This window comes from Methylobacterium sp. A54F (assembly GCF_053346035.1).
On record NZ_JBKFBF010000007.1, the window covers coordinates 1 to 108,128 of the forward strand.

The following is a 108,128-nucleotide window of genomic DNA, read 5'->3' on the forward strand; positions in this document are numbered from 1 at the left end:
CCGCGCCGGACTCGCCCGAGACGGTGGTGGCGCCCTCGTCGCGACCACGGCCCTCCGCGCCGCCGCCGGGCTCGGCCTCCTCGCCCTCGGCGGCTTCGCCGGGCTCGTCGCCGGACTGATCCTCGCCGCCGGCCTCGCGCGCCTCGGCCTCGTCATGGTCGTGCCCGTCGGCGCGGCCGCCCCGGCGCCGCCGGCGGCGGCGACGCCGGCCGCGGCCCTCGCCGTCACCCTCCTCGCGGGCCTCGGTGCGGGGCTCCTCCTCGCCGCCCTCGGACTCCTCCGAGGCGTCCTGGGCGAGATCCTCCTCCTCGATCTCGTCGTCGATCTCCATGGCCGGCGAGACGGCGACCGCGCGCACGCCCGTGACCGGACCCTCGGCCCGCTGGGCGGGCTCGCCGCGGTCGAGCTGGAAGGCCGCCGTGGCGGCGAGCCGCTCGTCGGCCGCGATGGTGAGCGTCACGCCGAAGCGCAGCTCCAGCTCGCGCAGGTGCGCGCGCTTCTGGTTGAGGATGTAGAGGGCCACCTCGGTGCGGGTGCGCAGGATGAGGTTGTGGCTCGACGACTTGAGCAGCGCCTCCTCGATGGAGCGCAGCACGTGCAGCGCCACCGAGGCGGTGGCCCGCACGAAGCCCGAGCCGCCGCAATGGGCGCAGGGGATCGAGGAGGATTCGAGCACGCCCGTGCGGATGCGCTGGCGGCTCATCTCCAAGAGGCCGAAGGGCGAGATCCGGCCGACCTGGATGCGGGCGCGGTCGTTCTTCAGGCACTCGTTGAGCTTCTTCTCGACGGCGCGGTTGTTGCGCTTCTCCTCCATGTCGATGAAGTCGATCACGATGAGGCCGGCGAGGTCGCGCAGGCGGAGCTGGCGGGCGACCTCCTCGGCCGCCTCCAGGTTCGTCTTGAGGGCGGTGTCCTCGATGTCGTGCTCGCGGGTGGCGCGGCCCGAGTTCACGTCGATCGAGACCAGCGCCTCGGTCGGGTTGATCACGAGGTAGCCGCCGGAGCGCAGCGAGACGTGGGTCGAGAACATCGCGTCGAGCTGCTGCTCGACGCCGTAGCGGGCGAAGACCGGCGTCGGGTCGCGATAGGGCTTCACGACCTTGGACTGCGTCGGCATCAGCATCCGCATGAAGTCCTTGGCCTCGCGGTAGGCGTCCTCGCCCGAGACCAGCACCTCCTCGAGGTCCTTGTTGTAGAGGTCGCGGATGGCGCGCTTGATCAGCGAGCCCTCCTCGTAGACGAGGGCCGGGGCCGTGGAGGAGAGGGTCAGCTCCCGCACGCTCTCCCACAGGCGCATCAGGTACTCGAAGTCGCGCTTGATCTCCGGCTTGGTGCGCGAGGCGCCCGCGGTGCGCAGGATGACGCCCATCCCGTCCGGCACCTCCAGGTCCTGCGCCACTTCCTTGAGGCGCTTGCGGTCGGCGGCGCTCGTGATCTTGCGGGAGATGCCGCCGCCCCGGCCGGTGTTCGGCATCAGCACGGAGTAGCGGCCGGCGAGCGACAGGTAGGTGGTGAGCGCCGCGCCCTTGGTGCCGCGCTCCTCCTTGACCACCTGCACGAGGATGATCTGGCGGCGCTTGATCACCTCCTGGATCTTGTAGTGGCGCCGGGGCGTGCGGGGGCGCTCGGGGATCTCGGCCAGCGCGTCGCCGTTGCCGCCGACCTGGGCGATCTTCGGCTCGGCATCCGGATCGTCGCCCTCGTGGGACTCGTCCTCGGACTCCTCGTCGTCCTCCGAATCGTCGTCGTCGGAGTCTTCGTCGTCGGAGTCGTCCTCGTCGTCCTCCTCGTCGGAATCGTCTTCGGCCTCATCCTCCGGCGCCGCGCCCTCCTCGGGATGGCCCTCGGCGACGGGCTCCGGCGCGGCGGCCTCGGGCACGCGGGCCTCGCTGTCCGCGGCCGTGTCCACCGGCGCGTCCGCGACCGGCGCCTCGCCGTCCAGCACGGCGTCCGGAAGGTCCGCGGAGGCGTCGCTGCCCGGCGCGGGAGCCTCGTCATGACCCTCGGCGTCGAGGTCCGGGGCGGCGTGGGCCTCCTCCTCGCCGCTCACGCTCTCGGCGGTGCCGGCGGACTTCGCCTCGGCCCGGCGGCCGCGGGAGCGGCGGGAGGTGCGGCGGCGCTCCTCGCGCTCGCGGTGCTCCTCGGCGTCGCGGGCCTCGTCCTCGAGGAGCGCCTGCCGGTCGGCCAGCGGGATCTGGTAGTAGTCGGGATGGATCTCGTTGAAGGCCAGGAAGCCGTGGCGGTTGCCGCCGTACTCCACGAAGGCCGCCTGGAGCGAGGGCTCCACGCGGGTCACCTTGGCGAGGTAGATGTTACCGCGAAGCTGGCGCCGGTTGGCGGCTTCGAAATCGAATTCCTCGACCCTAGAGCCGTGGACCGTGACGACCCGGGTCTCTTCCGGATGCGTCGCATCGATGAGCATCTTGTTGTTGGCCATGACGAACTTTCGACATGGCGGCCGACGGCGCTCTCCTCGTGCCGAGCCGTCCCGGCGGAGCCGCACCCGGCCCGCGGGCCGTGGGGGTGTGGGCTCGCGCCGGCCTCGTCACCGAGGCGGCTGTTGGGAAGGGATTGTCGTCAACCGCCGTTCGGCGCCGGTGATCGGCGCGCTTGGGGTTGAACTTGGCCGGGAGGGAAGGCGAACCGGCGCGACGCGGGGAGCGCGCGCTTGCGGCACGAGCAGCGGCAACCGTTGCTGTGCGTCCGCCCATCCCTTCTCCGACCTCACGAAGACATCTCGGCCGAGCCGTCGGGGCCCGCCGCGAATTCCAAAACGGAGCGGGCCGCACGAAGGCGCCCCGCCTGCCGACACCCGCCCGGCCCGATGCGCCATCCGTCGATCGCCGTGCGAACACCGACTGCGAGGATGAGCTGGAGCCCGATGGCTCGGGCGAACCCGCGGGTCGCGAAGCGACCGGCGGACCGGAAGGGGTCCCTATCATTACAGATCGTCGCAGGGATTTGGCAAGGGTCGGTGGGCGGGTCGCCGGAAGCGTCGCCGGGCCGGGCGAGGGGGGCCGGCCGGGGCGACGGCGCATGCCCGCTCGTCAAAACGTGACGGGCGCAGGTCCGCGCGGGCCCTTTTCGCGGCCGCCGCCCCGTGGGAGACGCTTCCCGCAGCACGGGTTTCCTGCCGCGGGGAGTGCAGCCGATGACCGTCCGGGAGCCGATCCTCAAGCCGGTGCCGATCGCCGAGCTGCGCCCGACTCAGATGACCGTGGGCTACCGCGAGGTCGCCGAGAAGCGCCGGCGCTGGCGGGACTACGACGCCGGGAAGAAGGCCGCCTTCCTGGGGGCCCACATGATCCCGACGCTGCTGGGCCCCAAGAAGCGCCACTACGTGATCGATCACCACCACCTCTCCCGGGCCCTGCAGGAAGAGGGCGTCGAGAGCGTGCTCGTCACCGTGGTGGCGGACCTCCGCCACCTCGACAAGGATGCCTTCTGGACGGTGTGCGATCACAAGTCCTGGGTGCACCCCTACGACGCCGCGGGGGTGCGCGTCGGCTTCGCAGACATCCCGAAGCAGATCGGCGACCTCGCCGACGACCCCTACCGGAGCCTCGCCGGGGAGTTGCGCCGGGCCGGCGGCTTCGCCAAGGACACCACGCCCTTCAGCGAGTTCCTGTGGGCCGACTTCCTGCGCCGCACCGTGAAGGCGAAGCGCATCGCGAACGACTTCTCGGCGGCGCTCGAGGAGGCGATGGCCCACGCCAAGTCCCCCGAAGCCGGCTACCTGCCCGGCTGGTGCGGCCCGGTCACTTAGGGCCGAGGCCGATCCGGGGAGGGCCCCGGCCGGGATGTCTTTCGCCGGCTCAGATGCCCCAGTAGGGGGCGGCGTTGTAGTAGCGGTGGACGTGCTCCTCCCAGTCGCGGTCGTTGGCCGGGTCGGTGCCCTCGGGGGAGCGCGGGGGAGCCTCGCGCAGCTGCTCCTCGGTGATGTCGAGGACGTAGGCGTCGAGCTCGGGCTCGAAGCGCAGGACGCCCCAGGGCAGGGTGTGGAAGCCCTCGCCGATTCCCAGGAAGCCGCCGAAGCTCATCACCGCGTAGGCGACGCGGCCGGAGGCCTTGTCGAGCATCAGGCGCTCGATGGTGCCGACGCGCTCGCCGCTCGGCCGGCGCACGTCGGTGCCGATCACCCGGTCGCTGGCGATCAGGCTGCGGGGCGCTTCGTCGCGGGCCGGTTCCATGGCGTGACTCCTACAGGTTGCATCCGGCCAAAAAACGCGGTCGCGGCCGCCGCCGTTCCGGCGCGGCCCTCGCCCTCGCGGGCGCGAGCGGCTAGCCTGCCGGCCATGCTGAAAACGCCCCTGCCCACGACGCCACGCTTCGCCCTCGCGCTCCTCTGGCTCCTCGCCTCGACCGCCCTGGCCGCCGCCCAGGACCGCGGCACCCTGAACCCGAAGCCGCTGCCGCCGCTCGCCAACCCCGACGACCCGGCGACCCCCGCCAAGGCCCTGTTCGGCCGCGCCACGACGCCGGCCGCCGGGCCGGCGCACCCCTACGGCTCCTACGCCAAGGGCTGCTTCGCGGGCGGCGAGGCCCTGCCCGTCGACGGGGCGACCTGGCAGGTGATGCGCCTCTCGCGCAACCGGATGTGGGGGACGCCCCACCTCGTCGACTTCGTCGAGCGGCTCGCCGCCAAGGCCCCCCGGGTCGGCTGGCCCGGCCTGCTCGTCGGCGACATGTCCCAGCCCCGCGGCGGCCCGATGCTGACGGGCCACGCCTCGCACCAGCTCGGCCTCGACGCGGATGTCTGGCTGACCCCGATGCCGGACCGCCGCCTGTCGCGGGCGGAGCGCGAGGAGATGTCGGCCACCGACATGGTGCGCGAGGACCGCCTCGACATCGACCCGCGAGTCTGGACGCCGGAGCACACCCGGCTGATCCGCCTCACCGCCGAGCAGCCCGAGGTGGCGCGCATCTTCGTCAACGCGGCGATCAAGAAGGCGTTGTGCCGGGAGGCGGGGGGCAGCCGCGGCTGGCTCACCAAGGTGCGCCCGATGTACGGGCACAATTACCACTACCATATCCGCCTGGCCTGCCCGGCGGGGGCGGAAGCCTGCGACGACCAGGCGCCCCCGCCCTCCGGCGACGGCTGCGGCGACGAGCTCGCCTACTGGTTCAGCGACGCGGTGCTCCACCCGAAGCCCCCGAAGGTCAAGCCGAGGCCCAAGCCCCCGATGACCCTCGCGGCGCTCCCCGCCGCCTGCCGCGGCGTGCTCAAGGCCCGATAGCGGAACCCTACTTGTCGTGATGGCCCGCCGCGACGCGGTCGGTCAGGGCCATCAGGATGCCGGAGACCACGAAGACCATGTGGATGCCCACCAGCCAGCCGAGCTCCCGGTCCGAGTAGGCCTTCACGTCCATGAAGGACTTCAGGAGCTGGATCGCCGAGATCGCGACGATCGAGGACATCAGCTTCAGCTTGAGGCCCGTGAAATCGATCGTCCCCATCCATTCGGGCCAGTCCTTATGGTCCGAGTGGTCGAACTTCGAGACGAAGTTCTCGTAGCCCGAGAACATCACGATGATGAGCAGCGAGGCCGTGAAGGAAAGGTCCACGAGCGTCAGCACGCCGAGGATCGTCTGCGCCTCGTTCGATTCGAGGGCGTGCAGGATGAAGTGCACGAGCTCCTGCAGGAGCTTCACGAGGAGTACGACCAGCCCGATGCCCAGCGCCGCGTAGAAGGGGGCCAGCAGCCATCGGCAGGCGAACAGGGTCCTCTCGAAGGTGCGCTCCAGCATCTGTCCCCGGTCTCCCGCTGTCATCGGTGGTGCCGGGATGTGGCACGCACCGGCGACAGCGGCAAGACGATGGCGGGACGATGCGCGGCCGGCGCGCGGGGCCTGTCCGTCAGGCCGCGACGCCGGTCCCGACCGGGCAGGTCACGCCGGTGCCGCCGAGGCCGCAATAGCCCGCCGGGTTCTTGGCGAGGTACTGCTGGTGATAGCCCTCCGCGAAGTAGAAGGCGTCGAGCGGCCGGATCTCGGTCGTCACGTCCCCGTAGCCCCGCGCCCGGAGGGCCTCGGCGTAGCGGGCGCGCACCGCCTCGGCGGTCGCGGCCTGGGCCGGGTCGCCGGTGTAGATGCCCGAGCGGTACTGCGTGCCGACGTCGTTGCCCTGGCGCATGCCCTGCGTCGGGTCGTGGCTCTCGAAGAAGGTCTTGAGGACGGCCTCGAGGGGCAGCACCTTGGGATCGTAGGCGACGAGCACGACCTCGTTGTGCCCGGTCTGCCCGGTGCAGACCTCCTCGTAGGTCGGGTTCGGCGTGTGGCCGCCCGCGTAGCCGACCGCCGTCACGAACACGCCCGCCGGCAGCTGCCAGAACTTCCGCTCCGCGCCCCAGAAGCAGCCGAGCCCGAGGACGATGGTTTCGGTCCCCTCCGGATAGGGGCCCTTGAGCGGGTTGCCGTTGACGAAGTGGCGCTCGGCTGTCGGCAGCGGCGTGGGGCGCCCCGGCAGGGCCTCGGACGGGCTCGGCATCTCGGGGCGCTTGCGGAACAGGAACATCGTCTCGTCTCCCGAGCGTGAGGGATTGGGTGTGGGGCCGGCAGGACCAGATCTCCGGCAGATATGGGGTGCCGGCCTCGACCCCGAAAGGCGCCCGTGCCGCGGCGTCCGGACCCCGGCCCCCTCATGGCCTATCCCGTCATGGCCTATCCCCTCATGGCCCATCCGTCCTCAGAACGCAGCGGGGCCGGGTGCAATCAGGGAACGTCTACTCATAGTTGTGATTGGTATTATTCCTGGTGAATGACTTGAATTTGTCGATATTATTCAGTTAAAGTCCCGGCACAACATGGGTCTGCTGCTGCGGCAGGTTTGAGGCCGAGCAACGAGGGGACGATGGAGGCAGTCGTCGGCGCGAGCGAGAGCTCGCGGGCAGCCGCAGGGCGGCGGGGCGATCCGTTCGCGGCGGCGATCCGGGCCAGCCAAATGGCCATGATCGTCACCGATCCGCACCGGCTCGACAACCCGATCGTGTACGCGAACGACGCGTTCCTGCGGCTCACCGGTTACGCGCGACTCGACGTGGTGGGGCGCAACTGCCGCCTGCTCCAGGGCGCCCAGACCGACGCAAGGGCGATCGGCCGGATCCGGGAGGCCATCGGGGACAGGGCCGACATCACCATCGACATCCTCAACTACCGCCGCGACGGGTCGAGCTTCCACAACGCCCTGACGGTCGGGCCGGTCCGGGACGAGGCGGGGGACGTCCGCTACTTCTTCGCGTCCCAGGTCGACGTGAGCGACCGCTACCAGGTGCTGCGCGAGCGCGACCAGGCGAACGCGCGCCTCGCCGACGCGCTGATGGCGCAGACCCTCCTGGTGCGGGAGATCGACCACCGGGTGAAGAACAACCTGCAGATGGTCACGTCGATGATCGTCCTGCAGTGTCGCGCCATGCCCGACCCGGAGATCCGCCGCTCGCTGATGGCGACGCTGGAGCGCGTCGACGCGCTGAGCATGATCCACCACCGCCTGAGCCAGGCGAGCGACGTGACGCGGTTCGAGGTGGGCGAGTGCCTGCGCGACCTCGTCGGCAACCTGCTCGGCGCGGCCGGCCGGGCGGACGTGCGCGTCCGCTTCGACCTCGTGCCCGTCGTCATCCCGGCCGATCGCTCGGCGGCCCTCGCCCTGCTCCTCAACGAGATCATCACCAACGCGCTCAAGCACGGCCTGCCGGACGGGCGGCCCGGCACCCTCTCGGTGAGCCTCGGCCTCGACCCGGAGGGCATCCGGATCTGCATCGCCGACGACGGCGTGGGGATGAGCCCGGAGGCCATGCGTGCGGACGCGGCGAGCCGGGAGGCGGTGCCGTCCGGCGCCGGAGCGCCGGACGGCACCTTCGGGCGCACGATGATCCGGACCCTCGGGCTTCAGCTCGGCGCGCGCCTGCACTGGCGGGCCGGGCCGGTCGCGGGCACCAGCGTCGAGATCCGGCTGCCGATGAGCCTCGCGGTGCTGTAGGGCGCCTCGGGCGGGTGAATCACGGGCGCGTCAGGAAGCCGATCGGCTCGCGGCCCGGCTGGCCGAGCCAGAGCAGCGCCGCCCCGAGCCCGAGGCCGAGGAGGGAGGCCGGCGCGAGGGTGAGGGGCAGGACCAGGAGCTGCCAGAGCCAGGGCGCCACGCCCTCGACCGAGCTCTGGAGCGCGCTCGCCTTGTCCTTGAACAGGGTGAGGATCAGGTCCGAGAGCGGCGTCACCCGCAGGCCGTTGTTCGCGATCGAGCGGGCACCGTCGTAGACCAGCGCGACGAAGCCGCCGGCGAGCAGCAGGAGACCCAGGAAGCGGAACAGGAGGCGGACCATGCTTCGTCTCTCGGCGGGGTTCGGAGCGCAATCCCGCACAGGCTCTTAGCCCCCCGGCCGGCCCCGAACAACGCCCCGTCGCGCGCCGCGGGCACCGTGCTCGGGCGGTCGATGTTGCAGCGCACGCGCAGCCCGTGTCAAAGGGCGGGCCTCCGCCGCGGGCGGCGGACAGCGAACGGGGACGGGGCGGTGAGCAGGTTGGACGGGGGGACCGGCAGGCCCGAGCTCGTGATCTTCGACTGCGACGGCGTGCTCATCGACAGCGAGCCGATCAGCCTCGCGCGCCTCGCCGCCGGGCTCAACCGCATCGGCCTGCCGATCGACGTCGACACCGTGCGGATCCGCTTCGCGGGCACCTCCATGACCTCGATCATGGAGCGGATCGCCGCCGAGGACGGCGTGACGGCGCCCGAGGGCTTCGTGGAGGCCGTGAAGGCCGACACGCTGCGAGCCTTCGACGCCGAGCTCCGGGCCATGGCGGGCATCGCCGAGGCGGTCGCCGCCCTCGGCCTGCCGACCTGCGTCGCCTCGAGCAGCGATCCCGTGCGGCTGCGCCACTCGCTGGGCCTCACCGGCCTGCTGCCGCTCTTCGAGGGCCGGGTCTTCTCCTCCGCCGAGGTCGCCCGCGGCAAGCCGTTCCCGGACCTGTTCCTGCACGCCGCCGCCCGGATGGGCGCGCCGCCGGAGGCCTGCCTCGTCATCGAGGACAGCGTCCCGGGCGTCACCGCGGCGCGGGCGGCGGGCATGCGGGTCATCGGCTTCACGGGCGGCGGCCACTGGCGGCACGACCCGGCGGGCGCCGATCTCACGGCCGCCGGCGCCGCCCGCGTCATCGACGCCCACGACGCGCTCCCGGGGGTGCTCGCGGCCCTTTGAAGGTCAAAACTCCGCCGAGCGTGGCCGTGGCGCCGGCATCGTTCCCCGCGCGGGGCCGTATTCGGAAGATCGGTTCATTGACGAAACCGGTCGCCCATCCCATCCTGATGGGGTCGCCACGAAGCTTTCGGGCTTCGGGCGTCCGCGGTGATTTGAAGAGCGTAGCTTGCGCCGCGTCACCAAACGCTAAAGCACCGCGATGCATTGCCAGCTTCGCGGTCCTTCATCGTCAGGAGGACTTGCCATGACCTGCGTCCACCCGCGAACGAACCCCCGGGATGCCCGCGCCTGGCCGCGCGGCGCTTGCGACGGCTGTCGGGGCTGAGCCCCCGCCCGAGAGCCGCCACCGATCGCAAGCCGCGCCGGCCCCGCCGGCCACTGGAGTTCCGTTCCGCCATGCCGAACCGTCACGCAGACCTGTCCGGGCCGCCGCCGGGCGAGCCCGTCCTCGCGCGCATCATCGAGATCGGCGAGACCGCCGCCGGCATCGCCGTGCCGGAGCACGGCGGCGTCCGCTTCTTCTCGTCGGACCGCGCCTTCGACGCCATCGACGGCGCCGTGTTCCGCAGCGTCGAGCAGGCGGCCCGCGCCGCCCAGGCCCGCGCCCGGCCGGGCGCCGGCCGCCGGCCCGCCGCGGCCTGAGCCGCGCGACCGGCTCAGGCTACCTGGCGCATTCCTCGCGGGTGCGCTTCATCGCCTCCGCGAACCCCGCGAGGGCGTACTCGTCGCTCGTCGCGTTGCCGCGGCCCGAGGTCGCCTTCACGAGGAGCTTCGGGTTGCGGGCGCTCATCTCGGCGACGACGCGCGCTTCCTCGGCGGGGTTCTGCAGCCAGGCGTTCCCGTCCTTGACGACGAGGCCGAAGCGGCTGCTGCCCAGGCTGATGTAGGGGTCGGTCGACGCGGCCGCCGCCCCGGGCTTGGCCTGCGCGGCCGCGGGCTTGGCCGGGAAGCCCAGCATCACCGCCACCTCGTTCTGCACGTTCTCGGCCTTGCGGACCGTCACGAACAGGTAGGCGGAATCGCGCTTCAGGGTGTTCGGCGTGCGCGTCTGCGGCTGCGCGATGGCGTAGCACAGGCGGGTGCGCCCCTGGCCGTTGGTGAACACGTTCCAGTCGCCGAAGATCGCCACCGGCGTCGCCTGCTGCATGCCGGGCGGCGTCGCGGCCTCCTTCCTGGGCCGTTCCCGGCCGCGCCGGCTGCGGCCCCGGGCCGGGGCCTCCTCGGCGGCCTCCTGCGCGGCGGCGAGCCCCGGGCCGAGCCCGGCGGGAGCGCCCGGCCCGGCGAGACAGAGCAGGCCGAGGGCGATGGGGAGGAGGCGGGGCGTCACGGTTCGCGGCATCGGCACATCCTGGGGGCGTCGCCCGACGACGGCGCCGCGGCCCGTCAGCCGCCCGCGATCGCGGCGTCCGGGCGCCGCCGCACGCGACGCGTGCAACGACCCCGGCCAGCCGGAGTCATGAAGCTTGGGCGCAGGTTCGGCAAGATGGGGGGCGGCCCGCGCCGCTCAGGCGGTGCGGATCTCGCCCAGCGAGGCGGCCGCGGCCAGCGCGATCACCTCCGGGGGCATCGCCTCGGAGGGCACCGCGGCGGGGGCGGCCTCCGCCTGCACGACCTCGACGGGCAGGATCTCGGTGGCCAGAATCTCGACCTGAACCGCGTCGACCTCCACCGCCTCGACCGGGGCCGGCCGGCTGCGCGGCGGCGGGTCGTTGTAGGGGGTGTTGTAGCCCTTGCGCACGGCGGCCCAGAAGGCGTCGCGCCCGATCCCGTCCGGTCCGGCCCCCAGATTCGCGTCGATCATGGCGGCGGCGGCGGCGGCGAGCGCCGCCGTCTCCTCGGGCGCGATCCAGCTTTCAACGGTCATGGGCGAACTCCGATCGGGTCGGCGGACACGTAGCAAAGCTTAGTTGTCTGATCCCTGAACGCGCCTGCACACCCGTGGTTGCACGGATCGGGCCAGCGATCCGTCCCCGCATTTCACCGGTTGCCGCCGGACAGCGCGGCGAGCCAGCGCTCGGCCTGCGCGCGGACGTTCTCCGGCGCGGTGCCGCCGTAGCTCGTGCGGCTCGACACCGAGTTGTCGACGCCGAGCACCGCGTAGACGGCCTCCGTGATGCGCGGCTCCGCGGCCTGCATCTCGGAGAGCGACAGCGCCTCGAGCCCGACGCCCCGCGCCGAGGCCGCGCCGACGAGGCGCCCGGTGACGTGGTGCGCCTCCCGGAAGGGCAGGCCGAGCTCGCGCACCAGCCAGTCGGCGAGGTCGGTGGCGGTGGCGTAGCCGGAGCCGGCCGCGCGGGCGAGCACCTCCGGCACCGGCTCGAGGTCCCGCACCATCCCGGTCATCGCGGCGAGGCACAGGGACAGGGACTGCAGGGCGTCGAAGGTGCCTTCCTTGTCCTCCTGCATGTCCTTCGAATAGGCGAGCGGCAGGCCCTTCATCACGATAAGGAGGCCGGTCAGCGCGCCGACGATGCGCCCGCCCTTGGCCCGCACCAGCTCCGCCGCGTCGGGGTTGCGCTTCTGCGGCATGATCGACGAGCCGGTGGTGAAGCCGTCCGAGAGCTTCACGAAGCCGAACTGCGCCGAGGTCCACACCACCAGCTCCTCGGCGAAGCGGGAGAGGTGCACGGCGCAGATCGAGGCGGCGGCGAGCGCTTCGAGCGCGAAGTCGCGGTCGGCCACCGAGTCGAGGGAGTTCGCGGTCGGCCGGTCGAAGCCGAGCGCCGCGGCGGTGGCGTGCCGGTCGATCGGGAAGGAGGTGCCGGCGAGCGCGGCCGCCCCGAGGGGGCACTCGTTGAGCCGCGCGCGGGCGTCGCGGAAGCGGCCGCGGTCGCGGGCCAGCATCTCGACGTAGGCGAGGCAGTGGTGGCCGAATGTGACGGGCTGGGCCGATTGCAGGTGGGTGAAGCCCGGCATCACGGTGCCGGCATGGGCGAGCGCCTTCTCGGCGAGCGCCCGCTGCAGCGCTTCCGCCTGCGCGTCGAGGGCGTCGAGGGTGTCGCGCACCCACAGCTTCATGTCGGTGGCGACCTGGTCGTTGCGCGAGCGCGCGGTGTGCAGGCGCCCCGCCGCCGGCCCGACGATCTCGGTCAGCCGGCTCTCGACGGACATGTGGATGTCCTCGAGCTCGCGCCGGAACACGAAGGACCCCTGCTCGATCTCGTCGCGGACCTGCTTGAGCCCGGCCTCGATCGCTGCCACATCCTCCGCCGGCAGGACGCCGGCCTGCCCCAGCATCGCCACGTGCGCCAGCGAGCCGCGGATGTCCTGGGGCGCGAGGCGCTTGTCGAACCCGATGGAGGCGTTGATCTCCTCCATGATCTCGGCGGGGCCGCTCGCGAAGCGCCCGCCCCACATCCGGTTGCTCATGTCACAGACCCTTCCGCCGCGCCGCCCGGGACCGCAGAGCTGATGCCGGGCCGCCTCGCATCCTTCGCCCTCGGCGCCGCGCTCGTCACCGCCCTCGGGCTCGGCCTCGCCCTATACGGGCGGGAGGCCGGCGGCAACGGGGACGGCCCCTGCGCGGAGGCGGCCGCGGCCGCCGCCCGGGCGGCGCCCCTCGCGCGCGGGGAGGTCGCCGGGATGCAGATGCTCGAGGCCGCCCGGCCCGCCCCGGAGATCCGCTTCCAGGGCCCGGACGGCGCGGAGACGACGCTCGCCGACCTGCGCGGCCGGGCGCTGCTCGTGAACCTCTGGGCCACCTGGTGCGCGCCCTGCAAGGCCGAGATGCCGGCCCTCGACCGGCTCCAGGCGGAGCTCGGCGGCGACGCCTTCGCGGTGGTCGCCATCAACGTCGACACGCGCAACCTCGACAAGCCCGCCGCCTGGCTCGCCGAGAACGGCATCCGCAGCCTGACCCGCTACGCCGACCCGGGCGGCCGGGTGCTGCCGGCCATCCAGCGCGACACCGGCTCCACCGGCCTGCCGACGACGCTGCTGATCGACCCGAAGGGCTGCACCCTCGGCGTGATGAAGGGGCCCGCCGAGTGGTCGAGCCCGGACGGCCTGCGGCTGATCCGGGCGGTGCTGGGGCGCGGCGCGTAGGTCCCGCCCTTGCGCCCGGCGCCCGATCCGGGCAACCGGCGCGCATGACCCGGCCCCGCCCCCTCTCCGCCATCCGAACCGCCCTCACCAGCGAGGCCGGCGGCGGCCTCGTGCTGATGGGGGCGGCGGCGCTGGCGCTGGTGGTGGCGAACTCGCCCCTGCGGGGCGATTACGACCGGATGCTCCACGTGCATCTCGGCCCGTTCAGCCTGCTGCACTGGATCAACGACGGGCTGATGGCGCTGTTCTTCCTGCTCGTCGGGCTGGAGATCAAGCGCGAGGCCCTCGACGGCCGCCTGCGCACCTGGCCGGACCGGGTGCTGCCCGGCCTCGCGGCGGCGGGCGGCATGGCGGTGCCGGCCCTCGTCTACGTCGCGCTGAACGCGGGCGCCGGCACGCTGCGGGGCTGGGCGATTCCCGCCGCCACCGACATCGCCTTCGCCCTCGGCGTGCTCGCCCTGCTCGGGCGCCGGGCGCCGGTCTCGCTCAAGGTGTTCCTGAGCGCGGTGGCGATCGTCGACGACCTCGGCGCCGTCGTGATCATCGCCCTGTTCTACGCCGGCGGGCTCGACCCGCTGATGCTCGGCGGCGCCGCGCTCACCCTCGCGGCGCTGGTGGGGCTCAACCGCGCCGGCGTCTCGGCGCTATCGCCCTACCTGCTCCTCGGGCTCCTCCTCTGGGTGCTGGTGCTGCGCTCCGGCATCCACGCCACGGTGGCGGGCGTGCTGCTCGCACTGACGATCCCGATCCGCCCGAGCCCGGGCCGGCCCGAGGACGCGAGCTCGCCGCTGCACATCCTGGAGCACGGGCTCACCCCCTGGGTGACCTATCTCATCGTGCCGGTCTTCGGCTTCGCCAACGCGGGCGTGACCCTGATCGGCCTGCCGGCCCACGCCCTCCTCGATCCCGTCACCCTCGGGGTGGCGCTCGGCCTGTTCCTCGGCAAGCAGGTCGGCGTCTTCCTCTGCGTGCGCCTCGCCGCCGCGGCGGGCCTCGCGCACCGGCCGGCGGGGGCGAGCTGGGGGCAGGTCTACGGGGTCTCGGTGCTGTGCGGCATCGGCTTCACCATGAGCCTGTTCATCGGCGGCCTCGCCTTCACGGGAGCCGAGCACGAGGCCGAGACCAAGCTCGGCGTCCTCGGCGGCTCGGTCCTCTCCGGGCTCCTCGGCGCGCTCATCCTCGGCCTCGCCTCCGGCCGGCGCCCGCCCGGGGCCGCGCCGGTTGCGGCCGCGGGCCCCCCGCGCTAGCCCCTTCGCGATGCGCTACTACCTCGGCCTCGCCACGACCTTCCACGACCCGGCCCTCGCCCTCGTCGGGCCGGACGGCGACGTCCTGTTCGCGGAGGGGGCCGAGCGCTTCCTGCAGTACAAGCGGGCCCCGAACTGCGAGCCGGACCCGGCGGGGCGGATGATCGGGCTGCTCGCCCGCCACGTGCCCCGCGGCTCCGAGCTCGTCATCGCCTCGACCTGGAGTGAGCCCTTCACGGAGTTCCTGGCCGGTCAGGCGCGCAGCGGTGCCTTCGCGCTCGACGCGCTGAAGGGCCACGCGCCGGTGCTCAACCGCTCCTTCGTGCCCGAGCGCGCCGAGCGCATCTTCATCGCGGAGCTCCACGCCATGCAGGCGCGGGCCGGCTACGGCACCCTGCTCGCCCTCGACCAGGAGACCCGGGGCAGCGGCGGCGCCCCCCGCGCCACGGTCGCGGCGCAGAGGCGCTACCCGCACCACCTCACCCACGCCGCCTACGCGCTCTGGGGCAGCCCGTTCGCGGAGGCCACGGCGCTGGTGGTCGACGGCATGGGCGAGACCGGCGCGGCGGCGCTCTACCGCCTGAGCGCGGGGCGGATCGCGGAGGTGCGCCGCCACCGCGGCCGCGGCTCGGTGGGCTTCCTCTACGGGCTCGTCACGGACCTCGCGGGCTTCGACCAGGTGAAGGGCGAGGAATGGAAGATCATGGGCCTCGCGCCCTACGGCCGCTCCGATCCGGAACTGATGGGGCTGCTGCGCCGGCTCTACGGGGTGCGGGACGGGCGCCTGACCTTCGCGGACGACGCGACCGTGCGGGCCGTCGCCTCCGAGATCCTGGCCCGCCGCCCGGCCGATCTCGGCGAGGCCGGCTGGGCCGACCTCGCCCGCTGCGGGCAGGACGTGTTCGCCGAAGTGATGGACGTCCTCGTCGCCGAGGCCTGGCGGCTCAGCCCCCACGAGAACCTCGTCATCGCCGGGGGCTGCGGCCTCAACTCCTCCTACAACGGACGCGTGCTCGGCCGCTCGGGCTTTTCCCACCTGCACGTGCCCTCGGCGCCGGGCGACGACGGCAACGCGGTCGGCGCCGCCTGGCTCGCCTACGCGGAGGACAATCCGGGCTGGACCGGGCCGGCGCCGGAGGCGCGCCCGCTCACGCCCTATCTCGGCTCCACCGTCCCGACCGAGCCGATGGCCCGCATGGCCGAGTGGGACCCGCGGGTGCGCCGCCTCGGCCACGACGGCGTCACGCGGGAGGCCGCGCGGATCCTGGCCGAGGGCGGCCTCGTTGGCTGGGTGCAGGGGCGGGCCGAGTTCGGGCCCCGGGCGCTCGGCAACCGCTCGATCCTGGCGGATCCGCGCCCCGTCCATGCCAAGGACGCGCTCAACGCCAAGGTGAAGTACCGCGAGGCGTTCCGGCCCTTCGCGCCCTCGATCCTCGCCGAGGCCGGGCCGGACTGGTTCGAGGACTACGCCGACAGCCCCTACATGGAGCGCACGCTGGTCTGGCGGGAGGCGGTGCGGGACCGGGTGTCGGCGGTGGTCCACGCGGACGGCACCGGGCGCCTGCAGAGCGTCACGCCCGCGCGCAACCCGGCCTACGCGGCGCTGATTGCGGCTTTCCGCGACCTCACGGGCGTGCCGATCCTGCTCAACACGAGCTTCAACGTGATGGGCAAGCCGATCCTCCACACCGCGGAGGATGCGATCCTGATGTTCCACACGACCGGCCTCGACGCGCTCGTCGTCGAGGACTGGATCGCGGTGAAGTGAGGGGCGCCTCCCCGTAGGCGGAGGCGCGGTCCTGCGCTACTCGCAGACCTCGACGCGCTTGTAGGTGAAGTCCTCGTCGTTCAGCCACACCTTGCGGCGCTCGTAGTGGCAGACCGGGCCGCGGCGCTGGCGGACCACCACGGTCTCCACGGGCTCCTCCTCCACCACGACGCGGCGCTCGCGGTATTCCGGCGGGGGCGGCGGGGGCTGGTTGGCGCCGTTGATGAGGGCGCCGGCGGCCACGCCGCCGATGACGCCCGCGGCGACGCCGCCGAGGAGCGCGGCGTTGCGGCCGTCGCGGGCGGCGGCCGGGGCGGCCGCCGAGAGCAGGAGGGCGCCCAGCACGGCGGCCTGCGCGCCGTGACGGATCAGCCCGAAGGAATGGTTGGCGCGCACGCTCAAAGTCTCCCGTTCGTGTTGAGCAAATCCACCACGGGAGGCTTAAGAATCCCCGAATGCGTCGCGCGCGATCCGCTCGGGCGCGACGTCGGGGAGGCGGGGATCATGCGGCTGCGGACGGCCTGGCTCGCGGGCCTCGTCACGCTCTGGGTCGGCGGGGCGGAGGCCGCGGAGGGGCCCCCCTTCCTGCTCGTCGGCCTCGACGGCAAGACCTTCTTCGAGGCCGACGGGCCTCGCAACGGTCCGAACGGCCGGGACGCGCTGGCGATCGTCGACATCGCCGACCCGGCCCGGCCGCGCCTCGCCCACACGATCCCCCTCGACACCTCCGTCTACGGCCCGCCGACCAACCTGCAGATCACCCCGGACGGGCGGCTCGGCCTCGTCACGAGCCCGGTCCTGATGCGGCAGGCGGGGCCCGGGGAGCCCTGGTACGCGCAAGCCGACGACCGGCTCCACGTCGTGGACCTCGCCGCCGACCCGCCGCGGCTCCTCGAGACGATCCGGGTCGGGCGCCAGCCCTCGGGCCTCGCCATCGACCGCTCCGGCCGCTTCGCGCTGGTGGCCAACCGCGAGGACCGCAGCGTCACCCTGCTGGCGATCGAGGGCCGGACGGTCCGGCCCGTCGCCAGCGTCGGGGTGGGCGACGAGGCCGCGGCGGTGGCCATCGCGCCGGACGGCGCCCGCGCCTTCGTGGCCAAGAACAAGGCCGGCACGGTCGGCGTGCTGACGATCGCGGGCGACAGCCTCGCCTACGATCCCGCGGGCGACGTGCCGGTGGGCCCGGGCCCCTACGGCCTCGCGGTGACGCCGGACGGGGCCTTCGTGCTCTCCGGCAACGTCGGCGCGAGCCCGAGCGACGGGCAGCCCGACGCCGTGGCGCTGATCCGGGCGGCGGGCCCCGGGCCCGCCCTGCTCGATCAGGTCGGCGTCGGCGACACGGCCGAGGCGCTGGCGGTCTCCCCGGACGGCCGCCTCGCCGCGGTCTCGGTGGTGAAGGGGGCCGCGGCCCCGCACGGGAGCCCGGCCTACACGCCGGGCGGCGCGGCAGTGCTCCTCGCGATCCTGCCGGAGGGGCGCCTGCGCCGCCTCGGGGAGGCGCCGGCCGGCGCCGTAACGCAGGGCATCGCCTTCGATCCGTCCGGCGCCTACGTCTATGTCGGGAACTACGTCGACCGCACCCTCGGGGTCTACCGGGTGGAGAACGGCACCCTCCGGGAGACAGGCTTCCGCCTCGCCCTGCCGGGTCAGCCGGCCTCCCTGCGCGGACGCCCCTGATCAGGCCAGCGCGTCGAGGGAGGCGATCACGGCGGCGGGCGGGAAGTCCGCGTACTCGTCGGGCAGGCCCCGGCGGTTGACCCAGGCGCAGCGGAAGCCGAAGGCCGTGGCCCCGGCGACGTCCCAGCGGTTCGAGGAGCAGAACAATACGTCCCCGGCCCCGACCCCGAGGGCGTCGAGGGCGATCCGGTAGGCGGCGGGCGCGGTCTTGAAGGTCTGCGCCGCATCGACCGAGAGCACGGCGTCGAGGTGGTCCCCGAGGCCCGCCGCGGCGACCGCCCGGTCGAGCATCGCCTGGTTGCCGTTGGAGAGGATCGCGGTGCGGATGCCCCGCGCCCGGAGCCCCCGCAGCACGCCGGGCACCTCCGGATAGGCGTCGAGGTCCCGGTAGGCGTCGAGGAGCGCCTCCCGCACCCCCCGGTCGACGCCCGGGTGCTTGGCGAGGGCGACGTCGAGGGCGGCCTCCGTCAGCGACCAGAAGCTGCGGTAGCGCCCCATCAGCCCGTAGATCCAGCTGTATTCGAGCTGCTTCGTGCGCCAGGTCTCGGAGAGGGCGCCCGCCTCGGGCCCGATCGCGCCGGCGTGCCGCTGCACCGCGGCGTGCACGTCGAACAGCGTGCCGTAGGCGTCGAACACCGCCGCCGTCGTGCCCTCCAGAAGATCCGCCATCCGCACGCTCCCTGCCGGCCCCGGAGATGGGGCGGCCGGACGCGCGCGCCAGCCCTCAGGCCCGGCGCAGGCGCAGGCCGGCGAGGTGCAGCACCCCGACGAGGAGGCCGCCGTAGACGAGGGCGCCCGCGAGCCCGAGGAGGGCCAGCACCGCGATCTCGCGGAAGCGCGGCAGGGGCGGCACCAGGGCCTCGGCGAGCGGCAGCCCGTAGACGGCGACGCCGGCGAGCCCCGCGCAGGCCAGCGCCACGCCGAGCACCGTGATGCCGAGGCTGCGGCCCGGCGCGGTCCAGCCCCGGCGGTGGGCGAGCAACACCAGGAGGGCGAGGTTCACCCACTGGCTCACCGCGGTGGCGAGCGCGAGGCCGGTGACGCCGTAGGGGCCGGTGAGCCAGAGCTTCAGGGCGACGTTGACCGCGATGGCGGTGAGCGAGGCGTAGAGCGGGGTCTCGGTGTCCTGCCGGCTGTAGAAGCTCGCCACCGCGCTGCGCACCAGCACCACGGCCGGCAGCGCGAGGCCGTAGGCGGCGAGCACCGCGGCCGCCCGCGCGGCATCCTCCGCTCCGAAGGCGCCGCGCTGGAACAGGGCCGTCATGATCAACCCGGGCAGGGTCAGGAAGGCGACCGTGAACGGGGCCGACAGCGCCAGCGAGAAGCCGGCCGCCCGGTTCTGCGCGGCATGGGCCCCGGCGACGTCGCCCGCCGCGATGCGCCGGCTCATCTCGGGCAGCAGCACCGTGCCGGCCGCGATGGCGATGACGCCGAAGGGGAGCTGGTAGAGCCGGTCGGCGTAGTAGAGGGCCGAGACGGCCCCGGTCGGCAGCAGGCTCGCGATGATGGTGTCGGCGAAGGCCGCGATCTGGAAGCCCGCCGAGCCGATCACCGCCGGGCCGAGGACCCGGAAGAAGCGGGTCATGGCGGGGTCGCGCAGGCCGGGTGCGGCGAGCCCGGGGGCGACGCCCGCCCGCCGGCAGCCCCACCAGAGCAGCCCGAACTGCAGGACGCCCGAGACCGCGACGCCCCAGGCGGCCGCGTAGGCGGCGTTCGGAAACAGGCCGGCCAGCGCGAGGGCCGCCAGCATCGCGAGGTTGAGGAGCACCGGCGCCCCGGCCGCCACCGCGAAGCGCCGGTGCGCGTTCAGGACGCCGGAGAGCAGCGTCACCAGCGTCATGAACAGGAGGTAGGGGAAGGTGATGCGGGTGAGCGCCACGGCGAGGCCGAAGCGCTCCGGGTCCTCGGCGAAGCCCGGCGCCAGCGCCCGCACGACGAACGGCATGGCCGGCAGGGCGAGGGCCAGGAGCACCACCTGCACGGCCAGCATCAGCGTGAAGATGCGGTCCGCGAAGCGCTGCGCGGCACCCGCCTCGCCGGCCTCCGCGAGGCCCGCATAGGCCGGCACGAAGGCGGTGTTGAAGGCGCCCTCGCCGAAGATCGCCCGGAAGTGGTTCGGGAGCCGGAAGGCCACCACGAAGGCGTCGGCGACAGGGCCCGCGCCCATCACGGCCGCCATCACGACGTCGCGCGCGAAGCCCGTGGCGCGGGACACCAGGGTCCAGCCGCCGACCGAGAGGATGGAGCGGATCATCGGGCCGCCGGCCCCCGCCGATCGCGGGGGCAGGGGCGGGCGCGTGGTTCGGAAATGGCTCGTTCCCCGGAATGCGGCGATCGGATGCGGCGATCGGGGGGCGAGCGTAGAGCCGGTTTCGGCCCCGCCCACAAGGGGCGCCGCGGGCCCGGTCAGCCCGCGGCCGGGTCCTGCCTCAGGCGTTCGCCTCGCCGTACATCTTCTCCACGTGCTCCCAGTTCACGAGGTTCTCGATGAAGGCCTTGAGGTAGTCGGGGCGCCGGTTGCGGTAGTCGATGTAGTAGGAGTGCTCCCAGACATCGACGCCGAGGATCGGCTTGGCGCCGTGCACCAGCGGATTCTCGCCGTTCGGGGTCTTCATGATGGCGAGCTTGCCGTCCTTGACGGCGAGCCACGCCCAGCCCGAGCCGAACTGGCCGACGCCGGCCTGGATGAAGTCGGCCTTGAACTTCTCGGCCCCGCCGAGGTCCTCGTCGATCTTCTTGGCGAGGCTCCCGGGGATCGCGCCGCCGCCGTTGGGCTTCATCCACTGCCAGAAGTGGATGTGGTTGTAGTGCTGGCCGGCGTTGTTGAAGAGCGCCTGGTTGGTGTTGTAGCTCGCCTTGACGATCTCCTCGACGCTCTTGCCCTGGAGGTCGGTGCCTTCGAGCAGCTTGTTGCCCGTGTCGACGTAGGCCTTGTGGTGCTTGTCGTGGTGGAACTCGAGGGTCTCCTTCGACATGTAGGGGCCGAGCGCGTCGTAGGCGTAGGGCAGTTCCGGCAGGGTGAAGGTCATCGGCATCTCTCCGGGTCGTGGGGTCCCACGCGGCGCGCGGCCTTGAATCGCCCGTCAGGCAAGCGACGGGCCGCGCCTCGGCGCGCGGTGGCGACGGGCGGTAGGTAAGTCGGGGGCCCCGCCACGGCAACGCCGCCCGCGCGCACGGCCGTGGAAAGGCGCGGCGCCCCGCGCGCCGTCCGGCCGGGGCGCGGGGGCCGTTCGCCGGCTGTCCCAGGGCAAGAGCCCCCGGACAGGTGTTCTTGGGGATGGCCGGCCCGCGACCGCCGCGCGTGTGGCTTTCCGATTTTGCAATCGGGGACCGGGGCTTTACTGTCACAGGGGCCAAACGTCCGGCCGGTGTCCCGAGAGTATCATGATCCTCGCGCTGTTCGCGCTCGCCGCCGCCATGATGATTGGCGGCATCGCCGCCGTGATCCAGGGATTTCCCTTCGTCCGCCTCGAGAGCGGCCTGGCCATGGTGATCGCGGGCGCGACGACGGCCTCGGCCGGCGCGGTGCTGCTCGGCCTCGGGGTCGTGGCGACCGGGCTGAAGCGGATGGAGCGCGCCCTCGCGGCGGTCCGGTCCGCCCCGGCGGAGCCGGCAGGCATCCTGCCCGCCGCGCCGCCCTTCGATCTCGCGGCCTCGCGCCCGCGCCCGACCCTGGGGGGTGCCCCCGCGGCCGCCGGCACCGCCGCCCTCGCGGGTGCCGCCGCGCTGCCCGGCACCGCGGCGCTCGCCGCGGATGGCGCACTCGACGATCTCCGGCCGGGCCGGCCGCTCTCTGAACCGGCCTTGCAGCCGGACCCGGCCGCCGAGCCCGAGCTGCCCCTGCCCGAGCCCGCGGGCCAGCCCGGTGACGGCGCGGTGCCCGAGGACGACCTGTTCGCCGAGCCCGAACCCGAGCCCGCCCCGGTCGCCGCACCCGCGCCGACGCCTGCCCCGCCGCCCTTCGAGGTCCAGCTCGAGCCCGAGCCGGCTCCGGAGCCCGCTCCCGAACCTGTCCGGACTGCCGCGCCCGAGGCGCCGAAGCTCGAGGTGGTGGGCACCTACGCCTCCGGCGGGAACACCTACGTGATGTTCTCGAACGGCTCGATCGAGGCGGAGACCCCGCGGGGACGCTTCACCTTCAACTCCCTCGACGAGCTGAAGGCCTTCGTGGAGGCGGGCGGGGAATCCGGCACCCGCGGGGCGGCGTAGCGCCTCCCCCGGAACACCCCGCGCGGTGCTCCCGTAATCCGCCCCATCGGCAAGGCTCGGCCGGCATGCGATGGTGGCGCCCCTTGCCACCGGAACGCCCGCCTTGCCCCGCCTCGCCCTCGCCGGTCTCCTCCTGTGCCTCGCCGCCCTGCCGGCCCGGGCCGCGTTCCCGTGCGACGAGCTCTGGGGCGAGCGCAACGCCATCTACAAGGATGCGGGCTACTGCTTCCGCACGCCCCGCGCGATCCGGGCCTTCGGCAACGCGGATTGCCGGTACGACGACATCGCCGACGTTCCCCTCTCGGCCCGCAACCGGGCCGACATCGCCGAGATCCGGCGGCAGGAGCGCGCGAACGGCTGTGGCGAGTAGGCGCTCCCGCCCGGGCCATCAGGCCAGCGGGTTGAGGGCGTCGTTGCGCGCGGGCAGGGGCGCCAGCATCGTCAGGCTGAAGCCGTCCGGGGCGTAATCGGTCTCCACCTGCGCCTGGACCTGGGTGGTCAGCACGCGCTGGAGCAGGCGTGATCCGAAGCCCTGGCGGCGCGGGGGCTGCACCGGCGGGCCGCCGCTCTCCCGCCAGGCGAAGCGCAGCGTCCCGGCGGGGCCGCCGGGCACCACCTCCCAGCGCACCGCGACCCGTCCGGTGCGGTTCGACAGGGCGCCGTACTTTGCGGCGTTCGTGGTCAGCTCGTGGATCGCCATGCCGATCGGCACCGCGATCTCCGAGGCCAGATCGACCATCGGCCCCTGCAGGGTGACGCGGTCGTCGGTCAGCCCGTCCATCGCCCCTTCGGCGTAGGGCTTCAGCTCGTTGACGAGGAGGCTGCGCAGGCTCGCCGTCTGCCAGGTGTCCTCGGTGAGCACCGAATGGGTGTGGGCGAGCGACATGATGCGGCCCACGAAGGCCTCGTAGAAGCTCTCGATGCTCGACGCGGTGCGGGCCGTCGAGCCCACGATCGCCTGCACGGTGGCGAGGGTGTTCTTCACCCGGTGGTGCAACTCGCGGATCAGCAGCGATTGCCGCTCCGCGGCGAGGCGCCGGTCGGTGACGTCGGCCACGACGCCGATCAGGCGGCGCGGCAGCCGGTTTGGGGCGTCGCGCTCGAAACGGCCCGCCATGTCGATGGTGCGCCAGGCCCCGTCGCTCTTGCGGCGGATGCGCCCCGTGGTGTGGAGGATGACGTCCTCGCGCAGCGCCAGCGAGATCGCCCGGCGCACCGCGTCGCGGTCGTCCGGGTGCAGGATCTCGCTGAGGAATTCGGTCTTGCCCACGGTGCCGTCCTCGGGCGTGCGCCCGAAGATCTCGAACATCCGCTCGTTCTCCCAGATGGCCTGGTCGTCGAGCATGTGCCACTCGAAGATGCCGAGCCGCGCCAGTGAGGTGGCGACCCGCAGGCGCTGGTCGCGGGCCACCAGCGCGTCGCGGGCCTCGACCCGCGTGGTCACGTCCTGCACGACCCCGACCATGCCGGCGACGCGTCCGTCCGCGGCGCGCAGGGGCTGGCCGCGGGCGACGATGACGATGCGGCTGCCGTCGCCGCCGCGGGTCAGCGGGCACTCGAAGCTGTAGGGCTGGCCGCTGTCCAGCGCCTCCCGCACCGTCCGCGCGATGCGCGCGGCCTCCGCCGGGGCGATGCCCGCCTTCATCTCGGCCCAGGTCAGCGAGGGGCCGGGCGGATGGCCGAGGATCTGCGCGGCGCGGCGCGACAGGCTGATGCGGCCGCTCGCCGAGTCCCAGCGCCACTCCCCGAGGCCCGCGGCCACCAGCGCGTCGCGGTTCTCGGCGGCCCGCACCGCCTCGTCGGCATCGACCGGCTCGACCACGAGCGTCGCCACCCGCCCCGCGCCGCGGCGCACCCGCACCTCGACCTCGCGGCCATCCGCCCGACGCCAGATCTCGATGCCGTCCGGAAGGCCCTCGCCCGCCGAGGCCACGAGGTCGGCGAGGGGCCGCCCCGCGAGGCCGCCCGCCGGGTGGCCGAGGAACGCGCACAGGCTGCGATTGGCTTCGGCGATGTGCCCGCCGCCCGGTGCCAGGAGTGCGAGGCCGACCGCCGCCTCGTCGAAGGCCGCCCGCCACGGATCGAACGCTTCCGCGGCCGCGAGCCCCTGATCAGACTGATCGTCCAATACCGATCCCTCGCCCCACCGGCGCAAGCGTGCCGGACCGCGCGGCATCACGCACCCCGCCGGCTCCGATGAGGCCGGCGCCGACAAGATGGACGCGCCGTTGCCCAGCGGCAAGGCGGTACGGCCGAGCTTTCCAGCCCCCGATCCCCATACTACCAACGATTGTGATGACGCTGAGCAACCCGGGCAGGTTCGACGCAGGGGCCTCGCGGGGCCTCAAGGCCCGGCGACGCGCTCGAAGGTGAGGTAGGTGGGCCGGCGGCCGGCCGCGATCGCCTTGGCCTCGTAGCGGGTGCCGGGCCACCCCGAAAAGGGCTCGCGCCAGTCCGCGGCGCTGCGGGCGGTCCAGCGGAGCGCCGGGCAGCGGGCGGCCCGCACCAGGGTCCAGCCCGCGTAGTCGTCGATGTCGCTGGCGAAGCGGAAGTGGCCGCCCGGGCGCAGCACGCGCGCGATCTCGGCGAGCGAGGCGTCCGAGACGAACCGCCGCTTGCGCTGGCGCCGCTTCGGCCAGGGATCGGGATAGAGCAGGTAGACGCGCGCGAGGCTCGCGTCCGGCAGGGCCGCAAGCAGCGCCGTGACGTCCTCGTCGCGGATGCGGACGTTGCGCAGGCCCTGTTCGTCGACCGTGCGCAGCAGCTTGACGACGCCGTTCACGAACGGCTCGGCGCCGATGATGCCGACCCGCGGATGGGCCGCGGCCTGGGCGGCGAGGTGCTCGCCGCCGCCGAAGCCGATCTCGAGCCAGATCTCGTCGCGGGGCTCGGCGAACAGGGCGGCGGGGTCGAGCCCCGCGCCGGCCGGCGGCACGGCGACCCGCAGCCGCGGCAGCAGCTCCGCGAGGCGCTGCTCCTGGGCGCCGCGCAGGCGCTTGCCCTTCCGGCGCCCGAAGAAGGCGCGCTCCGGCTCGCCGCCCTCGCCCGGCCGGGGAGGGATCTCGTCCCGCCCCGCCGTCACGGGGGTCAGGCGAGGGCCGACTTCAGGCTGCCGGCGAGGTCGGTGCGCTCCCAGGAGAAGCCGCCGTCCGCCTCGGGCGCCCGGCCGAAATGGCCGTAGGCGGAGGTGCGGGCGTAGATCGGCTTGTTGAGGCCGAGCTTCGTCCGGATGCCCCGGGGCGACAGGTCGAGGGCGTCCATCAGGACCGCCTCCAGGCGGCTCTCGTCGACGGTGCCGGTGCCGTGCAGGTCGACGTAGATCGAGAGCGGCTTGGCCACGCCGATCGCGTAGGCGAGCTGGATGGTGGCGCGGCGCGCGAGGCCCGCGGCCACCACGTTCTTGGCGAGGTAGCGGGCCGCGTAGGCCGCCGAGCGGTCCACCTTGGTCGGGTCCTTGCCCGAGAAGGCACCGCCGCCGTGGGGCGCCGCGCCGCCGTAGGTGTCCACGATGATCTTGCGGCCGGTGAGGCCGGCATCGCCGTCCGGGCCGCCGATCACGAACTTGCCGGTCGGGTTGACGTGCCAGGCGGTGCCCTCGTTGACCCAGCCCTCCGGCAGCGCCTTGAGGATGTAGGGCTCCACGATGGCGCGTACGTCGGCCGAATCGAGGGACTCGTCGAGGTGCTGCGTCGACAGCACGATCTGGGTCGCCTCCACGGGGCGGCCGTTGGCGTAGCGCACGGTCACCTGGCTCTTGGCGTCCGGCCCGAGCACGGCCGCGTCGCCCTGCTTCGCCTTGCGGGCATCCGCGAGGTCCTTGAGGATCTTGTGGGCGTAGAAGATCGGGGCCGGCATCAGCTCCGGCGTCTCGTCGGCCGCGTAGCCGAACATGATGCCCTGGTCGCCCGCGCCCTCGTCCTTGTTGCCGGCCGCGTCGACGCCCTGCGCGATGTCTGCCGACTGGGCGTGCAGGTGGATCGCCACGTCGTTGTTCTTCCAGTGGAAGCCCGACTGCTCGTAGCCGATGTCGCGCACCGCCTCGCGGGTCAGGTGCTCGAGATCCCGGAACGTCACCGAATCGGGGCCGCGCACCTCGCCCGCGATGACGATGCGGTTCGTGGTCGCCAGCGTCTCCACGCCGAGCCGGGCCTCCGGCATCGCGGCCAGGTAGGCGTCCACGACGGTGTCGGAGATGCGGTCGCAGACCTTGTCGGGGTGGCCTTCGGACACGGATTCGGACGTGAACAGGAAATCGGAGCGCGGCATCGGCTCGGCAACCCTCGGTTGCGGGCGCGCCATCAATGCTCGCGGCGCTGGAACCCGGTCTGCGTTAGCGGCCGTTCTCGCACCGCCTCCGCCGGGCGGTCAAGACGAAATGACGAACGTGTCCGCTATATCAAACGAAGCGGTCGGTAGGTCGGTCGACGTCGCTCAGCCGTTGAACTTGCGATCGAGGAGGTGCACCGCGGCGGCGAAGTCGCGCTTGGCGGTCTCGGAGAAGTGCTCGGAGACGTGCCGCGCCATGGCATCGGCGAGTCCCTGCCAGGGGCCGCCGGCGACGTAGGGGTCCTGGTGCTCCTCGGCGAAGCCGGAGGCGGCGACGTCGTCGGTCCGCTCCATGCCCTGGAAGAAGTATTCCAGCGGAACGCCGGTCATGCGCGAGAAGATGTCGAGGTGCACCGCGCTGATCCGGTTGGTGCCCTTCTCGTACTTCTGCAGCTGTGCGGCCGACATGCCGAAGCTCTGAGCCACGCGCCTTTGCGTGAGCGACGCGCGCCGGCGTGTCTCGGCGATGCGCTGCCCGATGAAGACGTCCCGCTGATCGGTCTTCTGCCCTGCCATGGATCGACTCGTCTGCCTGCCGGCTCGCTTGGGCGGACCCCCCCGGACCGCCGACGATACGCTTAAGGTTCGGCCGGACCTTTGTCACGGCGGCCGAGGCACATTACGCAGTGTCCCGCGTCGAATGTCAGCAGTCCGACGGCCAGATCTACGATCCGGAACCCGAACGGGACCGGCCTCCACGCGGCCCAGGCCGCGGATGGGCAGCCTGACTGCGATTATCCGCTGTATAATACTACCTATTGTTGTATTTTCCGCCGAAAGCGACGGCAGGCTGGGCTATGAAGCGTGCGCTGACCCGGCTGAGCACCGGGCAGAGCCGAGAGGCCCCGCGTCCCATGCCCGCCGTGCCCGAATCACAGGATCCGAAGTCTCCGCCGAGCGACGAGGCGTTGCGCGCGCATATCCGCGCCGTCCTCCGCCAGCTCGCGGAGCGGCGCAAGCGGACCACGCAGCCGTAGGCTGACGGCGGGTGGAGGAGTGGCGTCCCCGGCAGGGTTCGAACCTGCGACCCCAGGTTTCATACCGCTTCGGCTTTCGCCGCCGCCCGCACGGTCCGGGCGTTCGTGGTCTGGACTATCCCTTCGCCCTAGGCCCTGGGGACCCTTAGGCGCCGCCCGTCTAGTCTCTACACCTTCCCGGGCCGGCGGGTGCCGGCGTCTCGGGCTTGGCTCGGGATCGGCAGGGCGCCGCGCCCCGGGGGGCCTGGCGCCGGGAGCTTTCCCCGACTTTGAGCGGATCCACCGCACGGTTTCCCGTCCGGCGCCCAATTGCTGCTTCTAGGAAACCTGTGCTCTGTCCAACTGAGCTACGGAGACAACCGCGGCTGCCATAGCACCAACGCGAGGCGAGGCCAACCGAGCCGGGGGCGGCGAGGGCCGCCCGGGAGGCCTGTGGCCGCGCGGCCGCAGGCCGCCGCAAACCGGCCGCCGCCCGGTGCGGAGCGGGCCCGTCTCGGCCATCATGCCCCCATGCGATGCGCTGCGGAATCGATCGGGCTGGGGAGGCGGACGGCCCTGGCCTCCGCCCTCGGGCTCATCGCCGCCCTGCCGGCGGCGGCGGCCCCCCGGGCCGGCGCGCCCGAGTGCCGGGCGGCCTCCACGCGCGGCGATGCCCTCCAGGCCCTCGGGCCCCGCGGCGAGGTGGTGCTCGCCTCCGGGACGCGGGCCCTCCTCGGGTCGCTGCGCTGGCCCGAGGACCCGGTCGCCGCGGCCGAGGCGGAGGGCTGGCTCCGGGCCCGCGCCGGCCGGGCGCTGGCGGTGACGGCGCGGGGAGAGGCCGACCGCTGGGGCCGTATCCGGATCGACGCCGCCGACGAGGCCGACGGCACCGACCTCGCGGGCGGCCTGATCGAGGCCGGCCTCGCCCACGCGGATGCGGGGGAGGGGGACGTGCTCTGCCGTCCGGCGCTCCTCGCCGTCGAGGCGGGTGCCCGCGCGGGCGGGCGCGGGCTCTGGGCGCGCGAGCCGGTCCGGGACGCGCGGGACGGGGCGGCGCTGCGGGCCCGGGCCGGGCGCTTCCTGGTGGCGGAGGGGCGGCTCCTGAACGTCGGCGAGCGCGCCGCGCGGACCTATCTCGACTTCGTGCGGCGGGGCGAGGACGGGCTGACCGTCACCGTGTCGAAACGCACTTGGCGCCGGCTCCAGGAACGTGGTTTGAGTGCGGCGGGGCTGAGGGGCCGCACCGTGCGCGTGCGCGGCATCGTCGAGATCGGGCGCGGGCCGGTGCTGGATCTGACGAGCGCCGACGCGCTGGAACTCCTCGGCGAGGCGGCACGCCCCCTCGGGGAGGCGGACAGGGAGCGGGCGCTTCGGCGCTGAGGGGCCATGCGCGGGGTCTTGGAACGCAGCATCATCCGCGGAGCCGGCCGGCCGCGCCGGGGGCTCGCCCTCGCGCTGCCGCTGCTGCTCTCGGCCTGCGCGGGCGAGCACACCGGGGCGGTCCTGACACCGGCGGTCGTCACGGTGCCGGCCGAGGCGCCGCGCACCACCGGCCGCGAGCGCGGCTCGGACGCCGACCACCTCAAGCTCGTCGCCTCGTTCGGGGGCGAGTACCGCGCGCCCGCGGCGCTGCGCCTCCTCAACGAGGTCACCGACCGCCTCGTCAAGGCGAGCGACCGGCCCGACCGGACCTACGAGGTGACCATCCTCGACAGCCCGGTGATCAACGCCTTCGCGCTGCCGAACGGGCGCCTCTACGCCACCCGCGGCCTGCTGGCCCTCGCCTCCGACACCTCGGAGCTCGCGGCGGTGCTCGCCCACGAGATCGCCCACGTCACCCTGGCCCACGCCAACGCCCGGACCGAGCTGGAGCTGCGCTCGCAGCTCGTCAGCAAGGTGGTGGCCGACGTGCTGAACGACCCCGCCACCGGCGCCCAGCTCCAGAACCAGTCGCGCTTCGCGCTGGCCCGCTTCTCCCGCGAGCAGGAGCTGGAGGCCGACGCGGTCGGCGTGCGCACGCTCGCCAAGGCCGGCTACGACGCCTTCGGGGCGGGCCGCTTCCTCAGCGTCCTCAACCGGACGGTGGCGCTGAAGTCCGGCACCGGCACCGCGGCCGAGCCCGACATGCTGGCGACCCACCCGGGCACCGCTGAGCGCATCAGCCTCGTCACCCGCGCCGCGCGGCGCACCGGCGCGCCGGGCCTCGGGGCGGACGACCGGGCCCGCTACCTCGCGGCGATCGACGGCCTCGCCTACGGCGACAACCCGGCCGACGGCGTGGTGCGGGGCCGCCGCTTCCTGCATCCGGGCCTCGGCATCGCCTTCGAGGTGCCGGACGGCTTCACCATCGAGAACACAAAGGCGGCTGTGCTCGGCACCACCAACGAGGGCAGCCGCCGCCTGCTGTTCGACCAGGTGGAGGCCGGCGCCGGCCAGGATCTCGCCGACGTCCTGAAGGCCACCTGGAACGACGCGATCGAGGCGGCCTCCGTGGAGGCCCGCACGATCGCCGGGCACCCGGCGGCCGTGGCGCTGTCGCGCGGCAAGGACTGGACCTTCCGCCTCGCGGCGATCCGGGTGGGCGACACCACCTACCGGATGATCATGGCCGCCAAGGGGGCGACCGACCCGGAGCCGGCCTTCCGGCGCTGGACCGAGAGCCTCGCCACCGTCTCCCCGGAGGAGACTCGCAACCTGCGCGCCCTGCGCCTCGCGATCGTGCCCGCCCCGTCCGCCTCGGCCGAGGAGCTCGCCCGGCGCATGGCGGCGCCGGACCGCGCCCTCGACCGCTTCCTGGTGCTGAACGGCTTGGAGCGCGGGGCCGCCCTCAGGGTCGGACAGGGCTACAAGGTGGTGACCGAGTAGGGGGCGGCTCGCGCCGGCCTCACGCCGCGGCGAGCGCCAGCGACATCGATTCCTTCTTGATCAGCTCGCGATAGAACCCGTCGAGGTGGGTGAGCTTGTCCGGCGAGCCGTCCTGGATGATGCGGCCGCCCTCGAGGACCACGATCCGGTCGAAGTCCTTGAGCGTCGAGAGCCGGTGCGCGATGGCGATGACGGTCCGGCCCGCCATCAGGTTGGCGAGGGCGTGGCGGATCGCCTCCTCGGACTCGGCGTCGAGGGCCGAGGTCGCCTCGTCGAGGAGCAGGATCGGGGAGTTCTTCAGGATCGCGCGGGCGATGGCGATGCGCTGGCGCTGTCCGCCCGAGAGCTTCACGCCGCGGTCGCCCACGATGGTGTCGAAGCCTTCCGGCAGGGCGTTGATGAAGTCCGTGCAGTGGGCGGCCTCGGCGGCCTTCCAGACGTCCTCGTCGGAGGCGTCGGGCCGGCCGTAGCGGATGTTCTCGCGCAACGAGCGATGGAACATCGAGACGTCCTGCGGCACCACCGTGATGGCCTCGCGCAGCGACTCCTGGGTCACGCGGTCGAGGTCCTGGCCGTTGATCAGGATCTTGCCGCCCTGAACCTCGTAGAAGCGCTGCAGCAGGGAGAACAGGGTCGACTTGCCGCCGCCCGACTTGCCGACGAGGCCGACCCGCTGCCCCGGCTCGATGGCGAGGTCGAAGTCGGTGAACACGCTGCGGCCGTCCGGATAGTTGAAGGCCACGTGCTGGAAGTCGATCTTGGCGCCGTGGCCGGTCAGCGGCTCGGCCTCCGGGTGGTCCACGAGGTCGTGCGGCTGCAGCAGCGTGTGCAGCGCCTCCGAGAGGCGGGCGGTGTGCTGTGTGGCGTCGACGAGCGCCACCGCGAGGTCGCGGGTGGCCGCCAGAATGCGGATGCCGAGGGTGCAGACGAGGACGACCTGACCGTTGGTGGCGCGGCCCGCCTCCCACATGGTGATCGCCCAGTAGAGCAGGCCGAGCACCGCGAGCACGGTGAGGATGGCGTGCACGATGCGCAGCTTCTCGAGGTAGAGGAGCGAGGAGCGGCGGGCCTTCATCTCGGTGCCGATGGTGCCCTCGAAGCGGATCGCCTCCCGCTTGAAGGCCGAGAAGGCGCGCACGAGCTGCATGTTGCCGACGAGGTCGACCATCTCGCCGTCGACGCTCGCGGCCTTGGCGGCGAAGTCGTGGTGCAGCGGCTTGCCGGCCGAGGCCATCTTGAACATCAGCACCACGACGGAGGCGAAGATCGCCGCCAGCACCGCCGCCATGGTGAGGTTGACGGTGGCGATGTAGATCAGCGAGCCGCAGGCCGCGACGCAGGGCGGCATCACGTTGAACACGAACATGTTCTCGACCGTGAAGATCGCGTTCGAGGTCGCCGTGATGCGCGAGGCCAGCGTGCCGGGCTGGCGGTCGGCGAAGAAGGTCGGGGAATGCCCCGTCATGTGGCGGAAGAGGTCGCGGCGGATGTCGCCGGTGACGCCCACGAAGGTGAAGGCGCCGACGAGCGCGGCGACGCGCCAGAGTAGGTTGTCGGCGGCGATGAAGGCGACGAGCAGCGCCAGCGCGCCCCAGACCAGCCCGGCATCGGGGCCCTTGCCGAGGGCGTCGACCACGCCCTTCAGGGCGTAGTCGGTCGAGACCGAGAAGCCCACGGCGCCGAGCACGGCGCAGAGGATGACGGCGTGGGGCAGGGCGCGCCGCTTCAGGTAGCGCGCGACGAAGGCCCAGGGCCGATCGGCGTACGTGTCGAGATCTTCCATCGCGATGGCCATGTCGTGTCTACCGAACCTGACGGACGACGAGGAGGGGTCGCGGGCCGATCAGGGACGGACTGATCCCCAGCGGCAACGCAACAGCGTCGCCATACGTTGCATGCCCTCGTTCGTGCCGCACGCTTTTATCCATCGAAGCTGAACGCGAGTTGAGCGTCGGGCTGCGCGGAAGCGAATCCGGTGCCGCGGCGCTCAGCGCCCCGCCTCCGGCTCGGCCCGGCGCGTCTCCGGCATGATGGTGGCGACGAGCAGGAAGGCCGCGAGTCCCACGAAGGCGAGGCCGAGGAACGCGTCGTGGCTGCCGTAGCGGTCAGCCACGAGGCCCGCGAAGGAGGTCGAGAGCGCGGCCCCGATGCCCATCGCGGTGCCGACCGCGCCCAGGGCGAGGTTGAACCGTCCGGTGCCGCGGGTGAGGTCCGAGACCACGAGGGGCACCATCACGCCGAGAACCGCGGCCGAGATGCCGTCGAGCACCTGGATGCCCACGAGGAGCGTCGGGTTGTCGGTGTAGGCGAAGAGCAGCCCGCGCAGGGGCAGGGCCGCGAAGCCGAGGAGCAGGATCGGCCGGCGGCCGAAGCGCTGCGCCGCCCGCCCGAGGCTCGGCGCCAGCACGGCCAGCACGCCCTGGGGCACCATGATGCAGGCGGCGATGAGGGCGGTGGCGGTCTCGCTCGCCCGCAGGGTCAGCACGCTGCCCACCAGCGGCAGCATCGCGGCGTTGGCCAGGAAGAACAGGGTCATGCAGGCGGCAAAGCACAGGAGCGCGCGGTTGGTGACGAGGGTGCGCAGCGCGCCCGGGCCGGGGGCCCCGGCCGCCGGGGCGGGGGGCGGCTCGCTGCGCACCTCGTCGGCCCGGATGAAGGAGAGGGCAAACAGCGTCGGCACCACGAGCCCGGCCGTGAGGTAGAACACGGCGTCGTTCGAGACGTAGTAGCCGCAGGCGCCCATCCCGGCGGCCGCCAGGGCGTTTCCGAGCGCCTGGAAGCTCGCGTTGCGCCCGAGGCGCTCGCCGGCCCGGGCGTGTCCCACGAGGCCGATGCTGATCGCCGCGATGGCGGGCGTCAGCACGCAGCTTGCCGCCGAGTGGGCCGCCATGGCGAGCAGCACGATCAGGAAGTTCGGCCACATGGCGAGCGCGAAGGCGCTGGCGGCGATCGCCGTCACCGAGAAGCCGGCCGCGAAGCGCTTCGAGCGCGCGGCGTCCACGAAGGCGCCGCCGGGCACCTGGCCGAGCAGGCTCACGAGGCTTCCGACCGTGAGCGCGAAGCCGATGTCCGACTGCGTCCACTTGGCCTGGGTGAAGTAGACGGCGAGGAACGGCCCGAACCCGGTCTGCAGGTTCGCCACGAAGAACGCGAAGGCGTCGAGCCCGCGACGGCTCGCACGGGAGAGGACGGCCGACTGGGGGGCCACGGAAGCGGGCTCGGGCATCGGGTCGGCCACGGCCTCGGCAGCCGCCTCCTTCAGGCGGACCGGCCGGGCGCGGATCTCGTGCCGGGGCAGGTCGCGCTCGCGCGAGGGGGCGGCGCGCCGATGCTTCAAGCGGGCCACCGTCATCTATCCGGAGCCCGCTCCGGGGGCTTCGCGCCCTCGGCGGGTGGCGTCGCGGCGGGCTGGGCGGGCGCCGGCTGCGCGACGGGGGCCTGTGCGGCCGGCGGCTGTCCGGCGGGGGCCGGCGCCTGTCCGGGGGGCTGTCCGGCTGGTTGGGCCGCCGCCTCGCCCTCCGGCGTGCCGCCGGGGCTCGCGGGGCCGAGCACCACGATCGGCTCGCCGGGCTTGTACTCGGGCGAGACCCGCACTTGGTTGCGGCTGAGCTGCAGCACGAGGCGGCCGGGCTTGCCGTCGGTGGTGAAGCGCAGGGCCCGCCAGTCCACCGCGATCTTGCGCGAGCCGACCCCGAGGAAGCCGCCGAAATCGATGATCGCCGCCCGCGGGCGGCCGTCCTTGTCGATGATGATGTCGATCACCCGGCCGAGCTCGTCGCCGTTGAGCCCGCGCACGCCCTTGCCGAGCAGGCTCTCGTAATCCTGCGTGTCGAGCACGGTGGCGGGCGTGCCCTGCTGCGGCGCCGGCTGCGGGGTGACCTGTGGGGCAACTTGCGGGGTGGCCGGGGGCGGCGCGACGGCGGGCGGCGCGGCCTCCGGTGCGCTCGCCGGAGCCGACGCGTTCTGGGCGCCGGCGCCCGCGGCCCAAAGGGTGATCGTCGCTGTCGCGATCATCCGGATCGTTCTGAACACGCGGTGTCCTCGGTGGCTGGTCGGCGGTTCCGGTCACAACAGCGGCGCTTGCGCCCGGTTCCGGAAGGTGGCCCGGTCGGTCTGCCCGCCGACCAAGGCGAAGTTGTGGATCCGCGGCCGCGGATGACGGCGCAGCGCAAGCTTCGTGCCCGGGCGTGTCCGCCCCGCGTCTGGTTTTCGCCAAAACCCCGTCGTAGAGAGGCGGCGAAGAAAGAAGGCGGGTCCCCCGACCCGGCGGAGGACCACCCCATGTCGCTTATCCAGAGAGCCGGCGCGGCGGCGCTCGTCGCGGCCTCGCTCGCCGGCTGCCAGGCCCTCGGCGGCAGCTCCGGCGTGATGCCGGCGAGCGATGTCGGGCCGCCCCCGTCCCTGCGCAGCGCCCTGCCGGGCCGCGCGATGCGCACCACGAGCACCGACGAGGAGGGCCAGCCCCTCGCGACGCGGCCGACCCGCCAGCTCGACCTGCCGAAGAACGCCCGCGGCGAGGCCCGTGCGGCCGATGCGGGCCCGCGGCGCATCCGTCGCGACGAGATCGAGGGCGGCGCCGAGGGCGGCCCGAACAGCGGCGGCCTCGCCCCCTCGCTCAGCCCCGGCGGCGGCGTCGGCCTCGGCGGCAAGTTCTGAGCGGCAAGTTCTAGGCGGCAAATCCGGGGGCGCCCCCCGCGGGCCTCCTCGTCAGCGGGGCTTGGTCAGCGGAGCTTGGCGACGGAGATCACCCCGTCGCTGTCGATCGCGAAGCCGATCCCGGCCTGCTTCAGGGCGGAGACCGCGGCCAGCCGGTTGCGGGCCAGCAGGCCCTCGGCGTCATCCTCCAGTCGGCGGATGGTCGAGAGGGAGAGCTGGCTCGCCTGCGCCAGGTCCACCAGCGTCCAGTCGAGGAGGCCGCGCGCCGCGCGCAGGTGCAGCCCCCGGATCGCGGCGTCGGCCTCCGTCGATTCGCGCCGCGGGCCGCCGAACGTCGCGGTCTGCGGGAACGAGAGCCCCGCCCACTCGGTGACGGTTCCGGCCGCGTTGGTCATCGGGGCGAACACCAGGCGCAGGCGCTGGCGGCCGCCCCGCGCGAGATCCACGGTGACGTCCAGCACGTAGGCGCTCCCGCGCTCCCGCAGGGCCGCCTGGCGCTGCAGCGCCTGGGCGCGCTCCTCCGGGACGATGGGGCGGTGCCACTGCGCGAAGAGATCCTCCGAGGCCAGGCCCGTCAGCTCGCACCAGCCCGGGGCATGGATGACGTGGCCGTCCGTGGTCGCGACCCAGGGGATGATGCCGTACTGGTCGAAGAGCGCCCGCTGCCGGTCGCTCTGGAAGCGCATGGCGAGCGCCGCGGATTGCTGGCTCGTCACGTCGATCACCACGCCGGCCGCGCCGGTGGGGCGCCCCTCCGGCGAGAAGTAGACGTTGTTGCGGGTCATCACGACGCGCATCGTCCCGTCCGGGCGCAGCACGCGCACCGTCCGGTCGCTCAGGAGACCCTCGTTGATGATCTGGGTCGCCTCCTCGACCTGATAGCGGTCGTCCGGGTGGATCAGGCTGCGGAAGAGGTCGTGGTCCGGGCGCACCGTCATGTCCTCGATGCCGAGGATCCTGAAGAGCCCGGAGGACCACACGTAGTCCCGACGCTCGAAGTTCCAGCCCCAGGTTCCGGTCAGGCCGAACGACTCCACCATCCGGAGGAATTCGCGGGAGGAGAACGCGATGGTCGAGGGGTTCATCGAAGGGGCGGTCCGGCCGGCTGCGGTCGTGTCTGGGGCGGGGATCCGGCAGGCGGGATCGCGCCCGGCGCAACGGGGCCCGGGCCGGGCCGACCGGCGACGCACTGCGTCATCCGCGGGCGGCTTGCGCCGGCCGCCCGGCCCCGGAGGAGCGGACGCCATGGCTGAGCCCCCGCGCAAAGTCACGGGTCTGGCGGAAATTCATGGATGCTCCAACCAAAAATGAAAACTAAAGTAGCAAAAAATACGAATGCCACTTATGATTTATAATTTATGCTACAGAAGATTGCGTGCGACGCAAGATCACCAGGGGTTGTTCTTGCGTCGCGCAGCGGCGGCGGCAGGCCGGATCGCGGCCCGGTCTCAGCTCGTCGGCACGGTCCCGCGGCCGTAATAATCGTCGAGGCGGCCGCCGTAGCCGGCATCCGCGAAGGCATCCTCGCCGGGGCCGTGGCTCGGGGCGCCCGCGAGCGTGTCGCGATCGATGTCGACCACGTAGCCGCCGAGTTCGGGGCTGTAGGTCAGGGCGCGCCAGGGCAGGGGATGGTGCTGCTCGCCGAGGCCCAGGAATCCCCCGAAGGCGAGGACCGCGTAGGCGACCTGGCCCGAGACCTTGTCGACCATGAAGTTGTGAACCGAGCCGAGGTGCTCGCCGGCCGGGCTGTAGACCGCGGTGCCCTCCACCTTGTTCGAGGCGATCAGGCGCGGGGTCTCGTCGGTCGGCAGGCCCTCGCCGGAGGGGTCGAGCTCCATCGAACCGGGCTTGCGGAAGCCGCGCTCGTGCAAGGAGTCCCGGGAATTAGGGTCGCGCTGGGCGGAGGTCGGCGGCAGGTCGGTCGGCATGGCGGCTCCCGGTCAGGGTGCGTCCGGACGGACGCGGCTGACCGGAGAAAGAACGCGCGGGCGGACCGGTTCCGACCCGGGGCCGCTCAGACGAGGCCCGGACGGCGTCCGGGGTCCCGCCCGGTGCCCGGCTCCAGGGCGACGCCGAGGCCGAGGGCCAGGAGGAGGGCGCTGGCGGAGCAGAGCGCGAGGAGCGTGGCGGCGAGGAACATGGGCCGATCGTCCCGGAACGGGCTTAACCAAGGGTTTCCGGAGCCCGCGGAACGCGCCTCTCGGCGCTGCAGCATGTGCAATCTGTGGACTGGAGCCGCCGCGAGGGCGGTTTCCCCTTGGAACGCAGTCAGCACCGCTTAGTTGTTGCAGCTAAGCCGCCCCTAGGCGGGGCTGCCACGCGCCCGCTCGTCCGCGGGGACACGGAGGAAGCTCATGGCAACCAAGTCGACCGAGTCAAAGGCCGCCGCCCCCAAGGCGAAGGCTGCCCCCAAGGCCAAGGCCGCCCCGGCCAAGGGCGCCGCCGCGAAGCCGAACGCCCTGCAGCAGCCCCTCAAGCCGTCGGCCGAGCTCGGCGCGATCGTGGGCACCAGCCCGCTCCCGCGCGGCGAGGTGGTCAGCAAGGTGTGGGACTACATCAAGAAGCACAACCTTCAGAACCCGTCCAACAAGCGCGAGATCCTCGCCGACGACAAGCTGAAGAAGGTCTTCGGCAAGGACAAGTGCACCATGTTCGAGATGAACAAGCATCTCGCCGCGCATCTGAAGTCCTGACGCGTTCAAGGCCGGTCGCGGAGCCTCCGCCGGGCCTCGGCCCCGCGGAGGCTCGCGTCGCCCCGGCCGTCCTCAGGCCGGGTGATCAGGCCGGGTGATCAGGCGATGCCGCGCAGGAGCCCGCCCTCGACCCGCAGGGCCGCCCCGGTCGTGGCACTGGCCGCGGGGCTGCACAGGTAGGCCACCATGCTGGCCACCTCGTCGACGTCCGCCAGCCGCCGGATCAGCGACGTCGGCCGGTGCTGCTCGATGAACTGCCGGCCCAGCGCGTCGAGGTCGGCGTGCTCGGCGTCCGGCGCCATCTGCTTCAGGAAGTCGGTCACGCCCTCGGACAGGGTCGGCCCCGGCAACACGCTGTTCACCGTCACGCCCGAGCCCGCCACGGTCTCGGCGAGGCCGCGGGCGACGGCGAGCTGCGCCGTCTTCGTCATGCCGTAATGGACCATCTCCTGCGGGATGTTCAGGGCGGACTCGCTCGAGATGAAGACGATCCGGCCCCAGCCCGCCCGGACCATGCCGGGCGCGTAGGCGCGCGACAGGCGCACGCCGCTCATCACGTTGACGTCGAAGAAGCGCTGCCAGTCGGCATCCGGGATCTCGAAGAACGGCTTCGGCTCGAAGATGCCGGTATTGTTCACGAGGATGTCGACCGCCGGCAGCCCGCCGACGAGCGCCGCCACCCCCTCCGCCCCCGCCACGTCGCCGACCGCCGCGAAGGGCTCGGGGCCGCCCGCCTCCGCCTTCAGGCGCGCGATGGCGGAGGCGACCCGCGCCTCCGTCCGCCCGTTGATGCCGACGCGGGCACCGAGCCCCGCCAGCGCCTTCGCGATCGCGTAGCCGATGCCGCCCGTCGATCCGGTGACGAGGGCGCTGCGGCCCGTGAGATCCATGTCCATGGGTGCCTCCTTTTTCGGGCGCTCAGCCGCCCGGCTGCCGTCGCAGGACGCTCGCCACGCCGCCGGCCCCGGCGAGCGCCACGGCGCTCCACAGGGCGAGGCTCACGGCGTGCTCCGGGCCCGTGCCGTGGACGAGCCCGAACAGCACGGCCACGAGGGCGGCGCCGAGCGACTGCCCGGTGAGCCGGGCGGTCGACTGCATGCCGCTCGCCCCGCCGCTGCGCTCGCGCGGCGCGCTCGTGATGATGACCTTGTTGTTCGGCGACTGGAACAGCCCGAAGCCGAGGCCGCAGAGGGTGAGGCGCCAGACGATGTCGAGGGTCGCCGGCTGCGCGGGCAGGAGCGCCATGCCGGAGAGGCCCGCCGCCATCGCGGCGAGGCCGAGCCCGCCGAGGAGCCCCGGCGGGTAGCGGTCGGCCAGCCGGCCCGAGATGGGCGCCATCGCGGCGATGGCCAGGGGCCAGGGCGTCAGCAGGAAGCCGGTCTGCGTCTCCGAGAGGTGCAGCACGTCCTGGAAGTAGAAGGGCAGGGCGATGTAGGCGACCATCTGGCTCGCGAAGGCCGCGATCGAGGTCGCCATCGAGAGCGCGAAGGCCGGGATCCGCAGGAGGTCCACGGGCAGCAGCGGGGCCGGCAGGCGGAGCTGGTACCAGACGAACACCGCGCCGACCATCAGCGCCGCGGCGATCTCGGCCAGCGCCGGCCCGCGGGTTCCGGCCTCGCCGAGGCCGTCGATGCCGATGATCAGGAGCCCGAAGGTCAGGGCGTTGAGGAGCGCGCTCGGCGCGTCGAAGCGGGCGCCGCTGCGGGGCGTGAGCGGCAGCGTCCGCGAGGCCACCAGGAGGGCGAGCAGCCCCACCGGCAGGTTGACGAGGAACAGCCAGGGCCAGGACGCCACCGACAGGATGGCGGCGGCCACCGTCGGCCCCGCGGCCGAGGCCACCGCGACCACGAGGGCGACGTTGCCGACGCCCCGCCCGATCATCCGGTGGGGATAGACGAAGCGCACGAGCGCGATGTTGACGCTCATGATGCCCGCCGCCCCGAGCCCCTGCGCGATCCGCGCCGCGATCAGCACCGGCAGGCTCGGCGACAGCGCGCAGGCGAGGGAGGCCGCCACGAACACCGCGAGGCCGGTCAGGTAGACCCGCCGGTAGCCCAGGATGTCGCCCAGCGCCGCCAGCGGCAGCAGCGCCGCCGTCACGGCGATCTGGTAGGCGTTCACCACGAAGATCGCGGAGCCCGGGGGCACCGCGAGGTCCTTGGCCATCACGGGGAGCGCCACGTTCACGATGGCCCCGTCGAGCACCGCCATGGTCATGGCCAGGCCGATGGCCAGCATCGCGAGCAGGCGCTCGCGCGCGGGCAGGCCGTCCGCCGCGTTGTGCGGCGCTTGCGCGGGCCGGGGGCCGGCCGGTTCGGCCATCGCGGTCGCCTCGGGCGTTGTGCGTGGCAGCCCGAAGGCTGCGGGGGCTCCGGCCGGCGATATCGGCGCGGGGCGCGGGCCTCAAGTGTCCTATGTCACCCGTCTCGCGTTCATGGAGCTCCACCCGCGATGCCGTCCCGCCCGAGCCTGATGTCGATCCTCCTCGCCGCCCTCTGCCTGGTGGGCGCCCCGGCCCACGCGCAGGACGCCTCCGCCGAGCCGCTCGGCATCGCGCTCGAGGGCTTCGCCTATCCGTACCCGGTCCGCACCCTCGACCTGACCCGCGACGGCGAGGCCCAGCGCCTCGCCTACATGGACGTGGCGCCGACCGGGCCCGCCAACGGCCGCACCGTGCTGCTCCTGCACGGCCGCAACTTCCCGTCGAGCTACTGGCAGCCCGTCATCGAGGCCCTGACCGGGGCCGGCTACCGCGCGGTGGTCCCGGACCAGCTCGGCTTCGGCAAGTCCTCGAAGCCGGTCGGCCCCTTCACCTTCGACCGGATGGCGGCCGACACCGTGGCGCTCCTCGACAGCCTCGGCCTCGCCCGGGTCGACGTCCTCGCGCACTCGATGGGCGGGATGCTGGCGGTCCGCCTCGCCCGGAACGCCCCGGGCCGGGTCAACAGCCTGGTCCTCGAGGCGCCGATCGGCCTCGAGGATTACCGCTTCGCGGTGCCCCCCGTCTCGGATGCGGAGCTGCTCGCCCGGGAGGGCGCCCTCACGGCCGACGCCTACCGCCGCCAGCTGCGCACGAGCTACGCCCTCACCCTGCCGGACTCGGCCATCGAGCCCTTCGTCGCCGTGCGCGAGCGGGTGAAGGGCTCGGGCGAATACCGGCGCTGGCTGCAATCCTTCGTGAACAGCTACCAGGCGATCTGGGGCCAGCCCGTGGTCCACGAGATCCCCCTCGTGGCGGCCCCGACCCTGTTCGTGATGGGCGGCAACGACCACAATGCGCCGGGCAAGCCCTTCGCCCCGCCCGAGCTCCAGGCCGGCATGGGCCGCAACGCCGAGCACGCGCAGAGCCTCGCCGGCCGCATGCGGGACGGCCGCGCCCTCGTCCTCGACGGCGTCGGCCACCTCGTCCACCTGGAGGCCACCGACCGCTTCAACCGGGCGGCCCTGGACTTTTTGGACGGCCATTGACGCAGGACTACATCAGGGGTCCCGCTTGCAGGAGGGATGCATGGACGTCGGATTTCTCGGGCTCGGCCGCATGGGCCGCGCCATGGCGGCGCGGCTGGTGGGGGCCGGGCACACCGTCCGGGTCTGGAACCGCTCGCCGGAGGCCGCCCGGGGCATCGCGGGCGCGGTGCCGGTGGCGAGCCCCGAGGCGGCGTTCCGGGGCGATGCCGCCATCACCATGCTGGCGGACGACGCGGCGCTGCGCGCGGTCATCGTCGAGGCCGGCCTCCTCGACCGGGCCGAGCGGCCGGGCCTGCACCTCTCCATGAGCACCATCTCGGTGGCGCTCGCGGCCGACCTCGCCGCGATCCACGGGCGGGCCGGCGTCGCCTACGTGGCCGCGCCGGTCTTCGGCCGGCCGGACGCGGCCGAGGCGGGCGCCCTCAACATCGTGGCGGCGGGCGAGGCCGCCGCCCTCGACCGGGCCGCGCCCCTCCTCGACGCCATGGGGGCGCGGACGTGGCGCTTCGGGGAGGTGCCCGAGCGGGCGAACGCCGTGAAGCTCGCGGGCAACTTCATGCTGGTCTCGGCCATCGAGGCGATGGGCGAGGCGGCCGCCTTCGCGGAAGGCCACGGCGTCGCGGGGGCGGACCTCCTCGATCTCCTGACGAGCACGCTGTTCGCGTCCCCGGTCTACAAGGGCTACGGCGCCCTCATCGCGGCCGACCGCTACGAGCCGCCGGGCTTCAACCTCAGGCTCGGCCTCAAGGACATCCGCCTCGCCCTCGCGGCCGGCGAGGCGGCCGGGGTGCCGCTGCCCTTCGCGAGCGTCCTGCGGGACAACCTGATCGAGGCCGTGGCGCACGGCGACGGCGAGAAGGACCTCGCCGCGCTCGCCCGGGTCGCGGCCCGCCGCAGCGGGCGCTCCTGAGCCGCGCCTCGGCTCAGAGGGCGCCGTCCCGGACCGCCCCGGGATCCGCCAGGGCGTGCAGCAGGCGGGCGGCGCTGTGGGCGAAGCGCAGCGTCACCGCCTTGCGGCGGGCGCCGCTCAGCGCGTGCGTCCCGGGCTCGCGCAGGATCGCCCCCCCGAAGGCGTCGGCCACGATCAGCCCCGCCTCCTCGGGGATGATCTCGGGCCGCAGGCCTTCCGGAATCGCGAAGTAGAAGCGGTCGCAGAAGTCCCGGTAGTCCGGCCATTTCCGGTCGGCGCGGAAATCCGCCACGCTCGACTTGATCTCGACGATGGTGAGGCGCCCGCACGGTGCCAGGGCGATCACGTCGGCGCGCCGCCCGTTCGCCAGGGAGAATTCCGGGATGGTCACGTGGCCGAGATCGGCGAACAGCCGGCGCACGCCCCGCTGCAGGGTCGCGGCCACCGGCGACTGGCGCCGGTCGGCCGGAAGCAGGCCGAGCGGCTGGGGAGCGGGGGGCTCGGGCGCGAGGGACAGGGCGGCGGACACGGCGGATCGGGGCTCTCGAAGCGCGGCGGGACTCGGTCGTATCGAATCAGGTCCGCCGAGTCGTGTCGATGCGGCGCGGGCACCGCAGGTGCGGCGCAAGGTTGTCGGGTGCTCCGCCGAGGTGCCCGTCGGCACTTATACGCGGGGCGGTGCACACACTATAGTTGTATGCATGTGCACCTGTATGTTGTATGACGGTCGGGTTCGGTGCGGACGTCGGGGCTAAGCATGGACGGTGCGTCCTTCATCGATGCGCGTGGCGCGGTGATGGGCTGCCGGCGTACCGCCGAGTCCGGCCTGGAGATCAGGCTGTCCGTGTGGGGCGGGCTGTTCCGGCCCGCCTGCGGCCGCGATCCGGGCTGGGTGGCCGTCCGCGATGCGGAAGGGCGCGCCCGCCTGGTGCTCAGCGGCTCGGAGACCGGGGCCCTGGCCCGGCTCGTCGCCGAGCAGGCGCGCCTCGGCCGCGCGATCGTGGCGGCCCTGTGCCGGTCGCGGCTCCGGATCGCCGACGTGCTCGGGCTGGTGCCGGGCGACGAGGCCGTCGCGCTGCCGACCCGGCGCAACGCGGCCTCCACCCTGTCCCCCCGGGCCCTCCACCTGCACCCGACCGGCGGGAGCGTCCTCGTCGGCGTGGTCTTCGACTGCGACTGGGACCACGAGCACGGCCTCGGCGTCCTGATCCGGGACGGCGACGTGCTGGGCCTCGACGCGGCGGCTGCGGCGGCCGACCCGCGGGTGGCGCAGCGCGCCGCGCTCGGCCGGCACGCCTTCTTCCTGTCCTCCCACCCCGCCGCCTGAACCCGCCCGCTCAGCCCTGGAACCAGGTGAGCAGCCCGGCCCCGGGGGCGAGCAGCACGAACGCCCAGGCGAGCGCCGAGAGCAGGTTCGCCGCCTGGAACGGCAGGCGCGCCACGCCGAACATCCCGGCGATCAGCGGAACCACCGCGCGGGCCGGCCCGAAGAAGCGCCCGACCGCCACCGCCGCGGCGCCCCAGCGGCCCAGGAAGGTCTCGCCCTTGGCGACCATCTCGGGGTAGCGTCGCATCGGCCACATCCGCTTGGCATCCTCGCCGAAGTAGCGGCCGAACTCGTAGGAGAGCCAGTCGCCGAGCGCCGCGCCCACGGCCGCGGCGAGCACCACCGGCCAGAACGGGATGTCGGCCGCCCCGATGAGCGCGCCGATCCCCACGAGGATGACGGTGGCCGGCACCAGGAGCGACAGGAAGGCGATCGACTCGCAGAAGGCGAGCAGGCCCGCGATGGCGGGGGTCCAGGCCTTGTGGGACTCCACGAACCCGAGGGCCGCGGTGCGCAGTGCTTCGAGGTCCATGCGGGTCCGGGGTCTCCTGGCGATCCTGAACCCCGTGTGGCCGCTGGCGCGGCGCCCCGCAAGTCGTCCCGCAAGTCGTGCAGCAAGCCGTCCCGCAAGTCGTGCAGCAAGTCGTCCCGCCAGTCGTGCAGCAAGTCGTCCCGCGTGCGAGCCGTCCGTCACCCGCGCGCCCGGATGCGCGCGGGCCCGAATGGCGCTAACACGGCGCGGTCGCGCTCGCGTTCCGGTGCCGCATGAAGGTCCTGTCGATCCAGTCCCACGTCGCCTACGGCCATGTCGGCAACGCCTCCGCGGTCTTCCCGATGCAGCGCCTCGGCGTGGAGGTCTGGCCGATCCACACGGTCCAGTTCTCGAACCACACCGGCTACGGGGCCTGGCGCGGGCGGGTGTTCGACGGGCCGGCGATCGAGGAGCTCGTCACCGGCATCGGCGAGCGCGGGGTGCTGGGCTCCTGCGACGGCGTGCTCTCGGGCTACATGGGCTCGGCCGACATCGGCACCGCAATCCTCGGGGCGGTGGCGGCCGTGCGGGCCGCGAACCCGGGCGCGCTCTACTGCTGCGACCCGGTGATGGGCGACATCGGCCGGGGCGTCTACGTCCGTCCCGGCATCCCGGACTTCATGCGCGCGCGGGCGGTGCCGGCCGCCGACATCGTCACGCCGAACCAGTTCGAGCTGGAGATCCTGACGGGCCTCGAGACCGGCACCGTCGCGGCGGCCAAGCGGGCGGTGGCCGCGCTCCAGGCGAGCGGCCCCCGCGTCGTGCTCGTGACCTCCCTCGCCACCGACGCGACGCCGGCCGACGCCGTCGACCTCCTGGCCGGCGAGGGCGGGGCCTTCTGGCGCCTGCGGACGCCCCGCCTGCACCTCGACGTGAACGGGGCGGGCGACTGCATCGCGGCCCTGTTCCTCGTGCACTACGCCCGCACCGGCTCGGCCGCCCTCGCCCTCGGCATGGCCGGCGCCTCGGTCTACGGCCTGCTGCGCCGCACCGCGGAGGCCGGATCCCGCGAGATCCTGACGGTGGCGGCCCAGGACGAGTTCGTGGCGCCGAGCGAGACGTTCCCGGTGGAGCCGGCCTGAGGGCGCTGACGGCCCCCCGGGGAGACGGGCACGTTTCCCGCTTTCAGGTTTCCCGCTTGCGCGAACGCGCCGGGGCGACGAAGCGTTGGCGGACGAATCCTCCGGGAGCCGGGACCGACCATGGCCGCACGCCGCTTCGTGACCCTCGACGTGTTCACCGAGACGCCGTACGCCGGCAACCCCCTCGCCGTGGTCCTCGACGCGGACGGGCTCGACGGGGCGGCCATGCAGGCCATCGCCCGCGAGTTCAACCTGTCCGAGACGGTGTTCGTCCTGGCCCCCGAGAGCGCGCGCCACCGGGCACGGCTGCGCATCTTCACGCCCGCCCGCGAGCTGCCCTTCGCAGGCCACCCGACCGTCGGCACCGCGGTGCTGCTCGCACTCCGGGACCGGCGCGCCGGTGTCGCGGATGCCGTGGCCTTCGGGCTCGAGGAGAGCATCGGCACGCTCTCCTGCGTGGTCGAGACCGGGGAGGGGCGCGGCCGGGCCCGCTTCAAGCTTCCGGGCCTGCCCGAATACCTCGGCGAGGGCCCGGAGCCGGCGGCGCTCGCCGCGGCCGTCGGGCTCGCGCCGGAGGCGCTCGGCTTCGGCCGCCACGCGCCGAGCCGGCACACGGCCGGCGTGCCCTTCTGCTTCGTGCCCGTGCACTCGGTCGAGCGCCTCGCGGCCGCGCGGCTCGCGCCCGCCGCCGTCGCGGCCCTGCCCGAGCCGATGGCGCTCTACCTCTACGCGCAGGACCCGGAGGGCCTCGGCCAGAGCTACCAGGCCCGGATGTTCGCGCCCCATCTCGGCGTGGCGGAGGACCCCGCCACCGGCAGTGCCGCCGCGGCCTTCGCGGGCGTGCTGATGCAGTTCGAGCCCCTGGGCGAGGGCACGCACGACGCGACGATCCGCCAGGGCGTCGCCATGGGCCGGCCGAGCGAGATCGCCCTCCAGGTGGTGATCGAGGCGGGCGCCCTGCGCTCCGTCGAGATCGGAGGCTCCGCCGTGGTCGTCAGCGAGGGCCGTCTCGTTGCCTGAGGCGCGCCCGCACGGCTTCACGGTCACCTGCCTCGACCGCCTCGACGCCCGCCTCGTCGCGCACGACTGGGCCTGGGCCCGGGACAACGCCGCGATGATCGCGGCGAACTGGCAGCGCCGCCGCGCCGACAAGCCCGGCCTGTTCGACGGTCCCGTGCTCCTCGCCTGCGGCTGCGAATGCCTCGGCGGCGCCTGCACGGTGCGCTTCTTCGAGACGACCTACGCGCCCTTCATCGCCTACCGGGACGCCGGCTCGCCGGACGCGCACGTCGCCAACGCCTTCGCGGCGATCGTGCCGCGCACCGGCGACGGGGCGGTGCTGCTCGGCGAGATGGGCGGCCACACCGCCAATGCGGGCCAGATCTACTTCCCCTGCGGCACGCCCGACCGGGACGACCTGCGCGGCGAGGCCGTCGACCTCGCGGGCAGCGCGGCCCGGGAGTTCCACGAGGAGACGGGGCTGTCGGTCTCCGAGGGGCGGGCGGAGGGCTGGGTGATGCTGCGCGGCGGCGAGCGCCAGCTCGCCTTCCTGCAGCCGGTCCGGTTCCCGGAGGCGGCCGAGCCGCTGCGCGCCCGGATCGAGCGGCACCGCAGCCGCGAGGACGAGCCGGAGCTCGCCCGCATCGTCGTGGCTCGAAATCGCGCCGACATCGACCCGGTGCGGATGCCGGGCTTCGTGCAGGCCTACCTGGCGAGCGTGCTCGAGCCCTGAGGCTCAGGGGTAGCCGTAGCGGCTCTTGGCGGCGGCGAGGAGGTGCAGCGCCTCCCCCTGCCGCCCGGCCGCGCAGGCCTCGGCGGCGCGCGCGAGGTCCGCGTTGAAGCGGGCCCCCACGGGCTCGTTGAGGTTGCCGGTGGCGACGTCGCTGTCGACCACGGCCTTGGTGCGGGCGATGGCCGGGCCGCAGCCGGGGCCGGCGGGGGGCACCGGCGCCACCACCGGCGCGGCCGCCGCCACGACCGGCGGCGGCGCCGTCCGCGACTGGCAGGCTCCCAGCAGGGCGAGGACGGCGAGGGCGGCGGCGGGGGCGCAGGTTCGACGGAGCGGCACGGGGCATCCCTAGAGTTGGTCCGGGAGCCGTGGTGACCGGTTCTCCGTGCAGACCGACGACAGCGAAAGGACTCGGGGTCCGTCCGCCGGCTCCATGACCGGCGGACGGACCCCAGGGCGGCGGCGCCCGCTACGGCACCGCTTCGGCGGCCGGTTTGCGCCCGGCCACCGCCGGGGTCAACCGCTACCGCGCCTTCTCCGAGATGCCCTTGAGGCCGCCGTCGTAGATGCCCTCGATCACGTCCTTGGCGACGGTGTCGGGGGCGCCCTTGGCCGCGAAGCTGCCGCTCCAGCTGACCTTGGAGCCGGACCCGTCCGGCGCCACCGAGAGCGTCGACTTGTAGTCGGTGACGGGCAGCGGGCTCTCCACGATCGCGTAGGTGTAGCTCATCACCTTGTCGTCGCGGCTCACCTGCTCCTCCACGATGGTGCCGCCGCCCTTGAGCGCGAGGGTCCGCAGCTTGCGCCCGTCCTTCTCGGAGGGCGTGCAGGTCTCGACCGCCGGGTGCCAGCTCCCGATGCCGCAGAAGTCGCCGATCGTCTGCCAGACCTTGGCGGGCGGCGCGGCCACCTCGGCGGACCGCTGCACCTCGAGGGCGCTGGCGGGCCGGCTGCCGGCGAGGAGCATGAGGGCGGGCAGGGCGAGGGTCCGCAGGGGGTTGGGCAGCATGTCGGCGTCTCCATCCGGGTTCGGTCAGGCGGGCCTCCGGGGCCGGCAGGCCGCGGGCCGGTGGGAGCTAGGCCGCGGACCCCGTCGCGGCAATGGCCGGACCGGTTCCGGAGGGCCTTTCGGGGGCCGCGGGCTGCTTGTGTTTTGCCCGACCCGCCGCTAGGTAACCGGACTTGATTCCAGGGCGGCCCGCGCGCGGCGCCCCGCCCGGTGCCCTCGGGGAGAGACGAGCCTTGGCCAGAGCCGGCTCCGCGTCCGTGATCGTCCGTGCCGCCCCGGCGGCATCGCGGTCGCGCGCGCGCCTCGCCCGCCTGCTCCTTACCCGCCCCTGAGGGCCGTCCGGGCGCGAGCGCCTGGGCTCTCAGGGGATGCCTCGCCACACCGACGGGCTCGAAGGCCGCCGCGCGAGGATCCGCCGGCGCGCCGCGACAGGGTAACGGACCATGACCACGACCGACCAGACCAGCACCCCCCGCGCCACGGCCAAGGACCGCGTGCTCATCTTCGACACGACGCTGCGCGATGGCGAGCAGTGCCCCGGCGCCACCATGACCCTCGACGAGAAGCTCGCGGTGGCCGAGCTTCTCGACGCGATGGGCGTCGACATCATCGAGGCGGGCTTCCCGATCGCCTCGAACGGCGACTTCGAGGCGGTCGCCGAGATCGCCCGGCGCTCCAAGCGCGCGGTGATCGCAGGCCTCGCCCGCGCGATTCCCGCCGACATCGCGAGGGCGGGCGAGGCGGTGCGCCACGCCCGGCGGGGGCGCATCCACACCTTCGTGTCGACCTCGCCGATCCACCTCGCGCACCAGATGCGCAAGACCGAGGACGAGGTCGTCGAGATCATCCTGAGGACCGTCGCCCAGGCCCGCGACCTCGTCGAGGACGTCGAGTGGTCGGCCATGGACGCGACGCGCACCGGGATCGACTATCTCTGCCGCTGCGTCGAGGCGGCGATCCGGGCGGGGGCGACCACCATCAACCTGCCCGACACGGTGGGCTACGCGACGCCCGCCGAGTACCGCGCCATGTTCGAGGCGGTGCGCGGCCGGGTGCCGAACGCCGACAGGGCGGTGTTCTCGGTCCACTGCCACAACGACCTCGGCCTCGCGATCGCCAACTCGCTCGCCGGCGTCGAGGGCGGCGCCCGGCAGGTCGAGTGCACGGTCAACGGCATCGGCGAGCGCGCCGGCAACGCGGCGCTCGAGGAGATCGTCATGGCGATCCGCACCCGCGGCGACGTGATGCCCTACGAGACCGGCATCGAGACGACGATGCTGACCCGCGCCTCGAAGCTCGTGTCGCACGCCACGAACTTCCCCGTGCAGTACAACAAGGCGATCGTCGGGCGGAACGCCTTCGCGCACGAGAGCGGCATCCACCAGGACGGCATGCTGAAGCACGCCGAGACCTACGAGATCATGACCCCCGCCTCGGTCGGCCTCTCCAAGACCTCCCTGGTGATGGGCAAGCACTCGGGCCGGGCGGCCTTCCGCTCGAAGCTCGACGAGCTCGGCCTGCACCTCACCGACAACCAGTTCCAGGACGTGTTCGAGCGCTTCAAGGCGCTCGCCGACCGCAAGAAGCACGTCTACGACGAGGACATCGAGGCGCTCGTGGACGAGAACCTCGCCACCGCCCACGACCGCATCAAGCTCGTCTCGCTCTCCGTCATCGCCGGCACCCGGGGGCCGCAGCGGGCGACGATGAAGATCGACATGGACGGCCGCACCTTCACCGAGGAGGCGGACGGCAACGGCCCGGTGGACGCGGTGTTCAACGCGATCCACGCGCTGGTGCCGCACGTGGCGCAGCTCGAGCTCTACCAGGTCCACGCGGTGACCGAGGGCACCGACGCCCAGGCCGAGGTCTCCGTGCGCCTGAAGGCCGGCGACCGCTCGATGACGGCCCGCGGCGCCGACCCCGACACCCTCGTCGCCTCGGCCAAGGCCTACCTCTCGGCCCTCAACAAGCTCTCGGCGGCGGCCGTGCGCCTGCACGCCCAGCACACCGCGGCCGAGTAGGCGAAAAAACCGCGGCACCGGGGGTGGACAGCCCCCGGCAGCCTTGGTATCAGCCCCCACCTCGCCGGGGACTGGTGACCCCGGCAGATCGCTGTACAGCGATGAGGGCGCATAGCTCAGTTGGTAGAGCAGCTGACTCTTAATCAGCGGGTCCTAGGTTCGAACCCTAGTGCGCCCACCATTTCCATCTCAGACAGAGCCGATCAGCAGGACGTCGTCTAGCGCGATGTCTTCCGTCTGGCTCGGCGAGCACTTCGGATGCTCCGAGCGCGGGCTCGCCCTCATTTCGGCTCGGTGCCGAGCGGCGTCGGCGTCTGCTCGGTGCAGACCACGGGGGGCTGGGCCGCGTCCGTCCACGTCACCTCCTGGCCCTTCCCGCGCAACTCGTGGGTGTCGTCGGCGTAGCGGAAGCCCGAGCCGCTGAGCTGCTCGGGCAGGGTGACGGCCGCTCCGCCCGGGGGCCGGACGATCGCCGGCTTGCCGGGCTCGGAGTTCAGGAACTCGACCGTCAGGAGCTGGTCCTTCGGGCAGACGAAGATGACCCGGCGCGTCTGGGCCAGCTCCGACTGCACCGTCTCGGCGAGCACCTTCTCGGGCTCCTCGGCCGCCGCCGCAATTCTCGCGAGGCCGAGCGTGAGGGCCGCGGCCAGGAGGGGGCCCGAGGCATGGCGGGTGATCGTCATCGGTGGGGTTCTCCGATCCAAGCTGGGGCCGCTCGGACGGGCCCGCGCTCCGGGCCTGGTGCCTCCGGCGCGGGCGAGCCCGGATGCTCGCCCGCCCGCGCCGTCCGATCAAGCGCCGCGGCCCTACGCCAAAGGTCGAACACGGCGCCGCGGCTCCGGTACAGGGCTTCGGCGCACCGGCGGCTGGAATCGAATCCTTGTGCGTCGCGCGCTTGATGAGTTCAATACAATCCCGCCCCTGTTCTAAGCTTGACCATGAAATTTGATTTCATGGAAAGTCCATGCGACGAGTGCTGGCCTTGCCTCGGAGTGTATCATGCCGGTGCCGTCCACGTTTGATCTGATCAACGCTGCGCATTCGGCATATTACGATGGAGGCGAGACACCACCCAGCTTGCGCCTGCTGACGGTCGACGGGCAGCCGCTGACGGCGCGCGTCGATGCGAACGGGTTCTTCGGCGCCGCCTTCGTGACGAGCGCGGGGCAGGTCATCATCGCGTTCGAGGGGACGGATCTCGGGAGCTTCGAGGACGATCCCGAGTTCGCGATCGCCCAGGTCCTCGCGGATTATCAGATCTACCTGGCGCAATCGCCGCCGGCCTACGGCGATGCCTTGTCCTTCACGCAGACCGCGATCGCCGCCGCCACCGCCCAGGGGTATGCCCGCAGCGACATCTACCTCTCGGGCCACTCCCTCGGCGCCGCCGAGGTGCAGTACGTGGCCGCCCAGACCGGCCTGTCGGGCGCCACCTTCGGAGGCCCCGGCATCCCGCTGACCACCATCCCGGCGGGGCGGGTGTCGAGCCTGACGAACTACGTCGAGTTCGGAGATCCGGTCGGCAACTTCAGCTCGAACCCGAACTACGAGGCCCCGTTCCTCAGCAACGACCAGGTCGTGCGCTACGGCGACCCGACCTATATCGGCGACCCGCTCGACAGGCTCGAGGTGCAGGGCGCGGCGGCCTTCTTCTATCCGGGCGCGCCCGACAGCGTGAAGGCCGTCGGCGCCGGGCTGTTTCTCACCGCGGCCTACGAGCATCATCTCCTGATCCACTACGCCGAGGACCTGAACACCTCGCTCGCGGGCTCGACCTCCGGGGCCGACAACGTCTCCCCGGCGCAGGCGGCGCAGATCATCGCCAGCGTCCTGAACGACGGCGTGCCCATCTCCGGTGGCCTCGGGGCCGACGTCCTCGTCGGGAGCGCCGTGGGCGACGCCGTGCGGGGCGGCGCCGGCAACGACCTGATGAGCGGCCTCGCCGGCGACGACCGGATCTTCGGCAACGCGGGCGACGACACCGCCTACGGCAACGCGGGCGCGGACCTGATCCTCGGCAGCCGCGGCGCGGATCAGCTCCGGGGCGGCCAGGGCGCCGACACGCTCTACGGCGGCCAGGACGCGGACGCGGTCTACGGCGACCTCGGCAACGATTATGTGTCGGGCGACCGCGGCGACGACCGCCTTTTCGGCAACCGGGGCGCCGACCTCGTCCTCGGCGGCCAGGGCGCCGACAGCCTCTACGGCGGGCAGGGCGCCGACACCCTGTTCGGGGGCCAGGGCAACGACGTGCTCTCGGGGGACCTCGGCGACGACGTGCTGTCCGGCGACCTCGGAGCGGACCGCTACGTCCTCGGCCCGAATGCCGGCGCCGACCTGATCCTCGGGTTCGACCAGGCCTCCGGTGATCGCCTGGACCTGCAGGGCCAGACCTACACCGCCGGCACGGCCGCGGACGGGTCCGTCCTGCTGCGGCTGTCGGGGGGCGGCACCGTCGAGCTCTCGGGCGTCACCGCGGCGCAGTTCGGCAGCGGCGCCGGCGCCTTCGCGTAGGGCGCTCCCGACCCATCCTGCGGGCCGGCCCCCGGGGGCAGGGTCAGCCGCCCGCGGGCTCGGCCGCCACGTCCAGCACCCAGGTGACGCCGAGGCGGTCCCGCAGCATCCCGTAGACCGGCGACCAGCCCGAGGGGCCGAGCGGCTGCAGGATCGTCGCGCCCGCGCTCAGCCGCTCCCAGTACGCCGCGATCTCGTCCGGGGCGGAGCCGCGCACCGAGACGTAGAACGCGTTCTCGCCGGGGCTCCAGGACCGATCCGACTGCACGTCGTAGGCCATCACGTGGAAGCCCCGGTCCGACGCCACCTGACCCCAGATCACCTGCCCGGCCTGGGCGGGGTCCTGCACGGCGCCGAGATCCGCGTAGGTGACGATCGTCAGGTCGCCCCCGAACACGGATTGGTAGAAGTCCAGCGCCTCCCGGGCCTGCCCGCGGAAGTTGAGATGGGTCGTGACCTGAATCGTCGTCGGGATCGTCGTCATGCCAGCCTCCGGATCGGGGCCCGTTGCCAGGGCCCATGAGCCCGCTGTACCACCGCCCAACTGACAGAAACCGGCAGTTGGACGATGGCGCGCACCGACCGGCTCTTCCGGCTGCTCCACGCGATGCGCGTGCTGCCCGCGCCGCTGACGGCCGCGCGCCTGGCGGAGGAGACCGGCGTCTCCCTGCGCTCGCTCTACCGCGACATCGACTGCCTGCGGGCGGCGGGCGCCCGAATCGAGGGCGAGCGCGGCTACGGCTATCGGCTCGTCGAGGACGATGCGCTGCCGCCGCAGACCCTGAACCGGCTCGAGGTCGAGGCCCTGGCGCTCGGGATGGCCGAGGTCCGCAGCCTGGGGGATCCGGCCCTCGCCGCGGCCGCCGCCTCCGTCCTCGCCAAGGTCGCCGCCACCCTGCCGGACGAGCGCGAGCAGGACCTGCTCCACGCCGTCTCGAAGGTGTACCGGCCGCAGGCGCGCTACGCGGAGGTGGGCAACCTGGACGCGATCCGGCAGGCGTGCTGGCGCGAGGAGGCGCTCGCCATCCGCTACGTCGACGAGCACGGTGCCGCGACCGCGCGGACCATCCTGCCGCTCGCCATCGTCCACGCGGAGCGGCAGCTCGTCGTGCTGGCCTGGTGCTGCCTGCGCGAGGCGTTCCGGATGTTCCGGATCGACCGCGTGCAGGCGCTGGAGGCGGCCGGACGACGCTTCCGACCCCGGCGCGCAGCCCTCCTGCGCGCCTACCTCGAGACCCTGCAGGCGGACGAGGCGGGCGCCGTCAGGGCGAGCGACGGCGGGCCCCGATGAAGTCGACGAAGGCCCGCAGCGGCGGGGGCAGGTGCCGGCGGCCCGGATAGTACAGGAAGGGCCCCGCAAACCGCTGCCACCAGGGTTCCAGCACGGGCTCCAGGGCGCCGCTGTCGAGGTGCGGCCGGAGCCAGTCCTCGAACAGCGTGATGATGCCAACGCCCGCGACCGCGGCGTCCACGGCGAGGTCGGTGGCGGCACCGACCCGCACGACGAGCGGGCCGCTCGGCTCGACGCGCACGACCTCCCCGTCCCGCTCGAACTCCCAGGCCGTCATCGCGCCGCTCGCGAAGCGGCCGCGGATGCAGGCGTGGTCGAGGAGATCGCGCGGGTGCCCGGGGCGCCCCCGCCGGTCGAGGTAGGCGGGCGCGGCGGCCGTGGCGAAGCGCTGCGCCCGCGGGCCGATCGGCACCGCGATCATGTCCTGCTCCAGGCGCTCGTCGTAGCGGATGCCGGCGTCGCAGCCCGCGGCCAGGACGTCGACGAAGCTGTCCTCGGCGATCACGTCGAGGCGGATGTCCGGATAGGCCGCGAGGAAGGGCGGCACGATCGCGGGCAGGACGAGGCGCGCGGCGCTCACCGGCACGTTGAGCCGCAGCGTCCCGGCGGGGCGGTCGCGAAAGGCGCTCACGAGGTCCAGAGCCGCCGCGACCTCGCTCATGGCCGGAGCGAGCCGTTCGAGGAGGCGCGCCCCGGCCTCGGTCGGCGCGACGCTGCGCGTCGTGCGGTTGAGGAGGCGCACACCGAGGCGCCCTTCGAGCCTGCGCACCGCCTCGCTCAGGCCGGACGCGCTCGCGCCCTGCACCCGGGCCCCGTCCCGGAACCCACCCGCCTGCGCGACCGCGACGAAGGCCGCGAGGTCCCCGAGATCCGCCGACATTGTTCGCTCTCCCGCACAGCCCGTGCCGATTGCCCTGGATTATCACGCAAGGGCTTCGGGACTAGATCCGGCGGCATCAGCCAGGAGAAACCCGATGACCGATCTCGACACGGCACAGACCTACACGCTCGGCGACCGCAGCGTGCGGCGCATGGGCTACGGCGCGATGCAACTCGCCGGGCCGCAGGTGTTCGGGCCGCCGAAGGACCCGGCGGGCGCCGTGGCGGTGCTGCGCGCGGCCGTTGCCGGCGGCGTGAACCACATCGACACCAGCGACTTCTACGGGCCTCACGTCACCAATCAGCTCATCCGCGAGGCGCTGCATCCCTATCCGGACGATCTCGTCATCGTCACCAAGGTCGGGGCGAAGCGGGGCGCGGACGCGTCCTGGAACCCGGCCTTCTCGGCCGAGGAGCTGACGCAAGCCGTCCACGACAACCTGCGCAATCTCGGCCGCGACGTCCTCGACGTCGTCAACCTGCGGATCATGTTCGACGTGCACGGGCCCGCCGAAGGCTCCATCGCGGAGCCCCTCGGGGTCCTCGCGGACCTGCAGCGCCGGGGCCTCGTGCGCCACATCGGCCTCAGCAACGTGACGGCCCGGCAGGTCGACGAGGGGCGGTCGATCGCCGACATCGTCTGCGTGCAGAACGCCTACAACCTCGCGCACCGGGCGGATGACGCGCTCGTGGACGCGCTGGCCTCGGCCGGCACCGCCTACGTGCCGTTCTTCCCGCTGGGCGGCTTCAGCCCGCTGCAATCCACGACGCTGTCCCGGATCGCCGCGGGGCTCGGCGCGACGCCGATGCAGGTGGCGCTCGCCTGGCTGCTCCGCCGCGCACCGAACATCCTGCTGATCCCCGGCACGTCGTCGGTCGGGCACCTGCGCGAAAATTTGGCCGCGGCCGACCTGGCGCTGCCGGCCGATGTCGTCGCGGAGCTCGACCGGATCGGCGCCGCGCCGGAAGCGGGCTGACCGGGCGGACCGGCCTGCCGTGCGTCAGCTCAGGACGGCTTGGCGGGCTGCGGCGCGGCCTCGTCGGAGATGCCGACCTTGGCCCAGACGTAGAACGCGAGGAGCGCCACCGGCAGGCCGATCAGCGACGTCCCGACGAAGAACCAGGCGAAGCCCGTGCGCTCCACCACGAAGCCCGACAGGCCGGCCAGCAGGCTGCCCGGGAAGGCGCAGAGGGACGTCAGCAGCCCGAACTGGCTCGCCGCGTGGTCGGTCGAGGCCAGGGTCGACATGTAGGTGATGAGGACGACCGAGGCGAACGCGTAGGCGAAGCCGTCGATGCCGACGCTGATCGCGAACGTCCAGAAGGCCGTCCCGCCGTCGCCCCCGTGCGCGGCGAGATAAGCGAGGCTCAGGTGCGAGGCCGATCCCGCCACGGTGCCGATGAGGAGGCTCGGCAGCATGCCGATCCGTGGGATCAGGGCGCCGGCCAGGAAGGTGCCGCCGAGGCCGATCCAGAAGCCGAAGAGCTTGGTGACGGTGGCGATGTCGGTGTTGGAGAAGCCCTGGTGCTTGAACAGCGGGATCGCCATGGCGCTCGCGACGTAGCCCGGCATCCGGAAGCCCGCGACGAGCAGCAGGATCGCCGGCGCCATCGGGCCGAGCCGGGCCAGGAGCTCGCGGATCGGCGCCCAGACCGTGTCGACGAAGCCGGCCCGCTCCGGATGGGGCCGCTTGTCCGACGCGGGCTCCGGCGCGAGGACGGCCGCGAGCATCCCCGGCAGCATCAGCGCGCCCATGCACAGGTAGGCGCCGCGCCAGCCGATCCGGTCGGCCAGGAACAGGGCGCCGGCGCCGGCCGCGAGGTTGCCGACCCGCCAGCCGATCTCCGTCCAGGACGACAGCACCGCCTGCTTCTCGGGCGGCCGCACGCTGGTGATGCGCCAGCCGTCGATGACGAGGTCGAGCGTCGCGCCCGCGAAGCCGAGGGCCACCGAGAAGGCGATGGTCCAGGCGAGCCAGTGCGCGGGATCGCCGAACGCGATGCCGGCGAGCATCACCATGACGCCGAACTGCGCCACCACGATCCAGCCGCGCCGCCGGCCGAGCGCCCGCCCGAGGAGCGGCGGGTCGTAGCGGTCCAGGAACGGGGCCCACACGAACTTGAACTTGTAGGCGAGGGTCAGCTCGCTCAGGAGTCCGATCGTGGCGAGCGAGATGCCGATGTCGGACAGCCAGGCCGATTGCGTCGCGTAGACGAGCAGGAACGGGATGCCGGAGGTGAAGCCGAGGCCGAGGGCCGGCGCGATCCGCCGGTCGGTGAACAGCGCCGACCAGAACGGCGTCTCCTCGGACCTCACGACAGCCGGCGCGTCCATGCTCGATCCGCTCTGCTGATCCCTGCGGGCGGGACGGGCCCCGGGCATCAGGCCAGGAACGGGCTGGCCCGAGCCGCCGTTCCCGGGACCGCCGGCCGAGGCCGGACGCCCCCGGATCCAGCCCTCACTGCGACGAGCCCGCCCGGAGGCGGTCGCGCTCCTGCCGCAGGGCCTCCAGCACGGCGCCCTCGATCAGCAGGGCCGAGCCGTAATGGTACTCGATATCGAAGGCGTGGCGGGAGTTCATCGAGAGGGAGGCGCTCTGCATCGCGATCAGGCGGTCCTGCGCGTCGAAGAACCCGGAGCCCGAGCCGCCGTAGCCGTCGTTGCAATCGTGGCGCGCCCGCCGGACCGCGCCCTCGCTCGGCGGATCGATGCGGTGGATCGTGCAGCGCTCCAGGCTGCTGGGGCCCGGGTAGTTCTCGTGGCCGGCGGGGGAGACCATCACCACCGGCACCGAGACGTCGCCGGTGGCGAGGGCCGGGGACTCCGGCAGGGGCTGGGGGGCGGCGTCCGCGGGGGTGGCGAGGCGCAGGATCGCCCAGTCGTCGGTGATGTGGAGGCGTTGCGCATCCGCGGCCGTGCCGAGGCGCAAACTCTCCGGAACGAAGTCGTAGTTGCGGCCCCCGATCTGGAAGTAGCAGGCCGAGACCGGGCGGGTGACCTCGAGCTGCCGGTTGCGGAAGTTGTGGGCGTTGAGGAGCACCAGCGACGGATCGGCGGCGAGCCAGGCCGCCGCCGCCTTCTGCGGGACGCCGTCCGGCCGGCGGCACCAGAGCACGCCGGCCCCGCGGTAGCGCGCGAGGTCGGGGCCCGTCAGGTCGCGCCGACTGTCCTGCGGGTAGAGGGCGGCCGTCCGCGTCGTGTCCGGGGCGGCCGCGCCGCTGTCCGCCGCGATGGCGAGGAGCAGGACGCCGAGCGTCCGCGCCCGGCGCGCGACGCGGATGCGAACCATGGAGATCCCTCCCATGCCCCGGCCGGTGCGCGGGCCGGTGCGCCGCTCGCCGCCGGGCTTGCGCTCCTTTCGTGCGCCCGGTCGCGGCGAAAGGTCAAGACGATCCGGATGCTACACAATCGTCCTGAGCAAATTGCTGGATTGTCCTGTCTAGAAATGTCGAACCGCCTGAAGACTTTTTGCGCAATGAAAGCCTAGAAATGTAAGGCAACGGAGCAATAATAAGTCTCTCATAAGTCTCAGTTTTCTGAGTTTTTACTTAGGAAATATATGAGGCTCTGGCGGACGGATTGGAATTGCTCCCGCGTTTCGAATGGGAATAGCCGATCAATGCCGCGAGGCCGAAAGGCGGGGCGGGCAGGCGAGGAGACGAACGGATGAGCAGGTTCCTGAATTCGGTCTCGACCTTGGCGATCGTGGCACTCGCCCCGATCGGCCTGTCGACCATGGCGGCGGCCAACGACAAGCTCGTCGAGATGTCGAAGAGCGACGACAACTGGGTCATGCCCGGCAAGAACTACGACTCGAACAATTACAGCGAGCTGAAGCAGATCAACAAGGACAACGTCAAGAACCTCAAGGCGGCCTGGACCTTCTCGACCGGCCTCCTCAACGGCCACGAGGGCGCGCCCCTCGTCGTCGACGGCAAGATGTACGTCCACACCTCCTTCCCGAACAACACCTTCGCGCTGAGCCTCGACGATCCGGGCACGATCCTCTGGCAGGACAAGCCGAAGCAGAACCCGGCGGCCCGCTCGGTCGCCTGCTGCGACCTCGTCAACCGCGGCCTCGCCTACTGGCCCGGCGACGGCAAGACCCCGGCCCTGATCCTGAAGACGCAGCTCGACGGCCACGTCGCGGCGCTCAACGCGGAGACGGGCGAGACGGTCTGGAAGATCGAGAACTCCGACATCAAGGTCGGCTCGACCCTGACGATCGCCCCCTACGTGGTGAAGGACAAGGTGATCATCGGCTCCTCGGGCGCCGAGCTCGGCGTGCGCGGCTACCTCACCGCCTACGACGTGAAGACCGGCGAGCAGAAGTGGCGCGCCTACGCGACCGGGCCCGACAAGGACCTGCTGCTCGCCGACGATTTCAACATCAAGAACGCCCATTACGGCCAGAAGGGCCTCGGCACCGCGACCTGGGAGGGCGACGCCTGGAAGATCGGCGGCGGCACCAACTGGGGCTGGTACGCCTACGACCCCGGCACGAACCTGATCTACTTCGGCACCGGCAACCCGGCGCCGTGGAACGAGACGATGCGCCCCGGCGACAACAAGTGGACGATGACGATCTTCGGCCGCGACGTCGACACGGGCGAGGCGAAGTTCGGCTACCAGAAGACGCCCCACGACGAGTGGGACTATGCCGGCGTCAACGTGATGATGCTCTCCGAGCAGAAGGACAAGGACGGCAAGGACCGCAAGCTCCTGACCCATCCGGACCGCAACGGCATCGTCTACACCCTCGACCGGACGGACGGCTCGCTCGTCTCGGCCAACAAGATCGACGACACCGTCAACGTGTTCAAGTCGGTGGACCTGAAGACCGGCCAGCCGGTGCGCGACCCCGAGTACGGCACCCGGATGGACCACCTCGCCAAGGACATCTGCCCCTCGGCGATGGGCTACCACAACCAGGGCCACGATTCGTACGATCCGAAGCGCCAGGCCTTCTACATGGGCATCAACCACATCTGTATGGATTGGGAGCCCTTCATGCTGCCCTACCGGGCAGGCCAGTTCTTCGTCGGCGCGACGCTGAACATGTATCCGGGCCCGAAGGGTGACCGGCAGAACTACGAGGGCCTCGGCCAGATCAAGAGCTACAACGCCATCACCGGCAAGTTCAACTGGGAGAAGATGGAGCGGTTCGCCGTCTGGGGCGGCACGACCGCGACCGCCGGCGACCTCGTGCTCTACGGAACCCTCGACGGCTACATCAAGGCGCGCAACGCCGACAACGGCGACCTGCTCTGGAAGTTCAAGCTGCCGTCCGGGGCGATCGGCTACCCGATGACCTACTCCCACAAGGGCACGCAGTACGTCGCCATCTACTACGGCGTCGGCGGCTGGCCGGGCGTCGGGCTCGTCTTCGACCTGCAGGATCCGACGGCCGGCCTCGGCGCGGTCGGCGCCTTCAAGAAGCTCGCCAACTACACCCAGATGGGCGGCGGCGTGATGGTGTTCTCGCTGGACGGCAAGGGCCCCTACGACGACCCGAACGTCGGCGAGTACGACCGGCAGGCTTCGAAGTAGCCGCCTCGAAGGAGCGGCCGCGAAGCCGAACGGCCTGCGGCCGCAGGCAGACCCCTCCCACCGGCCCCCGGGCCGGCGGGAGGGCCCTGAAGGCCCCACCGGCACGCCATGCCCGGTCCGCGTGATCTCTCCGAACATCTCAGAGGAAACGACAAGCGATGTCGCTCGTGAACGGATGCCGCGCCGTCCTCCCGGCCCTGCTCGCGCTGGCCGGCCTGTGGGCGCTCCCGGCCCCCGCCCAGGAGCCGAAGGCGAAGGTCGATGCGGCGAAGGCCGCCGAGCCCGCCGCCGATCCCGGCCTCCTGCGGGTCTGCGCCGCCGAGCAGCCCCCCCTGTCCCTGAAGGACGGCTCGGGCCTGGAGAACCGGATCGCCGCGGCGGTGGCGGAGGCGATGGGGCGCAAGGCCCAGTTCGTCTGGATCGCCAAGCCCGCGATCTACCTCGTCCGCGACGGTCTGGAGAAGCGGCTCTGCGACGTCGTCGTCGGCCTCGACAGCGACGATCCCCGGGTGCTCACCACGAAGCCCTACTACCGCAGCGGCTACGTCTTCATCACCCGCGCCGACCGGGACCTCGACGTGCGCTCCTGGGCGGACCCGCGCCTCAAGAGCGCCGGCCACATGGTGGTGGCCTTCGGCTCCCCGGGCGAGGCCATGCTGAAGGACATCGGGCGCTACGAGGAGGACATGGCCTACCTCTACTCGCTCGTGAACTTCCGCGCGCCGCGCAACCAGTACACCCAGATCGACCCGGGCCGGATGGTCGGCGAGGTGGTGGGCGAGAAGGCCGACGTCGCCGTGGCCTTCGCCCCCGAGGTGGCGCGCTACGTCCGCGATTCCACGACGCCCCTGCGCATGACGCCGGTGCCCGACGACACCGTCCGCAGCGACGGGCGGAAGGTGCCGCAGAGCTTCGACCAGGCGATGGGCGTGCGCCGCGACGACACCGCCCTGAAGGCCGCGCTCGATGCCGCGCTCGACAAGGCGAAGCCCCGCATCGCCGAGATCCTGCGGCAGGAGGGGGTGCCCGTGCAGCCCCTCTCGAACTGACGCCTCGAGCCGACCCGCGTGCAGTCCAGCCGAGTACAGCGATGATCAAGACGAGACGAGAATGGGCCGCCCTGCTGGCGCTCGCCCTGGCCGCGGGGAGCACGGCGGTGCTGGCGCAGCCGCAGGCGGGGCCGGCTTCGGGCCTGGTCTTCCGCAACACCGTCACGGGCGAGCAGCTCGACACCGCGCAGGGCAAGGAGGGGGGGCGCGACACCCCGGCCGTGAAGACGTTCTTCGAGAGCGGGCGCAACCTCTACATCGACGACAAGGCTTGCCTGCGCAACGGCGAGAGCCTGTTCGCGACCTCCTGCTCGGGCTGCCACGGCCACCTTGCCGAGGGCAAGCTCGGGCCGGGCCTCAACGACAACTACTGGACCTATCCGGCCAACGCCCAGGATACCGGGCTGTTCTCGACGATCTTCGGCGGCGCCAACGGCATGATGGGCCCCCACAACGAGAACCTGACGCCCGACGAGATGCTGCAGGTCATCGCCTGGATCCGGCACCTCTACACCGGGCCCGCCAAGGACGCGCTCTGGCTCTCGGACGAGCAGAAGAAGGCCTACACGCCCTACAAGCAGGGCGAAGTCATTCCCAAGGATGCCAAGGGCCAGTGCAAGCCGCTGGAAGACTAGCCCCTCGGCCGGGAAGTCGTGTCGCGCCCGTCGGCGCGGTCAAGGGGCGGCCTCAACCGCCCGCGTCACACCAGGATGGAGGAAACCATGCGGATCGTCATCGCTGCGACTCTCGCGGCTGCGGGGGCCCTGATCGCCCTGCCGGCGGCGGCCTACGACGGAACGAAGTGCAAGGCGGCCGGCAATTGCTGGGAGGCCAAGCCCGGCTTCCCCGACAAGGTCGCCGGCTCGAAGTACGACCCCAAGCACGATCCGAAGGAGCTCAACAAGCAGGCCGATTCCATCAAGCAGATGGAGGAGCGCAACAAGAAGCGCGTCGAGGCTTTCAAGAAGACCGGCAAGTTCGAGTACGACGTGTCCAAAATTTCTTCGAATTAAGATCTCGTCGAACTGACGCTGTCCCGGCCGCGTCCCGGGCCGCCCGGCATCCTCGCGCCGGGCCGGCGCGGGGCGCAGGGCCGGGACGCGGCACCGATGCGCGAAGCGGCAAGCGGATCCCGATGAACGATCTTCGCCACGGCGACACCCTGCTGACCGACTGGCGCGCGGCCGCCGGCCGGTTCGAGGCGGAGCTGTCGAAGGCCGTCCTCGGCCAGGAGCGGGCGATCCGCCTCGTGACCATCGCCACCTTCGCCCGCGGGCACGTCATGCTCGAGGGCGACGTCGGCGTCGGCAAGACCACGCTGCTGCGGGCCGTGGCCCGGGCGCTCGGCGGGGCCTACGAGCGCGTCGAGGGCACGGTCGACATGATGCCGACCGACCTGATCTACCACACCTACCTGGCCGATGACGGGCGGCCCCGCATCGAGCCGGGGCCCGTCCTCGCACGCGCCGAGGACCTCTCGGTCTTCTTCTTCAACGAGATCAACCGGGCGCGCCCGCAGGTGCACGCGCTGCTGCTGCGCCTGATGGCCGAGCGCAGCGTGAACGCCTTCGGCCGCACCTGGCTGTTCCCGAACCTGCAGGTCTTCGCCGACCGCAACCGCGTGGAGCGCGAGGAGACCTTCGAGCTGCCCGCGGCCGCCCGCGACCGCTTCCTGATGGAGATCGGCCTCGAGGCGCCCCGCGCCGCGGAGGTGCGGCGGGCCCTCGTGTTCGATCCGCGCTTCCACGACACCGACGCGCTGATCGCGGGCGTCGCCGAGGGCGTCCTCGACCACGCGCGGATCGCGGGAATCGCCGCGGCGATCCAGCACGCCGTGCAGGCCGCGCCCGCGATCGAGGCCTACGTGGTCGCGCTCTGGGACGCGCTGCTGCGGCCGGACGCGGCCGGCATCCGCCTGCCCGGCCTCGCCATGGAGGGCCTCGTCCAGGGCGGCGCCTCGCCCCGCGGGGTCGCCTTCCTGGTGCGCGCGGCCCGCGTCCGGGCCTGGCTGGAGGGCCGCGACTGGCTGGTGCCCGAGGACATCCGGGCGGTCTTCCCCGAGGTGATGGCCCACCGGGTGTTCCTGGAGCCGATCCACGAGATGCGCCGCGCCGCGATCATGCCGGCTCTCTGCCGGGCCGTGTTCGAGACGGTGCCGGCCCCGTGACGCAGGAGCCCCCAGCGCCGCCCGGCACGGCCGAGATCATCTACCTGCCGCGCCGCAGGCCCGGCGGCGCCCGGTTCGGCGCCCATCGGGGCCGGGACGCGGGCGGCCTCGGCACCTTCCGGGACCAGGTCCCGTTCCTGCGCCAGCCCGACGCCCGGCGCATCGATCTGCGCGCCAGCCTGCGCGACCCCTTCGAGGGGATCCGGGTGCGCCGCTTCGAGGCCCGCACGCCGGTGCCGATCTGGGTCCTCGTGGACCTCTCGGCCTCGATGGCCTTCAGCGGCGCGGCCCGGCGGATGGAGCTGGCGGGGCAGCTCTGCGAGGCCCTCGCCGCCTCGGCGACGCGCATCGGCGACGCCTTCGGGCTGATCGGCTGCGACCACGCGGTCCGCGAGGACCTGTTCCTGCCCGCCACCCGCCTGCGCGGCCCCGCCGTCCAGATGGCGGCGCGCGTGGCGCGGGCGCCCTGCCGGGGTGCCGGCGCGGAGGGGCTGCTCCTGGCGCCCCGCCTGCTCGGGAGCAGGCCGGGGCTCGTGTTCCTCGTCTCCGACTTCCGCTGGCCGGAGCCCCTGGTCGAGGGGGTCTTCGCCGCGCTCGGCCACCAGGACGTCGTGCCGGTCCTCCTCTGGGACGAGGCCGAGGCGGCCGACCTGCCGGCCTGGGGGCTCGTCGAGCTCGACGACCTCGAGGGCGCCGGCCGGCGCCTCGTGCTGATGCGCCCCGCGCTGCGGCGGCGCTGGATCGCCCGCGAGGCGGCCCGCCTCGCGCGGCTGCGCCACCTCGCCGGACTCTTCGCGCGGCCGCCCTTCCGCCTCGCGGGGCGGTTCGACGCCGATGCCCTGAGCCGGCACCTCCTGGCGACCTGACGCATGCGCGCCCGCTCCCCCTGGCTCCGCGTTCCGGCGCTCCTTCCGGCCCTGGCCGCGGGCCTCTGCGCGGGCGCGGCCGTCGCGCAGGTCCGCGCGGTCGAGGTGCGCAGCCCGCGGCCGTTCGGATATGTCCTGGGCGACCTCGTCCGGGCGCAGGTCGAGATCCGCGCGGATGCGGGCTTCGGCCTGCAGCGGGCCTCCCTGCCGGTGCCCGGCCCCGTGACCTACTGGCTCGACCTGCGCGAGGTCGCCGTCGAGGAGACGGCGCAGGGCGCGGAAAACCGCATCCGCCTGCGGCTGACCTACCAGACCTTCTACGCGGCCCTCGACGCCCGGAGCCTCGAGGTGCCGGGATTCGCGGTGACGCTGGTGAGCGAGCAGCGGGGCGGCGCGACCACGGCCGCCGCGCAGGTGCCGGCCTGGGCGCTCGGGGTCTCGCCGCTGCGCGAGGTGCAGCCGCCGAAGCGCGACGACCCGGCCGAGTACCTCCGCCCGGACGGTCCGCCGGCGCGCCCCGACCCGGGGCCCGACGCGCTCGCGGCGCTGGCCGCCCTCGCGCTGGCGGGCCTCGCCCTGCTCGTCCTTGCCTGGGACCGGGCGTGGTGGTTCTTCGCCCCGCGCCGGGGGCGCCCCTTCGCGGCGGCCCTGCGGCGGGTGCGGCGGCAGCCGCGGCCGGCGGGGGATGCGGGCCTGGAGGCGGCCGCCTACCGGGCGGCGCTCCTCGCGCTTCACCGGGGCGTCGACGAGACCGCGGGCGCCCGGGTGCTGGCCGACGACCTGGCCGGCTTCCTCGACGGCCACCCGGCCTTCCGCTCGCAGGCCCAGCCCCTCGCCCGCGCCTTCGCGGCCTCGCGCCTCGCCTTCTTCGGCCGCGACACGGAGGCGGCGCGGGCGGCCCTGCCCGCGGCCGAGATCGAGGCGATGCTGCGCCGCCTCGCGGCGCGCGAGCGCGCGGCCTGACCGATGGGCGCCTGGTTCGAACGCCTCGGGGTGGAGAGCGCCGCCTGGCTCTGGCTCCTGCCGCTGGCCCTGCTGCCGCTTCTCGCCGCCCCCCGCCGCCGGGCCGCGATCTCCTCCGCGGCGGCGGCCCCGGCGGACGCCCTCTCGCGCGCCGTCGCCGCCCTGCTCGCCGCGGCCGGCATCCTCGCCATAGCCGGCCTCGTGCTGGGCCTCGCGGGCCCCTACCGCGTCGGCGAGACGGTGACCCGGATCGGCATCGGCGCGCGCATCTCGCTGCTGATCGACCGCTCGGGCAGCATGAACGAGACCTTCGCGGGGCGTCAGCCCTCGGGGGCCGAGGAATCGAAGGCCGCCGCCGCCCGGCGTCTCCTCGGCGCCTTCGTGGGCGACCGCGCCCACGACCAGTTCGCCGTCACGGCCTTCTCCACCGCGCCGATGCTGGTGCTGCCGATGACCGACCGGCACGAGGCCGTGCGGGCCGCCATCGCCGCCATCGACCGGCCCGGGCTCGACTACACCAACGTCGCCCGCGGCCTCGGCATGGCGCTCGCGCAGTTCCCGGCCGACGCGCCGGGCATCTCCCGCGTGCTCCTCCTCGTCTCGGACGGCGCCGCCGTGATCGACCCGCGGGTGCAGGCCCAGCTGCGCGCCGCCTTCGCGCGGATCCGCCCGAACCTCTACTGGCTGTTCCTGCGCACCGAGGGCTCGCCCGCGATCGGCGACCGCCCGCAGGGCGAGGACACGCCCCAGGCCGCGCCGGAGCGCCACCTCGACCTGTTCTTCCGCAGCCTCGGCACGCCCTACCGGGCCTTCGAGGCCGAGGGCCCGGAGGCCGTGGCCGGGGCGATCCGGCAGATCGAGGCGCTCGAGCGCGACCCCATCCCCTACGCCGAGCAGCGCCCGCGCCGCGACCTCGCCGGCCTCGCCTACGGGGCGGCGGCCCTCGGGCTCGCGCTCCTCGTCCTCGCCAAGCTCGCGGAGACGGACCTCGCGGGCCGCCCCGCGGCCCGGCCAAGCGCCGCGGCCCGGCCAAGCGTCGCCGCCCCCGATGCCGACGAGACCCGGAGGAGGGCCGCATGACGGGCGCACCGGCAAGCCCGCTCGCGGCGCGGGCGTGGCGCGCGCTGCCCGCCCGTCCGGCGCTGCGGCCCCGCCTCGGCGGGCTCAGGCGGCGCCTGCGGCCGCACCTCCTCCTCGCCCTGCCGATCCTCCTCGCCGCGGCGGCCCTCGGCTTCGGCCTGTCGGCCTGGCGCCTCGCGGAGGCCGACCGCCGGATCGGCGCCCTCGCGGCGGGCCAGGACATCGCCGTCGACCCCGAGGCGGCACCCGAGCTCGTCCTCGCCCGGATCGGCTTCCTGGCCACCCGCGAGCGCATCGCGGAGACGGAGCCCCTGGTGGAGGCGCTCGACCGCCGGGCGCCCGGCCTCGCCGCCCGTGCCCGCTACCGGGTCGCGAACGCGCGGATGCGGCGGGCCTTAGCCCTGCTCACTGCCAACGACCTCGACCGGGCGGGCCCCCTCGTCACCCTCGCCCGACAGGATTACCGCCGCGCCCTCCGGGACCGGCCGGAGGACTGGGACGCCAAGTTCAACCTCGACGTGGCCTCGCGCCTCGTCCGCGACTTCCCCGAGTTCGACCGCCAGGACGGCGACGAGCTCCAGGCGGAGCCGAAGAAGATCTGGACGGACATCCCGGGCCAGCCGCGGGGCGGGCCGTGAGCCTCGGCCCGCCCGTCGCCCGGAACCTCCGCGGGGCGCGCTTCCAGGCCCTGGCCGGCGCCCTCGCGCTCGCCTGCGCGGCCCTCGTCGCGCCGCCCCTGCCGCTGACGCGCCAGGGCGTCGCGCTGCTCGCGGTGGTCGACATCACCGGCAGCATGGGCGTGCGCGACTACGCGGCCGGGGGCCGACCGGCGAGCCGCCTCGACACCGCCAAGGCCGCGCTCCGCCGCCTCGTGACGGAGCTGCCCTGCGGCTCCCGGGTGGCGCTCGGCCTGTTCACCGAGCGGCGCCCCTTCCTGCTCTTCGCGCCGATCGAGGTCTGCGCCGACTTCGCGCCCCTCGACGGGGCGATCGCGGCCCTCGATCAGCGGATGGCCTGGGAGGGGGACAGCCGTGTGGCGGCCGGCCTGCACCGGGCCGTCGCGCTCGCGGGCGAGCTCGGCACCGACCTCCTGTTCGTCACGGACGGGCAGGAGACGCCGCCGCTTCCCGCCGCCGGGCCGCCCCCGTTCGAGGGCCGTCCCGGCGCGGTCCGCGGCCTCATCGTCGGCGCCGGCGGCTACGCCCTCGCGCCGATCCCCCGCTTCGACGACCGGGGCCGCGAGGCCGGGTTCGTGAGCGAGACCGACGTGCAGCAGGAGAACCGCTTCGGCCCGCCGCCGCCCGATGCCGAGAGCCGCGCGGGCTACAACCCCCGCAACGCCCCCTTCGGCTCCGCCGCCGCGAAGGGGACGGAGCACCTCTCCTCCGTGCGCGAGGGCCACCTCCGGGCGCTCGCCGCCCAGACGGGCCTCGCCTACGCCCACCTCGAGGCGGGCATGGACCTCACCCGCCCGCTGCGGGACGCCGCGACGCCGCGCGCGCTGCCCGGGCGCCTCGATCCGCGCCCGTTCCTCGGGGGCGCCGCCCTCGTCCTCCTCCTCGGGGCCTACCTGGCGCCGCACCGCGCCCGCCCCCGCTTTCGGAAAGCCTGACCATGCGCGCCTGCCCGACCCTCCTGCTGTCCGGCCTGCTCCTCGCCGCCTCGGCGGCCCTCGCCCACGGCCCGACCCCCCAGAAGGTCGCCCAGTCGATCGTCATCAAGGCCAAGCCCGACGCCGTCTGGCGGGTCGCGGGGCCGTTCGGGGCGTTGAGCGGCTGGCACCCGGACGTGGAGCGCGGCACGGCGACCGGCGACGCCCCGGGGGCGACCCGGACGCTCACCCTGCGGGGCGGCGGCACCCTGCGCGAGAGCCTCGACGAGCGGAAGGACGCCGAGCGCAGCTACTCCTACCGGATGTCGGAGCCGGACCTGAAGGCGCTGCCGGTCTCCTCCTACTCGGCCACCCTCGCGCTGGCGCCCGAGGGGGAGGGCACCCGCGTCTCCTGGAGCGGCCGGTTCTATCGCGGCGACACCGGCAACGAGCCGCCGGACGAGCTGAACGACGCCGCCGGCAAGGCGGCGATGGAGCGCTGGTTCGGCGACGGCCTCAAGGGCCTGAAGGCCAAGCTGGAGGCGCAGCCCTCGCAATGACCCGGAGACGCGCCTCCGCCCTGGCCGCCTGGCTGATCTGCACCGCCGCCCCCGGCTCGGCGGCGACGCTCTACGTGGCGAGCCAGCAGGGCGGGGCGGTGACCGCGATCACCGGGGAATCCGCCGCGGGGGCGCCCGTCCCGGTCGGGGCGGGGCCGGCCGTCGTCGCGGCGGACCGCGCCGGCCGGCTCTACCTCAGCCATCCGGACGGGCGCAGCGTCTCCGTGCTCGACGCCGCGGGCGGCCGGGTCCTGCGGCGCATCCCGGTCCCCGGGCAAGCCTTCGGCCTCGCCGCCGCGCCGGACGGGCGCAGCCTCTTCGTGGGCGACTGGGCGGGCGGGCGCGTGCTGCGCGTCTCGCCCGAGTCCGGCGACGTCACGGGCAGCGTCGCGGTCGGCGCCGACCCGGCCGGCCTTGTCCTCGACCGCCGGGGCCGCCTCTTCGTGGCGGACCGGGAGAGCCGCCGGGTCAGCGTCGTCGACGGCGACCGCATGGCCCTCGTCGCGGCGATCCCGGTCGGCGAGGCGCCCTTCGCCCTCGCGCTCAGCCCAGCCGAGGACCGGCTCTACGTGGCCAACGTGCGCAGCGACAGCCTCACGGTGATCGACACCGGCGCCCTGCGGGCCCTCGCCACCGTCCCGGCCGGGCCGATGCCCTACGGCGTCGCCGCGAGCCCGGACGGGCGGCGCGTGCTGGTGACGAACCAGGGCGCCGGCACGCTCACGGTCCTCGACGCCGCGAGCCTGCGGCCCGTCGGCCGCGTCGCGGTGGGGCGCTACCCCGAGGGCGTCGCGGCGGCGGGCGAGCGGGCCTACGTGGCGAACTGGTTCTCGGACGACGTGTCGGTGATCGACCTTCCCGGCCTGCGGGAGGTCGGCCGCATCCCGGTGCCGGAGGGGCCGCGCAGCCTCGTCGCGGTGCCGGGGGAGGGCGGGCGGTGAGGGGCGCGCGCCTCCTCTTGGCGGGGCTCGCCCTCCTCGCCGCCTGCGACCGCGGCGCGGAGCCGGCCGCGGAGTCGGGCGAGGGCGGGGCGGGGGCCGTCGTCGCCGCGACCACGGAGGGCGAGCTCGCGTCCTGGCTCGGCCCCACCGACGCGACGGACCCGGCCCGCTGGCTCGCGGGGCGCGAGGCGGGCCACCCGCTGCCCGCCGACGATCCCCACGTCCGGGCCTTGCAGGAGGCGCTCCGCCGGACGAAGGACGGGTTCATCGAGGATCCGCGGATGATTGCGAACCGGACGGCGCAGCTCGGCGGGATGCTCCGCGAGCTCGGCGTCGCGGAGCCGGCGGAGGGCATCCTGTCCGGCTTCGGCGGGATCGCAGCCCTCCGGGGGCGCCACAAGAGTCTCTTCGGCGAGATGTGCCAGCACTACTACAACACCCGCGCCCAGGGCGCCGACCACGCGACCGCCCTGGCGCGCCTCGCCGAGGCCGGCGCGCGGCCATGACGGCCGGGACGCTCCCGGCGCGGCAGGCCTCCGCCACGGGCCTGCTGATCGTCGACGACCATCCGATCGTGCTGCAGGGCTTCCGCCACCTCGTCGCGGAGGGCGGCCGCCTCAGCGTGTACGAGGCGCCCGACATCGTGGCGGGGTACCGCGCGTTCCACCGCCACCGGCCCGGCCTCGTCGTCACCGACCTGCGCTTCCAGGACGACGGCCTCTCGGGCCTCTCGCTGATCCGCCGGATCCGGGCGCTCGCGCCCAAGACCCGCATCCTGGTCTTCAGCATGCACGCCGACCCGGTGGTGGTCTCGCGGGCCCTCGAGTGCGGGGCGCTCGGCTTCGTGCGCAAGGATGCCGGCGTCGCGGCCTTCCTCGAGGCCTTCGACGCGGTCGGGGCCGGGCGCTTCTACCTCGACCACGGCACGGCCACCGCCGTCGCGATGCTGCGCCTCGAATCCCAGGACGCGCCGTTCGCCCGCCTCAGCGCCCGCGAGCTGCAGGTCCTGTCGCTGCTCGGCAAGGGCAAGTCCTACCACGAGATCGCCGACGTGCTGTCGCTGAGCTACCGCACCGTGGTCAACGCGAGCGCCGAGATGCGCCGGAAGCTCGGGGCCGGCTCGCAGGCGGAGCTGATCCAGATCGCGATCACCCATCCGGAAAGCCTGCTGCTGGCCTGAGGACCGCTCGGCGGCCCCTCGGCGCTTCCGGGACGGGGCCCGGAGCGGTACAAGGAGGCAGATCCGGGAACCGGACGTCCGCGGAGGATACGCATGTCGAGAGGGCCGAGCCCCACGGCGGTCGCACCGTCGCGCGATGCCGGACCAGAGGCTTGGCCGCCCTGGCGGCAGCGCTTCCCCGAGGCCTGCGACTGGGACGGGGCGGTCGAGGTCGGCACGATCCCCGATCTCCTCGCGGCCGGCGTCGCCCGGGCCGGCGACCGGCCCGCCATCGCCTTCCGGGGCCGGACCATCGGATTCCGCGAACTCGCGGAAGCCGTCGAGGGGCTGGCGGGCGGGCTCGTCGGCCTGGGCCTTGCCCCCGACACGGCCCTCGGCCTCTACCTGCCGAACACGCCCGTCCACCCGCTCGCCTTCTTCGCCGCGGCGCGCGCCGGCCTGCGGGTCGTCCACCTCTCGGGCCTCGATGCGCCGCGGGAGCTGTCGCACAAGCTCGCCGTGAGCGGCGCGCGGGTCCTCGTCACCACGAACCTGCCGGGCTTCCTGCCGGGCGCCCTCGCGCTCCTGGAGGCGGGCGCCGTCGACACGGTGATCGTCGGCGACGATGCCGCCTGGGGGCCCTCGGAGGTCGCCGCGCCGCTGCCGGTGCCGGAGCGGCCGGGCGTCGTGGCCCTCGACCGGCTGCAGGCGGCGCCCCCGCCCGCCGCCTGGCCGGCGCGGCGCCCCGACGACGTGATGCTCCTGCAGTTCACCGGCGGCACCACGGGCCTGCCGAAGGCCGCCATGCTGACCCACGGCAACCTGACGGCCGCGGTCTCGATGTACCGCCTCTGGCGGGACGAGGCCGGGGCCGACCGCGACGCCATCGAGGCCGAGGCGCGGGCGATCTGCGTCCTGCCCCTGTTCCACATCTACGCGCTGACCACCGTGCTGCTGCGCGCGATCCGGGCCGGCAGCCTGATCCTGCTGCACCAGCGCTTCGACGTGGAGGCGCTGGTGCACGACATCGCCGTCTCCCGCGCCACCAACCTCTCGGCCGTTCCCACCATGTGGCTCGCGCTGCTGCACCGGCCTGGGGTCGAGGCGGTCGATTTCAGCTCCCTGCGGGCCTGCATGAGCGGGGGTGCCCCGCTCCCCTTCGCGGTGCAGGACAGGCTGAGCCGGCTGCTCGGCGTGCCGCTCTCGATCGGCTGGGGCATGACGGAGACGGCGCCGGCGGGCACGCGCCTGCCGCGGGACATTCCGCTGCGCCCCGGGATCATCGGCATCCCGCTGCCCGGCCTCGCCATGCGGATCGTCGCCCTCGACGATCCCGGCCGCGCGCTGCCCCCCGGCGAGGTCGGCGAGATCGCCATCCGGGGGCCGAACCTCTTCGCGGGCTACCTCGACCAGCCGGAGGCGACGCAGGCGGCCTTCCGCGACGGCTGGTTCCTCACCGGCGACATCGGCCGCATGGACGCGGACGGCGTGTTCGACCTCGTCGACCGGCGCAAGAACATGATCATCTCCGGCGGCTTCAACGTCTATCCGGCGGTGATCGAGAACGCGATCCACGAGCACCCGGACGTGGCCGAGTGCATCGTCATCGGCGTGCCCGACGCCTACCGGGGCGAGGCCGCCAAGGCCTTCGTCACCCTGAAGCCCGGCGCCGCGCCCTTCGACCTCGCCGCCCTCCAGGCCTTCCTGGCGGACCGCATCGGCCGCCACGCGGTGCCCCGCGCCCTGGAGTTCCGGGACGGCCTGCCGCGCAGCCCGGCCGGCAAGCTCCTCGCGAGCGTCCTCGTCGCCGAGGAGCGGGCGAAGGCCGAGCGCCCGGCCGAGGGGAGCGGCACGCCCTGAGGCGGACCCGAGCGCCGTCCGGGCGGCCTCAGCGGTTGACGTCGACCACGAGGCGGCCGCGGACCTGGCCCGCCATCAGGCGCCCGGCGGTCTCGATCGCCTCCGAGAGGCCGATCTCGCCGGTCATCGCCGCGAGCTTGTCCGGCTCGAGGTCGCGGGCGAGGCGCTCCCAGGCCGCGAGGCGCTCGGGCCGCGGGCACATCACGCTGTCGATGCCGACCAGGGTGACGCCCCGCAGGATGAAGGGCGCGACGGTGGCGGGGAAATCCATGCCGCCCGCGAGGCCGCAGGCGGTGACGATGCCGCGGTAGCGCGTCGCGGCGCAGACGTTGGCGAGGGTGTGGCCGCCGACGACGTCGACGGCCCCCGCCCAGCGCTCCCGGGCGAGCGGCTTGCCGGGCTCCGAGAAGGCTCTGCGCTCCATCACCTCGGCCGCGCCGAGGTCGCGCAGGTAGGCGGCCTCCTCCGGGCGCCCGCTCACCGCCGCCACCTGGTAGCCGAGGCGGGCGAGCAGCGCGACCGCGGCGCTGCCGACGCCGCCGGCCGCCCCCGTCACCACGACCTCCCCGGCCCCCGGCTCGACGCCGTGGCGCTCCAGCGCCATCACGCAGAGCATGGCCGTGTAGCCGGCGGTGCCGATCCCCATGGCCTGCCGGGGGGTGAAGGCGGCCGGCAGCGGCACCAGCCAGTCCCCCTTGAGACGGGCCACCTGGGCTAGGCCGCCCCAGCGGGTCTCGCCGACGCCCCAGCCGTTGAGGATCACCTGGTCGCCGGGCCGGTAGCGCGCGTCGCGGGATTCGCGGACGGTGCCGACGAGGTCGACGCCCGGCACCATCGGGAAGGCGCGCACCACCGGGCCCTTGCCGGTGATGGCGAGGCCGTCCTTGTAGTTCAGGGTCGAGTAGGCGACGTCGACGGTGACGTCGCCGTCGGGCAGGTCCTCCTCCGCGAGGTCCGCGAGGGCGGCCCGGTAGCCGTCCGCGTCCTTGTCGATCCGGATCGCCCTGAACATCGCCGCGTCCTCCCTTCCGCCGAGCCGTGTCGCCGGGTCTCCTACGGGTGCCTGTGGATCGGGTCGACCCAGTAGACCGTCTCGGGCCGCTCGGCGGCCGCGACGTCGGGCAGGTTGACCACCACCGCCTCGTTGTCCGAGCGCACCAGCACGCAGTGCAGGGGCTCGTCGGTGGAGGCGTTGATCTCCTGGTGGGGCACGTAGGGCGGCACGAAGATGAAGTCGCCGGGCCCGGCCTCCGCCACGTATTCGAGCCGCTCGCCCCATCGCATCCGGGCGCGGCCGGAGACCACGTAGATCACGCTCTCCAGGGCGCCGTGGTGGTGCACGCCCGTCTTGGCGTCCGGCTCGATCGCCACCGTGCCGGCCCAGATCCGCTGCGCGCCGACGCGGGCCGCGTTGACCGCCGCCTGCCGGAACATGCCCGGCGTCTGGGCGGTGTTCGGGTCGAGCCGGTCGCCCGGGATCACCCGCACCCCGTCGTGCTTCCAGCGCTCGGCCCCCTCGGGCGGCGCGTGCTCATGCTCGCCGCCCTGCGGCGCGTGGTCGTGACCCTGGCCGCCCTCGTCGTGCATGCTCGCCTCCCGGGGATCGGGGCCGCGTCGCGGCAGCCCCCGATCCGCCGCCAGAGTGATCAGGATCGCGCCGGCGCGCAACGGGGTTGCGCGGGGCCGGTCCTGCCGGCAGGACGCACCGGGACAACCCCGACCCAGCGGAGCCGCCATGCCCCGGTTCGACCTCGATGGACACAGCCTCAACTACGCGCTGGACGGCCCGCCGGACGCGCCCGCCGTCGTGTTCTCCAACTCGCTGGGAACCAGCCTCGCGATGTGGGACGCGCAGGTTGCGAGCCTCTCGGGCCGCTATCGCTGCTTGCGCTACGACACCCGCGGCCACGGCCTGTCGGACGCGCTCGATGCGCCGACGACCCTCGACGACCTCGCGGGCGACCTCGTCCGCCTCCTCGACGGCCTCGGCATCGGGCGCGCCCACGTGGTCGGCCTCTCCCTCGGCGGCATGACCGCCCAGGCACTGGCCGCAGCGCATCCGGAGCGCGTCGACCGCCTCGTGCTGATGGCGACGGCGGCCCAGCTCGGACCGGTCTCGGCCTGGAACGAGCGCGCGGCGACCGCCCGGCGGGCGGGCATGGCGGCGCTGGCCGAGACCATCCTGGCCCGCTGGTTCACGCCCGCCTTCCGGGAGACGCCCGCCGCGCAGGCCGTGCGGGCGCAGGTGCTCGCCACCCCGCCGATCGGCTACGCCCGCGCCTGCGAGGCGATCCGCGACATGGACCTGCGGGAGCGCATCGGCGGCATCACGGCCCCGACGCTGATCATCTCCGGGGAGCAGGACCCCTCGACGCCGCCCGCCCTCGGGGAGGCCATCCACGCGCGGATCGCGGGCTCCGCGTTCGAGGTGCTGCCGGGCGTCGCCCACATGCTGAACGTCGAGGCCGCCGACCGGGTGACCCCGCGCCTCGCCGCCTTCCTGTCCGGCGGTTGACCGGCGGGGATCGCTCGCTGTCCACGCAGGTTGTCCGGGAAACCTCAGGGATCGGACATGGATCGGACAGCACTGATCGCCGGCGTCAGCGGCATCGTGGGCAACAACCTCGCCCGGCACCTCGCGGGCCGGGGCTGGCAGGTGGCGGGCCTCGCGCGGCGGCCCCCCACCGGCCTCCCGGGGGTCGTGCCGGTCGCGGCCGACCTCCTCGACCCGGCCGCGCTGCGCGCCGCGCTCGACGGGCACCGGCCGAGCCACGTCTTCATCACGACCTGGCTGCGCCAGGCGACGGAGGCCGAGAACATCCGGGTCAACGCCGCGATGGTGGAGAACCTCCTCGACGCGGTGCGCCCGGGCGGCAGCGTCCGCCACGTCGCCCTCGTCACCGGCCTCAAGCACTACCTCGGGCCCTTCGAGGCCTACGGGCGGGGCAACCTGCCGGCCACGCCCTTCCGCGAGGAGCAGCCCCGCCTCGACATCGAGAACTTCTACTACGCCCAGGAGGACGCGGTCTTCGCCGCGGCCGCGCGCGACGGGTTCGGCTGGAGCGTGCACCGCCCGCACACCATCATCGGCTACGCCCTCGGCAACGCCATGAACATGGGGGTGACGCTCGCGGCCTATGCCGCGATCTGCCGCGAGACCGGCCGGCCGTTCCTGTTCCCGGGCTCGCCCGCGCAGTGGAACGGGCTCACCGACATGACCGATGCGCGCCTCCTCGCCCGGCAGCTCGAATGGGCGGCCACGACCGAGGCGGCCCGCGACGAGGCCTTCAACGTCGTGAACGGCGACGTCTTCCGCTGGAGCTGGATGTGGGGCCGGCTCGCGGCCTGGTTCGGCCTGGATCCGGCGCCCTATCCGGGGCAGGCGACGCCACTGGAGGAGCAGCTCGCCGATGCGGGCCCGGTCTGGGCCGATCTCGCCCGCCGCCGCGGCCTCGTCGAGCCCGACCTGAGCCGCCTCGCCTCGGCCTGGCACACGGACGCGGATCTCGGCCGCCCGATCGAGGTCGTCACCGACATGAGCAAGTGCCGGCGCCTCGGCTTCCTCGACTACCAGCCCACCGACGACGCCTTCTTCGACCTGTTCGCGCGGCTGCGGGCGGAGCGCGTGATCCCCGGCGCGTGAGGCCGGGGCGCGACCGCCGCCGGGCGGTCGCGCCGTCGCTGTCCGGCCGTCAGCCCAAGTCCTCAGCCCAAGTCCTCAGCCCTTGTCGCCCTTCAGCGGCGAATCGGTCGCGCGGCCGGCCGCCTCGTTCCAGTAGGGCTCCGCGTGGAAGTAGCTGTGCACGTGCTCCTCCCAGGCCCGGTCGAAGGAGGCGTCGCCCTGCTGGGGCGAGCCGCGCAGCTGCTCGTCGGTCAGGTCGAGCTCGTAGGCGCCGAGATCCGTGTTGTAGCGCAGGAGCCGCCACGGCAGGGCGCGCTCGCCGCCCGCCTCGGCCCCCGAGGGAGTGAGAATCGCGTAGACGACGTGCCCCGAGGGCTTGTCGATCATCAGGCGGCTGATGCTGCCGACCGGGCTGCCGTCGGCCCGCCGCACGGCCGTTCCTTCCACCCGGTCGCTGCCGATCAGGTTGCTCGCTGTCGCGGCGCTGCTCTGCGCGCCGACGCCGACGGTGCTGGTGTCCATGGTGAGTCTTTCCGAGGGTTGCCGGAATCGGGAATCCGCCTTTCGCAACCGCAGGCTGTCCGGCCCGGTTCCGGAAACGGGCCGCCGATCGGAGGGCCCGTCTACCTCGAATGGGGCTGGCCGCCGGGTGCCTACGCCGCGATAGCTTCATGGGCCGCTCCGGTCTCATCAGAACGGTGAAGCCGAACGGCCGGCGGGTCGAGCGACCGTCCTCCCTGCTCGGCCCGCTGCCCCGCGCGGCGGCCCGATCCTTGCCCGGTTCCATGCCGCGCATCCGCCGCGCCGCGCATCGATTTCGAACGCGGGCGCGCGTGGAGCGTTGGCAGACCGATCCGGCGAGAGCGGCCGGCGGGCGGACCGGAGGCGGGGGCAGGATGTGCGGGATCTGTGGTGAGATCAGCTTCGGCGCCCCGGCCGACCCGGCCGCCGTGAAGGCCATGATGTGCACGATGGAGGATCGCGGCCCCGATGCGGGGGGCGTCCTCGCTCAGGGCCGGGTGGCCCTCGGCCACCGGCGCCTCAAGATCCTCGACCTCTCGAACGCCTCGCAGCAGCCCCTGCAGGACCCCGAACTCGGCCTCGCCATCGTCTTCAACGGCTGCATCTACAACTTCCGGGATCTGCGCGGCGAGCTGGAGGCGAAGGGCTACCGCTTCTTCTCCAAGGGCGACACCGAGGTCGTCCTCAAGGCCTATCACGCCTGGGGCGCGGCCTGCGTCGAGCGCTTCCTCGGCATGTTCGCCTTCGCGATCCACGAGCGCGACAGCGGCCGGGTGGTGCTCGGGCGCGACCGGCTGGGCATCAAGCCGCTCTACCTCGCCGAGGCGAAGGGGCGGCTGCGCTTCGCCTCGACCCTGCCGGCCCTGCTGCGGGCGGGGGACGTCGACACCGCGATCGATCCGGTGGCGCTCCACCACTACATGAGCTGGCACGCGGTGGTGCCCGCCCCGATGACCATCCTGCGGGGCGTGCGCAAGCTGCCGCCGGCCACGCTGCTGACGATCGAGCCCGACGGCAGCCGGAGCGAGCGGGTCTACTGGGACCTGACGGTGGGTCCCCGCGACGCGGATCGCGGCCTCAGCGAGGCGGACTGGCGCGAGCAGGTGCTCGATGCGCTGGCGCTCGCGGTGGAGCGGCGCCAGATCGCCGACGTGCCGACCGGCGTGCTGCTCTCCGGCGGCCTCGATTCCTCGCTGCTCGTGGGCCTGCTCGCCCGCAAGGGCCAGACGGGCCTCAAGACCTTCGCGGTCGGGTTCGACGCCGTGAACGGCATCGAGGGCGACGAGTTCAAGTACTCGGACATCATCGCCCGGCGCTTCGAGACGGAGCACGCCAGGATCGCGGTCGATGCCTCCCGCACCCTCGACGCGCTGCCCGCCACCATCGCGGCGATGTCCGAGCCGCAGATGAGCCACGACGCGGTCGGCTTCTTCCTGCTCTCGCAGGAGGTCGCCAAGCACGTGAAGGTCGTGCAGAGCGGGCAGGGGGCGGACGAGATCTTCGGCGGCTACCACTGGTACCCGAAGCTGATGGGCTCGAAGGACCCCGCCGGCGACTACGCCCGGGTCTACTTCGACCGCGACCACGCCGAGATGCGCGAGGCCCTCGCGCCGGACCTCGTCGGCGACGATCACAGCCGCGCCTTCGTGGAGGACTTCTTCGGCCGCGCCCCGGAGGCCGGCGCCGTCGACCGGACGCTGCAGCTCGACACCCAGATCATGCTCGTGGACGACCCCGTGAAGCGGGTCGACAACATGACGATGGCGGCGGGCCTCGAGGCGCGGGTGCCCTTCCTCGACCACGAGCTCGTCGAGCTCGCCGCCCGCGTCCCGGCCGAGCTGAAGGTCCGGGACGGCGGCAAGTACATCCTCAAGGAGGCGGCGCGCCAGGTGGTGCCGGCCGAGGTGATCGACCGGCCGAAGGGCTACTTCCCGGTGCCGGCCCTCAAGCACATCCGCGGCCCCTACCTCGACTTCGTGCGGGGCGTCCTCGACGCGCCGGCGGCCCGCGAGCGGGGCCTGTTCAACCGCGCCTACCTGGACCGGCTGCTCGCCGACCCGGACGGCACGCTGACCCCCAAGGGCCACTCGAAGCTCTGGCAGGTCTCCCTGCTCGAGAGCTGGCTCCAGACGCACGGGGTGTGAGGGCGGGGCCACGGCCTCGCATTTGCAATCGACGCCCGGGCGCCTACCTTGCGGCGCAGGACGCGCCCGGGGCGCGGCCCTCCGCGGAGGCGCTGGCGCCCCGCACGACGATCAGAATCCCGCGATGCTCCGCAGACGGTGCCGTGGAATCTCCACGATCGCCCGGGATTGCCCGCCACCGAGACCGACGCCGGAGGAGGACCGCCCATGTGCCGCTGGATCGCCTATCGGGGGCACACGATCCCCCTGGAGCACTACGTCACCGAGCCGGCCCACTCCCTGGTCTCGCAGAGCCTCCACGCACTGGAATCGACCGCGGGGCTCAACGGCGACGGCTTCGGCCTCGGCTGGTACGGCGACCACCCCGAGCCCGGCCTCTACCGCGAGGTGCGCCCGGCCTGGTCGGACGAGAACCTGCGCTACCTCACCCGCCACCTGCGCTCGCACCTGTTCTTCGCCCATGTCCGGGCCGCGACGGGCACGCCGATCACCCGCCAGAACTGCCATCCCTTCGCGTGCGGCACTTGGCTGTTCATGCACAACGGCTTCATCGGTGACTGGAGCCGCCTGCGCCGCCCGGTCGAGGACCTGATCCCCGACGCCCTCTATCCGTCGCGGGCCGGCACCACGGATTCGGAGGCCCTGTTCCTCGCGATCCTGGGGGCCGGGCTGATGGGCCCCGCGCCGAAGGCCGACCCCGTGTCGGCGACCAGCCGCACGCTGGCGGCGCTCACCGGGATGGTCGCCGCGGAGGCGGGCGGGCACCCGTTCCGCTTCACGGCGGCGCTCGCCAACGGCCACGACCTCTACGCCTTCCGCTACGCGGCGAACGACGCGGCCAACAGCCTCTACTACCGGGCGGCCGCGAACGGGGTCGTGGTGGCCTCCGAGCCCCTCGACCGCGATCGCGACACCTGGACGGCGGTGCCCGAGAACAGCGTCGTGGTGGCGCGCGAGGGCGAGCCCGTCACGGTCGCGCCGCTGGTGCTGCCCGACCTCGGCAGGGCGCTGCCGGTCCGCGACCGCCTGACGGCCTGAGCCCGTCGGCGCCCGCCGGTCAGGGGAGCGCTTCGCGGTCGAGGAGGGCGCGCTTGCGCGCCACGCCCCAGCGATAGCCGGAGAGCGACCCGTCCGAGCGAACGACCCGATGGCAGGGAATGGCCACGGCGAGGCGGTTCGCCCCGCAGGCCTGCGCCACCGCCCGGACCGAGGCCGGCTCGCCGATGGCGCGGGCGACGTCCGTGTAGGTCGCGGTGGTGCCCACCGGGATCGCCCGGAGCGCCGCCCAGACCCGCTGCTGGAACGCGGTGCCGCCGATGTCGAGGGGCAGGTCGAGCCCCCGCCGGGGCGCCTCCACGAAGCCGACCACTTGCGCGACCCACCCCTCGAAGGCGGCATCGCCGCCCATCAGCTCGGCCCTCGGGAAGCGGTCCTGCAGGTCGCGCACGAGGGCGTCCGGGTCGTCGCCGAGGAGGATGGCGCAGACGCCGCGCTCGGTCGCCGCGACGAGGAGCGCGCCGAGGCTGCTCTCGGCCACCGCGAAGCGGATCCGCGTGCCGGGCCCGCCCCGGCGATAGGTCGAGGGGTCCATGCCGAGCCGCTCGGGTGCGGCCGCGTAGAAGCGGCTCGGCGCGTTGAAGCCGGCCGCGTAGAGCGCCCGGGTGACCGTGGCCTCGGTCTGGAGCGCCTCGGCGACGCGGCCCGCGCGGTGGGCTGCCGCGTAGGCCCGCGGGGTCACGCCCGTCGCCGCGCGGAACGTCCGGTGGAAATGGGCGGGGCTGAACCCCGCCGCCCGCGCCAGGGTGTCGAGGTCCGGCGCCGTCTCGGCCGCCTCGATCAGCCGGCAGGCGCGCGCGACCGCCTCGGCCCGGCGCCCGTCCGGCGAGGGCTCGTCCGGCCGGCAGCGCCGGCAGGGGCGGAAGCCCGCCGCCTCCGCGGCGGCGCAGCTCGCGTGGAAGGCGATGTTCTCGGGCCGGGCGGCCCGCGAGGGGCAGCTCGGGCGGCAGTACACGCCGGTGGTGCGGACCGAGTAGACGAAGCGCCCGTCGGCCCGCTTGTCGCGCGCCGCCAGCGCCGCCCAGAATTCGGACTCTCCGGGTCCGATCGTTCCGGCCTGCTCGGTCGTTCGGGCTTCCTTGAGGCTCATGGGCTCGTCTCTCCGGAAGGGGTCCTGCGGGACCGTGATCCTGCCGCCATCCTTCCCGCCGCCCTCGGTCGTCGCATCCCGTTCCTTGCTGCGCAATCCGGGCGGCGCGTCAGGGGAGCGCGACGCGCGCCGCATCGTGCGCCCAGAGATGCAGGACCGCGTAGGCCCGCCAGGGGCGCCAGGCGGCCGAACGGGCCTCGAGGGCCTTCGCGCTCGGGCGGAGCCCGGTCTCGTCCGCCAGCGCGCGCAGGAGGCCGATATCCCCGGTCGGGAGGGCATCGGGCTCGCGCAGCGCGCGCATCGCGACGTACTGGGCCGTCCAGGGGCCGATCCCGGGCAGCGCCGTCAGCCGGGCCACGGCCGCCGCGAGCCCCTGGCCCGGCGCCAGGAGGTCCGGCTCGGCGATGACGGCGGCCGCGAGGGCCCGGATCGCGGCGCCCCGGGCGCGCGGCATGTTGAGGGCCTTCGCCACGTCCGCCTCGACCAGCGCCTCGGGCGCCGGGAAGACGCGGTCGAGGCCGAGGCCCTGCTCGTCCGCCACCGGCGTCCCAAAATCCGCCGCGAGGCGCCCGGCGAGGCGGGTCGCCGCCGCCACCGAGACCTGCTGGCCGAGGATCGCCCGCACCGCCAGCTCGAACCCGTCGAAGGCGCCCGGCACCCGCAGGCCCGGCCGGGCCGCGACGAGCCCGGCCATGAGGGGATCCGCCGAGAGCGCCCGGCCGATGGCGGCCGGGTCCGCGTCGAGGTCGAACAGGCGCCGCACCCGGTCAGCGCAGGCCGCATCCGCGTCCGGCAGGCTGGCGGTCACGGGCAGGCCCGCACCGTCCGGAGCGAAGACCGTGAGCGTCCCGGTCCGTCCGCCGTGGACGATGGTGCGGGCGTAGAGGCCCGGCGGCGCCGCCTCGACGCCCGGGATCGCGCGGGCCGCCAGGTAGGCGTGCAGGCCGGCCCAGTCGAAGGGCAGCGCGACGGGCAGGCGATGCCGCGCCGGCGGGGCGGCGGACTGGTCTCTCGTCCGGGCGGGGCGGATCGACGGCATCGGGGCTCTCCCTGAGCCCCCATGGGAGCATGCCGCGGCCCGCGGGGCGAGCCTCATGCCCGAACGGATCAGGGGTCAGGCGCGCGCCGGCGCAGCCCGGGTCCGGCCGCCCCGCAGCGTGCGGATGCCGAAGGCGATGGCCGCCGCCCCGGCGAGCAGGCCCAGGGCCACGAGGGGCCGATAGGCGAGCCAGGCCAGGGCGATCACCACCGGCCCGACGACCAGCGTCGCCGAGAGGGCCGCCAGGAAGGTGGCGCCCGCCACCAGGCTGCCGAGGAAGGGCAGGTAGCTCGCCAGCAGGTTCACGGGGGCGAACAGGCACAGGAAGCCGACGAGGAGCACCACCAGCCCGACGACGCGCAGGACCCAGGTCAGGATGCGGTTGTCCTCCTGCCCCATCGCCACGAGGTCGGCCGCCCCGTGGGTGCCGCGCCTGGCGAGGAACACCGACTGCCCGTTCGTCGCGCGGTAGGGTTCGAGCCCCCCGGGCTCCTGGCGGCCGATGAAGGAGGCCGGCCCCTCGGGAAGCTGCCGGTAGGTGATGCGCAGGTCGCCGACGCGCGGCGCCTCCGGGCTCTGGCCCGCGTAGTAGCCGCCCCCGCTCACCTGCACGGGGCGGCCGAGGCTCCGCCGGGCGGCGGCGAGGGCGGATTCGCCGGGCACCACCTCCTCGTCCGCTCCGAGGTCCCCGGCCGCCTGCGCGCCCACCGGAAAGCCGCCGATGCGGGCGTCCGCCGCGCCGAAGCGCCGGGAGCGGACGCTCGGGAAGGACGGGTTCTCGTGCCCGGCCGGCGCGTGGAAGCCGCTGGAGGCGATCGGATGGTCGGCCCATTCCTTGTCGTAGATGAACTTGCGCTCCTGGCCCGAGCCCGTCTCCCGCTGGTGCCACTGGTACATCTCGACGGTCCGCGACAGTGCGACGCCGGTCGCGCGCAGGCCGAGCTGCTCGTCCGTCACGCCGTTCGGGCTGGTGAGGTGCCCGGCGACGTGGACGAGCCGTCCGTCGAGGGCGGGATCGCGCCGGTCGGTCGGCACGCTGCGCACGACCCGCTCCGCCTCGGCGAGCGCCCGCGCGACCCCGACCGCGTGCCCCTCGTTCCAGAACAGGCCGATGGCGGCGAGCGGGACGAGGAGCAGGCCGACGACGAGGGCCCCGATGCTGCCGCCGAAGCGCTCGCCGAAGCCCTGGGGGGCGTCCACGACGTCCGAGCCCGCCCCGAAGCCGGAATCCGGCGCGTCCGAGGACATCGAAAAATCGTCTGAGGTCTCGCTCATCGCACACCGGCCGGGCTGGTCCGCGCCCGGCGAGCCGCCGGACGCAGCGCCAAGCTTAGGCGTGAAGGACCGCCGGAGACAAGTATCCTACTGACGTCCCGGTGGTTCTGGGACGCCCGAACATTGAATTTGGACGCCGGGGCAAGTCGCCGGCCGGGTTTGCGGCTGCCCGGAGCTTCGACCCGGCCCTCGGCTACAGGCCGTCCGCCGGTCGGCGCACGGCGCGGTCGACCTGGACCAGCACGTCGAGGGCGCGCCAGGGCTTGTCGAGGTAGACGGCGGCGCCGGGCAGTTCTCGCGTCCGGTGCGCGGCCTCGCCCGACGTCACCACCAGCCGGATCTCCGGCCAGAGGCAGTTGACCGAATTCGCCAGGCCGATGCCGTCCACGGCGCCCGACAGGTGGACGTCGGTGAACAGCATCGCGACATCGGGCCCGTGCTGCCGCAGCAGGTCGATGGCCGCCTCGCCGCTGTCGCAGGCCACGACGTCGAGCACGGTCTCCTCCAGGAGAGCCACCGCGAGGTCGCGGATCTCGGGGTCGTCCTCGACGACGAGGACGAGGCGCGTCGGCTGGCCGGGGCGGTCCGTCGCGCCCGGAAGCCCCTTCCGGGCAGGCGCGTCGCGTTCCAAAAGGATCAGCGCGAGGTCGCGCAGCCGTTCGGGGAGGACGGCGCTCGTGTCGTAGGAATTTTCCAGGGCGCGGGCGACGCCGCGCGCCACGAGCGAGGCTGACCCGTCGAGTGCATCCGTGACGAAGCGGTTCTCCTGGCGCATGCTTCCTCCGTCCCGGAGGCAGCGCTCCACGCTCCGGGTTCGCTCTTAATCCATATTAATTCGACATGAGGGGAATGAAGCGGGCGGCGGTTGGTTTCAGCGTGTCCGTTAGGAAAACGGTTGCGGGCGTCGCCCACCGGGCAGCCACGCGCCCCGTCCGCGGAGAGGGGCCGCGCGCTGAGCGTTCCGAAGATCTCAGTCATCCACCGCGGAAATGTCGCGGCGCTAGGTAGAACTCTGGCCTCCCGCTCCCGTTGATTTGTTATCGTGCAGAAGCGCACATTACATCCACGCGGCATCGGGGGGTGCGCCATGAAGAACGCTCGCACGATTTGTATGCAGAATGCCAGACTGCTGCAGGATATGCGTGAGATCATCGAGCAGACACGCTGCACGGTCAGGAATTCTCAAGATCTGCTTCGGCGCCTCGAAGACGCGCACAGGGCCAACCCGCTGCCCGGATCCGGTCCGCTGCCCGCAGCATGCACGCTGCAGGACCCGACGGAGAGTGTCGCCGATGCCCTCCTCGAAGCCCATCGCCGCGCGTCGGGCGAGGAGGATCGCGTCCTGAAGGACCTGATCGCCCAGGCCCTGTGGCATGTCGGCCAGCGTCTCGCGCATCAGGCCGGGCCGCGGGCGCTCGGCGTGCGGCTGCACTGAAGCCGGTCGCCCGAGCCCGCGCGGCCCATGAGCGAAGCCCAGATTCGCCATCCCGAAGGAATCGACCGGATCTGGCACGGGGGGCTCGCTGCCGGGCCGTGACCGGCTGCGCAGCTGTGTCTCTTTTATGGATCAGCTCCTGTCATTCTGAGCGGTTTTGCGTCAGCCGCGGTGCGATAAGGCCGCGCTTCGCCTATGATCGCGCCGGGAGGCGGGACCGGGTGACTGCCCGGCCCAGAACGGCCGCGTTTCGCGGCCATCGGGCGAGGCGGGTTCAACGCGTAAGGGCTGATCGACGTGAGAGAACGCAGAGCTTGGCCGAGTCGCCCGGCGCTTCGTCAGGCGGTCCTGGCCACGGGTGCCGGCCTCCTGAGCGCCGGCCTCCTGGCCGCAGGTCCGGTCCGGGCCGAGACGCTCGAGGGCGCCCTGGCGCGGGCCTATGGCGGCAACCCCCAGCTCAATGCCGGGCGCGCGGGCGTGCGCGCCACGGACGAGACCGTCGCCATCGCCCAGTCCGGCTACCGGCCCACCGTCAACCTCAGCGCCGACATCTCCGTCTCGCGCTTCGAGGGCACCTTCCCGTCCGAGACGACGCTCGGCGCCCTCGGCGGCGGGGGCGGCAACAGCTTCCGCTCGACCACGCTTCCGGGCGGGGCAGGTCTGACGGTGAACCAGACGCTGTTCAACGGCTTCCAGACGGACAACAACACGCGCCGCGCCGAGTCGACGGTCTACAGCCAGCGCGAGACCCTGCGCTTCACCGAGATGACGGTCCTGTACAACGGCGTGCAGGCCTACATGAACGTCCTGTCCGACACCGCAACGCTGGAGCTGCGGCGCAACAACGTCGAGGTGCTCGAAGAGCAGCTGCGCCAGACCCGCGACCGCTTCAACGTCGGCGAGGTCACCCGCACCGACGTCGCCCAGGCTGAGGCGCGCCTTGCCGGCGCCCGCTCGGACGTCAGCGCGGCCGAGGCGCAGCTGCGCGCCTCGATCGGCATCTACCGCCAGGTCATCGGCGTCGAGCCGCGCCAGCTCGCCCCGGGCCGGCCGCTGGACCGCTTCGTGCCGGCAAGCCTCGACGCCTCGGTGCAGATCGGGCTCAAGGAGCACCCGCAGATCGTCTCGGCGCTGCACTCGGTGGACGCCTCCGAGGCGCAGGTGAAGGTGCTGGAGGGCCAGCTCTACCCGACGGTGAGCCTGCAGGGCGCGGTCAGCCAGCGCTACGACCAGCAGCTGGCCAACTCGAACGGGCTGACGGCCTCGATCCTGGGGCGGATATCGATCCCGATCTACGAGGGCGGCCAGGTCTACGCGCAGGTGCGCCAGGCCAAGGAGCAGGTGGACCAGACCCGGATCCAGGCCGAGCAGGTGCGCGACCAGGTCCGGGCGCAGATCGTGGACTTCTGGGGACGTCTGGAGGCCGCCAAGGCGCGGGTGATCGCCTCGCAGGCGCAGGTCCAGGCCAACGAGGTGGCGCTGAACGGCGTGCGCGAGGAAGCGCGGGTCGGCCAGCGCACGACGCTCGACGTTCTGAACGCGCAGCAGGAGTTGCTGAACGCGCGGGTGAACCTGATCACGGCGCAGCGGGACCGGGTGATCTTCTCCTACGGGGTGGTTCAGGCGGTCGGGCGGCTGACCGCGCGCTTCACGGCGCTGCCGGTGGCGAGCTACAGCGCCAAGGTCCACCTCGACCAGGTCAAGGACCTCTGGTTCGGCGTCCGGACCCCCGACGGACGCTGAGCCTCCACCTTTTGAGGGTGTGGGCGGCCCGCTCCGCCCGCGCCAAGCTCCCGCAGGGCCGCGGCGGCCCGCGGGAGCGGTCGGGATGACGGCACGGGACGGGCGCATCGCCGGCTTCGACGGCCTGCGCGCCATCGCGTTCCTGATGGTCTTCGTCAGCCACAAGGTCCCGACAACCCGCACGGACGCGCTCGGCAGCGCGGGCGTGTGGCTGTTCTTCGTGCTCAGCGGCTTCCTGATCACCCGCATCCTGGCGCGGGAACGCGAGGCCGTCGAGGCCGGAGACCTGACGCCCGGCCGGGCGCTCGCGGCGTTCTACGGGCGCCGCACGGCGCGGATCGCGCCGGTCTACTACGTCTTCCTGGCCGTTCTCACGGCCCTGAGCCTGCACGGCCTCGTCGATCTCGGGGAGACCGGGCGGCAGGTCGCGAACTGGCTCTACCTGACCGACCTCTACGTCGAGCGCCACGGCTGGGGGACCGATCTCGGCCATCTCTGGAGCCTCGCGGTCGAGGAGCAGTTCTACATCGTCTTCGCGCCCCTCGTCCTCTACCTGCCCCGCGCACGCCTCGGAGCGACCTGCGCGGGCCTCGTGGGGCTCGGGATCCTCTCCCACGTCGTGCTGTGGCGGGCCGGGGGCGACCGCGTCGCGTTCGACGTGAACCCGCTCGTGAACCTCACCCTGCTCGCCCTCGGCGGACTCGCCGGCCTCGCGGCCGGGCGGCCGCTGCCGCGGCTCCTTCGCGGCAGCGCCGCGATGGTCCTCGCGCTCCTGATCTTCGTGCTGCTCCCGCTCGTCGCCGCGCCGACCGGCCTGTGGCTGATGCTCGGCCGGGTGAGCGGCCTCCTCGTCGCGCTGCTGCTGGTGCAGATCGTCCAGAACCAGGAGGCCGTCGCCGTGCGCCTCCTCGACACCCCGATCCTGCGCGGCATCGGCCTCGTCAGCTACGGGGCCTACCTGTTCCACCCGGTGGTCCACGCCGGGCGCCTGCTGGCGCCCCTCGGCCTCGCGCCGACGCCGGCGGCCGGGGTGGTCCTCGACCTCGCCATCAGCCTGGCGCTGGCCGCGGCGTCCTGGCGCCTGTTCGAGCGGCCCCTGCGGGCCGGGCTGATCGCGCTCGGCCGCCGGCCCGCGCGGGTCAGTTGTGCGACTGGATGAAGTTGCGCACCAGCGGGTAGGTCTGCCCCTCCCACCGGCGGCCCGAGAACACGCCGTAATGGCCGACGCCGGCCTGCAGGTGATGGCTCTTCATGTGGGGCGCGAGGCCGGTGCAGAGGTCGTGCGCCGCCATGGTCTGGCCGACCGCGCAGATGTCGTCGCGCTCGCCCTCCACCGTCATCAGGGCGGTGCGCCGGATCGCGCCCATGTCGAGGCGACGGCCGCGATAGCTGAGCTCGTTCTTGGCGAGGGTGTATTCCTGGAAGACCATCCGCACGGTCTCGAGGTAGAACTCCGCCGGCAGGTCGAGCACCGCGAAGTACTCGTCGTAGAAGCTCTCGATCGCCCGGGCCTTCTCGGTCTCGCCGTTGGCGAGGTGCCAGAACAGGTCCGCGTGGCCCTGCATGTGGCGCTTGGCGTTCATCGACATGAAGGCCGTCACCTGCATGAAGCCGGGATAGACCTTGCGGCCCGCCCCCGCGTAGCGCCGCGGCACGGTGCTGATCAGGTTCTTCTCGAACCACGCGATCGGCTTCGAGGTGGCGAGCATGTTCACGGAGGTGGGGCTGATCCGGCAATCGACCGGGCCCGCCATCAGCGTCATGCTGCGCGGCGCGGCGGGGTTGCGGGCCTCGGCCATCACGGCGGCGGCCACCAGGGCCTGCACGGCGGGCTGGCAGACCGCGACGAGGTGGCCGCCCCCGCCCATCGCCTCCAGGAACCCCACGAGGTGGTCGACGTAATCGTCGAAGCCGAAGCGACCGGCCTCCAGCGGCACGTCGCGGGCGTTGTGCCAGTCGGTGATGTAGACGTCGTGGTCGGGCAGCAGGGTGCGGACGGTGCCGCGCAGGAGCGTCGCGAAGTGGCCGGACAGGGGGGCCACCACGAGCACCTTGGGCTGCTCCGTGTCGGTGTCCTTGCGGAAGCGCAGGAGCGTGCCGAAGGGGGTGCGGGCCACCGGCTCCTCGGTGACCGGCACCACGCGGTTGCCGACGCTCACCGTGTCGATGCCGTAGGCCGGCCGCGCGAAGGTGAGGCCGGCCCGCATCATCATGCGGGCGCCGGCCGACCACCAGGTGGCCGGCTCGCGATGGCCGGCCGAGACCCAGGGGGAGACGGCGTCGTGCAGCACCCGGCCCCAGGCGCGCGTGCGCTCCGCGAGGTCGGTCTGGATCTCGAACGCGTCGTAGAGCATCGGGCTGGCACTCGTGCGCGCAGGGCCCGGAACCCGGGTCTCAACGGCGGAAGGAGAAGGCAGCCACGCCTCTGTGCGCTGCAAGAACATTGTGCGTGAAGAATTATCCGGGTGCGTTGAGCCCGCAACCGCCAAAAAGTACGAAGGCACAGGGCTGTGGTGCCACTGCATCACTCCGCTCTTCGGCGTAGGCACGGGCCGTGCCAGGATGGGTCCGGAGCGGGCGGCGGCACGACTCTTGGATCGGGCTCTTGGATCGAGCTCTCGGATCGAGCCCGTCGCGCACGACAGTCCTACCGGGAGGGAAAACCGATGACCGCGGCGACGCTCACGATTTCCAGCCGCAACTACTCCTCCTGGTCCCTGCGCGGCTGGCTGATCTGCCGGATGGCCGGCCTCGACTTCGAGACGGAGGTGCTCTCGGGCTCCGACGCGTCGACGCGGGCGGAACTCCTCCACCTGTCGCCGTCCTTCCTGGTCCCCCGGCTGCGCCACGGGGAGATCGTCGTCTGGGACACGCTCGCCCTGTCCCAGTACCTCAACGAGACTTATCCGGAGGCGGGCTTCCTGCCGGCGGACCCGGTGGCGCGGGCCCATTGCCGCTCGATCGCGGGCGAGATGCACGGCGGCTTCATCAACCTGCGCTCGGCGCTGCCGATGAACCTCCGGGCGCACCACCCGAACTTCCGGATCTTCAACGGGGCCAAGGGCGACATCGAGCGCATCGTGACGATCTTCGACGACTGCCTCGACCGCTACGGCGGCCCGTTCCTGTTCGGGGACCACCCGACGCTCGCCGATGCCATGTACGCCCCGGTCTGCACGCGCTTCCGCACCTACGACGTGGACCTGCCCCCGCGGGCGGCCGCCTACCGCGACCACATCCTGGCCTGGCCGCTGATGACCGAATGGGCCGCCGCCGCGGCCGCCGAGCCCGACGAGATCGAGGAACTCGACATGGAGTTCTGAGGAAAGGCCCGGAGTTCTGACGGTCCCCGCGCGGGCGCGCGAGAGACGATGCGTCCCAGTTGGCAGGAGCGGGGGGAGATCGCCATAGTTCGGGCATGGGCGCGAATCAAAGGCATCTCTACACCTTGGAGATCCGTGCGAGCCGTGACTTCGCCGGGCACTTCACCTGGGTCATCCGCGACCGGGGCAAGCTCTTCCGCCGCTCGGACAGCCCGCACCCGTCGCCCGAGCAGGCCCGGGCGGCGGGCGAGGCCGAGATCGGGCGCCTCCTCGGCGCCGAGGAGCACCGCTGATACGGGCTCCGCTTGATCGAAGCGGAGCCCGTATCAGCGAGCCCGCGCGGCGCGTGAGCGAAGCCCAGATCCGCCATCCCGAAGGGATCAATCGGATCTGGTATGACCCGTCGCCTCAGGCCGTCCCGAGCCGGCGGACCACCTCGTGCATCCGCGGGCGGGCGCCGGCATCGGGCCCGGTGCAGGCCCGCTCCAGTTCGCGCAGGGCCCTGATCCCGGCGGGTTCCGGCTCGCAGCGGTCGAGGAGCTCGCCGAGGAGCAGGCCCCAGGCGCGGACCTCGATCCGTTCGAGGGCGGCGGCCTCGCCCGTGGGCAGGACGCAGGCCGCGCCGAAGTCGCTCAGCACCGCCTCGCCGGAAGTCCCGTCCCACAGGACGTTGTGGGCGTAGAGGTCGCCGTGCAGCAGCCGCCGGCCATGCAGGTGGGCGGCCGCGCGGGCGGCGGCGCCGGCGATCCGCAGCGCGACGTCCGCGGGAAGGCGCAGGGCCGGCGCGTAGACGTCCCGGCTGCAGCTCTCCAGGCTCGGCGGGGACGCGAGCGCCGACCACCCGTCCGGCAGGAGCCGGAGCAGGAGGCCCTGGGCCCCCTCGGGGTGGTCCGCGACGCGGCCGAGGCCGCCCGTGAGGTTCGGGTGGTCCCCCGCCGCGAGGCAGGCCGCCATCTCCCCCTCGGGGAGGCCGTCGCTCGTCATGGCGCCCCGGAACAGCTTGAGGGCGACCGCCCGTGCGGGCCCGGCCCCGGCCGTCCACGCGGCGCGCGACACGATGCCGGAGGCGCCCGCGCCGAGCGGGGCCCCGACGGTCAGCGCGGACCAGGGGATGGTGGGCGCCGCGACGGCCGGCAAGGCGGGCTCACCCGGGTTGCCGGCCCAGGAGACCCAGGCGAGGGCGGGCAGGCGCGCGAGCCAGGGCGGCAGGACGTCGAAGAGGTTCGCCGAGATCCGCAGGAGCTCCAGGCGCCCCGCATCCGCCAGGCTCTCCGGCAGCCGGTCGAGCCGGTTGCCCGACAGCATCAGCTTCTGCAGCTGCGGGCGTTCCCCGAGGGCGTCCGGCAGGGTCGCGATGCGGTTGCCGGTGAGGGTCAGCCAGCGCAGCCGCGCCGGCAGCGCCTCGGCCGGCACCTCCCGCATGCCGGTGTCGCGGAACCCGACCTGGCTCAGGGCGGGGCAGTCGCCGAGGACCGGCGGCAGCCGCGCGAAGCGGTTCCCGGAGCCGAACAGCACCCGCAGCCGCCGCAGCCGGCCGAACTCGCCCGGCAGCCCGGTGAGCGCGTTGCCGGCGAGGTCGAGCCGTTCGAGCGTGTCGGCGAGGCCGAGGATCTCCGGCGGGAATTCCGTGAGCCCGCAGGCCGGCAGGCGTAGGGCGCGGATGCCCGCCAGCTCGCCCCGGCGGAGCCGCCGCAGCAGCTCCTCGGGCGCGTCGGCGTCGTCCCGCGCGGCTGCCTGCATCATCGGGACAGGACTAGGGGAGGGCGCCCGCCCGGTCGAGTCCCGTGCCTGGCTTGGCGGCGCTGGTGGCTCAGCAGCCGCGGCAGATCCCGTTCAGGCTCCGCTTCACCTTGGCCTCCCAGACGCTCATCTGGGCGTCGGCCTTCCGGCGCGCCTCGCCGAGGGCGGAGGCGTTCATCTGCTGGTCCGCGCTCGCCTGCTCGGTGGAGGGGCCGCCCTGGAGCGCGGCGGGCGTGGGCTGGCGCTGCATGGGGGTCGCGGCCGTGAGGGCGACGAGGGCGGCGAGCGCCGCGGCGGTGCGAAGCAGGAGCATGGGATCACCCTATCGGTTCGAGGTCCCAGGGTGATCCGGACGCGGGTCCGCACAACACCGCCCTTCGAGGTATTCGCCCGTCATCGTGGGCCCGAAACGCAAGAAGCCGCCCGAGGGCGGCTTCGCGGCGTGCTGCAGGCTCGCTGCGCGAGCCCGGCGCTCACTTGATCTTGGATTCCTTGAACTCGACGTGCTTGCGCGCGACGGGATCGTACTTCCGCATCGAAAGCTTCTCGGTCTGCGTGCGCGAGTTCTTCTTCGTCACGTAGAAGTAGCCTGTGTCGGCGGTGGAGACGAGCTTGATCTTGACGGTGACGGCCTTGGCCATGGTGCGGCGCTCCTGAGGATTGCGGCATTCCGCATGCGAGCGAAACGCAAAATGGCCGGGGAGGCCCGGCCGAATACGCGCGGGTCAATGCCCGATCGGCCAGCGCGCGTCAAGGGCGGGCCCGCCCCCGGGGCCGGCCTCAGAGGATGCTGCGGCGCCGCCTGCCGTGCCGCTCGTCGTGGTGCGGGATCTCGCGGTGGGGCGCGAAATCGACCGCGATCTGGGCCTCCAGCTCGTCGAGGATCACGCCCGTAATGTGGGGCAGGTCGAGCTTGCGCGCCGCCGCGAGGTCGATCCAGGCGAGCTCCACGAACTCCCGGGTCTCGCCCACCCGGCCCGGCTCCTCCGCCGCGACGGCGGTCCGCTCGGCCACGAAGAACCGGGTGTCGAAGCGGCGCACGCGCTTCGGCGGAGTGATCGCCCGCGCGACGAGGTGGAGCGCCTCGAGGTCCGGCCGCACGCCGTGGCTCCGGAAGGCCTCCCAGCCCGGCGGCACCGCGTCGGGCGGGCCGTAGGCGCGGGTGCCGACGAGGAGGCCCGTCTCCTCGTAGGTCTCGCGGATGGCGGCGAGCGCCAGGGCGCGGCCGAGATGGTGCGGTGGGCGGGTGACGCGGCGGGCGAGCGCCGCCTCGGCGTAGTCGGGCAGGGCGCCCGCCACGCTCATGCGGCGGTCGCCCGCCTCGATGCGCCCGCCCGGGAACACGAACTTGCCCGGCATGAACACGAGGGCCGGGTTGCGCCGGCCCATGAGCACCTTGGGCTTGCGGCCGCGCCGGTCGAGCAGGATCAGCGTCGCCGCGTCGCGCGGCCGAAGGGCGGCCTGGCGCGCCCCCTCAGGCGCGGCGGAGGCGGGGGGCGCCGGGGCCCTGGGTTCCGTCGTCCGTTCCACCGCGCGTCTCCTCCGGCCCGTCCCGCGCCTCCGGTAGCGTGGCGAAGCCGTGCATGCCAAGGGCGTATTGCAGGCCCACCACCGCGCCCTTCACGGGCTGCAGCAGGACGAGGGCGAGGCCGAGGGTGAAGGTCGGCCAGAAGGTGAGCTGGAACCAGAGCGGCACGTCGTAGCCCATCTCCACCTCGAGGATGAGGTAGCCGACGAGGTGGGCGACGATGAAGATCACGAGGTAGGGGGGCAGGTCGTCGGCGCGATGGTGGTGGAGTTCGAGGCCGCAGGCCTCGCAGTCCGGCCGTACCTTGAGGAAGCGCCCGAAGATGCGGCCCTCCCCGCAATGGGGGCAGCGCCCCAGGAAGCCGCGGGCCATGGACCGGACCAGGCCGGTGCGGACGGGGGCTTCGGTGAGCGCCATGCCTGCAAGTCTCCTCGTGTGCCCGCTCGCTCAGCGCCGCGAGCCGCGGTGCCGCGAGCCCGTGGTGCGGATGCCGGCCGGGCGCCCGCGCGGGCCCTGCCGGTGCGGCTTCGCGGGCCCCTTGCCCTTGCTCGGCCCCTTCCCGGCCCCCGAGCGGCTGCGGCCCTCCGTCAGCAGCTCGAAGCGCAGCGCCCCGGCCACGGCGGCCGCCTCGACGAGGCGCACCTCCACCCGGTCGCCGAGGCGGTGCGTCTCGCCCGTGCGCTCGCCGACGAGGGCGTGCCGGGCCTCCTCGTGCCGGAAGTAGTCGGCCCCGAGGGTCGAGATCGGGACGAAGCCGTCCGCCCCGGTCTCGGCGAGCTTGATGAACAGGCCGGCGCGGGTCACCCCCGAGATCTGGCCGTCGAACGTCGCTCCGACCCGGTCCGCGAGGTGATGGGCGATCAACCGGTCGATGGTCTCGCGCTCCGCCGCCATGGCGCGCCGCTCGGCGGCCGAGATCTGCTCGCCGACCTGGTTCAGCGCGGCCACCGAGACGTCCGGTCCGAGGCCGTCCGGCCCGAGCCGGCAGGCGCTGATGAGGGCGCGGTGGACGATGAGATCCGCGTAGCGCCGGATCGGCGAGGTGAAGTGCGCGTAGCGGCGCAGGTTCAGGCCGAAATGCCCGAGGTTCTCGGCGGCGTAGACCGCCTGCGCCTGGGAGCGCAGCACCACCTCGTTGATGAAGGTGGCGTGCTCGGTCTCGGCCACCGCACCGAGGATCCGGTTGAACAGCGCCGGGCGCAGGGCGCCCTCCTTCGGCAGCTTGATGCCGACCGAGGCCAGCACCTCGCCGAGCGCCCGCATCTTCTCCAGGGCGGGCTCGTCGTGGACGCGGTAGATCAGCGCCTGGCGGGCCGCCTCCAGGGTCTCGGCGGCGGCGACGTTGGCCTGGATCATGAACTCCTCGATGAGCCGGTGGGCGTCGAGGCGGTCGGGCACGATCACCCGGTCGACCGCGCCGTCCGGCCCGATCAGCACCTTGCGCTCGGGCAGGTCGAGGGCGAGCGGGCCCCGGCGGTCGCGGGCGGTCTTGAGCGCGGCGTAGGCCGCCCAGAGCGGGCGCAGGACCGGCTCCAAGAGGGGCGCGGTCGCGTCGTCCGCGTGGCCGTCGATGGCGGCCTGCGCCTGCGCGTAGGCGAGCTTGGCGCACGAGCGCATCATCACCCGGTGGAAGCTGTGGCGCTTCTTGGTGCCGTCCGCCGCGACGACCATGCGCACGGCGAGGGCCGGGCGGTCCTCGCCCTCGCGCAGCGAGCAGAGGTCGTTCGAGATGCGCTCCGGCAGCATCGGCACGACGCGGTCCGGGAAGTAGACCGAGTTGCCCCGCTCCAGCGCCTCGCGGTCGAGGGCGGTGCCCGGCCGCACGTAGGCGGCGACGTCGGCGATCGCCACGGTGAGCACGAAGCCGCCGGGATTGTCCGGGTCGTCGTCGGCCCGCGCCATCACGGCGTCGTCGTGGTCCTTGGCGTCCGGCGGGTCGATGGTGAGGAGCGGCTCGGCGCGCCAGTCCTCGCGCCCCTTCAGGGCGGCGGGCCTGGCCGCGTCGGCCTCCTTGAGGGTCGCCTCGGCGAAGACGTGCGGGATGTTGTGGAGATGCAGCGCGATGAGGCTCACGGCCCGCTCGGAACCGAGGGAGCCGAGGCGCTCGCGCACGCGGCCCTTCGGCAGGCCGAACCGGGTCTCGCGCTCGATGGCGACGCTCACGAGGTCGCCGTCCTCGGCCTTGCCCTCCTCGCCGGGCGGGATCAGGATCTCGCGGCCCTGCGACCGCTTCTCCACCAGGACGATGCGGCCGCCCTGGGCGCCGGCCCGGAACACGCCGATGACCTCGGCCTTGTTCCGGCCGATCACCTTGATGAGCCGGCCGGTGTAGCGGTCCGGCGCGCCGCCCTCGGGCTCGACGCGGATCAGGGCACGGTCGCCGATGCCCGGGGCCGGGGCCTTCGGGCGCCGTCCCCCGCGGGGCATCAGCAAGACGATGGTGGGCGCCTTCCCCTTGTCGGCGTCCCACTCGGCCGGCACGGCCACGAGGTCCCCGTCCCGGTCGCGCGAGCGGATGTCGGCGAGCACCACGGCGGGAAGCCGGCCGGCCTGGGAGAAGCCGCCGCGGGAGCGCTCGACGGCGCCGTCCGCCTCGATCTCCTTGAGGATGCGCTTGAGCCCGATCTTGGCCGCGCCCTTCAGGCCGAAGGCCTGCGCGATCTCGCGCTTGCCGACCGTCTCGGTCGATTCCGCGACGAAGGCGAGGATCTGCTCGCGGGTGGGGAGGGTGCCTTCGGGGTGGGTCTGGATGCGTTTGGCCAAGGGGGAGAATTCTGCGGGAGGAGCGCCCGCGAGCCTCGGCCCGGAGCGACGACGTCCGGCCGTCGCGCGGCCATCTCAACCAAGATGGTGTCGGGAGCGCCCGCGGGCAACGCCCGAGGCCGCACCCGCGACGGGGCCGGGCGCGGCGCTCACCCGGTCGAGGCCGACTTGCGCACGCGCTCGACGGCGGCGTCCACGTCGAGGCCCCTGTCCGTCAGCTCCGCCAGGGTGAAGGGGCAGCCCCGCGGCAGGGTGAGGTTCACCTGTCCCTGCTCCGCCTGTCGCTCCGGGGCCTCGGCCGCCTGGATCGCCAGCGTCCAGGCGCCATCGAGGTTCAGCGCCGCGGGGTCCGGCGGCTCGGCCACGAGCGCGCCGAACCGCCCGCGCGCGGCCTCGCGGTAGCCGAGGCTCAGGGCATCGTCCGAGGCGAGCGCCGCCTTGATCAGCTCGGCGAGGGCGTCCCGCACCCGTGCAACCGCGTCGTTCATGTCCCATCCGCCCTGCGCCGCAACGTGGGTCGCGTGGCAAGGGCGATGCCAGCGGGCTGGGCGTGAGCCTTCAACAGTCCTTCGTCAGTAGGGCGTGCCGGCCTGCCGCCGGGCGCGCAGGGCCTCGGCGTACCAGGTCAGCTCGTCGAGGAAGCGGCCGGCGGCCTTCGGCAGCCAGTCCTCGGCCGGCGTGCCGTCCTCGCCCAGCGCCCGGCCGACGCGCGGGATCGGCAGCAGCGAGGGGATGCTCGGGGTGCCGAGCTCGGCCAGCATCGCCCGCAGCTGCATGGCCGCGCGCACGCCCCCGTACTGGCCGGCGGAGTAGCAGCAGATCGCGGAGGGGCGCCAGAAGTACTCCTCCAGGAAGTGATCGAGGGTGTTCGAGAGCGCCGGCGGGATCGAGTGGTTGTACTCGGCCGAGACCACCAGGAAGGCGTCGGCGCGGGCGTAGAGGCTCGCCAGCCGCTCCAGGGGCTCGGGCGCCTCGCCCTTCGGGTATTCCTTGTACATCCGGTCGAGGAGCGGGAGCCCGAGCTCGGCGGGGTCCACCAGCGGGGCCGCGTGGCCGCGGGCCTCGAGCTGCCCCACGAGGAAGCGGGCGGCGCGCAGGCCCTGCCGGTCCGAGCGGACGGAGCCGAGGATCACCGGGACCACGAGCGACATGGCGTTCTCCGAATCTGGGGTCGTCCGGCTCGAGCCTAGCGCGTCCGGCCCGGCTCAGGACAGGGTGCGGGGGCCGGCCGGGGTGTCGATCTCCGCTGTAAAACGCAGGACGGGGCCGGGGCGGATCTCCGGCGCGTCCCGCAGGCCGAGGGCGGCGTAGCGGGCCGCGGCGTCCTGCGGGTTCGGATGCTCCACCCGCACGGCGAGGAGCCGCGCGCCCCGGTCCGGCATGGCGCGGGCCGGGCTGCCGCCGGGCCCCCATTCCATCGGGCAGGGCAGGAGCCCGTCCTCGGGCAGGCCCCCGTCCGCCCGCACGGCGAAGCGCCAGGCGAGATCGCCGCGGCTCATCCGCTCCGCCTGCCCGAACAGGCCGGGATGGCGGGCGAGGAGGCCGTCGAGGTCGTCCGTGCGCGCCACGAAGGCCCGCAGGCGCCGCCCGGCCTCCCAATCGGCCCGCACCCGGGCCCCGTCGTCGAGGCCGAACCAGCGCGGCCGCCCCGGATGAGGCGCCTCGGGATCGACGGCGATGACTTCGAGGAACAGCGCCGGGCCGAGGCGCAGCAGGTGGTTGCGCGTGCCCATCTCGCGGTGGCGCCCGCCCTCGGGGATGTCGAGGCCGAGGCTCGCGCGGGCGTGCGCCACGCCCTCCGTGAGGGTCGGGGCGACGACGGCGAGGTGGTCGAGGGTGAGCATGCGCGCCTCACGGCCTAACGGGCGCCCGCGGAGGACGGGCCGTGCGACAGCCCCTTGCGCAGGTGATCATGCACGAAGCTGAACAAGTAGCGGAACCCGCTCGGCTCGACCCACCAGTCGGTCACCGCCAAGCGCCAGAGCTTGTCCAACTCCTCCGGAGACAAATCGCTGCTCAGAATCTGCCCGATGAAATCGCGGAGCCTGCGCCGCTCCTCGCCCTTGAAGCTCCTGAGGATCCAGAGCATGGCAGCCTCGAGGCTTTCGTGGTCCTCCATGATGTCTTGGTGGAAGAGTGAGCCGAACCGCAGGAATTCCGGTGTCGGCGGCAGCCGCCCCAGCCGCCGCCTCGCGCGGTTCCGCGCCTTCCTGCTTCGCGCCATCGCAGCGAGTCGGATCGTCCATCGAGGGGCCCATGTGGAGACGGTGCGGCGGCCCCGTCAAGCTCGATACCTGCGGGTCAAAGCCGGTCCCGCGCACCCGTCAGCATCGCCCTCAAATCGGCAGCCGTCGGAAAATAGATGTCGGCATCAACAGATCCCCAGAGCTGCAGCAACTCGCTGTCCGAGGCTTCGCGGAGCGCATGATCGATGAAGTCGCGCAGACGAACGCGCTCTTCGCCCCGAAAATGCTTCAACACGAAGTTGTAGATCTCCTCGTCATTCGATGCGACCGTGTCGAGATCTTGTATGAACCGGCGTCCGAATTCCTCAAATTCCGGGGAAGGTTCCATGTCGACTTCTATCGATTCGAGGGTCGGCAGTATGGATGTGAAATCTGAGACGACGGCCCGGGTTGTGAAAACTCAGGGTCCCAACTCCATACGTGCTCCGCAAATATGGCTCGATGTACCGGTCCGTATAAGCTTCCCGGCCACCTTCCGCGAAGCCGGTCGGTACGCACGGCTGGAACTGATCGTAGCCCTGCAGCGGGCGCTAAGCCCGGGCCGTGCCGCGCGGACGCGGAGGGCGGCGACGAGCCAATGCGCTCTGTCCAGGGTCATCGATCCTGACGCCGTCGCCGGCTTCGGATTCATTATTTGTTCTGTTATAAGATTATATACATGAATCCAAGGCTTCTTTTCAGAGATGGGCGGAGAAGCAAATGCCGGAGCCCTCTCAGGCCCCGGCATCACGAATCGTCCCGGTCAGGCGGGCCGCAGCCCGCTCCAGGTCCTTACAGCGAGTAGTAGTGCACGAACTCGATCGGGTGCGGGGTCATCTCGTAGCGCAGCACCTCGGTCATCTTCAGCTCGATGAACGAGTCGATCTGGTCGTCGGTGAAGACGTTGCCGGCCTTGAGGAAGGCGCGGTCCTTGTCGAGGCTCTGGAGCGCCTCGCGCAGGCTGCCGCACACGGTCGGGATCTTCTTCAGCTCCCGCGGCGGCAGGTCGTAGAGGTCCTTGTCCATAGCCGGACCCGGGTCGATCTTGTTGATGATGCCGTCGAGGCCGGCCATCAGCAGGGCCGAGAAGGCGAGGTACGGGTTCGCCATCGGGTCGGGGAAGCGGACCTCGACACGCTTGGCCTTCGGGTTCGTCGTCCACGGGATGCGGCAGGAGGCCGAGCGGTTGCGCGCCGAGTAGGCGAGCAGCACGGGGGCCTCGTAGCCCGGCACCAGGCGCTTGTAGGAGTTGGTGGAGGGGTTGGTGAAGGCGTTGAGCGCCTTGGCGTGCTTGATGATGCCGCCGATGTACCAGAGGCACTCCTGGCTGAGGTCGGCGTACTTGTCGCCGGCGAACAGCGGCTTGCCGTTCTTCCAGATCGACTGGTGGACGTGCATGCCGGAGCCGTTGTCGCCGTAGACGGGCTTGGGCATGAAGGTCGCGGTCTTGCCGTAGCTCTGCGCGACGTTGTGGATGCAGTACTTGTAGATCTGCATGTGGTCGGCGAGCAGCGTCAGCGTGTCGAACTTCATGCCGAGCTCGTGCTGCGCGGAGGCCACCTCGTGGTGGTGCTTCTCGACCTTCACGCCCATGGACTGCATGGCGGCCAGCATCTCGCCGCGCATGTCCTGCGCCGAGTCCTGCGGGGGCACCGGGAAGTAGCCGCCCTTGGTCTGGACGCGGTGGCCGAGGTTGCCGCCCTCGTAGTCGGTGAAGCCGTTCGAGGGCAGCTCCGTCGAATCGAGCTGGAAGCCGGTGTGGTAGGGGTCGGCGCCGAACTTCACGTCGTCGAACACGAAGAACTCGGCCTCGGGGCCGACGTAGATCGTGTCGCCGATGCCGGACGACTTCAGGAACGCCTCGGCGAGCTTGGCGGTGCCGCGCGGGTCGCGGGCGTAGGGGGCGCCGGTGGACGGCTCCAGCACGTCGCAGACGATCGACATGGTGGAGGCCGAGAAGAACGGATCCATGCAGGCGGTCGCCGGGTCCGGCATCAGCAGCATGTCGGACTCGTTGATCGCCTTCCAGCCGGCGATCGACGAGCCGTCGAACATGGTGCCGTCCTGGAAGATCTCGTCGTCGACGAGGGAGACGTCGAAGGTGACGTGCTGCCACTTGCCGCGCGGGTCCGTGAACCGGAAGTCCACGTACTTGACGTCGTTGTCCTTGATGTCCTTCAGGACTTCCGCTGCCGTCTTAGCCATCCCTGGGAGTCTCCTTCTCCGTCGGCACCCGGCCGTTCGGGCCGGTGAGCGTGCTGGTCCGTCGCGCCGCGGCTGCGCCGCGGGCCGAAGCCGGCCCGCGGTATAAGCGTCCGCGCCGTCGCTGGGAATGCGTTTCTACGGAGCGCGCCCTCGGCAGCGGCCGGCCCTCGCTCAGATCGCGTCGGTGCCGGTCTCGCCGGTGCGGATGCGGATCGCCTCCTCGATGGTGGAGACGAAGATCTTGCCGTCGCCGATGCGGCCGGTCTGGGCCGACTTGCGGATCGCCTCCACGGCGCCCTCCACCAGGCTGTCGGACAGGACGATCTCGAGCTTCACCTTGGGCAGGAAGTCGACCACGTACTCGGCGCCGCGGTAGAGCTCGGTGTGGCCCTTCTGGCGGCCGAAGCCCTTCGCCTCGATCACGGTGATGCCCTGGAGGCCGACCTCCTGGAGGGCCTCCTTCACCTCGTCAAGCTTGAAGGGCTTGATGATCGCTTCGATCTTCTTCATGCCGGACGGGCCTGACCTGCGCTGCGCTGAACCTGTTTTCTACCATTCCGGTTGAGCCTTCGCCACGGTGTTTTCCTTCGGACCCCCGCGAAATTGCCTAAGCATTGGGCAGCGCTGGCACATCCTCTGTGCGGTTGCGCAGCTCGGGGCCATTTCGCAGGCAGATGGTGAGCGGCGGGCGGGCAGAGTTCGAACGAGGCCGGCATGAGTGGAACGCGGCTGCTTACGGTTGAGGCGATGGCGCGGGTCGATGCGGCGGCCATCGCCGCTGGCACCCCGGGCATCGCCCTGATGGAGCGGGCCGGCGCCGCGGTGGCCGACCGGGCGCGGGCGCTCGCCGAGCCCGGCGGCCGCATCCTCGTGCTGTGCGGGCCCGGCAACAACGGCGGGGACGGCTTCGTGGCGGCGCGCCTCCTCGCCGAGGCCGGTCACCCCGTGGAGCTGCGCCTTCTCGGGGAGCGCGACGCCCTCGCGGGCGACGCGGCGCTCGCCGCCGATGCCTGGGGCGGCCCCGTGGGCGCGAGCCCGGGACCCGACGACCTGTCGGCCTTCGCCCTCGTCATCGACGCGCTGTTCGGCGCGGGGCTCCGGCGCGACCTCGACGGCGCCGCCCGCACCCTGGTCGAGCGCCTGAACGCGAGCGGCCGCCCGGTCCTCGCCGTGGACGTGCCGAGCGGCATCGACGGGAACACCGGGGCCGTGCGGGGCGCGGCGGTGCAGGCGCGGGAGACCGTGACCTTCGTGACGCCGAAGCCCGGCCACCTGCTGGAGCCGGGACGCGGGCACTGCGGCGTGCTGCACTGCGCCGGGATCGGCACCGGCCCGGAGGCCCTCGCGGCTGGGCTCGCCGCGGACGGCCCCGCGACGTACCGGAACGGGCCGGACCTGTGGGGCGCCGCCTTCCCGCGGCTCGGCGGGGCGAGCCACAAGTACACCCGCGGCCACGTCCTCGTCCTGTCCGGGCCCGCCTACCGGACGGGTGCGGCGCGGCTCGCGGCCCGCGGCGCGCTGCGGGTCGGGGCGGGGCTCGTCACCGTGGCCTCCCCGGCCTCGGCGCTGCCGGAGAACGCCGCCCACCTCACCGCGATCATGCTGCGCCCCTGCGAGAACCCGGACGACCTCGACGATCTCCTCACCGACGAGCGCCTCAACGTGGTGCTCGCGGGCCCTGGCCTCGGCACCGGCGCGCCGACCCGGGACCTCGTGGCGGTGGCGGCCTCGGCCGGCCGCGGCCTCGTCCTCGATGCCGACGCGCTCACGAGCTTCAAGGACCGGGCGGCGGAGCTTGCCGGCCACATCGCCGCCGGGGAGGCCCGCGCCGTCCTCACCCCGCACGCGGGGGAGTTCGCCCGGCTCTTCGCCGGCACGGAGGCGGGCGCCGACGGGGGCAAGCTCGCCGCGGCGCGCCGGGCGGCGGCGCTCGTCGGCGCCGTCATCGTGCTGAAGGGGGCCGACACGGTGGTCGCCGCGCCGGACGGCCGGGCCGCGATCAACGACCACGCCTCGCCCCACCTCGGCACCGCCGGCTCCGGCGACGTGCTCGGCGGCCTCGTCGCCGGCCTGCTCGCGCAGGGCATGGAGCCGTTCCGGGCCGCCTGCGCGGCCGTCTGGCTGCACGGCGACGCGGGGCTGCGCCACGGGGCGGGCCTCATAGCCGAGGATCTCCCGGAACTGATGCCGCGCGTGCTCGCGGGGCTGGCAGACCAGCTGCCCGCCTGACGGGCGGGGCCGGGTCTCGTCAGCCGCCGCGGCGCATCGAGCCCGGCAGGTGCTCCTCGGGGTTGGTGCGGCCGCCGTTGCCGCCGTCCTGGATGACGCGGGTGCCCGGCTTCAGGGTGCTCGGCGCGCTGACGCCGGCGGTCGGCCGGTCGCGGGCCGGGTCGCCCTTCACCGTCGAGGTTCCGGACGGGAGCGTGCCGGCGGTGGGCTGGTCGTTGGGATTCGCGACCGACTGGGCGGCCGCGGGCTCCAGGCCGGGCGGGGCGACGAGGAGCGCGGCGGCGCCCGAGAGGGCGAGGCCGGCGAGGAACAGGGCGGTGACGGGGCCGCCCGCCCGGGGGCGGAGGGTCGGCCGCAGGGTCGTGCGAGACGTGTGACGAGGCATCGGCCTCTCCCGTGGCAAGCGTGTGGGCGAGCCCGCCGGCGGGGCTTGCGGCCCCCGGGACTCTCGGATTGCCGAGAGAACGCGTGCGGGGGCGGGGCGGGTTCCCGCCCTACCGCCCGCCGCGGCTGCCCCGCCCCTTGTACTTCGGGCGCTGGCCGCCGAGGCCCTGCGTCGAGCGCGGCTTCGGGCGCTCCTGGCCGACACCCGCCCAATGCGGCGGCGGGCCGCCGACGGGCAGCTCCCGGTCGGTGCCGGGGCCCATGTCGCCGAGGTCCGGCGCGGCGATGCGGGAGCCCCCGGCGGGGCGCGGGGCCTTGCGGCCGAACTTGCCGGCCTCGCGCTCCACGTCGCCCTGGCGGGCCATCGGGTCGTCGGAGACCAGGAGTTCGGTGGCCTGGAGCCGCTTCAGCTCGTCGCGCAGCCGCGCCGCCTCCTCGAAGTCGAGGTCGGCCGCGGCCGTGCGCATGCGCTTCTCGAGGTCGGCCATCACCGCCTTGAGGTTGTGGCCGACCGTGATGGCATCCTTGGCGAGGCCCGTATCCACCCGGACGTGGTCGCGCTCGTAGACGCTGTCCAGGATGTCCGCGATGCCGCGCTTGACCGATTGCGGCGTGATGCCGTGCAGGGCGTTGTAGGCGAGCTGCTTCTGGCGCCGCCGCTCGGTCTCGGCCATGGCCCGCTCCATCGAGCCGGTGACCTGGTCGGCGTAGAGGATGCAGCGGGCGTCCGCGTTGCGGGCCGCGCGGCCGATCGTCTGCACGAGGGAGGTCTCGGAGCGCAGGAAGCCCTCCTTGTCGGCGTCGAGGATCGCGACGAGCGCGCATTCGGGGATGTCGAGGCCCTCGCGCAGCAGGTTGATGCCGATCAGCACGTCGAAGGCGCCGAGCCGCAGGTCGCGGATGATCTCGATGCGCTCCAGGGTGTCGATGTCCGAGTGCATGTAGCGCACGCGCACGTTGTTCTCGTGGAGGTACTCGGTGAGGTCCTCGGCCATGCGCTTCGTCAGCGTGGTCACGAGCGTCCGGTAGCCGGCCTGGGCCACCTCCCGCACCTCGCCGAGGAGGTCGTCCACCTGGCTTCGGGCGGGGCGCACCTCGATCACCGGGTCCACGAGGCCGGTGGGGCGGATCACCTGCTCGGCGAAGACGCCGCCGGTCTGCTCCATCTCCCACTTGCCGGGGGTCGCCGAGACGTGGACCGATTGCGGACGCATCGCGTCCCACTCCTCGAAGCGGAGCGGCCGGTTGTCGAGGCAGGAGGGCAGGCGGAAGCCGTACTCGGCGAGCGTGGCCTTGCGGCGGAAGTCGCCCCGGTACATGCCGCCGATCTGGGGCACCGTGACGTGGCTCTCGTCGGTGAAGACGAGGGCGTTGTCGGGCAGGTACTCGAACAGGGTCGGCGGCGGCTCGCCGGGCTTGCGGCCGGTGAGGTAGCGCGAATAGTTCTCGATGCCGTTGCAGGCGCCCGTCGCCTCGATCATCTCGATGTCGAAGGTGCAGCGCTGCTCGATGCGCTGCGCCTCGATCAGGCGGCCCATCCGGGTCAGCTCCTCGACGCGGCCCTTCAGCTCCGTCTTGATGCCCTTGATCGCCTGCTGCAGCGTCGGGCGCGGCGTCACGTAGTGGGAGTTGGCGTAGACCTTCACGAACTTCAGGTCGTTGATGGTCTTGCCCGTCAGCGGGTCGAACTCGGTGATCCGCTCCACCTCGTCGCCGAACAGGCCGATGCGCCAGCCGCGGTCCTCCAGGTGGGCCGGCCACAGCTCGATCACGTCGCCCCGCACCCGGAAGGTGCCGCGGGCGAAGTCCGACTGGATGCGCTTGTACTGCAGGGCCACGAGGTCGGCGACGAGCTGGCGCTGCTCGATCTTCTCCCCGAGGCTCACGGTGAAGGACATCGCCGTGTAGGTCTCCACCGAGCCGATGCCGTAGATGCACGACACCGAGGCGACGATGATCACGTCGTCGCGCTCCAGCAGCGCCCGGGTGGCGGCGTGGCGCATCCGGTCGATCTGCTCGTTGATCGAGGACTCCTTCTCGATGAAGGTGTCCGAGCGCGGCACGTAGGCCTCGGGCTGGTAGTAGTCGTAGTAGGAGACGAAGTACTCCACTGCGTTGTCGGGGAAGAAGCTCTTGAACTCGCCGTAGAGCTGCGCGGCGAGCGTCTTGTTCGGCGCGAGGATGAGGGCCGGGCGCTGCGTCTCCTCGATGATCTTGGCCATCGTGAAGGTCTTGCCCGAGCCCGTGACGCCGAGGAGCACCTGGTCGCGCTCGGCCCCGCGCACGCCGCCGACGAGCTCGGCGATGGCGGTGGGCTGGTCGCCGGCCGGCTCGAACTCCGACTTGAGCGTGAAGCGGACGCCGCCCTCGGACTTCTGCGGACGCTCCGGCCGGTGGGGCATCCAGGTCTTGCCGTCCTTGAACAGCGGGTTGCCCTCGGTGAGGAGCCGCGACAGCGCGTCGACCGTGGCCGACACGCCGTCCGCTGCGAGCGGGGCCTGCCCGTCCTCGACGGCGCCCTCGGGCGCCGGGCCGTCCGCGCCGTCGCGCAGGCCGAGCGCCTGGGCGAGGCGCGGGTCGACATCCGCCGCGCCGCCGTGGGCGAAGGTCGCCTGCGGCGCCTCCCCGAAGCCCGTCCCGGGCGCGGCGTCGGGCTTGCGCGCGCGGCCGCGCCGCTTCGGCTCGGAGGGCCGGGCCGCGGGCGCCGGCGGGTCCGGCAGGCGGTTCCGGTTCAGCGCCGGGTTCAGCAGCTCGGCGAGGAACGGGTCGAGGGGCTTCAGCTCGGGCTTCTCGGCCTTGCCGGCGGCGGGGCGGGGCTTCCTGGGAGTCGGCATGCCCGTAATATGGCGGCTCGGCCGGGGCCCGGAAAGGGCGGCTCAGCCCCTGCTGACCGCGACGATGCCGCCGTCGAGGAGCGAGAACCGGATGCCCGCCCGGCGCAGGGCCGCGACGGCGACGTGGCGCGAGCGGCTGGCCGCGGCCTCGCCGCCGTCCTCCAGGCGCCGCACGGTGGAGAAGGACAGGCCGCTGGCCCGGGCGAGGTCGTACATCGACCAGTCGAGCAGGGCGCGGGCGGCGCGCAGGTGACGGCCCGCGATGCCCTGCTGCAGGCCCTCGACGACGCCTGGCACCTGCTCGACCTGGGTCAGCGTTTCCGGAAACGTCATGTTGTACCATTCCGTGACGGCGCCGGTCGCATCGCGCAGCGGCAGGAGCGTGAGCCGGAACGCGCGCGTGCCGCCCGTCGCCAGGCGGTACCGATAGGTGCCGGAGCCGATCCGGCCTTCCCTCGCCGCCGCCACGATCATCGCGAGGCCCCTGACCCGGTCCTCCGGAACGGTGCTGATCGATGGATCGGCGCTCAGTTCATTGAGCGGTATGCCCGTCAACAGCTCGACCTCGTGCGGCATTGCCGACGTGGGAAGCGACGGCACGCTGGCCGTGATGAGCTGGGCCTGCTCGAACAGCGCCCATTGCCGCCTCCGATCCCACTCCCCCACGCGGGCGAGCGCCTCCCGCTCGGTGATGTCGAGGAGCAGGCCCGCCGCCGCGCGGGGTCGCCCGTCCGGCCCGGCATAGAGCTCGTTGCGGCCCGACAGGATGCGGACCGCGCCGTCCGGCCGGACCACCCGGACCGTGCGGTCGCACAGGAAGCCGTCGCGCCGCACCTGCGCCTCGGTCTCGATGCCATCCCGGTCCTCGGGATGCACGAACCGGAGCAGCAGGTCGTAGCTCGGCCGCACCGCGCCGACTTCGAGCCCGAGCAGCCGGTAGAGACCCGGCGACCAGGCGTGCTCGTTCGACGCGAAGGTCCAGCCCCAGGAGCCGGTCAGGCCGATGCTTTCGAGCAGGCGCAGGCGCTCGGCCGACGAGAAGGCCAGCGACCGCAGGTCGAGCGGGGCGTTCACCGCAGCCGATCCACGGCACGCGGCGCGGCGAGCGCCGGGCAAGCATTCGGGGCCGCTGCGCGCGGCCGGGCGCGACCGGACCGGCGTAATCGCGCGATGAGGGGAAGCCCGCCGCCTGATGCCATGGCATTTACCTGAGATTGCATCTGGCGATCTTCGCTGCGTCGGCAGCGCTTCGACGGGCCACTCCCGCAGAAATTTAACTCACGTTAAATCCAGGCCAACCCGTTGTTCAAGCAACTTCGCGCGACCCCGACGCAAATCTGCGGGCCGCCCTGCCCGTCAGGCCTTGCCGACCGCGAGGGTGCCGCCGTCGAGGAGCGAGAACCGGACGCCGGCCCGGCGCAGGGCCGCGATGGCGGTGTGGCGCGAGCGGCTGGCCGCGCCCTCGCCGCCCTCCTCCAGGCGGCGCACGGTGGAGAAGGACAGGCCGCTGGCGCGAGCGAGGTCGTGCATCGACCAGCCGAGCAGCGCCCGGGCGGCGCGCAGGTGACGGCTCTCGACCCCCTGCTCCAACCCTTCGCGGACCTGCTCGGTGGCTTCGACCCCACAGCTCATCGGGTGGACCACGTTCACCCACTCGTCGACGACTCCGAGGGGGTTCCGCACGGGCACGCAGTCGATGCGGAACCGTTCGCGGCCGCCCTCGGACATGTAGAGGTGCGGCGTCACCGTGAACGCGCGCTCCTCGCTCAGGGCCGGGATCGCGAGGTTGCGCCAGCGTTCGCGCTCGTCCGAGACGAGCACGCTGAAGCTGTCCACGGCGATCGCGTCCGGCGTGACGCCGGTGAGGGCGGTCATCTCGGCCGAAACGAACTCGCTCCGGAGGGTGCTCGCGAAGATGACGCACCGGGTCTGCTCGAACAGCAGGTGCCGCCGCCGCCGCTCGGCCGCCTGAGCGCGTGCCAGGACGTCCCGGTCGGTGACGTCGAGGACCACGCCGGCCGCACCCCGGGGCCGTCCGTCCGGCGTGAAGTAGGTCTCGACCCAGGTGGACAGGGTGCGGACGTCGCCGGCCGGCCGGATCACCCGGAGGGTGTGCTCGCCCGGCATGCCCCCTTGGATCATCTGCGCGGTCGTCGCGAGTGCGCGCCGGTCCTCTGGATGCACGAGGGCGAGGAACCGCTCGTAGCTCGGGCGGACGAGGCCCGGCTCCAGCCCCAGGAGGCGGTAGAGGCCCGGCGACCAGGCGTGCTCGTCAGTCGCGAAGGTCCAGCCCCATGAGCCGATCAGCCCGAAGCTTTCGAGCAGGCGCAGGCGCTCCGCCGACGAGAAGGCCAGCGACCGCACGTCGAGCGCGGCGTTCACCGCAGCCGATTCACGGTGCGCGGAGCCGCGAGCGCCGGGCAAGCAATCGCGGGACGAGCGTGCGTCCAGGCGCCGCCGAGCTGGTGTAATCGTGCGATGAAGAGGGCCGAGCCGACTGGCGCCATGGCATTCACCCGCGGTCGAATCCTGCGGTCTTCGCTTCGGAAGCGGCGCTCCGCCGCGCGTTCCTGCAGGAATTTAACGAATGTTGGTGTCGCCGCGGCGCGTTGTTCAAGCCACCACCTGCGGGTCGCGTGCGAATCCGCTGGCAAGTCGACCGACTTGTCAGGCCTTGCCGACCGCGACGGTGCCGCCGTCGAGGAGCGAGAACCGGATGCCGGCCCGGCGCAGGGCCGCGATGGCCGTGTGCCGCGAGCGGCTGGCTGCGCCCTCGCCGCCCTCCTC

At 73.2% G+C, this 108,128-nt stretch carries 109 protein-coding genes and 1 tRNA gene (1 of these 110 running past the window's edge); 51 read left to right on the plus strand and 59 right to left on the minus strand.

What is annotated here, in order from left to right; translation table 11 throughout:
• The coding region (locus tag ACLBXP_RS12765; RefSeq protein WP_447668045.1) for an Rne/Rng family ribonuclease at positions 1-2,437 on the minus strand (2,437 nt) is incomplete at its 3' end.
• A gap of 714 nt (positions 2,438-3,151) precedes the next feature.
• On the opposite strand from ACLBXP_RS12765, the gene ACLBXP_RS12770 reads away from it, so the two are divergent.
• Positions 3,152-3,766, plus strand: coding sequence for a ParB-like protein (locus tag ACLBXP_RS12770; RefSeq protein WP_447668046.1), 615 nt, complete (start codon positions 3,152-3,154; stop codon positions 3,764-3,766).
• A 49-nt stretch (positions 3,767-3,815) separates the two neighbouring features.
• On the opposite strand, the gene ACLBXP_RS12775 is transcribed toward ACLBXP_RS12770, so the two are convergent.
• The gene (locus tag ACLBXP_RS12775) at positions 3,816-4,190 is read right to left on the minus strand and encodes a PRC-barrel domain-containing protein (RefSeq protein WP_447668047.1); all 375 of its coding nucleotides are present in this window, start codon (positions 4,188-4,190) and stop codon (positions 3,816-3,818) included.
• Between the two features lie 105 nt (positions 4,191-4,295).
• Here ACLBXP_RS12775 and mepA point away from each other — a divergent pair, with 105 nt between their 5' ends.
• The gene (gene mepA / locus ACLBXP_RS12780; protein ID WP_447668048.1) at positions 4,296-5,237 is read left to right on the plus strand and encodes a penicillin-insensitive murein endopeptidase; all 942 of its coding nucleotides are present in this window, start codon (positions 4,296-4,298) and stop codon (positions 5,235-5,237) included.
• 7 nt (positions 5,238-5,244) lie between these two features.
• Here the strand turns inward: mepA and ACLBXP_RS12785 are convergent, their stop codons facing one another.
• Both ACLBXP_RS12785 and msrA read right to left on the minus strand, forming a co-directional pair.
• A complete protein-coding gene (locus ACLBXP_RS12785) occupies positions 5,245-5,748 on the minus strand; it encodes a TIGR00645 family protein (RefSeq protein ID WP_447668049.1) in 504 nt (167 codons plus the stop codon).
• A 109-nt stretch (positions 5,749-5,857) separates the two neighbouring features.
• The gene (gene msrA, locus ACLBXP_RS12790) at positions 5,858-6,514 is read right to left on the minus strand and encodes a peptide-methionine (S)-S-oxide reductase MsrA (protein ID WP_447668050.1); all 657 of its coding nucleotides are present in this window, start codon (positions 6,512-6,514) and stop codon (positions 5,858-5,860) included.
• Positions 6,515-6,850: 336 nt separating this feature from the next.
• Here msrA and ACLBXP_RS12795 point away from each other — a divergent pair, with 336 nt between their 5' ends.
• Positions 6,851-7,975 (plus strand): histidine kinase dimerization/phosphoacceptor domain -containing protein, encoded by a 1,125-nt coding sequence (locus ACLBXP_RS12795; protein WP_447668051.1) that lies wholly within the window; start codon positions 6,851-6,853, stop codon positions 7,973-7,975.
• Positions 7,976-7,994: 19 nt separating this feature from the next.
• On the opposite strand, the gene ACLBXP_RS12800 is transcribed toward ACLBXP_RS12795, so the two are convergent.
• Positions 7,995-8,315: a PetM family of cytochrome b6f complex subunit 7 gene (locus ACLBXP_RS12800; protein WP_447668052.1), complete on the minus strand. Its 321-nt coding sequence runs from the start codon at positions 8,313-8,315 to the stop codon at positions 7,995-7,997.
• Positions 8,316-8,513: 198 nt separating this feature from the next.
• Here ACLBXP_RS12800 and ACLBXP_RS12805 point away from each other — a divergent pair, with 198 nt between their 5' ends.
• Both ACLBXP_RS12805 and ACLBXP_RS12810 read left to right on the plus strand, forming a co-directional pair.
• Positions 8,514-9,191, plus strand: a complete 678-nt coding sequence (locus tag ACLBXP_RS12805; protein WP_447668369.1) for an HAD family hydrolase — start codon at positions 8,514-8,516, stop codon at positions 9,189-9,191.
• Between the two features lie 396 nt (positions 9,192-9,587).
• Positions 9,588-9,833, plus strand: a complete 246-nt coding sequence (locus tag ACLBXP_RS12810; protein WP_447668053.1) for a hypothetical protein — start codon at positions 9,588-9,590, stop codon at positions 9,831-9,833.
• 19 nt (positions 9,834-9,852) lie between these two features.
• Here ACLBXP_RS12810 and ACLBXP_RS12815 read toward each other — a convergent pair whose 3' ends face one another.
• From ACLBXP_RS12815 to argH, 3 genes are all read right to left on the minus strand, one after another.
• A complete protein-coding gene (locus ACLBXP_RS12815) occupies positions 9,853-10,530 on the minus strand; it encodes an invasion associated locus b family protein (RefSeq protein WP_447668054.1) in 678 nt (225 codons plus the stop codon).
• 165 nt (positions 10,531-10,695) lie between these two features.
• Complete coding sequence (locus ACLBXP_RS12820) at positions 10,696-11,055, minus strand: hypothetical protein (protein WP_447668055.1); 360 nt, start codon at positions 11,053-11,055, stop codon at positions 10,696-10,698.
• Positions 11,056-11,168: 113 nt separating this feature from the next.
• Positions 11,169-12,560, minus strand: a complete 1,392-nt coding sequence (argH, locus tag ACLBXP_RS12825; RefSeq protein WP_447668056.1) for an argininosuccinate lyase — start codon at positions 12,558-12,560, stop codon at positions 11,169-11,171.
• A 42-nt stretch (positions 12,561-12,602) separates the two neighbouring features.
• On the opposite strand from argH, the gene tlpA reads away from it, so the two are divergent.
• Genes tlpA through ACLBXP_RS12840 form a run of 3 tightly spaced genes read left to right on the plus strand, consistent with a single transcriptional unit; the run spans position 12,603 to position 16,250 of the window.
• On the plus strand, positions 12,603-13,235 hold the full coding sequence (gene tlpA / locus ACLBXP_RS12830; protein WP_447668057.1) for a thiol:disulfide interchange protein TlpA: 633 nt from the start codon (positions 12,603-12,605) through the stop codon (positions 13,233-13,235).
• 44 nt (positions 13,236-13,279) lie between these two features.
• On the plus strand, positions 13,280-14,482 hold the full coding sequence (nhaA, locus tag ACLBXP_RS12835; protein WP_447668058.1) for a Na+/H+ antiporter NhaA: 1,203 nt from the start codon (positions 13,280-13,282) through the stop codon (positions 14,480-14,482).
• A 10-nt stretch (positions 14,483-14,492) separates the two neighbouring features.
• A complete protein-coding gene (locus ACLBXP_RS12840) occupies positions 14,493-16,250 on the plus strand; it encodes a carbamoyltransferase family protein (RefSeq protein ID WP_447668059.1) in 1,758 nt (585 codons plus the stop codon).
• 36 nt (positions 16,251-16,286) lie between these two features.
• Here the strand turns inward: ACLBXP_RS12840 and ACLBXP_RS12845 are convergent, their stop codons facing one another.
• Positions 16,287-16,646: a hypothetical protein gene (locus ACLBXP_RS12845; RefSeq protein ID WP_447668061.1), complete on the minus strand. Its 360-nt coding sequence runs from the start codon at positions 16,644-16,646 to the stop codon at positions 16,287-16,289.
• A 108-nt stretch (positions 16,647-16,754) separates the two neighbouring features.
• On the opposite strand from ACLBXP_RS12845, the gene ACLBXP_RS12850 reads away from it, so the two are divergent.
• Positions 16,755-17,927, plus strand: coding sequence for a YncE family protein (locus ACLBXP_RS12850; RefSeq protein WP_447668062.1), 1,173 nt, complete (start codon positions 16,755-16,757; stop codon positions 17,925-17,927).
• On the opposite strand, the gene ACLBXP_RS12855 is transcribed toward ACLBXP_RS12850, so the two are convergent.
• From ACLBXP_RS12855 to ACLBXP_RS12865, 3 genes are all read right to left on the minus strand, one after another.
• A complete protein-coding gene (locus tag ACLBXP_RS12855; protein WP_447668063.1) occupies positions 17,928-18,596 on the minus strand; it encodes a haloacid dehalogenase type II in 669 nt (222 codons plus the stop codon). It lies immediately after the preceding gene.
• Between the two features lie 55 nt (positions 18,597-18,651).
• The gene (murJ, locus tag ACLBXP_RS12860) at positions 18,652-20,181 is read right to left on the minus strand and encodes a murein biosynthesis integral membrane protein MurJ (RefSeq protein WP_447668065.1); all 1,530 of its coding nucleotides are present in this window, start codon (positions 20,179-20,181) and stop codon (positions 18,652-18,654) included.
• Positions 20,182-20,356: 175 nt separating this feature from the next.
• Positions 20,357-20,956 carry a superoxide dismutase gene (locus tag ACLBXP_RS12865; protein WP_447668067.1) on the minus strand — a complete coding sequence of 200 codons (600 nt, stop codon included), beginning with the start codon at positions 20,954-20,956 and terminating at the stop codon, positions 20,357-20,359.
• 355 nt (positions 20,957-21,311) lie between these two features.
• Between ACLBXP_RS12865 and ACLBXP_RS12870 the strand changes: the two genes are divergently transcribed.
• Both ACLBXP_RS12870 and ACLBXP_RS12875 read left to right on the plus strand, forming a co-directional pair.
• Positions 21,312-22,136 carry a hypothetical protein gene (locus ACLBXP_RS12870; protein WP_447668068.1) on the plus strand — a complete coding sequence of 275 codons (825 nt, stop codon included), beginning with the start codon at positions 21,312-21,314 and terminating at the stop codon, positions 22,134-22,136.
• A gap of 70 nt (positions 22,137-22,206) precedes the next feature.
• On the plus strand, positions 22,207-22,506 hold the full coding sequence (locus ACLBXP_RS12875) for a YARHG domain-containing protein (RefSeq protein ID WP_447668069.1): 300 nt from the start codon (positions 22,207-22,209) through the stop codon (positions 22,504-22,506).
• 18 nt (positions 22,507-22,524) lie between these two features.
• Here the strand turns inward: ACLBXP_RS12875 and ACLBXP_RS12880 are convergent, their stop codons facing one another.
• The 4 genes from ACLBXP_RS12880 to ACLBXP_RS12895 all read right to left on the minus strand — a co-directional run bounded on the left by ACLBXP_RS12880 (position 22,525) and on the right by ACLBXP_RS12895 (position 26,978).
• A complete protein-coding gene (locus tag ACLBXP_RS12880; protein WP_447668070.1) occupies positions 22,525-24,312 on the minus strand; it encodes an HWE histidine kinase domain-containing protein in 1,788 nt (595 codons plus the stop codon).
• 168 nt (positions 24,313-24,480) lie between these two features.
• A complete protein-coding gene (trmB, locus tag ACLBXP_RS12885) occupies positions 24,481-25,218 on the minus strand; it encodes a tRNA (guanine(46)-N(7))-methyltransferase TrmB (RefSeq protein ID WP_447668071.1) in 738 nt (245 codons plus the stop codon).
• A gap of 5 nt (positions 25,219-25,223) precedes the next feature.
• Positions 25,224-26,402, minus strand: coding sequence for a methionine adenosyltransferase (gene metK / locus ACLBXP_RS12890; RefSeq protein ID WP_447668073.1), 1,179 nt, complete (start codon positions 26,400-26,402; stop codon positions 25,224-25,226).
• Between the two features lie 165 nt (positions 26,403-26,567).
• Positions 26,568-26,978 (minus strand): helix-turn-helix domain-containing protein, encoded by a 411-nt coding sequence (locus ACLBXP_RS12895; protein WP_447668075.1) that lies wholly within the window; start codon positions 26,976-26,978, stop codon positions 26,568-26,570.
• 971 nt (positions 26,979-27,949) lie between these two features.
• Between ACLBXP_RS12895 and ACLBXP_RS12900 the strand changes: the two genes are divergently transcribed.
• Both ACLBXP_RS12900 and ACLBXP_RS12905 read left to right on the plus strand, forming a co-directional pair.
• Entirely contained in the window at positions 27,950-28,798 is an 849-nt protein-coding gene (locus ACLBXP_RS12900) for a hypothetical protein (RefSeq protein WP_447668076.1), read from the plus strand.
• Between the two features lie 6 nt (positions 28,799-28,804).
• The gene (locus ACLBXP_RS12905; protein WP_447668078.1) at positions 28,805-30,283 is read left to right on the plus strand and encodes a M48 family metalloprotease; all 1,479 of its coding nucleotides are present in this window, start codon (positions 28,805-28,807) and stop codon (positions 30,281-30,283) included.
• Positions 30,284-30,302: 19 nt separating this feature from the next.
• On the opposite strand, the gene ACLBXP_RS12910 is transcribed toward ACLBXP_RS12905, so the two are convergent.
• The 3 genes from ACLBXP_RS12910 to ACLBXP_RS12920 all read right to left on the minus strand — a co-directional run bounded on the left by ACLBXP_RS12910 (position 30,303) and on the right by ACLBXP_RS12920 (position 34,315).
• Positions 30,303-32,066 (minus strand): ABC transporter ATP-binding protein, encoded by a 1,764-nt coding sequence (locus ACLBXP_RS12910; protein ID WP_447668370.1) that lies wholly within the window; start codon positions 32,064-32,066, stop codon positions 30,303-30,305.
• Between the two features lie 204 nt (positions 32,067-32,270).
• Positions 32,271-33,635, minus strand: a complete 1,365-nt coding sequence (locus ACLBXP_RS12915) for an MFS transporter (RefSeq protein ID WP_447668080.1) — start codon at positions 33,633-33,635, stop codon at positions 32,271-32,273.
• Entirely contained in the window at positions 33,632-34,315 is a 684-nt protein-coding gene (locus tag ACLBXP_RS12920) for a PRC-barrel domain-containing protein (protein ID WP_447668082.1), read from the minus strand. The genes ACLBXP_RS12915 and ACLBXP_RS12920 overlap by 4 nt, the downstream gene beginning before the upstream one ends.
• Before the next feature lie 249 nt (positions 34,316-34,564).
• Here ACLBXP_RS12920 and ACLBXP_RS12925 point away from each other — a divergent pair, with 249 nt between their 5' ends.
• Entirely contained in the window at positions 34,565-34,939 is a 375-nt protein-coding gene (locus tag ACLBXP_RS12925) for a hypothetical protein (RefSeq protein WP_447668083.1), read from the plus strand.
• A gap of 65 nt (positions 34,940-35,004) precedes the next feature.
• Here ACLBXP_RS12925 and ACLBXP_RS12930 read toward each other — a convergent pair whose 3' ends face one another.
• From ACLBXP_RS12930 to ACLBXP_RS12940, 3 genes are all read right to left on the minus strand, one after another.
• Positions 35,005-36,024 (minus strand): PAS domain-containing protein, encoded by a 1,020-nt coding sequence (locus ACLBXP_RS12930; protein ID WP_447668084.1) that lies wholly within the window; start codon positions 36,022-36,024, stop codon positions 35,005-35,007.
• Between the two features lie 363 nt (positions 36,025-36,387).
• On the minus strand, positions 36,388-36,867 hold the full coding sequence (locus tag ACLBXP_RS12935) for a PRC-barrel domain-containing protein (protein WP_447668086.1): 480 nt from the start codon (positions 36,865-36,867) through the stop codon (positions 36,388-36,390).
• An 86-nt stretch (positions 36,868-36,953) separates the two neighbouring features.
• Complete coding sequence (locus tag ACLBXP_RS12940) at positions 36,954-37,079, minus strand: hypothetical protein (protein WP_447668087.1); 126 nt, start codon at positions 37,077-37,079, stop codon at positions 36,954-36,956.
• A 214-nt stretch (positions 37,080-37,293) separates the two neighbouring features.
• Here ACLBXP_RS12940 and ACLBXP_RS12945 point away from each other — a divergent pair, with 214 nt between their 5' ends.
• Positions 37,294-37,632, plus strand: coding sequence for an SWIB/MDM2 domain-containing protein (locus ACLBXP_RS12945; protein WP_447668088.1), 339 nt, complete (start codon positions 37,294-37,296; stop codon positions 37,630-37,632).
• A 98-nt stretch (positions 37,633-37,730) separates the two neighbouring features.
• Here ACLBXP_RS12945 and ACLBXP_RS12950 read toward each other — a convergent pair whose 3' ends face one another.
• Both ACLBXP_RS12950 and ACLBXP_RS12955 read right to left on the minus strand, forming a co-directional pair.
• The gene (locus tag ACLBXP_RS12950; RefSeq protein ID WP_447668090.1) at positions 37,731-38,528 is read right to left on the minus strand and encodes an SDR family NAD(P)-dependent oxidoreductase; all 798 of its coding nucleotides are present in this window, start codon (positions 38,526-38,528) and stop codon (positions 37,731-37,733) included.
• A gap of 22 nt (positions 38,529-38,550) precedes the next feature.
• The gene (locus ACLBXP_RS12955; protein ID WP_447668092.1) at positions 38,551-39,954 is read right to left on the minus strand and encodes an MFS transporter; all 1,404 of its coding nucleotides are present in this window, start codon (positions 39,952-39,954) and stop codon (positions 38,551-38,553) included.
• 129 nt (positions 39,955-40,083) lie between these two features.
• On the opposite strand from ACLBXP_RS12955, the gene ACLBXP_RS12960 reads away from it, so the two are divergent.
• Positions 40,084-41,100 (plus strand): alpha/beta fold hydrolase, encoded by a 1,017-nt coding sequence (locus tag ACLBXP_RS12960; RefSeq protein ID WP_447668094.1) that lies wholly within the window; start codon positions 40,084-40,086, stop codon positions 41,098-41,100.
• A gap of 40 nt (positions 41,101-41,140) precedes the next feature.
• Positions 41,141-42,010: an NAD(P)-dependent oxidoreductase gene (locus ACLBXP_RS12965; RefSeq protein ID WP_447668095.1), complete on the plus strand. Its 870-nt coding sequence runs from the start codon at positions 41,141-41,143 to the stop codon at positions 42,008-42,010.
• 13 nt (positions 42,011-42,023) lie between these two features.
• Here ACLBXP_RS12965 and ACLBXP_RS12970 read toward each other — a convergent pair whose 3' ends face one another.
• Entirely contained in the window at positions 42,024-42,539 is a 516-nt protein-coding gene (locus ACLBXP_RS12970) for an MmcB family DNA repair protein (protein ID WP_447668097.1), read from the minus strand.
• Positions 42,540-42,767: 228 nt separating this feature from the next.
• Between ACLBXP_RS12970 and ACLBXP_RS12975 the strand changes: the two genes are divergently transcribed.
• Positions 42,768-43,337: a DUF6985 domain-containing protein gene (locus ACLBXP_RS12975; RefSeq protein WP_447668098.1), complete on the plus strand. Its 570-nt coding sequence runs from the start codon at positions 42,768-42,770 to the stop codon at positions 43,335-43,337.
• Between the two features lie 10 nt (positions 43,338-43,347).
• Here the strand turns inward: ACLBXP_RS12975 and ACLBXP_RS12980 are convergent, their stop codons facing one another.
• Positions 43,348-43,869, minus strand: a complete 522-nt coding sequence (locus ACLBXP_RS12980) for a DedA family protein (RefSeq protein WP_447668099.1) — start codon at positions 43,867-43,869, stop codon at positions 43,348-43,350.
• 233 nt (positions 43,870-44,102) lie between these two features.
• On the opposite strand from ACLBXP_RS12980, the gene pdxY reads away from it, so the two are divergent.
• The 3 genes from pdxY to ACLBXP_RS12995 all read left to right on the plus strand — a co-directional run bounded on the left by pdxY (position 44,103) and on the right by ACLBXP_RS12995 (position 46,683).
• A complete protein-coding gene (gene pdxY / locus ACLBXP_RS12985; protein WP_447668100.1) occupies positions 44,103-44,951 on the plus strand; it encodes a pyridoxal kinase PdxY in 849 nt (282 codons plus the stop codon).
• 120 nt (positions 44,952-45,071) lie between these two features.
• On the plus strand, positions 45,072-45,971 hold the full coding sequence (locus tag ACLBXP_RS12990) for a PhzF family phenazine biosynthesis protein (RefSeq protein WP_447668101.1): 900 nt from the start codon (positions 45,072-45,074) through the stop codon (positions 45,969-45,971).
• A complete protein-coding gene (locus ACLBXP_RS12995; RefSeq protein WP_447668102.1) occupies positions 45,964-46,683 on the plus strand; it encodes an NUDIX hydrolase in 720 nt (239 codons plus the stop codon). Before ACLBXP_RS12990 ends, ACLBXP_RS12995 begins: the two co-directional genes overlap by 8 nt.
• Positions 46,684-46,686: 3 nt before the next feature.
• Here the strand turns inward: ACLBXP_RS12995 and ACLBXP_RS13000 are convergent, their stop codons facing one another.
• Together ACLBXP_RS13000 and ACLBXP_RS13005 are read right to left on the minus strand one after the other, a co-directional pair.
• Positions 46,687-47,019 carry a hypothetical protein gene (locus tag ACLBXP_RS13000; RefSeq protein ID WP_447668103.1) on the minus strand — a complete coding sequence of 111 codons (333 nt, stop codon included), beginning with the start codon at positions 47,017-47,019 and terminating at the stop codon, positions 46,687-46,689.
• A gap of 184 nt (positions 47,020-47,203) precedes the next feature.
• Positions 47,204-47,689, minus strand: a complete 486-nt coding sequence (locus ACLBXP_RS13005) for an SRPBCC family protein (RefSeq protein WP_447668104.1) — start codon at positions 47,687-47,689, stop codon at positions 47,204-47,206.
• Between the two features lie 443 nt (positions 47,690-48,132).
• Here ACLBXP_RS13005 and ACLBXP_RS13010 point away from each other — a divergent pair, with 443 nt between their 5' ends.
• Positions 48,133-49,713, plus strand: coding sequence for a 2-isopropylmalate synthase (locus ACLBXP_RS13010; RefSeq protein ID WP_447668105.1), 1,581 nt, complete (start codon positions 48,133-48,135; stop codon positions 49,711-49,713).
• Positions 49,714-49,818: 105 nt separating this feature from the next.
• Positions 49,819-49,894 (plus strand) — tRNA-Lys (locus ACLBXP_RS13015).
• A gap of 100 nt (positions 49,895-49,994) precedes the next feature.
• On the opposite strand, the gene ACLBXP_RS13020 is transcribed toward ACLBXP_RS13015, so the two are convergent.
• Entirely contained in the window at positions 49,995-50,396 is a 402-nt protein-coding gene (locus tag ACLBXP_RS13020) for an MliC family protein (RefSeq protein WP_447668107.1), read from the minus strand.
• A gap of 394 nt (positions 50,397-50,790) precedes the next feature.
• Here ACLBXP_RS13020 and ACLBXP_RS13025 point away from each other — a divergent pair, with 394 nt between their 5' ends.
• Positions 50,791-52,227 (plus strand): calcium-binding protein, encoded by a 1,437-nt coding sequence (locus ACLBXP_RS13025; RefSeq protein ID WP_447668109.1) that lies wholly within the window; start codon positions 50,791-50,793, stop codon positions 52,225-52,227.
• Positions 52,228-52,270: 43 nt separating this feature from the next.
• Here ACLBXP_RS13025 and ACLBXP_RS13030 read toward each other — a convergent pair whose 3' ends face one another.
• Positions 52,271-52,711, minus strand: coding sequence for a VOC family protein (locus tag ACLBXP_RS13030; RefSeq protein WP_447668110.1), 441 nt, complete (start codon positions 52,709-52,711; stop codon positions 52,271-52,273).
• An 84-nt stretch (positions 52,712-52,795) separates the two neighbouring features.
• Here ACLBXP_RS13030 and ACLBXP_RS13035 point away from each other — a divergent pair, with 84 nt between their 5' ends.
• Positions 52,796-53,518, plus strand: a complete 723-nt coding sequence (locus tag ACLBXP_RS13035; RefSeq protein ID WP_447668111.1) for a helix-turn-helix transcriptional regulator — start codon at positions 52,796-52,798, stop codon at positions 53,516-53,518.
• On the opposite strand, the gene ACLBXP_RS13040 is transcribed toward ACLBXP_RS13035, so the two are convergent.
• Positions 53,490-54,398, minus strand: coding sequence for a LysR family transcriptional regulator (locus ACLBXP_RS13040; RefSeq protein WP_447668112.1), 909 nt, complete (start codon positions 54,396-54,398; stop codon positions 53,490-53,492). The two genes, ACLBXP_RS13035 and ACLBXP_RS13040, sit on opposite strands and share 29 nt — an antisense overlap.
• A gap of 94 nt (positions 54,399-54,492) precedes the next feature.
• On the opposite strand from ACLBXP_RS13040, the gene ACLBXP_RS13045 reads away from it, so the two are divergent.
• A complete protein-coding gene (locus ACLBXP_RS13045) occupies positions 54,493-55,374 on the plus strand; it encodes an aldo/keto reductase family oxidoreductase (protein WP_447668113.1) in 882 nt (293 codons plus the stop codon).
• A 29-nt stretch (positions 55,375-55,403) separates the two neighbouring features.
• Here the strand turns inward: ACLBXP_RS13045 and ACLBXP_RS13050 are convergent, their stop codons facing one another.
• Positions 55,404-56,732 (minus strand): AmpG family muropeptide MFS transporter, encoded by a 1,329-nt coding sequence (locus tag ACLBXP_RS13050; protein WP_447668115.1) that lies wholly within the window; start codon positions 56,730-56,732, stop codon positions 55,404-55,406.
• A gap of 124 nt (positions 56,733-56,856) precedes the next feature.
• A complete protein-coding gene (locus tag ACLBXP_RS13055) occupies positions 56,857-57,687 on the minus strand; it encodes a serine protease (protein WP_447668117.1) in 831 nt (276 codons plus the stop codon).
• A 377-nt stretch (positions 57,688-58,064) separates the two neighbouring features.
• Here ACLBXP_RS13055 and ACLBXP_RS13060 point away from each other — a divergent pair, with 377 nt between their 5' ends.
• From ACLBXP_RS13060 to ACLBXP_RS13130, 15 genes are all read left to right on the plus strand, one after another.
• The gene (locus ACLBXP_RS13060; protein ID WP_447668118.1) at positions 58,065-59,948 is read left to right on the plus strand and encodes a methanol/ethanol family PQQ-dependent dehydrogenase; all 1,884 of its coding nucleotides are present in this window, start codon (positions 58,065-58,067) and stop codon (positions 59,946-59,948) included.
• Positions 59,949-60,106: 158 nt separating this feature from the next.
• On the plus strand, positions 60,107-60,997 hold the full coding sequence (moxJ, locus tag ACLBXP_RS13065) for a methanol oxidation system protein MoxJ (RefSeq protein WP_447668120.1): 891 nt from the start codon (positions 60,107-60,109) through the stop codon (positions 60,995-60,997).
• A 41-nt stretch (positions 60,998-61,038) separates the two neighbouring features.
• A complete protein-coding gene (gene moxG / locus ACLBXP_RS13070; RefSeq protein WP_447668121.1) occupies positions 61,039-61,632 on the plus strand; it encodes a cytochrome c(L), periplasmic in 594 nt (197 codons plus the stop codon).
• An 87-nt stretch (positions 61,633-61,719) separates the two neighbouring features.
• Positions 61,720-62,010, plus strand: coding sequence for a methanol dehydrogenase (locus tag ACLBXP_RS13075; protein ID WP_447668123.1), 291 nt, complete (start codon positions 61,720-61,722; stop codon positions 62,008-62,010).
• Between the two features lie 122 nt (positions 62,011-62,132).
• Complete coding sequence (locus ACLBXP_RS13080; RefSeq protein WP_447668124.1) at positions 62,133-63,164, plus strand: AAA family ATPase; 1,032 nt, start codon at positions 62,133-62,135, stop codon at positions 63,162-63,164.
• Positions 63,161-64,030 (plus strand): DUF58 domain-containing protein, encoded by an 870-nt coding sequence (locus ACLBXP_RS13085; protein ID WP_447668125.1) that lies wholly within the window; start codon positions 63,161-63,163, stop codon positions 64,028-64,030. Before ACLBXP_RS13080 ends, ACLBXP_RS13085 begins: the two co-directional genes overlap by 4 nt.
• A gap of 3 nt (positions 64,031-64,033) precedes the next feature.
• Positions 64,034-64,993: a nonribosomal peptide synthetase MxaA gene (locus ACLBXP_RS13090; RefSeq protein ID WP_447668126.1), complete on the plus strand. Its 960-nt coding sequence runs from the start codon at positions 64,034-64,036 to the stop codon at positions 64,991-64,993.
• A 3-nt stretch (positions 64,994-64,996) separates the two neighbouring features.
• The gene (locus ACLBXP_RS13095) at positions 64,997-66,073 is read left to right on the plus strand and encodes a vWA domain-containing protein (RefSeq protein WP_447668127.1); all 1,077 of its coding nucleotides are present in this window, start codon (positions 64,997-64,999) and stop codon (positions 66,071-66,073) included.
• On the plus strand, positions 66,070-66,711 hold the full coding sequence (locus ACLBXP_RS13100) for an MxaK protein (protein ID WP_447668128.1): 642 nt from the start codon (positions 66,070-66,072) through the stop codon (positions 66,709-66,711). Before ACLBXP_RS13095 ends, ACLBXP_RS13100 begins: the two co-directional genes overlap by 4 nt.
• The gene (locus ACLBXP_RS13105; protein WP_447668130.1) at positions 66,708-67,685 is read left to right on the plus strand and encodes a vWA domain-containing protein; all 978 of its coding nucleotides are present in this window, start codon (positions 66,708-66,710) and stop codon (positions 67,683-67,685) included. Before ACLBXP_RS13100 ends, ACLBXP_RS13105 begins: the two co-directional genes overlap by 4 nt.
• A 2-nt stretch (positions 67,686-67,687) precedes the next feature.
• Positions 67,688-68,224 carry an SRPBCC family protein gene (locus tag ACLBXP_RS13110; RefSeq protein WP_447668131.1) on the plus strand — a complete coding sequence of 179 codons (537 nt, stop codon included), beginning with the start codon at positions 67,688-67,690 and terminating at the stop codon, positions 68,222-68,224.
• Positions 68,221-69,165 carry a YncE family protein gene (locus ACLBXP_RS13115; protein WP_447668133.1) on the plus strand — a complete coding sequence of 315 codons (945 nt, stop codon included), beginning with the start codon at positions 68,221-68,223 and terminating at the stop codon, positions 69,163-69,165. Before ACLBXP_RS13110 ends, ACLBXP_RS13115 begins: the two co-directional genes overlap by 4 nt.
• On the plus strand, positions 69,162-69,671 hold the full coding sequence (locus tag ACLBXP_RS13120; RefSeq protein WP_447668135.1) for an MxaH protein: 510 nt from the start codon (positions 69,162-69,164) through the stop codon (positions 69,669-69,671). The genes ACLBXP_RS13115 and ACLBXP_RS13120 overlap by 4 nt, the downstream gene beginning before the upstream one ends.
• The gene (locus ACLBXP_RS13125; RefSeq protein WP_447668136.1) at positions 69,668-70,345 is read left to right on the plus strand and encodes a response regulator transcription factor; all 678 of its coding nucleotides are present in this window, start codon (positions 69,668-69,670) and stop codon (positions 70,343-70,345) included. Before ACLBXP_RS13120 ends, ACLBXP_RS13125 begins: the two co-directional genes overlap by 4 nt.
• A 93-nt stretch (positions 70,346-70,438) precedes the next feature.
• A complete protein-coding gene (locus ACLBXP_RS13130; protein ID WP_447668137.1) occupies positions 70,439-72,184 on the plus strand; it encodes an AMP-binding protein in 1,746 nt (581 codons plus the stop codon).
• 28 nt (positions 72,185-72,212) lie between these two features.
• Here the strand turns inward: ACLBXP_RS13130 and acuI are convergent, their stop codons facing one another.
• Both acuI and ACLBXP_RS13140 read right to left on the minus strand, forming a co-directional pair.
• Complete coding sequence (gene acuI / locus ACLBXP_RS13135) at positions 72,213-73,196, minus strand: acrylyl-CoA reductase (NADPH) (RefSeq protein ID WP_447668138.1); 984 nt, start codon at positions 73,194-73,196, stop codon at positions 72,213-72,215.
• 41 nt (positions 73,197-73,237) lie between these two features.
• Complete coding sequence (locus ACLBXP_RS13140; RefSeq protein WP_447668140.1) at positions 73,238-73,771, minus strand: cupin domain-containing protein; 534 nt, start codon at positions 73,769-73,771, stop codon at positions 73,238-73,240.
• A 148-nt stretch (positions 73,772-73,919) separates the two neighbouring features.
• Here ACLBXP_RS13140 and pcaD point away from each other — a divergent pair, with 148 nt between their 5' ends.
• Complete coding sequence (gene pcaD / locus ACLBXP_RS13145) at positions 73,920-74,699, plus strand: 3-oxoadipate enol-lactonase (RefSeq protein ID WP_447668141.1); 780 nt, start codon at positions 73,920-73,922, stop codon at positions 74,697-74,699.
• Between the two features lie 57 nt (positions 74,700-74,756).
• On the plus strand, positions 74,757-75,827 hold the full coding sequence (locus tag ACLBXP_RS13150; RefSeq protein ID WP_447668143.1) for an SDR family oxidoreductase: 1,071 nt from the start codon (positions 74,757-74,759) through the stop codon (positions 75,825-75,827).
• Positions 75,828-75,902: 75 nt separating this feature from the next.
• Here ACLBXP_RS13150 and ACLBXP_RS13155 read toward each other — a convergent pair whose 3' ends face one another.
• Positions 75,903-76,328, minus strand: coding sequence for a PRC-barrel domain-containing protein (locus ACLBXP_RS13155; protein ID WP_447668145.1), 426 nt, complete (start codon positions 76,326-76,328; stop codon positions 75,903-75,905).
• 374 nt (positions 76,329-76,702) lie between these two features.
• On the opposite strand from ACLBXP_RS13155, the gene ACLBXP_RS13160 reads away from it, so the two are divergent.
• Both ACLBXP_RS13160 and ACLBXP_RS13165 read left to right on the plus strand, forming a co-directional pair.
• Positions 76,703-78,472 (plus strand): N-acetylglutaminylglutamine amidotransferase, encoded by a 1,770-nt coding sequence (locus ACLBXP_RS13160; protein ID WP_447668146.1) that lies wholly within the window; start codon positions 76,703-76,705, stop codon positions 78,470-78,472.
• A 207-nt stretch (positions 78,473-78,679) separates the two neighbouring features.
• Positions 78,680-79,510: a class II glutamine amidotransferase gene (locus tag ACLBXP_RS13165; protein ID WP_447668147.1), complete on the plus strand. Its 831-nt coding sequence runs from the start codon at positions 78,680-78,682 to the stop codon at positions 79,508-79,510.
• A gap of 19 nt (positions 79,511-79,529) precedes the next feature.
• On the opposite strand, the gene ada is transcribed toward ACLBXP_RS13165, so the two are convergent.
• The 4 genes from ada to ACLBXP_RS13185 form a co-directional block, all read right to left on the minus strand.
• Entirely contained in the window at positions 79,530-80,618 is a 1,089-nt protein-coding gene (ada, locus tag ACLBXP_RS13170) for a bifunctional DNA-binding transcriptional regulator/O6-methylguanine-DNA methyltransferase Ada (RefSeq protein WP_447668148.1), read from the minus strand.
• A 109-nt stretch (positions 80,619-80,727) separates the two neighbouring features.
• Positions 80,728-81,657, minus strand: coding sequence for a DNA-3-methyladenine glycosylase family protein (locus ACLBXP_RS13175; RefSeq protein WP_447668150.1), 930 nt, complete (start codon positions 81,655-81,657; stop codon positions 80,728-80,730).
• Between the two features lie 75 nt (positions 81,658-81,732).
• Positions 81,733-82,932 (minus strand): TMEM43 family protein, encoded by a 1,200-nt coding sequence (locus ACLBXP_RS13180; RefSeq protein ID WP_447668151.1) that lies wholly within the window; start codon positions 82,930-82,932, stop codon positions 81,733-81,735.
• A 193-nt stretch (positions 82,933-83,125) separates the two neighbouring features.
• Entirely contained in the window at positions 83,126-83,707 is a 582-nt protein-coding gene (locus ACLBXP_RS13185) for a response regulator (RefSeq protein ID WP_447668152.1), read from the minus strand.
• Positions 83,708-84,019: 312 nt separating this feature from the next.
• Here ACLBXP_RS13185 and ACLBXP_RS13190 point away from each other — a divergent pair, with 312 nt between their 5' ends.
• From ACLBXP_RS13190 to ACLBXP_RS13200, 3 genes are all read left to right on the plus strand, one after another.
• The gene (locus tag ACLBXP_RS13190) at positions 84,020-84,367 is read left to right on the plus strand and encodes a hypothetical protein (protein WP_447668154.1); all 348 of its coding nucleotides are present in this window, start codon (positions 84,020-84,022) and stop codon (positions 84,365-84,367) included.
• 288 nt (positions 84,368-84,655) lie between these two features.
• On the plus strand, positions 84,656-86,110 hold the full coding sequence (locus tag ACLBXP_RS13195; RefSeq protein ID WP_447668371.1) for a TolC family outer membrane protein: 1,455 nt from the start codon (positions 84,656-84,658) through the stop codon (positions 86,108-86,110).
• A gap of 85 nt (positions 86,111-86,195) precedes the next feature.
• A complete protein-coding gene (locus ACLBXP_RS13200; RefSeq protein WP_447668156.1) occupies positions 86,196-87,269 on the plus strand; it encodes an acyltransferase family protein in 1,074 nt (357 codons plus the stop codon).
• Here ACLBXP_RS13200 and ACLBXP_RS13205 read toward each other — a convergent pair.
• Positions 87,250-88,464 carry a polyhydroxyalkanoate depolymerase gene (locus ACLBXP_RS13205; RefSeq protein ID WP_447668157.1) on the minus strand — a complete coding sequence of 405 codons (1,215 nt, stop codon included), beginning with the start codon at positions 88,462-88,464 and terminating at the stop codon, positions 87,250-87,252. The two genes, ACLBXP_RS13200 and ACLBXP_RS13205, sit on opposite strands and share 20 nt — an antisense overlap.
• 312 nt (positions 88,465-88,776) lie before the next feature.
• Here ACLBXP_RS13205 and ACLBXP_RS13210 point away from each other — a divergent pair, with 312 nt between their 5' ends.
• Together ACLBXP_RS13210 and ACLBXP_RS13215 are read left to right on the plus strand one after the other, a co-directional pair.
• On the plus strand, positions 88,777-89,433 hold the full coding sequence (locus tag ACLBXP_RS13210) for a glutathione S-transferase family protein (RefSeq protein WP_447668158.1): 657 nt from the start codon (positions 88,777-88,779) through the stop codon (positions 89,431-89,433).
• A gap of 95 nt (positions 89,434-89,528) precedes the next feature.
• Positions 89,529-89,726: a hypothetical protein gene (locus ACLBXP_RS13215; protein WP_447668159.1), complete on the plus strand. Its 198-nt coding sequence runs from the start codon at positions 89,529-89,531 to the stop codon at positions 89,724-89,726.
• 115 nt (positions 89,727-89,841) lie between these two features.
• On the opposite strand, the gene ACLBXP_RS13220 is transcribed toward ACLBXP_RS13215, so the two are convergent.
• From ACLBXP_RS13220 to ACLBXP_RS13280, 13 genes are all read right to left on the minus strand, one after another.
• A complete protein-coding gene (locus tag ACLBXP_RS13220; RefSeq protein ID WP_447668161.1) occupies positions 89,842-91,176 on the minus strand; it encodes a leucine-rich repeat-containing protein kinase family protein in 1,335 nt (444 codons plus the stop codon).
• A gap of 67 nt (positions 91,177-91,243) precedes the next feature.
• Entirely contained in the window at positions 91,244-91,486 is a 243-nt protein-coding gene (locus ACLBXP_RS13225; protein ID WP_447668163.1) for a hypothetical protein, read from the minus strand.
• 160 nt (positions 91,487-91,646) lie between these two features.
• Positions 91,647-91,814: a 50S ribosomal protein L33 gene (gene rpmG / locus ACLBXP_RS13230; RefSeq protein ID WP_010684598.1), complete on the minus strand. Its 168-nt coding sequence runs from the start codon at positions 91,812-91,814 to the stop codon at positions 91,647-91,649.
• 139 nt (positions 91,815-91,953) lie between these two features.
• Entirely contained in the window at positions 91,954-92,703 is a 750-nt protein-coding gene (locus ACLBXP_RS13235) for an NUDIX hydrolase (protein ID WP_447668165.1), read from the minus strand.
• The gene (locus ACLBXP_RS13240; RefSeq protein WP_447668167.1) at positions 92,648-93,118 is read right to left on the minus strand and encodes a DUF983 domain-containing protein; all 471 of its coding nucleotides are present in this window, start codon (positions 93,116-93,118) and stop codon (positions 92,648-92,650) included. Before ACLBXP_RS13240 ends, ACLBXP_RS13235 begins: the two co-directional genes overlap by 56 nt.
• Positions 93,119-93,148: 30 nt before the next feature.
• Positions 93,149-95,464 (minus strand): ribonuclease R, encoded by a 2,316-nt coding sequence (gene rnr, locus ACLBXP_RS13245; protein WP_447668169.1) that lies wholly within the window; start codon positions 95,462-95,464, stop codon positions 93,149-93,151.
• A gap of 149 nt (positions 95,465-95,613) precedes the next feature.
• Positions 95,614-95,952 carry a hypothetical protein gene (locus ACLBXP_RS13250; RefSeq protein ID WP_447668171.1) on the minus strand — a complete coding sequence of 113 codons (339 nt, stop codon included), beginning with the start codon at positions 95,950-95,952 and terminating at the stop codon, positions 95,614-95,616.
• A gap of 84 nt (positions 95,953-96,036) precedes the next feature.
• Complete coding sequence (locus tag ACLBXP_RS13255; RefSeq protein ID WP_447668172.1) at positions 96,037-96,615, minus strand: NADPH-dependent FMN reductase; 579 nt, start codon at positions 96,613-96,615, stop codon at positions 96,037-96,039.
• 54 nt (positions 96,616-96,669) lie between these two features.
• Complete coding sequence (locus tag ACLBXP_RS13260; RefSeq protein WP_447668174.1) at positions 96,670-97,308, minus strand: VOC family protein; 639 nt, start codon at positions 97,306-97,308, stop codon at positions 96,670-96,672.
• A 14-nt stretch (positions 97,309-97,322) separates the two neighbouring features.
• On the minus strand, positions 97,323-97,688 hold the full coding sequence (locus tag ACLBXP_RS13265; protein ID WP_447668176.1) for a hypothetical protein: 366 nt from the start codon (positions 97,686-97,688) through the stop codon (positions 97,323-97,325).
• A gap of 77 nt (positions 97,689-97,765) precedes the next feature.
• Positions 97,766-98,038 (minus strand): hypothetical protein, encoded by a 273-nt coding sequence (locus tag ACLBXP_RS13270; protein WP_447668177.1) that lies wholly within the window; start codon positions 98,036-98,038, stop codon positions 97,766-97,768.
• 443 nt (positions 98,039-98,481) lie between these two features.
• Positions 98,482-99,894, minus strand: a complete 1,413-nt coding sequence (gene glnA, locus ACLBXP_RS13275; protein ID WP_447668179.1) for a type I glutamate--ammonia ligase — start codon at positions 99,892-99,894, stop codon at positions 98,482-98,484.
• Between the two features lie 171 nt (positions 99,895-100,065).
• The gene (locus tag ACLBXP_RS13280) at positions 100,066-100,404 is read right to left on the minus strand and encodes a P-II family nitrogen regulator (protein ID WP_447668181.1); all 339 of its coding nucleotides are present in this window, start codon (positions 100,402-100,404) and stop codon (positions 100,066-100,068) included.
• Positions 100,405-100,608: 204 nt separating this feature from the next.
• On the opposite strand from ACLBXP_RS13280, the gene ACLBXP_RS13285 reads away from it, so the two are divergent.
• Positions 100,609-102,123 carry an NAD(P)H-hydrate dehydratase gene (locus tag ACLBXP_RS13285; RefSeq protein ID WP_447668183.1) on the plus strand — a complete coding sequence of 505 codons (1,515 nt, stop codon included), beginning with the start codon at positions 100,609-100,611 and terminating at the stop codon, positions 102,121-102,123.
• A gap of 19 nt (positions 102,124-102,142) precedes the next feature.
• Here ACLBXP_RS13285 and ACLBXP_RS13290 read toward each other — a convergent pair whose 3' ends face one another.
• From ACLBXP_RS13290 to ACLBXP_RS13310, 5 genes are all read right to left on the minus strand, one after another.
• Positions 102,143-102,508 carry a hypothetical protein gene (locus tag ACLBXP_RS13290; RefSeq protein ID WP_447668184.1) on the minus strand — a complete coding sequence of 122 codons (366 nt, stop codon included), beginning with the start codon at positions 102,506-102,508 and terminating at the stop codon, positions 102,143-102,145.
• A gap of 109 nt (positions 102,509-102,617) precedes the next feature.
• Positions 102,618-105,341 carry an excinuclease ABC subunit UvrB gene (gene uvrB / locus ACLBXP_RS13295; protein ID WP_447668186.1) on the minus strand — a complete coding sequence of 908 codons (2,724 nt, stop codon included), beginning with the start codon at positions 105,339-105,341 and terminating at the stop codon, positions 102,618-102,620.
• A 42-nt stretch (positions 105,342-105,383) separates the two neighbouring features.
• Complete coding sequence (locus ACLBXP_RS13300; RefSeq protein WP_447668188.1) at positions 105,384-106,415, minus strand: PAS domain-containing protein; 1,032 nt, start codon at positions 106,413-106,415, stop codon at positions 105,384-105,386.
• 282 nt (positions 106,416-106,697) lie between these two features.
• Positions 106,698-107,723, minus strand: coding sequence for a PAS domain-containing protein (locus ACLBXP_RS13305; RefSeq protein WP_447668190.1), 1,026 nt, complete (start codon positions 107,721-107,723; stop codon positions 106,698-106,700).
• Between the two features lie 285 nt (positions 107,724-108,008).
• On the minus strand, positions 108,009-108,128 hold the end of the coding sequence (locus ACLBXP_RS13310) for a PAS domain-containing protein (RefSeq protein WP_447668192.1). 912 nt of this gene lie beyond the right edge of the window; 120 of the gene's 1,032 nt are visible here — the last part of the coding sequence; the start codon falls outside the window, past its right edge — the gene reads right to left on this strand; its stop codon occupies positions 108,009-108,011.

What these genes read in the sequence shown, in the direction of transcription:
- mepA (WP_447668048.1), top strand. Translation starts at nt 4,296, where the DNA reads ATGCTGAAAACGCCCCTGCCCACGACGCCACGCTTCGCCCTCGCGCTC.
- moxG (WP_447668121.1), top strand. Translation starts at nt 61,039, where the DNA reads ATGATCAAGACGAGACGAGAATGGGCCGCCCTGCTGGCGCTCGCCCTG.
- ACLBXP_RS13280 (WP_447668181.1), bottom strand. Translation starts at nt 100,404, where the DNA reads ATGAAGAAGATCGAAGCGATCATCAAGCCCTTCAAGCTTGACGAGGTG.
- ACLBXP_RS13010 (WP_447668105.1), top strand. Translation starts at nt 48,133, where the DNA reads ATGACCACGACCGACCAGACCAGCACCCCCCGCGCCACGGCCAAGGAC.
- ACLBXP_RS12770 (WP_447668046.1), top strand. Translation starts at nt 3,152, where the DNA reads ATGACCGTCCGGGAGCCGATCCTCAAGCCGGTGCCGATCGCCGAGCTG.
- pdxY (WP_447668100.1), top strand. Translation starts at nt 44,103, where the DNA reads ATGAAGGTCCTGTCGATCCAGTCCCACGTCGCCTACGGCCATGTCGGC.
- ACLBXP_RS13075 (WP_447668123.1), top strand. Translation starts at nt 61,720, where the DNA reads ATGCGGATCGTCATCGCTGCGACTCTCGCGGCTGCGGGGGCCCTGATC.
- ACLBXP_RS12955 (WP_447668092.1), bottom strand. Translation starts at nt 39,954, where the DNA reads ATGGCCGAACCGGCCGGCCCCCGGCCCGCGCAAGCGCCGCACAACGCG.
- ACLBXP_RS12990 (WP_447668101.1), top strand. Translation starts at nt 45,072, where the DNA reads ATGGCCGCACGCCGCTTCGTGACCCTCGACGTGTTCACCGAGACGCCG.
- ACLBXP_RS13205 (WP_447668157.1), bottom strand. Translation starts at nt 88,464, where the DNA reads ATGCTCTACGACGCGTTCGAGATCCAGACCGACCTCGCGGAGCGCACG.
- ACLBXP_RS13270 (WP_447668177.1), bottom strand. Translation starts at nt 98,038, where the DNA reads ATGGAACCTTCCCCGGAATTTGAGGAATTCGGACGCCGGTTCATACAA.
- ACLBXP_RS13095 (WP_447668127.1), top strand. Translation starts at nt 64,997, where the DNA reads ATGGGCGCCTGGTTCGAACGCCTCGGGGTGGAGAGCGCCGCCTGGCTC.
- ACLBXP_RS12930 (WP_447668084.1), bottom strand. Translation starts at nt 36,024, where the DNA reads ATGAACCCCTCGACCATCGCGTTCTCCTCCCGCGAATTCCTCCGGATG.
- ACLBXP_RS13050 (WP_447668115.1), bottom strand. Translation starts at nt 56,732, where the DNA reads ATGGACGCGCCGGCTGTCGTGAGGTCCGAGGAGACGCCGTTCTGGTCG.
- ACLBXP_RS13140 (WP_447668140.1), bottom strand. Translation starts at nt 73,771, where the DNA reads ATGCACGACGAGGGCGGCCAGGGTCACGACCACGCGCCGCAGGGCGGC.
- ACLBXP_RS13190 (WP_447668154.1), top strand. Translation starts at nt 84,020, where the DNA reads ATGAAGAACGCTCGCACGATTTGTATGCAGAATGCCAGACTGCTGCAG.
- ACLBXP_RS12965 (WP_447668095.1), top strand. Translation starts at nt 41,141, where the DNA reads ATGGACGTCGGATTTCTCGGGCTCGGCCGCATGGGCCGCGCCATGGCG.
- ACLBXP_RS13255 (WP_447668172.1), bottom strand. Translation starts at nt 96,615, where the DNA reads ATGTCGCTCGTGGTCCCGGTGATCCTCGGCTCCGTCCGCTCGGACCGG.
- ACLBXP_RS12875 (WP_447668069.1), top strand. Translation starts at nt 22,207, where the DNA reads ATGGTGGCGCCCCTTGCCACCGGAACGCCCGCCTTGCCCCGCCTCGCC.
- glnA (WP_447668179.1), bottom strand. Translation starts at nt 99,894, where the DNA reads ATGGCTAAGACGGCAGCGGAAGTCCTGAAGGACATCAAGGACAACGAC.
- ACLBXP_RS13020 (WP_447668107.1), bottom strand. Translation starts at nt 50,396, where the DNA reads ATGACGATCACCCGCCATGCCTCGGGCCCCCTCCTGGCCGCGGCCCTC.
- moxJ (WP_447668120.1), top strand. Translation starts at nt 60,107, where the DNA reads ATGTCGCTCGTGAACGGATGCCGCGCCGTCCTCCCGGCCCTGCTCGCG.
- ACLBXP_RS13285 (WP_447668183.1), top strand. Translation starts at nt 100,609, where the DNA reads ATGAGTGGAACGCGGCTGCTTACGGTTGAGGCGATGGCGCGGGTCGAT.
- ACLBXP_RS13265 (WP_447668176.1), bottom strand. Translation starts at nt 97,688, where the DNA reads ATGGCGCGAAGCAGGAAGGCGCGGAACCGCGCGAGGCGGCGGCTGGGG.
- uvrB (WP_447668186.1), bottom strand. Translation starts at nt 105,341, where the DNA reads ATGCCGACTCCCAGGAAGCCCCGCCCCGCCGCCGGCAAGGCCGAGAAG.
- ACLBXP_RS12870 (WP_447668068.1), top strand. Translation starts at nt 21,312, where the DNA reads ATGATCCTCGCGCTGTTCGCGCTCGCCGCCGCCATGATGATTGGCGGC.
- ACLBXP_RS12800 (WP_447668052.1), bottom strand. Translation starts at nt 8,315, where the DNA reads ATGGTCCGCCTCCTGTTCCGCTTCCTGGGTCTCCTGCTGCTCGCCGGC.
- ACLBXP_RS12905 (WP_447668078.1), top strand. Translation starts at nt 28,805, where the DNA reads ATGCGCGGGGTCTTGGAACGCAGCATCATCCGCGGAGCCGGCCGGCCG.
- ACLBXP_RS13220 (WP_447668161.1), bottom strand. Translation starts at nt 91,176, where the DNA reads ATGATGCAGGCAGCCGCGCGGGACGACGCCGACGCGCCCGAGGAGCTG.
- ACLBXP_RS12980 (WP_447668099.1), bottom strand. Translation starts at nt 43,869, where the DNA reads ATGGACCTCGAAGCACTGCGCACCGCGGCCCTCGGGTTCGTGGAGTCC.
- ACLBXP_RS12795 (WP_447668051.1), top strand. Translation starts at nt 6,851, where the DNA reads ATGGAGGCAGTCGTCGGCGCGAGCGAGAGCTCGCGGGCAGCCGCAGGG.
- pcaD (WP_447668141.1), top strand. Translation starts at nt 73,920, where the DNA reads ATGCCCCGGTTCGACCTCGATGGACACAGCCTCAACTACGCGCTGGAC.
- ACLBXP_RS12865 (WP_447668067.1), bottom strand. Translation starts at nt 20,956, where the DNA reads ATGACCTTCACCCTGCCGGAACTGCCCTACGCCTACGACGCGCTCGGC.
- ACLBXP_RS13030 (WP_447668110.1), bottom strand. Translation starts at nt 52,711, where the DNA reads ATGACGACGATCCCGACGACGATTCAGGTCACGACCCATCTCAACTTC.
- ACLBXP_RS13125 (WP_447668136.1), top strand. Translation starts at nt 69,668, where the DNA reads ATGACGGCCGGGACGCTCCCGGCGCGGCAGGCCTCCGCCACGGGCCTG.
- ACLBXP_RS13165 (WP_447668147.1), top strand. Translation starts at nt 78,680, where the DNA reads ATGTGCCGCTGGATCGCCTATCGGGGGCACACGATCCCCCTGGAGCAC.
- ACLBXP_RS12785 (WP_447668049.1), bottom strand. Translation starts at nt 5,748, where the DNA reads ATGCTGGAGCGCACCTTCGAGAGGACCCTGTTCGCCTGCCGATGGCTG.
- ACLBXP_RS13100 (WP_447668128.1), top strand. Translation starts at nt 66,070, where the DNA reads ATGACGGGCGCACCGGCAAGCCCGCTCGCGGCGCGGGCGTGGCGCGCG.
- ACLBXP_RS12850 (WP_447668062.1), top strand. Translation starts at nt 16,755, where the DNA reads ATGCGGCTGCGGACGGCCTGGCTCGCGGGCCTCGTCACGCTCTGGGTC.
- ada (WP_447668148.1), bottom strand. Translation starts at nt 80,618, where the DNA reads ATGAGCCTCAAGGAAGCCCGAACGACCGAGCAGGCCGGAACGATCGGA.
- rpmG (WP_010684598.1), bottom strand. Translation starts at nt 91,814, where the DNA reads ATGGCCAAGGCCGTCACCGTCAAGATCAAGCTCGTCTCCACCGCCGAC.
- nhaA (WP_447668058.1), top strand. Translation starts at nt 13,280, where the DNA reads ATGACCCGGCCCCGCCCCCTCTCCGCCATCCGAACCGCCCTCACCAGC.
- ACLBXP_RS12855 (WP_447668063.1), bottom strand. Translation starts at nt 18,596, where the DNA reads ATGGCGGATCTTCTGGAGGGCACGACGGCGGCGGTGTTCGACGCCTAC.
- ACLBXP_RS13130 (WP_447668137.1), top strand. Translation starts at nt 70,439, where the DNA reads ATGTCGAGAGGGCCGAGCCCCACGGCGGTCGCACCGTCGCGCGATGCC.
- ACLBXP_RS13185 (WP_447668152.1), bottom strand. Translation starts at nt 83,707, where the DNA reads ATGCGCCAGGAGAACCGCTTCGTCACGGATGCACTCGACGGGTCAGCC.
- ACLBXP_RS13290 (WP_447668184.1), bottom strand. Translation starts at nt 102,508, where the DNA reads ATGCCTCGTCACACGTCTCGCACGACCCTGCGGCCGACCCTCCGCCCC.
- ACLBXP_RS12840 (WP_447668059.1), top strand. Translation starts at nt 14,493, where the DNA reads ATGCGCTACTACCTCGGCCTCGCCACGACCTTCCACGACCCGGCCCTC.
- ACLBXP_RS13035 (WP_447668111.1), top strand. Translation starts at nt 52,796, where the DNA reads ATGGCGCGCACCGACCGGCTCTTCCGGCTGCTCCACGCGATGCGCGTG.
- ACLBXP_RS13040 (WP_447668112.1), bottom strand. Translation starts at nt 54,398, where the DNA reads ATGTCGGCGGATCTCGGGGACCTCGCGGCCTTCGTCGCGGTCGCGCAG.
- msrA (WP_447668050.1), bottom strand. Translation starts at nt 6,514, where the DNA reads ATGTTCCTGTTCCGCAAGCGCCCCGAGATGCCGAGCCCGTCCGAGGCC.
- acuI (WP_447668138.1), bottom strand. Translation starts at nt 73,196, where the DNA reads ATGTTCAGGGCGATCCGGATCGACAAGGACGCGGACGGCTACCGGGCC.
- ACLBXP_RS12940 (WP_447668087.1), bottom strand. Translation starts at nt 37,079, where the DNA reads ATGTTCCTCGCCGCCACGCTCCTCGCGCTCTGCTCCGCCAGCGCCCTC.
- ACLBXP_RS13155 (WP_447668145.1), bottom strand. Translation starts at nt 76,328, where the DNA reads ATGGACACCAGCACCGTCGGCGTCGGCGCGCAGAGCAGCGCCGCGACA.
- ACLBXP_RS13150 (WP_447668143.1), top strand. Translation starts at nt 74,757, where the DNA reads ATGGATCGGACAGCACTGATCGCCGGCGTCAGCGGCATCGTGGGCAAC.
- ACLBXP_RS12910 (WP_447668370.1), bottom strand. Translation starts at nt 32,066, where the DNA reads ATGGAAGATCTCGACACGTACGCCGATCGGCCCTGGGCCTTCGTCGCG.
- ACLBXP_RS13180 (WP_447668151.1), bottom strand. Translation starts at nt 82,932, where the DNA reads ATGAGCGAGACCTCAGACGATTTTTCGATGTCCTCGGACGCGCCGGAT.
- ACLBXP_RS13160 (WP_447668146.1), top strand. Translation starts at nt 76,703, where the DNA reads ATGTGCGGGATCTGTGGTGAGATCAGCTTCGGCGCCCCGGCCGACCCG.
- ACLBXP_RS13060 (WP_447668118.1), top strand. Translation starts at nt 58,065, where the DNA reads ATGAGCAGGTTCCTGAATTCGGTCTCGACCTTGGCGATCGTGGCACTC.
- ACLBXP_RS13260 (WP_447668174.1), bottom strand. Translation starts at nt 97,308, where the DNA reads ATGCTCACCCTCGACCACCTCGCCGTCGTCGCCCCGACCCTCACGGAG.
- tlpA (WP_447668057.1), top strand. Translation starts at nt 12,603, where the DNA reads ATGCCGGGCCGCCTCGCATCCTTCGCCCTCGGCGCCGCGCTCGTCACC.
- ACLBXP_RS12925 (WP_447668083.1), top strand. Translation starts at nt 34,565, where the DNA reads ATGTCGCTTATCCAGAGAGCCGGCGCGGCGGCGCTCGTCGCGGCCTCG.
- ACLBXP_RS12945 (WP_447668088.1), top strand. Translation starts at nt 37,294, where the DNA reads ATGGCAACCAAGTCGACCGAGTCAAAGGCCGCCGCCCCCAAGGCGAAG.
- ACLBXP_RS12895 (WP_447668075.1), bottom strand. Translation starts at nt 26,978, where the DNA reads ATGGCAGGGCAGAAGACCGATCAGCGGGACGTCTTCATCGGGCAGCGC.
- ACLBXP_RS12880 (WP_447668070.1), bottom strand. Translation starts at nt 24,312, where the DNA reads ATGCCGCGCGGTCCGGCACGCTTGCGCCGGTGGGGCGAGGGATCGGTA.
- ACLBXP_RS12900 (WP_447668076.1), top strand. Translation starts at nt 27,950, where the DNA reads ATGCGATGCGCTGCGGAATCGATCGGGCTGGGGAGGCGGACGGCCCTG.
- ACLBXP_RS13200 (WP_447668156.1), top strand. Translation starts at nt 86,196, where the DNA reads ATGACGGCACGGGACGGGCGCATCGCCGGCTTCGACGGCCTGCGCGCC.
- ACLBXP_RS13080 (WP_447668124.1), top strand. Translation starts at nt 62,133, where the DNA reads ATGAACGATCTTCGCCACGGCGACACCCTGCTGACCGACTGGCGCGCG.
- ACLBXP_RS13240 (WP_447668167.1), bottom strand. Translation starts at nt 93,118, where the DNA reads ATGGCGCTCACCGAAGCCCCCGTCCGCACCGGCCTGGTCCGGTCCATG.
- ACLBXP_RS12975 (WP_447668098.1), top strand. Translation starts at nt 42,768, where the DNA reads ATGGACGGTGCGTCCTTCATCGATGCGCGTGGCGCGGTGATGGGCTGC.
- ACLBXP_RS13055 (WP_447668117.1), bottom strand. Translation starts at nt 57,687, where the DNA reads ATGGTTCGCATCCGCGTCGCGCGCCGGGCGCGGACGCTCGGCGTCCTG.
- ACLBXP_RS12810 (WP_447668053.1), top strand. Translation starts at nt 9,588, where the DNA reads ATGCCGAACCGTCACGCAGACCTGTCCGGGCCGCCGCCGGGCGAGCCC.
- ACLBXP_RS13175 (WP_447668150.1), bottom strand. Translation starts at nt 81,657, where the DNA reads ATGCCGTCGATCCGCCCCGCCCGGACGAGAGACCAGTCCGCCGCCCCG.
- ACLBXP_RS12820 (WP_447668055.1), bottom strand. Translation starts at nt 11,055, where the DNA reads ATGACCGTTGAAAGCTGGATCGCGCCCGAGGAGACGGCGGCGCTCGCC.
- ACLBXP_RS12775 (WP_447668047.1), bottom strand. Translation starts at nt 4,190, where the DNA reads ATGGAACCGGCCCGCGACGAAGCGCCCCGCAGCCTGATCGCCAGCGAC.
- ACLBXP_RS12935 (WP_447668086.1), bottom strand. Translation starts at nt 36,867, where the DNA reads ATGCCGACCGACCTGCCGCCGACCTCCGCCCAGCGCGACCCTAATTCC.
- ACLBXP_RS13005 (WP_447668104.1), bottom strand. Translation starts at nt 47,689, where the DNA reads ATGCTGCCCAACCCCCTGCGGACCCTCGCCCTGCCCGCCCTCATGCTC.
- ACLBXP_RS12960 (WP_447668094.1), top strand. Translation starts at nt 40,084, where the DNA reads ATGCCGTCCCGCCCGAGCCTGATGTCGATCCTCCTCGCCGCCCTCTGC.
- ACLBXP_RS12950 (WP_447668090.1), bottom strand. Translation starts at nt 38,528, where the DNA reads ATGGACATGGATCTCACGGGCCGCAGCGCCCTCGTCACCGGATCGACG.
- ACLBXP_RS12815 (WP_447668054.1), bottom strand. Translation starts at nt 10,530, where the DNA reads ATGCCGCGAACCGTGACGCCCCGCCTCCTCCCCATCGCCCTCGGCCTG.
- ACLBXP_RS13210 (WP_447668158.1), top strand. Translation starts at nt 88,777, where the DNA reads ATGACCGCGGCGACGCTCACGATTTCCAGCCGCAACTACTCCTCCTGG.
- ACLBXP_RS13250 (WP_447668171.1), bottom strand. Translation starts at nt 95,952, where the DNA reads ATGAACGACGCGGTTGCACGGGTGCGGGACGCCCTCGCCGAGCTGATC.
- ACLBXP_RS13225 (WP_447668163.1), bottom strand. Translation starts at nt 91,486, where the DNA reads ATGCTCCTGCTTCGCACCGCCGCGGCGCTCGCCGCCCTCGTCGCCCTC.
- metK (WP_447668073.1), bottom strand. Translation starts at nt 26,402, where the DNA reads ATGCCGCGCTCCGATTTCCTGTTCACGTCCGAATCCGTGTCCGAAGGC.
- ACLBXP_RS13045 (WP_447668113.1), top strand. Translation starts at nt 54,493, where the DNA reads ATGACCGATCTCGACACGGCACAGACCTACACGCTCGGCGACCGCAGC.
- argH (WP_447668056.1), bottom strand. Translation starts at nt 12,560, where the DNA reads ATGAGCAACCGGATGTGGGGCGGGCGCTTCGCGAGCGGCCCCGCCGAG.
- ACLBXP_RS13090 (WP_447668126.1), top strand. Translation starts at nt 64,034, where the DNA reads ATGCGCGCCCGCTCCCCCTGGCTCCGCGTTCCGGCGCTCCTTCCGGCC.
- ACLBXP_RS13110 (WP_447668131.1), top strand. Translation starts at nt 67,688, where the DNA reads ATGCGCGCCTGCCCGACCCTCCTGCTGTCCGGCCTGCTCCTCGCCGCC.
- murJ (WP_447668065.1), bottom strand. Translation starts at nt 20,181, where the DNA reads ATGATCCGCTCCATCCTCTCGGTCGGCGGCTGGACCCTGGTGTCCCGC.
- ACLBXP_RS13215 (WP_447668159.1), top strand. Translation starts at nt 89,529, where the DNA reads ATGGGCGCGAATCAAAGGCATCTCTACACCTTGGAGATCCGTGCGAGC.
- ACLBXP_RS13115 (WP_447668133.1), top strand. Translation starts at nt 68,221, where the DNA reads ATGACCCGGAGACGCGCCTCCGCCCTGGCCGCCTGGCTGATCTGCACC.
- ACLBXP_RS12915 (WP_447668080.1), bottom strand. Translation starts at nt 33,635, where the DNA reads ATGACGGTGGCCCGCTTGAAGCATCGGCGCGCCGCCCCCTCGCGCGAG.